Annotated in this window: 107 protein-coding genes and 2 tRNA genes (2 of these 109 running past the window's edge); 52 read left to right on the forward strand and 57 right to left on the reverse strand. The window is 68.0% G+C overall.

Annotation, left to right across the window (positions count from 1 at the left end; genetic code table 11):
- The 9 genes from AC07SQ_RS01800 to AC07SQ_RS01840 all read left to right on the forward strand — a co-directional run.
- Positions 1-1,411 carry the 3' portion of a polysaccharide deacetylase family protein gene (locus AC07SQ_RS01800; RefSeq protein WP_495270856.1) on the forward strand. 1,418 nt of this gene lie to the left of the window's left edge, so the window shows 1,411 of its 2,829 coding nt (coding positions 1,419-2,829); its start codon lies beyond the left edge, outside the window; its stop codon occupies positions 1,409-1,411.
- Positions 1,411-2,382, forward strand: coding sequence for a 5'-methylthioadenosine/S-adenosylhomocysteine nucleosidase (locus AC07SQ_RS01805; protein ID WP_206167779.1), 972 nt, complete (start codon positions 1,411-1,413; stop codon positions 2,380-2,382). The genes AC07SQ_RS01800 and AC07SQ_RS01805 overlap by 1 nt, the downstream gene beginning before the upstream one ends.
- Positions 2,373-3,119 (forward strand): alpha/beta fold hydrolase, encoded by a 747-nt coding sequence (locus AC07SQ_RS01810; protein ID WP_495270857.1) that lies wholly within the window; start codon positions 2,373-2,375, stop codon positions 3,117-3,119. Before AC07SQ_RS01805 ends, AC07SQ_RS01810 begins: the two co-directional genes overlap by 10 nt.
- Entirely contained in the window at positions 3,116-4,705 is a 1,590-nt protein-coding gene (locus AC07SQ_RS01815) for an ABC transporter ATP-binding protein (protein ID WP_495270858.1), read from the forward strand. Before AC07SQ_RS01810 ends, AC07SQ_RS01815 begins: the two co-directional genes overlap by 4 nt.
- On the forward strand, positions 4,705-5,769 hold the full coding sequence (locus tag AC07SQ_RS01820) for an ABC transporter permease (RefSeq protein WP_495271230.1): 1,065 nt from the start codon (positions 4,705-4,707) through the stop codon (positions 5,767-5,769). Before AC07SQ_RS01815 ends, AC07SQ_RS01820 begins: the two co-directional genes overlap by 1 nt.
- Positions 5,766-6,689 carry an ABC transporter permease gene (locus tag AC07SQ_RS01825; RefSeq protein WP_062477785.1) on the forward strand — a complete coding sequence of 308 codons (924 nt, stop codon included), beginning with the start codon at positions 5,766-5,768 and terminating at the stop codon, positions 6,687-6,689. The genes AC07SQ_RS01820 and AC07SQ_RS01825 overlap by 4 nt, the downstream gene beginning before the upstream one ends.
- 7 nt (positions 6,690-6,696) lie before the next feature.
- On the forward strand, positions 6,697-7,161 hold the full coding sequence (locus AC07SQ_RS01830; protein WP_095948697.1) for a hypothetical protein: 465 nt from the start codon (positions 6,697-6,699) through the stop codon (positions 7,159-7,161).
- 28 nt (positions 7,162-7,189) lie between these two features.
- Positions 7,190-8,470: an amidohydrolase family protein gene (locus AC07SQ_RS01835; RefSeq protein WP_070060750.1), complete on the forward strand. Its 1,281-nt coding sequence runs from the start codon at positions 7,190-7,192 to the stop codon at positions 8,468-8,470.
- A 73-nt stretch (positions 8,471-8,543) separates the two neighbouring features.
- A complete protein-coding gene (locus AC07SQ_RS01840) occupies positions 8,544-9,053 on the forward strand; it encodes a DinB family protein (RefSeq protein WP_495270859.1) in 510 nt (169 codons plus the stop codon).
- Position 9,054: 1 nt separating this feature from the next.
- Here AC07SQ_RS01840 and AC07SQ_RS01845 read toward each other — a convergent pair whose 3' ends face one another.
- The 7 genes from AC07SQ_RS01845 to AC07SQ_RS01875 all read right to left on the reverse strand — a co-directional run bounded on the left by AC07SQ_RS01845 (position 9,055) and on the right by AC07SQ_RS01875 (position 14,066).
- Positions 9,055-9,546 carry a RidA family protein gene (locus tag AC07SQ_RS01845; RefSeq protein ID WP_495270860.1) on the reverse strand — a complete coding sequence of 164 codons (492 nt, stop codon included), beginning with the start codon at positions 9,544-9,546 and terminating at the stop codon, positions 9,055-9,057.
- Between the two features lie 86 nt (positions 9,547-9,632).
- Positions 9,633-9,953 carry a non-heme iron oxygenase ferredoxin subunit gene (locus AC07SQ_RS01850; protein WP_056580656.1) on the reverse strand — a complete coding sequence of 107 codons (321 nt, stop codon included), beginning with the start codon at positions 9,951-9,953 and terminating at the stop codon, positions 9,633-9,635.
- 16 nt (positions 9,954-9,969) lie between these two features.
- Entirely contained in the window at positions 9,970-10,935 is a 966-nt protein-coding gene (locus AC07SQ_RS01855; RefSeq protein WP_489056708.1) for a Bug family tripartite tricarboxylate transporter substrate binding protein, read from the reverse strand.
- The gene (locus AC07SQ_RS01860) at positions 10,932-11,300 is read right to left on the reverse strand and encodes a chorismate mutase (protein WP_095948604.1); all 369 of its coding nucleotides are present in this window, start codon (positions 11,298-11,300) and stop codon (positions 10,932-10,934) included. The genes AC07SQ_RS01855 and AC07SQ_RS01860 overlap by 4 nt, the downstream gene beginning before the upstream one ends.
- A 9-nt stretch (positions 11,301-11,309) precedes the next feature.
- The gene (locus AC07SQ_RS01865) at positions 11,310-11,792 is read right to left on the reverse strand and encodes an aromatic-ring-hydroxylating dioxygenase subunit beta (RefSeq protein ID WP_095745369.1); all 483 of its coding nucleotides are present in this window, start codon (positions 11,790-11,792) and stop codon (positions 11,310-11,312) included.
- Entirely contained in the window at positions 11,789-13,048 is a 1,260-nt protein-coding gene (locus AC07SQ_RS01870) for an aromatic ring-hydroxylating dioxygenase subunit alpha (RefSeq protein WP_495270861.1), read from the reverse strand. Before AC07SQ_RS01870 ends, AC07SQ_RS01865 begins: the two co-directional genes overlap by 4 nt.
- A 28-nt stretch (positions 13,049-13,076) precedes the next feature.
- Positions 13,077-14,066 (reverse strand): 2Fe-2S iron-sulfur cluster-binding protein, encoded by a 990-nt coding sequence (locus tag AC07SQ_RS01875; RefSeq protein ID WP_495270862.1) that lies wholly within the window; start codon positions 14,064-14,066, stop codon positions 13,077-13,079.
- Between the two features lie 133 nt (positions 14,067-14,199).
- Between AC07SQ_RS01875 and AC07SQ_RS01880 the strand changes: the two genes are divergently transcribed.
- Complete coding sequence (locus tag AC07SQ_RS01880) at positions 14,200-15,120, forward strand: LysR family transcriptional regulator (RefSeq protein ID WP_062477812.1); 921 nt, start codon at positions 14,200-14,202, stop codon at positions 15,118-15,120.
- Here the strand turns inward: AC07SQ_RS01880 and AC07SQ_RS01885 are convergent.
- On the reverse strand, positions 15,117-15,578 hold the full coding sequence (locus tag AC07SQ_RS01885; protein WP_495270863.1) for a 2'-5' RNA ligase family protein: 462 nt from the start codon (positions 15,576-15,578) through the stop codon (positions 15,117-15,119). The genes AC07SQ_RS01880 and AC07SQ_RS01885 overlap by 4 nt on opposite strands.
- 335 nt (positions 15,579-15,913) lie before the next feature.
- Between AC07SQ_RS01885 and AC07SQ_RS01890 the strand changes: the two genes are divergently transcribed.
- Positions 15,914-16,528 carry a porin family protein gene (locus AC07SQ_RS01890; RefSeq protein WP_062477817.1) on the forward strand — a complete coding sequence of 205 codons (615 nt, stop codon included), beginning with the start codon at positions 15,914-15,916 and terminating at the stop codon, positions 16,526-16,528.
- 70 nt (positions 16,529-16,598) lie between these two features.
- On the opposite strand, the gene AC07SQ_RS01895 is transcribed toward AC07SQ_RS01890, so the two are convergent.
- The 5 genes from AC07SQ_RS01895 to guaB form a co-directional block, all read right to left on the reverse strand.
- Positions 16,599-17,690 carry a hypothetical protein gene (locus AC07SQ_RS01895; protein ID WP_495270864.1) on the reverse strand — a complete coding sequence of 364 codons (1,092 nt, stop codon included), beginning with the start codon at positions 17,688-17,690 and terminating at the stop codon, positions 16,599-16,601.
- A 94-nt stretch (positions 17,691-17,784) separates the two neighbouring features.
- Positions 17,785-19,401, reverse strand: a complete 1,617-nt coding sequence (gene guaA / locus AC07SQ_RS01900; protein WP_495270865.1) for a glutamine-hydrolyzing GMP synthase — start codon at positions 19,399-19,401, stop codon at positions 17,785-17,787.
- Between the two features lie 11 nt (positions 19,402-19,412).
- Complete coding sequence (locus AC07SQ_RS01905) at positions 19,413-19,847, reverse strand: type II toxin-antitoxin system VapC family toxin (RefSeq protein WP_070060761.1); 435 nt, start codon at positions 19,845-19,847, stop codon at positions 19,413-19,415.
- Positions 19,844-20,092, reverse strand: coding sequence for a type II toxin-antitoxin system Phd/YefM family antitoxin (locus AC07SQ_RS01910; protein ID WP_070060762.1), 249 nt, complete (start codon positions 20,090-20,092; stop codon positions 19,844-19,846). Before AC07SQ_RS01910 ends, AC07SQ_RS01905 begins: the two co-directional genes overlap by 4 nt.
- A gap of 77 nt (positions 20,093-20,169) precedes the next feature.
- Positions 20,170-21,639, reverse strand: a complete 1,470-nt coding sequence (gene guaB, locus AC07SQ_RS01915) for an IMP dehydrogenase (protein WP_062477841.1) — start codon at positions 21,637-21,639, stop codon at positions 20,170-20,172.
- A 128-nt stretch (positions 21,640-21,767) separates the two neighbouring features.
- On the opposite strand from guaB, the gene AC07SQ_RS01920 reads away from it, so the two are divergent.
- Positions 21,768-22,286 (forward strand): DUF4124 domain-containing protein, encoded by a 519-nt coding sequence (locus AC07SQ_RS01920; protein WP_495270866.1) that lies wholly within the window; start codon positions 21,768-21,770, stop codon positions 22,284-22,286.
- 15 nt (positions 22,287-22,301) lie between these two features.
- On the opposite strand, the gene AC07SQ_RS01925 is transcribed toward AC07SQ_RS01920, so the two are convergent.
- Complete coding sequence (locus tag AC07SQ_RS01925; RefSeq protein WP_495270867.1) at positions 22,302-22,649, reverse strand: RnfH family protein; 348 nt, start codon at positions 22,647-22,649, stop codon at positions 22,302-22,304.
- Positions 22,649-23,095 carry a type II toxin-antitoxin system RatA family toxin gene (locus AC07SQ_RS01930; RefSeq protein ID WP_062477851.1) on the reverse strand — a complete coding sequence of 149 codons (447 nt, stop codon included), beginning with the start codon at positions 23,093-23,095 and terminating at the stop codon, positions 22,649-22,651. The genes AC07SQ_RS01925 and AC07SQ_RS01930 overlap by 1 nt, the downstream gene beginning before the upstream one ends.
- Before the next feature lie 62 nt (positions 23,096-23,157).
- On the opposite strand from AC07SQ_RS01930, the gene smpB reads away from it, so the two are divergent.
- The 6 genes from smpB (at position 23,158) to AC07SQ_RS01960 (ending at position 26,732) form a co-directional block, all read left to right on the forward strand.
- Positions 23,158-23,634, forward strand: a complete 477-nt coding sequence (smpB, locus tag AC07SQ_RS01935; protein ID WP_062477854.1) for an SsrA-binding protein SmpB — start codon at positions 23,158-23,160, stop codon at positions 23,632-23,634.
- A 95-nt stretch (positions 23,635-23,729) separates the two neighbouring features.
- On the forward strand, positions 23,730-24,110 hold the full coding sequence (locus AC07SQ_RS01940) for a COG4315 family predicted lipoprotein (protein ID WP_070060766.1): 381 nt from the start codon (positions 23,730-23,732) through the stop codon (positions 24,108-24,110).
- A gap of 24 nt (positions 24,111-24,134) precedes the next feature.
- Positions 24,135-24,641: a sigma-70 family RNA polymerase sigma factor gene (locus AC07SQ_RS01945; RefSeq protein ID WP_495270868.1), complete on the forward strand. Its 507-nt coding sequence runs from the start codon at positions 24,135-24,137 to the stop codon at positions 24,639-24,641.
- Positions 24,642-24,657: 16 nt separating this feature from the next.
- Positions 24,658-25,482 carry an anti-sigma factor family protein gene (locus AC07SQ_RS01950; protein WP_495270869.1) on the forward strand — a complete coding sequence of 275 codons (825 nt, stop codon included), beginning with the start codon at positions 24,658-24,660 and terminating at the stop codon, positions 25,480-25,482.
- 77 nt (positions 25,483-25,559) lie between these two features.
- Entirely contained in the window at positions 25,560-25,955 is a 396-nt protein-coding gene (locus AC07SQ_RS01955; RefSeq protein WP_062479812.1) for a COG4315 family predicted lipoprotein, read from the forward strand.
- A gap of 99 nt (positions 25,956-26,054) precedes the next feature.
- Positions 26,055-26,732, forward strand: a complete 678-nt coding sequence (locus AC07SQ_RS01960; protein WP_495270870.1) for a hypothetical protein — start codon at positions 26,055-26,057, stop codon at positions 26,730-26,732.
- A 13-nt stretch (positions 26,733-26,745) separates the two neighbouring features.
- Here AC07SQ_RS01960 and AC07SQ_RS01965 read toward each other — a convergent pair whose 3' ends face one another.
- The 12 genes from AC07SQ_RS01965 to AC07SQ_RS02020 form a co-directional block, all read right to left on the reverse strand.
- Complete coding sequence (locus AC07SQ_RS01965) at positions 26,746-27,663, reverse strand: DMT family transporter (RefSeq protein WP_495270871.1); 918 nt, start codon at positions 27,661-27,663, stop codon at positions 26,746-26,748.
- A gap of 16 nt (positions 27,664-27,679) precedes the next feature.
- The gene (gene typA / locus AC07SQ_RS01970) at positions 27,680-29,518 is read right to left on the reverse strand and encodes a translational GTPase TypA (protein ID WP_495270872.1); all 1,839 of its coding nucleotides are present in this window, start codon (positions 29,516-29,518) and stop codon (positions 27,680-27,682) included.
- Positions 29,515-30,471 carry a tRNA pseudouridine(55) synthase TruB gene (gene truB / locus AC07SQ_RS01975; RefSeq protein WP_495270873.1) on the reverse strand — a complete coding sequence of 319 codons (957 nt, stop codon included), beginning with the start codon at positions 30,469-30,471 and terminating at the stop codon, positions 29,515-29,517. The genes typA and truB overlap by 4 nt, the downstream gene beginning before the upstream one ends.
- 2 nt (positions 30,472-30,473) lie before the next feature.
- On the reverse strand, positions 30,474-30,845 hold the full coding sequence (gene rbfA / locus AC07SQ_RS01980) for a 30S ribosome-binding factor RbfA (RefSeq protein WP_070060772.1): 372 nt from the start codon (positions 30,843-30,845) through the stop codon (positions 30,474-30,476).
- Between the two features lie 21 nt (positions 30,846-30,866).
- Entirely contained in the window at positions 30,867-33,854 is a 2,988-nt protein-coding gene (gene infB, locus AC07SQ_RS01985) for a translation initiation factor IF-2 (RefSeq protein WP_062479820.1), read from the reverse strand.
- A 23-nt stretch (positions 33,855-33,877) separates the two neighbouring features.
- Positions 33,878-35,362 (reverse strand): transcription termination factor NusA, encoded by a 1,485-nt coding sequence (nusA, locus tag AC07SQ_RS01990; protein ID WP_062479821.1) that lies wholly within the window; start codon positions 35,360-35,362, stop codon positions 33,878-33,880.
- Positions 35,363-35,379: 17 nt separating this feature from the next.
- Positions 35,380-36,009 carry a ribosome maturation factor RimP gene (gene rimP, locus AC07SQ_RS01995; RefSeq protein ID WP_062479822.1) on the reverse strand — a complete coding sequence of 210 codons (630 nt, stop codon included), beginning with the start codon at positions 36,007-36,009 and terminating at the stop codon, positions 35,380-35,382.
- Between the two features lie 187 nt (positions 36,010-36,196).
- Positions 36,197-37,405 carry a YbfB/YjiJ family MFS transporter gene (locus AC07SQ_RS02000; RefSeq protein ID WP_495270874.1) on the reverse strand — a complete coding sequence of 403 codons (1,209 nt, stop codon included), beginning with the start codon at positions 37,403-37,405 and terminating at the stop codon, positions 36,197-36,199.
- 18 nt (positions 37,406-37,423) lie between these two features.
- Complete coding sequence (locus AC07SQ_RS02005) at positions 37,424-39,058, reverse strand: ABC transporter ATP-binding protein (protein ID WP_495270875.1); 1,635 nt, start codon at positions 39,056-39,058, stop codon at positions 37,424-37,426.
- Between the two features lie 5 nt (positions 39,059-39,063).
- On the reverse strand, positions 39,064-40,107 hold the full coding sequence (locus tag AC07SQ_RS02010) for an ABC transporter permease (RefSeq protein ID WP_495270876.1): 1,044 nt from the start codon (positions 40,105-40,107) through the stop codon (positions 39,064-39,066).
- Positions 40,100-41,113 carry a microcin C ABC transporter permease YejB gene (locus AC07SQ_RS02015; RefSeq protein WP_062479827.1) on the reverse strand — a complete coding sequence of 338 codons (1,014 nt, stop codon included), beginning with the start codon at positions 41,111-41,113 and terminating at the stop codon, positions 40,100-40,102. The genes AC07SQ_RS02010 and AC07SQ_RS02015 overlap by 8 nt, the downstream gene beginning before the upstream one ends.
- Positions 41,114-41,129: 16 nt before the next feature.
- On the reverse strand, positions 41,130-42,962 hold the full coding sequence (locus AC07SQ_RS02020) for an extracellular solute-binding protein (protein ID WP_495270877.1): 1,833 nt from the start codon (positions 42,960-42,962) through the stop codon (positions 41,130-41,132).
- 37 nt (positions 42,963-42,999) lie between these two features.
- On the opposite strand from AC07SQ_RS02020, the gene fabI reads away from it, so the two are divergent.
- On the forward strand, positions 43,000-43,782 hold the full coding sequence (gene fabI / locus AC07SQ_RS02025) for an enoyl-ACP reductase FabI (RefSeq protein WP_495270878.1): 783 nt from the start codon (positions 43,000-43,002) through the stop codon (positions 43,780-43,782).
- A 31-nt stretch (positions 43,783-43,813) separates the two neighbouring features.
- Complete coding sequence (locus tag AC07SQ_RS02030; protein WP_062479832.1) at positions 43,814-44,662, forward strand: DNA ligase; 849 nt, start codon at positions 43,814-43,816, stop codon at positions 44,660-44,662.
- 45 nt (positions 44,663-44,707) lie between these two features.
- Here the strand turns inward: AC07SQ_RS02030 and AC07SQ_RS02035 are convergent, their stop codons facing one another.
- Entirely contained in the window at positions 44,708-47,005 is a 2,298-nt protein-coding gene (locus AC07SQ_RS02035; RefSeq protein ID WP_139701637.1) for an arginine/lysine/ornithine decarboxylase, read from the reverse strand.
- 216 nt (positions 47,006-47,221) lie between these two features.
- On the opposite strand from AC07SQ_RS02035, the gene AC07SQ_RS02040 reads away from it, so the two are divergent.
- The 3 genes from AC07SQ_RS02040 (at position 47,222) to AC07SQ_RS02050 (ending at position 48,763) form a co-directional block, all read left to right on the forward strand.
- Entirely contained in the window at positions 47,222-47,647 is a 426-nt protein-coding gene (locus AC07SQ_RS02040; RefSeq protein ID WP_495270879.1) for an NfeD family protein, read from the forward strand.
- A gap of 60 nt (positions 47,648-47,707) precedes the next feature.
- Positions 47,708-48,637 (forward strand): SPFH domain-containing protein, encoded by a 930-nt coding sequence (locus AC07SQ_RS02045; protein ID WP_056580537.1) that lies wholly within the window; start codon positions 47,708-47,710, stop codon positions 48,635-48,637.
- Positions 48,638-48,672: 35 nt separating this feature from the next.
- A tRNA-Ser gene (locus AC07SQ_RS02050) sits at positions 48,673-48,763 on the forward strand.
- A 115-nt stretch (positions 48,764-48,878) separates the two neighbouring features.
- Here AC07SQ_RS02050 and AC07SQ_RS02055 read toward each other — a convergent pair.
- The 13 genes from AC07SQ_RS02055 to AC07SQ_RS02115 all read right to left on the reverse strand — a co-directional run bounded on the left by AC07SQ_RS02055 (position 48,879) and on the right by AC07SQ_RS02115 (position 62,486).
- The gene (locus AC07SQ_RS02055; RefSeq protein ID WP_447744332.1) at positions 48,879-49,622 is read right to left on the reverse strand and encodes a GntR family transcriptional regulator; all 744 of its coding nucleotides are present in this window, start codon (positions 49,620-49,622) and stop codon (positions 48,879-48,881) included.
- 58 nt (positions 49,623-49,680) lie between these two features.
- The gene (locus AC07SQ_RS02060; RefSeq protein ID WP_159271731.1) at positions 49,681-50,442 is read right to left on the reverse strand and encodes an aspartate/glutamate racemase family protein; all 762 of its coding nucleotides are present in this window, start codon (positions 50,440-50,442) and stop codon (positions 49,681-49,683) included.
- 16 nt (positions 50,443-50,458) lie between these two features.
- Positions 50,459-51,886 carry a dihydropyrimidinase gene (gene hydA / locus AC07SQ_RS02065; RefSeq protein WP_307588420.1) on the reverse strand — a complete coding sequence of 476 codons (1,428 nt, stop codon included), beginning with the start codon at positions 51,884-51,886 and terminating at the stop codon, positions 50,459-50,461.
- Positions 51,887-51,932: 46 nt separating this feature from the next.
- Positions 51,933-52,661, reverse strand: coding sequence for a maleate cis-trans isomerase family protein (locus tag AC07SQ_RS02070; protein WP_495270880.1), 729 nt, complete (start codon positions 52,659-52,661; stop codon positions 51,933-51,935).
- A gap of 25 nt (positions 52,662-52,686) precedes the next feature.
- Positions 52,687-54,012, reverse strand: a complete 1,326-nt coding sequence (locus tag AC07SQ_RS02075) for an MFS transporter (protein WP_062482552.1) — start codon at positions 54,010-54,012, stop codon at positions 52,687-52,689.
- A gap of 218 nt (positions 54,013-54,230) precedes the next feature.
- A complete protein-coding gene (locus AC07SQ_RS02080) occupies positions 54,231-55,457 on the reverse strand; it encodes a pyridoxal-phosphate-dependent aminotransferase family protein (RefSeq protein WP_495270881.1) in 1,227 nt (408 codons plus the stop codon).
- Between the two features lie 37 nt (positions 55,458-55,494).
- Complete coding sequence (locus AC07SQ_RS02085) at positions 55,495-56,265, reverse strand: fumarylacetoacetate hydrolase family protein (protein ID WP_495270882.1); 771 nt, start codon at positions 56,263-56,265, stop codon at positions 55,495-55,497.
- 32 nt (positions 56,266-56,297) lie between these two features.
- On the reverse strand, positions 56,298-57,092 hold the full coding sequence (locus AC07SQ_RS02090) for a 2-keto-4-pentenoate hydratase (RefSeq protein WP_495270883.1): 795 nt from the start codon (positions 57,090-57,092) through the stop codon (positions 56,298-56,300).
- Entirely contained in the window at positions 57,068-58,444 is a 1,377-nt protein-coding gene (locus AC07SQ_RS02095; RefSeq protein WP_495270884.1) for an amidase, read from the reverse strand. The genes AC07SQ_RS02090 and AC07SQ_RS02095 overlap by 25 nt, the downstream gene beginning before the upstream one ends.
- A 6-nt stretch (positions 58,445-58,450) precedes the next feature.
- Entirely contained in the window at positions 58,451-59,491 is a 1,041-nt protein-coding gene (locus AC07SQ_RS02100) for a TRAP transporter substrate-binding protein (protein WP_495270885.1), read from the reverse strand.
- Positions 59,492-59,546: 55 nt separating this feature from the next.
- Complete coding sequence (locus AC07SQ_RS02105) at positions 59,547-60,854, reverse strand: TRAP transporter large permease (protein ID WP_095745403.1); 1,308 nt, start codon at positions 60,852-60,854, stop codon at positions 59,547-59,549.
- Entirely contained in the window at positions 60,851-61,510 is a 660-nt protein-coding gene (locus AC07SQ_RS02110) for a TRAP transporter small permease subunit (protein ID WP_495270886.1), read from the reverse strand. Before AC07SQ_RS02110 ends, AC07SQ_RS02105 begins: the two co-directional genes overlap by 4 nt.
- Before the next feature lie 148 nt (positions 61,511-61,658).
- On the reverse strand, positions 61,659-62,486 hold the full coding sequence (locus AC07SQ_RS02115; protein WP_495270887.1) for an IclR family transcriptional regulator: 828 nt from the start codon (positions 62,484-62,486) through the stop codon (positions 61,659-61,661).
- Between the two features lie 252 nt (positions 62,487-62,738).
- On the opposite strand from AC07SQ_RS02115, the gene AC07SQ_RS02120 reads away from it, so the two are divergent.
- Together AC07SQ_RS02120 and AC07SQ_RS02125 are read left to right on the forward strand one after the other, a co-directional pair.
- Positions 62,739-65,768 carry an ATP-binding protein gene (locus AC07SQ_RS02120; protein WP_495270888.1) on the forward strand — a complete coding sequence of 1,010 codons (3,030 nt, stop codon included), beginning with the start codon at positions 62,739-62,741 and terminating at the stop codon, positions 65,766-65,768.
- A gap of 311 nt (positions 65,769-66,079) precedes the next feature.
- Positions 66,080-66,787 (forward strand): response regulator, encoded by a 708-nt coding sequence (locus AC07SQ_RS02125; RefSeq protein ID WP_062470253.1) that lies wholly within the window; start codon positions 66,080-66,082, stop codon positions 66,785-66,787.
- A gap of 13 nt (positions 66,788-66,800) precedes the next feature.
- On the opposite strand, the gene AC07SQ_RS02130 is transcribed toward AC07SQ_RS02125, so the two are convergent.
- The 3 genes from AC07SQ_RS02130 to AC07SQ_RS02140 all read right to left on the reverse strand — a co-directional run bounded on the left by AC07SQ_RS02130 (position 66,801) and on the right by AC07SQ_RS02140 (position 68,226).
- Positions 66,801-67,478: a LuxR C-terminal-related transcriptional regulator gene (locus tag AC07SQ_RS02130; RefSeq protein ID WP_495270889.1), complete on the reverse strand. Its 678-nt coding sequence runs from the start codon at positions 67,476-67,478 to the stop codon at positions 66,801-66,803.
- Positions 67,479-67,598: 120 nt separating this feature from the next.
- On the reverse strand, positions 67,599-67,973 hold the full coding sequence (locus AC07SQ_RS02135; protein WP_495276188.1) for a helix-turn-helix domain-containing protein: 375 nt from the start codon (positions 67,971-67,973) through the stop codon (positions 67,599-67,601).
- A gap of 100 nt (positions 67,974-68,073) precedes the next feature.
- Positions 68,074-68,226 (reverse strand): hypothetical protein, encoded by a 153-nt coding sequence (locus AC07SQ_RS02140; RefSeq protein ID WP_157627265.1) that lies wholly within the window; start codon positions 68,224-68,226, stop codon positions 68,074-68,076.
- A gap of 479 nt (positions 68,227-68,705) precedes the next feature.
- Here AC07SQ_RS02140 and AC07SQ_RS02145 point away from each other — a divergent pair, with 479 nt between their 5' ends.
- Complete coding sequence (locus AC07SQ_RS02145; RefSeq protein ID WP_495270890.1) at positions 68,706-71,729, forward strand: ATP-binding protein; 3,024 nt, start codon at positions 68,706-68,708, stop codon at positions 71,727-71,729.
- Positions 71,730-71,747: 18 nt separating this feature from the next.
- Here AC07SQ_RS02145 and AC07SQ_RS02150 read toward each other — a convergent pair whose 3' ends face one another.
- The gene (locus AC07SQ_RS02150; RefSeq protein ID WP_495270891.1) at positions 71,748-72,980 is read right to left on the reverse strand and encodes an EAL domain-containing response regulator; all 1,233 of its coding nucleotides are present in this window, start codon (positions 72,978-72,980) and stop codon (positions 71,748-71,750) included.
- Between the two features lie 228 nt (positions 72,981-73,208).
- Here AC07SQ_RS02150 and AC07SQ_RS02155 point away from each other — a divergent pair, with 228 nt between their 5' ends.
- Both AC07SQ_RS02155 and AC07SQ_RS02160 read left to right on the forward strand, forming a co-directional pair.
- Positions 73,209-73,574 (forward strand): hypothetical protein, encoded by a 366-nt coding sequence (locus tag AC07SQ_RS02155; protein ID WP_070060782.1) that lies wholly within the window; start codon positions 73,209-73,211, stop codon positions 73,572-73,574.
- Positions 73,575-73,677: 103 nt separating this feature from the next.
- The gene (locus AC07SQ_RS02160) at positions 73,678-74,067 is read left to right on the forward strand and encodes a response regulator (protein WP_062470237.1); all 390 of its coding nucleotides are present in this window, start codon (positions 73,678-73,680) and stop codon (positions 74,065-74,067) included.
- 104 nt (positions 74,068-74,171) lie between these two features.
- Here AC07SQ_RS02160 and AC07SQ_RS02165 read toward each other — a convergent pair whose 3' ends face one another.
- From AC07SQ_RS02165 to AC07SQ_RS02180, 4 genes are all read right to left on the reverse strand, one after another.
- The gene (locus AC07SQ_RS02165) at positions 74,172-75,377 is read right to left on the reverse strand and encodes a branched-chain amino acid ABC transporter substrate-binding protein (RefSeq protein WP_062470234.1); all 1,206 of its coding nucleotides are present in this window, start codon (positions 75,375-75,377) and stop codon (positions 74,172-74,174) included.
- 136 nt (positions 75,378-75,513) lie between these two features.
- Positions 75,514-75,942 carry a hypothetical protein gene (locus AC07SQ_RS02170; RefSeq protein ID WP_495270892.1) on the reverse strand — a complete coding sequence of 143 codons (429 nt, stop codon included), beginning with the start codon at positions 75,940-75,942 and terminating at the stop codon, positions 75,514-75,516.
- Positions 75,942-76,385 (reverse strand): DNA polymerase III subunit chi, encoded by a 444-nt coding sequence (locus tag AC07SQ_RS02175; protein ID WP_062470228.1) that lies wholly within the window; start codon positions 76,383-76,385, stop codon positions 75,942-75,944. Before AC07SQ_RS02175 ends, AC07SQ_RS02170 begins: the two co-directional genes overlap by 1 nt.
- A complete protein-coding gene (locus tag AC07SQ_RS02180) occupies positions 76,382-77,941 on the reverse strand; it encodes a leucyl aminopeptidase (protein WP_495270893.1) in 1,560 nt (519 codons plus the stop codon). Before AC07SQ_RS02180 ends, AC07SQ_RS02175 begins: the two co-directional genes overlap by 4 nt.
- A gap of 21 nt (positions 77,942-77,962) precedes the next feature.
- Here AC07SQ_RS02180 and lptF point away from each other — a divergent pair, with 21 nt between their 5' ends.
- The 8 genes from lptF to AC07SQ_RS02220 all read left to right on the forward strand — a co-directional run bounded on the left by lptF (position 77,963) and on the right by AC07SQ_RS02220 (position 83,920).
- On the forward strand, positions 77,963-79,108 hold the full coding sequence (gene lptF, locus AC07SQ_RS02185; RefSeq protein WP_062470224.1) for an LPS export ABC transporter permease LptF: 1,146 nt from the start codon (positions 77,963-77,965) through the stop codon (positions 79,106-79,108).
- Complete coding sequence (lptG, locus tag AC07SQ_RS02190; protein WP_159276862.1) at positions 79,105-80,211, forward strand: LPS export ABC transporter permease LptG; 1,107 nt, start codon at positions 79,105-79,107, stop codon at positions 80,209-80,211. The genes lptF and lptG overlap by 4 nt, the downstream gene beginning before the upstream one ends.
- Positions 80,208-80,579, forward strand: a complete 372-nt coding sequence (locus AC07SQ_RS02195) for a sirohydrochlorin chelatase (protein WP_495270894.1) — start codon at positions 80,208-80,210, stop codon at positions 80,577-80,579. Before lptG ends, AC07SQ_RS02195 begins: the two co-directional genes overlap by 4 nt.
- Positions 80,580-80,642: 63 nt before the next feature.
- The gene (locus AC07SQ_RS02200; protein WP_062470216.1) at positions 80,643-81,584 is read left to right on the forward strand and encodes a CysB family HTH-type transcriptional regulator; all 942 of its coding nucleotides are present in this window, start codon (positions 80,643-80,645) and stop codon (positions 81,582-81,584) included.
- 32 nt (positions 81,585-81,616) lie between these two features.
- Complete coding sequence (locus AC07SQ_RS02205) at positions 81,617-82,798, forward strand: pyridoxal phosphate-dependent aminotransferase (RefSeq protein WP_495270895.1); 1,182 nt, start codon at positions 81,617-81,619, stop codon at positions 82,796-82,798.
- A 28-nt stretch (positions 82,799-82,826) separates the two neighbouring features.
- Entirely contained in the window at positions 82,827-83,201 is a 375-nt protein-coding gene (locus AC07SQ_RS02210; RefSeq protein WP_495270896.1) for a rard protein, read from the forward strand.
- Between the two features lie 11 nt (positions 83,202-83,212).
- A complete protein-coding gene (locus AC07SQ_RS02215) occupies positions 83,213-83,662 on the forward strand; it encodes a DUF3592 domain-containing protein (protein ID WP_495270897.1) in 450 nt (149 codons plus the stop codon).
- Between the two features lie 99 nt (positions 83,663-83,761).
- Positions 83,762-83,920, forward strand: a complete 159-nt coding sequence (locus tag AC07SQ_RS02220) for a DUF3309 family protein (RefSeq protein ID WP_082817953.1) — start codon at positions 83,762-83,764, stop codon at positions 83,918-83,920.
- A 45-nt stretch (positions 83,921-83,965) separates the two neighbouring features.
- Here the strand turns inward: AC07SQ_RS02220 and hrpA are convergent, their stop codons facing one another.
- Positions 83,966-87,931, reverse strand: a complete 3,966-nt coding sequence (hrpA, locus tag AC07SQ_RS02225; RefSeq protein WP_495270898.1) for an ATP-dependent RNA helicase HrpA — start codon at positions 87,929-87,931, stop codon at positions 83,966-83,968.
- 352 nt (positions 87,932-88,283) lie between these two features.
- Here hrpA and AC07SQ_RS02230 point away from each other — a divergent pair, with 352 nt between their 5' ends.
- From AC07SQ_RS02230 to AC07SQ_RS02280, 11 genes are all read left to right on the forward strand, one after another.
- Entirely contained in the window at positions 88,284-90,308 is a 2,025-nt protein-coding gene (locus tag AC07SQ_RS02230) for an AAA family ATPase (protein ID WP_495270899.1), read from the forward strand.
- A gap of 43 nt (positions 90,309-90,351) precedes the next feature.
- Positions 90,352-91,698 (forward strand): amino-acid N-acetyltransferase, encoded by a 1,347-nt coding sequence (argA, locus tag AC07SQ_RS02235; RefSeq protein WP_062470199.1) that lies wholly within the window; start codon positions 90,352-90,354, stop codon positions 91,696-91,698.
- Between the two features lie 31 nt (positions 91,699-91,729).
- Positions 91,730-92,377, forward strand: a complete 648-nt coding sequence (locus tag AC07SQ_RS02240) for a LysE family translocator (protein WP_495270900.1) — start codon at positions 91,730-91,732, stop codon at positions 92,375-92,377.
- A gap of 122 nt (positions 92,378-92,499) precedes the next feature.
- Positions 92,500-93,495, forward strand: coding sequence for a DUF3829 domain-containing protein (locus AC07SQ_RS02245; protein ID WP_369628975.1), 996 nt, complete (start codon positions 92,500-92,502; stop codon positions 93,493-93,495).
- 58 nt (positions 93,496-93,553) lie between these two features.
- Positions 93,554-94,765, forward strand: coding sequence for a succinyldiaminopimelate transaminase (gene dapC, locus AC07SQ_RS02250; protein WP_495270901.1), 1,212 nt, complete (start codon positions 93,554-93,556; stop codon positions 94,763-94,765).
- A 50-nt stretch (positions 94,766-94,815) separates the two neighbouring features.
- Complete coding sequence (dapD, locus tag AC07SQ_RS02255) at positions 94,816-95,649, forward strand: 2,3,4,5-tetrahydropyridine-2,6-dicarboxylate N-succinyltransferase (protein ID WP_495270902.1); 834 nt, start codon at positions 94,816-94,818, stop codon at positions 95,647-95,649.
- Positions 95,650-95,736: 87 nt separating this feature from the next.
- The gene (locus AC07SQ_RS02260) at positions 95,737-96,885 is read left to right on the forward strand and encodes a PilT/PilU family type 4a pilus ATPase (protein WP_062470184.1); all 1,149 of its coding nucleotides are present in this window, start codon (positions 95,737-95,739) and stop codon (positions 96,883-96,885) included.
- A gap of 25 nt (positions 96,886-96,910) precedes the next feature.
- Entirely contained in the window at positions 96,911-98,098 is a 1,188-nt protein-coding gene (gene dapE / locus AC07SQ_RS02265; protein ID WP_495270903.1) for a succinyl-diaminopimelate desuccinylase, read from the forward strand.
- The gene (gene prmB / locus AC07SQ_RS02270) at positions 98,095-98,976 is read left to right on the forward strand and encodes a 50S ribosomal protein L3 N(5)-glutamine methyltransferase (protein WP_495270904.1); all 882 of its coding nucleotides are present in this window, start codon (positions 98,095-98,097) and stop codon (positions 98,974-98,976) included. The genes dapE and prmB overlap by 4 nt, the downstream gene beginning before the upstream one ends.
- Positions 98,977-99,117: 141 nt before the next feature.
- Positions 99,118-101,121, forward strand: coding sequence for an ABC-F family ATP-binding cassette domain-containing protein (locus AC07SQ_RS02275; RefSeq protein WP_495270905.1), 2,004 nt, complete (start codon positions 99,118-99,120; stop codon positions 101,119-101,121).
- Between the two features lie 89 nt (positions 101,122-101,210).
- The gene (locus AC07SQ_RS02280; RefSeq protein WP_139701662.1) at positions 101,211-101,723 is read left to right on the forward strand and encodes a hypothetical protein; all 513 of its coding nucleotides are present in this window, start codon (positions 101,211-101,213) and stop codon (positions 101,721-101,723) included.
- Positions 101,724-101,751: 28 nt separating this feature from the next.
- Here AC07SQ_RS02280 and AC07SQ_RS02285 read toward each other — a convergent pair whose 3' ends face one another.
- On the reverse strand, positions 101,752-101,982 hold the full coding sequence (locus AC07SQ_RS02285; RefSeq protein WP_062470169.1) for a helix-turn-helix domain-containing protein: 231 nt from the start codon (positions 101,980-101,982) through the stop codon (positions 101,752-101,754).
- A 70-nt stretch (positions 101,983-102,052) separates the two neighbouring features.
- Here AC07SQ_RS02285 and AC07SQ_RS02290 point away from each other — a divergent pair, with 70 nt between their 5' ends.
- From AC07SQ_RS02290 to AC07SQ_RS02300, 3 genes are all read left to right on the forward strand, one after another.
- Positions 102,053-102,778 carry a helix-turn-helix domain-containing protein gene (locus AC07SQ_RS02290; RefSeq protein ID WP_083259139.1) on the forward strand — a complete coding sequence of 242 codons (726 nt, stop codon included), beginning with the start codon at positions 102,053-102,055 and terminating at the stop codon, positions 102,776-102,778.
- A 540-nt stretch (positions 102,779-103,318) separates the two neighbouring features.
- The gene (locus AC07SQ_RS02295; protein ID WP_487846870.1) at positions 103,319-103,573 is read left to right on the forward strand and encodes a hypothetical protein; all 255 of its coding nucleotides are present in this window, start codon (positions 103,319-103,321) and stop codon (positions 103,571-103,573) included.
- Between the two features lie 155 nt (positions 103,574-103,728).
- On the forward strand, positions 103,729-104,418 hold the full coding sequence (locus AC07SQ_RS02300; protein WP_495270906.1) for a DJ-1/PfpI family protein: 690 nt from the start codon (positions 103,729-103,731) through the stop codon (positions 104,416-104,418).
- Between the two features lie 263 nt (positions 104,419-104,681).
- Here the strand turns inward: AC07SQ_RS02300 and AC07SQ_RS02305 are convergent, their stop codons facing one another.
- Positions 104,682-105,683 (reverse strand): GlxA family transcriptional regulator, encoded by a 1,002-nt coding sequence (locus tag AC07SQ_RS02305; RefSeq protein WP_495270832.1) that lies wholly within the window; start codon positions 105,681-105,683, stop codon positions 104,682-104,684.
- Between the two features lie 213 nt (positions 105,684-105,896).
- On the opposite strand from AC07SQ_RS02305, the gene AC07SQ_RS02310 reads away from it, so the two are divergent.
- The gene (locus tag AC07SQ_RS02310) at positions 105,897-107,828 is read left to right on the forward strand and encodes an amidohydrolase (RefSeq protein WP_495270831.1); all 1,932 of its coding nucleotides are present in this window, start codon (positions 105,897-105,899) and stop codon (positions 107,826-107,828) included.
- Complete coding sequence (locus tag AC07SQ_RS02315; RefSeq protein WP_495270830.1) at positions 107,825-108,211, forward strand: YybH family protein; 387 nt, start codon at positions 107,825-107,827, stop codon at positions 108,209-108,211. The genes AC07SQ_RS02310 and AC07SQ_RS02315 overlap by 4 nt, the downstream gene beginning before the upstream one ends.
- A 76-nt stretch (positions 108,212-108,287) precedes the next feature.
- Here AC07SQ_RS02315 and AC07SQ_RS02320 read toward each other — a convergent pair.
- The 5 genes from AC07SQ_RS02320 to tolB form a co-directional block, all read right to left on the reverse strand.
- Positions 108,288-108,363: transfer RNA gene (locus AC07SQ_RS02320), tRNA-Lys, on the reverse strand.
- Positions 108,364-108,414: 51 nt separating this feature from the next.
- A complete protein-coding gene (locus tag AC07SQ_RS02325; protein WP_235926844.1) occupies positions 108,415-109,233 on the reverse strand; it encodes a tRNA threonylcarbamoyladenosine dehydratase in 819 nt (272 codons plus the stop codon).
- 80 nt (positions 109,234-109,313) lie between these two features.
- The gene (gene ybgF / locus AC07SQ_RS02330) at positions 109,314-110,066 is read right to left on the reverse strand and encodes a tol-pal system protein YbgF (protein ID WP_062470144.1); all 753 of its coding nucleotides are present in this window, start codon (positions 110,064-110,066) and stop codon (positions 109,314-109,316) included.
- Complete coding sequence (gene pal, locus AC07SQ_RS02335) at positions 110,066-110,584, reverse strand: peptidoglycan-associated lipoprotein Pal (protein ID WP_062470142.1); 519 nt, start codon at positions 110,582-110,584, stop codon at positions 110,066-110,068. The genes ybgF and pal overlap by 1 nt, the downstream gene beginning before the upstream one ends.
- Before the next feature lie 36 nt (positions 110,585-110,620).
- Positions 110,621-110,838 carry the final stretch of a Tol-Pal system beta propeller repeat protein TolB gene (gene tolB / locus AC07SQ_RS02340; RefSeq protein ID WP_095745431.1) on the reverse strand. The gene runs 1,099 nt beyond the window's last position, so 218 of the gene's 1,317 nt are visible here — the last part of the coding sequence; its start codon lies beyond the right edge, outside the window — the gene reads right to left on this strand; its stop codon occupies positions 110,621-110,623.

The following is a 110,838-nucleotide window of genomic DNA, read 5'->3' on the forward strand; positions in this document are numbered from 1 at the left end:
CGCGCCCGACGACGGCGTGGCCGCCACCTCGGGCGACACGCTCTACCGCGAGAGCCACGCGCTGGTGATCGGCATCGACAAGTACGCCAAATGGCCCGGCCTGCACCACGCGGTGCCCGACGCCAAGGCGATGGAGCAATTGCTCGTCACGCGCTTCGGCTTCAAGCCCGAGAACATCACGGCGCTGTACGACGACCAGGCCACGCGCGCCAACATCCTGCGCGCGCTGAACGAAAAGCTGACCGACGGCAAGCGCGTGAAGCGCGACGACCGCGTGCTGGTGTTCTTTGCCGGCCACGGCAGCACCCGCAAGCTCGCGAGCGGGCGCGATGTCGGCTACATCGTGCCGGTCGACGCCACGCTGGACAACCTGCCGTCCGACGCCATCTCGATGCCGCAGCTGCAGGAGGTGGCCGAGGCGCTGTCGGCCAAGCACGTGCTGTTCCTCGTGGACGCCTGCTACTCGGGCCTGGGCCTCACGCGTGGCGGCGCGGCGCAGGGCAACAGGAACTTCCTGACCGACAACGCGCGCCGCATCGGCCGCCAGATGCTCACCGCCGGCGGCGCCGACCAGCAGGTGGCCGACGACGGCCCCGGCGGCCACTCGGTCTTCACCTGGACGATGCTGCAGGCGCTGTCGGGTAAGGCCGACCTGAACGGCGACAACGTCATCACCGGCACCGAGCTCGCGGCCTACGTGGCGCCGGCGGTCTCGGCCATCGCGCGCCAGACGCCGGCCTTCGGCAGCCTGCCGGGCTCGGAGGGCGGCGAGTTCGTGTTCGCGCTGCCCGTCGAACGCGAAGGCCTCAGCGGCGACAGCCTGCAGCTCGACGCCACCGCCAGCCAGGTCAACAAGCGCATCGACCAGGCCAACGAGCAGGCCGTGCATGCGGCGGCCGTACCCAAGACGGCCAAGGCGACCAAGGCCGGCCCGCCCGCCGTCGAGGTGGTGGTGAAGAACCTCGAGGGCGCCGACACCAAGCTGACCATGCCGGCCGCCGCGCCGCTCACGCCGCGCGTGGCCGCCCAGCGCGCCAACGACCGCGGCCTGCAGCTGTACCGCGAGCGCCGCTACGACGAGGCCGAAGCCGCCTTCACCGAGGCGCTGAAGCTGCAGCCGCGCTTTGCACTCGCGGCCAACAACCTCGGTTTCGTGTACTTCAAGCGCGGCAAGCCGGTCGAGGCCGCGCGCTGGTTCGAGCAGGCCATCGACATGGACGGCAGCCGCGCCCTCGCCTACCTGAACCTGGGCGATGCCTACCTGCAGGCCGGCAACGACGCCAAGGCGCTCGCCGCCTACACCACCTTCGTCGGCCTGGCACCGAAGCACGCGCGCGTCGCCGCGCTGCAAGCCTGGATCGCCACGCCCGACGCCGCACACCGCCCCTCACTCCCGCCCACCAACTCCTGATGACCATGACGAACACTTCCTCGCTTCTCCAGCGCCTGCGCGGCCCGGTCCTGGCCGCCGCGCTCGGCCTCGTGCTGACGGGCTGCGTCGGCGTCTACAAGTCGGACGTCGTCAGCATCAACAGCAGCACACGGCTGGACGACACGCCGCGCCTGGCCGTGATCTCGGCCTTCGAGCCCGAGCTCAAGCTACTGCTCACGCGCCTGCAGGGCCCCCGCAAACACAGCGTGAACGGCGTCGAGTTCACCACCGGCACGCTCGAAGGCAAGCCCGTGGTGCTGTTCCTCTCGGGCATCAGCATGACGAACGCGACCATGAACACGCAGCTCGTGCTCAACCGCTTTCGCATCAGCGGCATCGTGTTCAGCGGCATCGCGGGCGGCGTGAATCCGTCGCTGCACGTGGGCGACGTGACGGTGCCTGCCCAGTGGGGCCAGTACCTCGAGGTGCTCATGGCGCGCGAGACCGCGCCCGGCAAGTACAGCGCGCCGCCCTTCATCACCGACGCCACGCTGCCCAACTTCGGCATGAACTTCCCGCGCCCGGTCGAGGTGCGCTCGGCCGCCAAGCCGGGCATCGAGCGCAAGTTCTGGTTCGCGGCCGATCCGAAGATGCTCGAGGTGGCGCGCAGCATCCGCAACGTCGAGCTGGCGAACTGCGGCGCCGGCAAGTGCCTGCCGCGCAAGCCGCAGCTGGTGGTGGGCGGCAACGGCGTGTCGGGTCAGGCCTTCATGGACAACAAGGCCTACCGCGAATACACCTACAAGACCTTCCAGGCCAACGTGCTCGACATGGAAACCGCCGCCGTGGGCATGGTCGCCTACAGCAACGGCGTGCCCTACATCGCCTTCCGCTCGCTCAGCGACCTCGCGGGCGGCGGCGACGGCGAGAACGAGATGGGCACCTTCATGAGCATCGCGGCCGACAACTCGGCCAAGGTCATGCTGGCCTTCCTGGCCGCGTGGAAGTGACGGTGGCGCCCGGGCGCCTGCCGCGTCTTGTGTTGCTGCCGGGCATGGACGGCACCGGCGATCTCTTCGCGCCGCTGGCGCAGGCCCTGGGCCCACAGGCCGCCATCGACGTCGTGCGCTACCCGGGCCGCCAGGTGCTGGGCTACCACGAACTCGAGGCGCTGGTGCGCGCGCAACTGCCGACGCAGCAGCCTTTCGTGCTGCTCGGCGAATCGTTTTCCGGGCCGCTGGCCATTTCCCTCGCGGCCTCGCGCCCGCCGGGGCTGCGCGGCCTCATCCTGTGCTGCAGCTTCGCGCGCCGGCCCGCGCCCGGCCTGGCGCTGATGCGCGCGGGCCTGCTCGACCTGTCGATGCGCCTGCTGCATTCGAAGCTCATGCGCGCGCCGATGCGGCACCTGCTGCTGGGCGGATCGGCCTCGCCGCACCTGTCGGACATGCTCCAGGCTTCGCTGAAGCAGGTGTCTGTGGCCGTCATGACCCACCGCATGAAGGAAGTGCAGCGCGTGGACGTGCGCGACAAGCTGCCGTTGGTGCGTGTGCCGGCGATGTACCTGCAGGCGCTGCAGGACCGCGTGGTGCCGCGCCGCGCGGTGGCCGCCATTCAGCGCGGGTTGTCGGCGTTGCACCTGGTGCAGCTCGACGGCCCTCACGGCCTGCTGCAGGCCTCGCCCGCCGCCTCCGCGCGGGCCATCGAGAATTTCTGCCGCGACCTGCCGTCGCAACCTGTGTCCCCATGAACCCCACCGTGCTCCGCCTCCAGGGCATCACCAAGCGCTTCGGCCCGCTCGTGGCCAACGACGCCATCTCTCTCGACCTGCAGGCCGGCGAAGTGCTCGCGCTGCTGGGCGAGAACGGTGCCGGCAAGTCGACGCTGATGTCGATCCTGTTCGGCCACTACGTTGCCGACGAAGGCCGCATCGAAGTCTTCGGCTCGGCGCTGCCGCCCGGCAACCCCAAGGCCGCGCTGGCCGCCGGCGTGGGCATGGTGCACCAGCACTTCACGCTGGCCGACAACCTCAGCGTGCTCGACAACGTGACGATGGGCACCGAGCCGCTGTGGCGCCCGGTCTCGCGCCGCGCGGCGGCCCGCGCCCGGTTGCTCGAGGTGGCCCAGCGCTTCGGCCTGCCGGTGCAGCCCGACGCGACCATCGGCAGCCTGTCGGTGGGCGAACGCCAGCGCGTGGAAATCCTCAAGGCGCTGTACCGCGGCGCGCGCATCCTGATCCTCGACGAGCCGACGGCCGTGCTCACGCCGCAGGAGAGCGAGGCGCTGTTCGCCACGCTCGCGCAGATGGTGGCGCAGGGCCTGTCGGTGATCTTCATCAGCCACAAGCTCGGCGAGGTGCTGCGGGTGTCGCAGCGCATCGCGGTGCTGCGCGGCGGCAAGCTGGTCGCCGAGGCGCGCACGGCCGACACCACGCAGGCGCAGCTCGCGCTGTGGATGGTCGGTCACGCGGTCGAGGCGCCGCAGCGCCGGCCCGCGAAATCGGTGGGCGACGCGGTGTGCGTGCTCGACCATGTGAGCACCGCATCGACGAAAGACGGCGGGCAGGACCGCCTGCGCGAGGTGTCGCTCACGCTGCGCGCGGGGGAAATCACCGCCATCGCCGGCGTCTCCGGCAACGGCCAGGTCGCGCTGGCCGAGTTGCTGAGCGGCACGCGCCGCGCCGTCTCCGGCAGCGCGCAGTTCATGGGCCGCGCGCTGCCGCCCTCGCCCGCCCGGCTGGTGCAGCGTGGCGTGGCGCGCATCCCCGAAGACCGGCACGCGGTCGGCGTGGTCGGCGACCTGCCGGTGTGGGAGAACGCCGTGTCCGAGCGGCTGCGCAGCCCCGTCTTTTCGCGCTGGTCGTTCATCGTCCGGCGCGCCGCCGCGCGGCTGCACGCCCGGCGCATCGAGAAAGCCTTCGACGTGCGCGGCGCCGGCCTGATGTCGCCAGCCCGTTCGCTCTCGGGCGGCAACATGCAGAAACTGATCCTGGGGCGGGCGCTGCTGGCGCCCGAGCAAGTGGAACAAGACACCGACAACAAGAAGTACCCGAACCGCGCCCCGCGCCTCATCGTCGCGCACCAGCCCACCTGGGGCCTGGACATCGGCGCGGTCGCCTATGTGCAGCAGCAACTCATTGCCGCGCGCGATGCCGGTGCGGCGGTGCTGGTGATTTCGGACGATCTCGACGAAGTGCTCGCGCTCGGCGACCGCGTGGCCGTGATGCACGGCGGCCACCTCGGCGAAGCGCGCCCGGCCGCAGCCTGGACGCGCGAGGCCATCGGCTTGGCGATGGCCGGCGCCACGGCGCCGCAACGCCCGGGAGCCGCCGCATGATGCGCCTCGAACGACGCCACGAAAGCTCGCGCGCCGCGCTGGTGCTGGCCCCCATCGGCGCGGTGGTGTTCACGCTGCTGGTGAGCGCGCTGCTCGTGCGCTGGGCCGGCGCGCCGGTCGGGCGCACCTACGCACTGCTGCTGCAGGGCGGCTTCGGCTCGGTGTTCGCATGGAGCGAGACGCTGACGCGGGCCATTCCGCTGATCCTCACCGGCCTGGCCGCGACGGTCGCGTTCAAGGCGCGGCTCTTCAACATCGGCGCCGAGGGGCAGCTGTTCGCGGGCGCGCTGGCCGCCGTGGCCGTGGGCGGCATGCACGGCGGCACCGGCTTCGAACTCTCACCCTGGCTGCTGTTCCCGCTGATGATGCTGGCTGCTGCGGTGGCCGGTGCGCTGATGCTGCTGGGCCCGGCGCTCATGAAGAACAAACTCGGCGTCGACGAAGTCGTGACCACGCTGCTCATCAACTTCATCGTGCTGCTGGGCGTATCGGCGCTGCTCGACGGTCCGATGAAAGACCCGACGGCGATGGGCTGGCCGCAGAGCGTGTCGCTGCAGGCCGACCTCGAGCTGGGCAAGCTCATCGCGCAGACACGCGTGCACACCGGGCTGCTGTGGGCCGTGTCGCTCGCGGTGATCGTGTGGGCGATCTTCAAGTACACGGTGCTGGGCTTCGACATCCGCGCGGTGGGCGCCAATGCGCGCGCCGCCGCCTTCGCCGGCGTGCCGGTGACGCGCACCGTGGTCATGGTGGCGCTGCTCTCGGGCGCGCTGGCCGGGCTGGCCGGCGCCATCGAAGTGGCGGGCCGCACGAGCTACGTCACGCTCGACATGTCGCCGGGCTACGGCTACACCGGCATCGTGATCGCGATGCTCGCCGGCCTGCATCCGCTGGGTGTGATCGCCGCCGGCGTGTTCGTGGCCGGCGTGCTGGTCGGCGCCGACACCATGAGCCGCGCCGTGGGCGTGCCGACCTACATCGCCGACGTGATCGTCGCGGCCTCGCTGATCGCGGTGCTGGTGGCCACGCTGCTCACGCAGTACCGCGTGCGGGTGACGAAATGACCGACCTGCTCGACATTCTTTCCAACCCCGCCTTCTGGGTCGCGGTGCTGCGCATCGCCACGCCGCTCATCCTGGGCACGCTGGGCGTACTGCTGTGCGAACGCGCGGGCGTGCTCAACCTGGGCATCGAGGGGATCATGGTCGCGGGCGCCTTCACCGGCTGGCTCGCGGTGTATGCCGGCGCGCCGCTGTGGGCCGGTGTCGGCGTGGCCGCGCTCACGGGCATGGTCTTCGGGTTGCTGCATGCCTTTCTGACCGTCGGGCTCGCGCTGTCGCAGCACGTCTCGGGGCTGGGCATCACGTTATTGGCCACAGCGCTGAGCTACTTCGGCTACCGCGTGAGCTTTCCGAAGGTGAACACGCCGCCGACCATCACACCCTTCGCGCCGATGGACTGGCTGCCCGTGCCCATCCTCGGCGCGCAGACCGCGCTCACGCTGTTCGCGCTGCTGCTGGTGCCGGCGGTGGCCTGGGTGCTGTACCGCACACCGCTGGGCCTGGCGCTGCGCATGGTGGGCGAGAACCCGCAGGCGGCCGAGAGCCAGGGCGTGTCTGTCGCGGCCACGCGCACCGGCGCCATCGTGGCGGGCTCGGCGCTGATGGGTGTGGCCGGCGCGTTCCTCACGCTGTCGGCCTTCAACGCCTTCTTCTTCAACATGGTGAACGGGCGCGGCTGGATCTGCGTGGCGCTGGTGGTGTTCGCATCGTGGCGGCCCGGCAAGGCCCTGCTCGGCGCGCTGCTGTTCGCGTTCTTCGACGCGCTGCAGCTGCGGCTGCAACAATCGGGCGATGCCGTGCTGCCTTACCAGCTGTACCTGATGCTGCCCTACCTGCTGTCGATCCTGGCGCTGGTGCTGGTGGCCCGCAAGGCCAGCTACCCGCAGGCGCTGATGAAACCCTACCGCAAGGGAGAACGCTGACATGCCGATGACGCGGCCCCGCCTCCGTCGCCTGCTGGCCACCGCGCTGCTCGCCCTGGCCGGCAGCGGCGCCCACGCACTCGGCGCCGACTACGGCCCCGAGCGCTTCGCCACCCACGACGCCGTCACCTGGGTGCAGACCTGCGGCACCTGGGGCACCGACCACCGCGGCACCTACCGCGTGATCCACGCCGAAGCCTTCGCGCAGTCGTTCCTCTACGTGCAGTGGATGGCGCGCGGCGAGGCCGATCGCAGCTACAGCCTGTACGCCGTGCACACGACCGCCATCGCCGAGCTCGACAACGACCACGCGGAAATCTCCCTGAGCGAACTCACCTGCCGCGCCACGCCGCGCGGCATCGTGGTGACGGCCAAGGCCGACTCGGGCCACGACGACAAGCTGCGCCGCGTGACCATCGAGGTCGGGCCGGCCGCAGGGCAATACCGCTTCCGCGCGCAGCGCACGCGCTGAGCGCCCCTCGAAAAAAGACACCCCACCGATGCTCGACCTCCTCATCACCCACGCCACCCTCCCCGACGGCCGCACCGGCATGTCGGTTGCCGTGCAGGACGGCCGCATCGCCGAAGTCACGCCCGGCCTGGCCGCGCCCGCGCACGAGACGCTCGACGCCCAGGGCCTGCTGCTCGCGCCGCACTTCGTCGACCCGCATTTCCACATGGACGCCACGCTGAGCTACGGCCAGCCGCGCGTCAACCAGAGCGGCACGCTGCTCGAAGGCATCGCGCTGTGGGGCGAGCTCAAGCCGCTGCTCACGGCCGACGCGCTCATCGAACGCGCGCTCGCCTATTGCGACTGGGCCGTGGCCAAGGGCCTGCTGGCGATCCGCTCGCACGTGGACACGAGCGACCCCAGCCTGCTCGCGGTCGATGCGCTGCTCGAGGTGAAGCGCCAGGTGGCGCCCTACATCGACCTGCAGCTGGTCGCCTTTCCGCAGGATGGCGTGCTGCGCTCGCCGGGCGGCGTCGACAACCTCACGCGCGCGCTCGACAAGGGCGTGGACGTGGTCGGCGGCATTCCGCATTTCGAGCGCACCATGGCCGACGGCGCCGCCAGCGTGAAGCTGCTGTGCGAGCTGGCCGCCGAGCGCGGCAAGCTGGTCGACATGCATTGCGACGAGTCGGACGACCCGCTCTCGCGCCACATCGAGACCCTGGCCGCCGAAACGCTGCGCCTGGGCCTGCAGGGCCGCGTGACGGGCTCGCACTGCACATCGATGCACTCGATGGACAACTACTACGTGAGCAAGCTGCTGCCGCTCATCGCCGAGAGCGGCGTGAGCGTGGTGTCGAATCCGCTCATCAACATCACGCTGCAGGGCCGCCACGACAGCTACCCCAAGCGCCGCGGCATGACGCGCGTGCCCGAGCTGCTGGCGGCCGGCGTGAACGTCGCCTTCGGCCACGACTGCGTGATGGACCCGTGGTACGGCATGGGCTCGGGCGACATGCTCGAGGTGGCCCACATGGGCCTGCACGTGGCGCAGATGACCGGCCAGGCCGGCATCCACCAGTGCTTCGAGGCCGTGACCACGCGCGCGGCGCGCGTGATGCACCTGGACGGCTACGGCCTGGAAGCCGGCTGCGACGCCAGCTTCGTGCTGCTGCAGGCGCGCGACCCGGTCGAGGCCATCCGCCTGCGCGCGACGCGGCTCAAGGTGTTCCGCAAGGGCCGGTTGCTGGCCGAGACGCCCGCAGCCACCGCCGCGCTGCACCTGCCGGGGCGCGGCGACCGCACGCGCTGGATGCTCGGCGAGCGCTGATCTGGCTGCGGCTGGACAGGCGCCGCGCCTGCCGCGAACATCCGGGTTCCCCGATGACAAGGACACACCCGACATGAGCGCCCCACCCCTGCTGCGCACGCTGTTCCAGTACCACGCGTGGGCCAACGACGAGCTGCTGGACTGCATGGCCAGCCTCGACCCCGTGCAGCACGCCGACGCCCGGCATGCTGCGATCCGCGTGGTCAATCATGCGCATGTGGTGAACCGGATCTTCGCGGGCCACCTCACGGGCACGCCGCACGGCTTCACCGACGACAACACGCCCGAAACGCCCGCGCTGGCCGACCTGCGCGCCGCCGTGGCCGAGTCCGACCGCTGGTACCTCGCCTACCTGGACACGCTCACGCCGGCGCAGCTGACCGAGCCGCTGCCCTTCGTGTTCACCGACGGTGACAAGGGCCGCATGACGCGCGAAGAAATGCTGGCCCACGTCGTGACGCACAACGGCTACCACCGGGGCGAAGCCGGCCGGCTGCTGGCGCAATGCGCGGTGCGCCCGCCGCGCGACACGCTGGCGGTGCACCTGCACCGCAGCGAACCCGCGCGCCGCGAACGCTCCTAGGTCAGGCTGCGTGGGTGGTCGCGACGGTCATCTCGACCTCGACCGTCGCATTCTTCGGCAGCGCATAGACGCCGACCGCCGTGCGCACATGCACGCCGGCCTCGCCGAACACGCGGTGCAACAGGTCGGACGCGGCATCGGCCACCTCGCTTTGCTGCGTGAAGTCGGCCGTGCATTGCACGAACACGCCCACGCGCAGCACCTTCTCGACCGCATCGAGCGAACCGAGTGCGCGCCGAAGCAGCGCGAGGCTGCGCAGCGCGCAGATCTGGGCGCCTTCGCGCGCGGTGTCGAGCGACACGGCATCGCCCACGCGGCCGGTGACGACCACCGTGGTGCCCACGCGCGGCACCTGGCCGCTGAGGTAGACGGTGCGGCCGTCGCGCACCAACGGCACGTAGTGGCCGCCGGCCAGGATCTCGCCGTCGAAGCTATGGCCCAGCTCGGCGGCGATGAGGTCGGCGATCTGGTCGCGGCTGTGTGGTTCTGTCATCGGATGTCCAGGAAAACGGGCCGCCATTGTCGCCAACCGGTCCGGCGCGAACCGATACAGATCAGGCCCGCCGCAGGCAGAGCAGTTCAGCCCTCGAACGCGAGGAACACCCGCCCGCCCTCGATTTTCACCGGGTAGGTGCGCAGGTCTTCCGTGAGCGGCGCGCACATGGCCTTGCCGCTGCGCACGTCGAAGCGGCCCTGGTGCAGCGGGCATTCGATCTCGTGGCCCTCGAGAAAACCGTCGCACAGCCGCGCATGGCCGTGCGTGCAGATGTTGTCGGTGGCGTGGATGCCGTCGTCGGTGCCGTACAGCGCGATGTCGCGCCCCTGCACCTCGATGCCGACCACGTCGTCGGCGGGAACGTCGTCGACCGCCGCGGCGTCGACCCAGGTCATCGTGCTCATCGTGTGCTCCCTTTGCTCAATCGGGCTTGAGGCCGGCGCGGTCGATCACCGGCTTCCAGCGGCGCAGTTCCTCGTCCATGAACTTCGACAAGCCCTCGGGCGTGCTGCCCACGGGGTCGAAGTACGCGGTCTGCAGGCGCTTGACTGTCTCGGGGTCTTTCAGTGCCGCCGCGATCTCGCGGCTCATGCGCTGCACCACGTCGTTCGGCGTGCCCTTGGGCGCCATGTAGGCGAACCATGGCACGGCCTGGATGTCGGGCAGGCCCGACTCACGCAACGTCGGCAGCTCGGGCAGCAATGCCGAACGCTCGGCCGAGGTGACGGCCAGCGCCTTCAGGCGGCCCGCCTTGGCCTGCGGCATCACCGTGACCGGCGGCAGGCAGGCGTACTGCACGTCGCCCTGCACGATGGCCGTCACAGCCTGGCCCGACGACGCGTACGGGATGTGCACGGCGAACGACTGCGTCTTGGCCTTGATGAGCTCCACGCCCAGGTGCGAGATCGAGCCGTTGCCGGTCGAGGCGAAGTTGAACTTGCCGGGGTTCTTCTTCATCGCGGCCAGCCAACCCTTGACCGAATCGACGCCCATCGAGTTCGAGACCGCGCAGACGTTCGGCGTGGTCGCGGCCAGCGACACGGGCACGAGGTCCTTGAACGGGTCGTACGGCAGGTTCTTGTAGAGGATGGTGTTGTAGACCAGCGGCGCATTCACCGACAGCAGGAAGGTGTAGCCGTCGGGCTGCGCCTTCGAGACGGAATCGGTGCCGCTGTTGCCGCCCGCGCCGGGCTTGTTCTCGACGATCAGCGGCTGGCCGATGCGCGCCGCGAGCTTGTCGTTGACGATGCGCGCCAGGATGTCGGGCGACGAGCCTGCCGCGAAGGGCACCACGATGCGCACGGGGCGCTGCGGCCAGTCCTGCGCGTGGGCGGCCGCGGCCATGGCCACGGCGGTGAGTGCGACGAAGAGGCGTGCGCGCGTCATGGCTGCACCTCCACATCGACCATGCCCAGGTGGTCCTGCTGCTCGCGCGCGATGAAGCCCGCGATGAGCGCGCGGTAGGCGGCCTCGACCACCTCGGGGTAGGCGCCCTCCTTCTCGGCGAGCGCCTTCACCTTGTCGATCACTTCCTGCTGGCGCTGCGGCGCCGACACCTGGAAGGCGTCGCGCTTGAAGCGTGCGGCGTCCTTCACGTAGCGGCCGCGCTCGGCCAGCAGCGCGACGATCTGGCGGTCGAGCCGGTCGATGTTCTCGCGCACTTCAGCGAGGTTGGCGCACAGCGGCACGTAGGCCGGGTCGGTGAAGCGGCGCAACGGGGCACCGTGGGTCTCTGGTTCTTTTTCTGGCATGGCTCGATTTCAGATGGGGTAGATGATGGAGTTCGGGATCATTTCGCTGTCGAACACACAGAGGCGCGACGCGAACTTCAGGCCTTCAGGGGTCTGCACGACCTTGTCGATGTAGCGCCCGACATTGAACACGGTCGACGGCCCATCGAGCTTGGTGCGGAACACCGCGTAGTTGGCCTCGCTGTGGATGGTGCCGTCGTCGTCGACGCGGTGCACCAGCGGCAGGCCCACCACGTGGCGCTGGTAGTACGGGTCGTGGAACAGCGTCTCCTTGATGCCGTAGACGCGGTCTTCGAGCATGCCCCGGCTTTCGAACGAGAGCGTGGCCAGCGGCAGGCCGCGTTCGTGGTTCTCGCGCGGCTGCAGGCGGTAGCTGCACTGCTCGGTGAAGAACGCGGGCCACAGGTCCCAGTCGCCCGAATCGACGGCGTGCGCATACGCCGCATACAGGCGCGACAGGTCGAGGTAGGTGGACGTATCGAGCGTGCTCATGCGGCCTCCATCACTTCACGCCAGTAGCGGTACATGCCGCGGATCAGCGTCTCGGTCACCATGTGCTCGGTGTTCTCCACCTCGCGCCCGCCGAGCTCGGCCAGCGTGCGGTGGTAGGGCTTCTGCTCGAAGCCTTCCTGCGAGAACTCGATCACCTCCCCGTCGTCGGCCGACACGAAGCCGGCCGGCCCGAACAGGTTGGCCTGGCGCAGGCGGCGCTGCGTCATCTCGGGCGTGTCGTCCTCGAAGCCGAAATGCGTCCAGACGAAATCGAAGGCGTCATGGCCCACGGGCTGGATGTGGCGCGTCGACACGCTGTTGACCTGCTGCTGCAGGATCAGGCTGGGAAACAGCGTCATCATCACCGCCGTCGGCCCGCCCCACCAGGGCTCGGGCACGATGTCCAGAAAGCGCGGGTCCTTGAGCTGCATGCTCTCCTTGAAGCTCGACACCTGCGTCACTTGCGCGGCCTTGCCGGCGCTGCCGCGCGTGGAGATCATCGCGGCGTGGCGGCCGCGCGCGTCCATCTTCAGCTCCGACTTGTTGTCGGCGCGCCAGAGCCCGAAGGTCACGAACCAGGTGTGCAGCAGGCCGGGGTGGTACGGGTCCTTGATGTTCTCCTGCATGAGCTTCCAGTTGCCCGGAATGCGCTGGCGGCTGTAGCCCAGGATGGTGAGCTTGCGGCCGTCGAACAGGCGGTCGAAGTAATGAAGGATGTCGGGGCCGAGAAAGTCCTCGAACGATTCGATGTCGTGGTCGAACGACGCGAACACCACGCCGCCGCGCGACGCGACCTTGAGCTTGTTCAGGCCGTGGTCCTCGGTCTTGAAGTCGGCCGGCATGCCACCGTGCACCTTGCCGTCCTGCTTCACGCCACGGCGGAACGGCACGCCTTGCAGGTCACCCTTGAGCGTGTAGTTCCACTGGTGGTAGGGGCAGACGAACTCCTTCTTGTTGCCATGGCGCTCGCGGCAGAACTGCATGCCGCGGTGGGCGCAGACGTTCTCGAACACATGGATGGCACCTTCTTCGTCGCGCGACAGGATGACCGAGCGCTCGCCGATGGTGGTGCGCTTGAAGTCGCCCGGGTTCGGAATCTCGGCTTCGAGGCCGACGTAGCACCAGTGCTTGTCGTAGAAGAAGCGCTGCAGTTCCTTCTTGTGCAGCGCCTCGTCGGTGTAGGCCATGAAGGGAATGCGGCTGGTCTTCTCGCTCTCCCAGTGCAGTTCGATGGGGAAGACGGCTGGCGTGGTCATCGGGTCTCCTTTTCTCTTGTTCGGTTCTTCAGGTGCCTTGCAGGTAGAAGGCATCGGCATGCGTCTGCTCGGGCGCCAGGCCGTGCGCCTGCACCAGGCGGCTCGCGGCCTCCACCATGGGCGGCGAGCCGCACAGGTAGGCGCGCCAGCCGTCGAGCCCCGCCGGCAGGTCGGCGCGGATCGCGTCGGTGATGAGGCCCAGCCGCTGGCCGCCGCGCGCAGGGCCGGCGACCACCACGACGTGCACCTTCAGGCCCGGGTGCTGCGCCTGCAATTCGCGCAGCTCCGGCAGGCCGTACACGTCGGCATCGGAACGCACGCCGAGGTAAAGGTGGATCGGCTGCATGAGCCCCGCCGCGACCGCGCCGCGCACGATCGACAGGATGGGCGCGAGCCCCGTGCCGCCCGCCGCGCAGAGCATCGGCCCGCGGTGCTTGGTGCGCAGGTAGGCGGTGCCCAGCGGGCCGCTCACGCGCACGGTGTCGCCCACGCGCAGCTGTTCGAAGATGTGGGCGGTGACGCGCCCGCCCGGCACGCGGCGCACATGGAATTCGAGCTCCGCGTCGCGGCTCAGCCCGGCCATCGAGTACGGCCGCGCCAGCTCGGGGCCGAACTGCAGCTGGGCGTACTGGCCCGGCGAGAACTCCAGCGGCTTGTTGGGTTTGAGGCGCAGGCGGCGGATGTCGTGCGTGAGCACGTCGATGCCCGTGACCGTGGCCTTGAGCACGCGCGCCGGGTGCACCACCACCTCGTCGGGCTCGGGAATCTCGATGGTGCAGCTTTCGGTCAGCGTGCTCTGGCAGGCCAGCACGTAGCGCTCGCCCTGCCCGTCGGGCCGGATCGCGTCCTGGCCACCGTCGAGCAGCTGGCCCGACACCACCTTGCAGCGGCAGGTGCCGCAGCGCCCCGACATGCAGCTGTACGACACCGGCACCTGGTGCTCGCGCAGCACCTCGAGCAGGTTCGCGCCGGGGCGGACCTCGAGGGTGCGGGCAAGGGGGTGAATGTGCAGGTCCATCGTCGGGCTCTCTTTTTCTCGCGCCGGCGGCGGGGCCGGCTTGTCTCTGGGCACGGATGATGCGCGGCCTCTTCCGATTGACCAATAGAATCTGGTGAATCGGCTGTATCACCAGTATGAATAAAGGTGCGCCATGCAACTCAAGGACATCGACCTCAACCTGCTGCTGGTGTTCGACCGCATGCTGGCCGAGAAGCGCGTGTCGGCCGTGGCCGAGTCGCTGGGCCTGTCGCAGCCCGCCATCAGCAACGCGCTGGCGCGCCTGCGCAAGCTGCTGGGCGACGAGCTTTTTCTGCGCACCGCCCGCGGCATGGAGCCCACGCCCTTCGCGCTGCAGCTGGCAGAGCCGGTGGCCTACGCCATGGGTGCGCTGCACACGGCGCTCAACCAGCAGGTGGTGTTCGACCCGGCCACGAGCACGCGCAGCTTCACGCTCGCCATGACCGACATCGGCGAGATCTACTTCACGCCGCGCCTCATGGAAACGCTCTCGGCCGCCGCGCCGGGCGTGACCATCAGCACGCTGCGCAACAACACCGCGACCCACCTGCGCGACGACCTGGAGGCCGGCCATGTCGACATCGCCATCGGCCTGCTGCCGCAGCTCAAGTCGGGCGTGTTCCAGCGCCGGCTGTTCCTGCAGCGCTATGTGTGCCTGTTCGCGGGCACGCACCCGCTGGCGCGCAAGCGCAGCGTGTCACTGAAGGACTTCAGCGCCGCCGACCACGTGCAGGTGCAGGCCGCCGGCACGGGCCACGGCAAGGCCGACGACGTGATGGCGGCGCAAGGCATCCAGCGCCGCATCCGGCTCAAGGTGCCGCACTTCGTGGCCATCGGCCACATCCTGCAGTCGAGCGAGATGATCGCGACCGTGCCCGAGCGGCTGGCGCGCAGCATCGCCGAGCCCTTCGGCCTGGTGTGGCGACCGCACCCGGTGGCGCTGCCGCAGATCGCGATCAACCTGTTCTGGCACGCGAAGGTGCACCGCGACCCGGGCAACCAATGGCTGCGCGGGCTGCTGTTCGACACGTTTGCGGATCAGGACGGCGCCTAGGCGGCCACCTCGGCGGGCCAACGGCCCAGCACCTCGTGCACGCCCTCGCCCACGTGGCTGTCGATGAGCACCAGCGAATGGGCGGCCCACCGTGCGGGCGCTTCGAGCGCGTGCTTTTCGAGCTTGCGCCGCGCATAGGCGACGGTCATGTGCGGCGTGAACGCGCGCGAGGGCTTCAGGCCGACATCGGCCAGCGCCTCGCCCAGGCGCTGCCTGAACGCGCGCAACGCCGCAACGTTGGCCTCGTCGTCGGCGCACAGCACCAGCGCGCCCTTGGCGTAGCTCATGGACTTTTCGAAAACGACATCGAGCGCCGGCACGGACACCGCGGCGGCCGCGGTCGATGCCTGGGCCACCTTGTCTGCGGGCACCTGGTCGTGGTTGCCGAGGTCGAACAGCGTGACGTGCAGGCGCTGCGCCTCGACCACCGTGCCCTTCAGGGCGTGTTGGGAGTTCATGCGCGCGCCAAGCGCGGCGATGGTTTCGGCGTCTTGCGGGGTGGGAAGCAGTGCGAAGAAAAGCGAGTGCGGCAGCGGCGCCTTGCGAGGGGCCTGGGTGCCGCGAGGCCGCGGCAGGGGCCGCGGCGGGGGATCGATTCCGGGAAGAAGAAGCTGAGCTGACATGTGTCGATCATCGCCCATGGCAAGGGCCCTTCATGAGGCCTTCAGCAAACGCGAAGCTCGTCTTCAGCTTGGTTTTTGAGAATCGTCGGACGGTGGCGGCAAGGCGAACAACGACACGCCGCCCATCCACGCATTCATTCAATCAATCGATCAACCAACAGGATTTCATCTTGACGAAAACGCAAGCCCGCCTCGCACTCGCAGCTCTTTGGCTCGGCACCGCCTCCGTCGGCGCCTTCGCCGCCGGTCTCGACAAGGACACCGGGCTGTATGTCGGCGGCGCCATCGGCCGCTCCAGCTACAGCCTGTCGTCCTCGAAAAACGCCCCTGTGCCCGTGCCATGGGGCGGCAAGAAGGCCGACAAGAGCGGCACGTCGTACAAGCTGTATGGCGGCTACCGCCTGACCGAGCACTTCGGCGTGGAAGCCGGCTACGCCCGCCTCGGCAGCGTGAGCCAGTGGAGCTCGGCCTACGGCGGCTCCCGGCTGCAGACCGGCACCGGCCAGGTCTTCTACGCCGCCGCCACCGCCCGCATGCCGCTGGGCGACGCCTTCGCCCTCAACGGCCGCCTCGGCGTGGCACGCGGACGCATCTCCGGCGACAACAAGTGGGCCCCGGCCAACCAGCGCATTTCGGGCAGCGGCACGGGCCTGATGGTGGGTGTCGGCGCCGAGTACCGCATGACGCAGAACCTCGCGATCACGGCCGACTACGACTACTTCGGCAAGCTGTCGAAGCAGGCCAAGGGTGGGATGTTCACGGTGGGCTTGAAGGCGAACTTCTGATTTCCAGAGGTCTACCGAAGCAAACAGAAAAGCGCCGTGCGGCGCTTTTCTGCTTCAGGAGTCAGCAGCGTCATGAGGCCGCCGATTTCGATCGAATGACAAGTTGAGTGCCATCATCAGGAATAGTCACTCGAGGCGCATCCACTCGGACTCTTGTTCCCTTGATCTCTTTCACTGCCAATAGCCACCGGCCACTCCACCTCAGTTGCACTTCCGCACGAATCAGATTCAAGACCTCATCGCATGGCAGCACATCACTTCCGCCCGAGGGAACGACCTTGGGTTGAATCGCTGCAACCACGCGCAAGCAAGTTTCTTTCGAGACACTGAGGGTTGAAACGCCTGGCAAACGCAAGCCGACCCTTTCTGCGATCACAGTGCCGATGTATGCAGGTCCGCCGAGTGCAAGGAAGACTGCAGCGGTCGCCAAAAGACAACCGCCCCAAACGACTACCGCGTTGACGCGCGCATTGGCATTCGCTGCGAAGGTGTTCGCCAGCATCAAGGCAACAAGTAGCACAGGAAAGGCGACGAAGCGCCAGTCGATCCAACTGTCGGGCGGGTTCCTGAAGACGCCAGTGGTGTCGATCGCCAAGTACGCGCCCATGGGCAGGAAAGAGGCTCCGAGAAAAATTGCGGCGGCCGCCATGAAGAAATCCAACGGAGATCGTCTCGGCTTCTCTCGAAACAGCCGATAGATGGTGCCTGCTGCCGCCACTCCACCCGCGACGGCAACGAGTCCCCACCAATCAAATGTACGAAACACCCATGCGGCCAGACACAAGGTGGACGCCCACTGTCCGATAAAAATCGTCAACCGACTGAGCCTCTTTACTTCGTAGGCCGCGATGACAGCCGCAGTTCCGAACAGCACGATGGTCATGCATGACCAGATGAGAAAGAGCCACAGAGCTGCAATGGACCCCAATGCCATGATGCCCATCAGGTCCGGCGGAACGTAGTCGATCGAAACGAAATAGCCATAGAGAGCTCCGCAGCCGACGAGGAACGCAATGAATCCGACCGTCTTCCATGGATAGCCGTCCGCAATCGTTCGCAAGACCGTCAGGCTCCGCCCAGGGACGCTCGCCGTCTCGCTCTGACGGCCCATTGCAGCAGGCAGAGCAGTAGTTGCAGATGCCTGGCTATTTCTTCGTTTCATTGACTCCCCTCCGGCAAATCTCACGCCGTCCGCCCTCAAGCCTGCATCGGGACAAAGAAAAGGCGCCTCACGGCGCCTTTGGTAGTTCGGGACATCACTCCCACTCAATCGTCGCCGGCGGCTTGCTCGACACGTCGTAGGTCACGCGGTTGATGCCGCGCACCTCGTTGATGATGCGGCCCGACACCTTCTTGAGCAGCGCGTACGGCAGCTCGGCCCAGTCGGCGGTCATGAAGTCGCTGGTCTGCACGGCGCGCAGCGCGACGACGTAGTCGTAGGTGCGGCCATCGCCCATCACGCCCACGCTCTTCACCGGCAGGAACACGGTGAAGGCCTGGCTCGTGAGGTCGTACCAGGTCTTGCCTGATTCGTCGGTGAAGTTGCGCAGCTCTTCGATGAAGATCGCGTCGGCGCGGCGCAGCAGGTCGGCGTATTCCTTCTTCACTTCGCCCAGGATGCGCACGCCCAGGCCCGGGCCGGGGAACGGATGGCGGTACACCATCTCGGGCGGCAGGCCCAGGGCCACGCCGAGTTCGCGCACTTCGTCCTTGAACAGGTCGCGCAGCGGTTCGAGCAGCTTCAGGCCCAGCTGTTCGGGCAGGCCGCCCACGTTGTGGTGGCTCTTGATGGTGACGGCCTTTTTGCTCTTGGCACCGCCCGACTCGATGACGTCGGGGTAGATCGTGCCTTGGGCCAGGAAGGTCGCGCCCTTGTGGCCGCCGTCGCCGGCCTTGAGCTTGGCGGCCTCCTGCTTGAACACGGTGACGAACTCGCCGCCGATGATCTTGCGCTTGGCTTCGGGGTCGCTCACGCCCGCGAGCTTGCCCAGGAACAGGTCGCTGGCATCGACGCGGATGACCTTCGCGTGCAGCTTGCCTTCGAACATCTCCATGACCATGTCGCCTTCGTTCAGGCGAAGCAGGCCGTGGTCGACGAACACGCAGGTCAGCTGATCGCCAATGGCGCGGTGGATGAGCGCGGCGGCCACGCTCGAGTCGACACCGCCCGAGAGGCCAAGGATGACTTCTTCATCGCCCACCTGCTCGCGGATCTTCTGCACGGCTTCAGCGATGTGGTCGCGCATGACCCAGTCGGGCTTGGCTTCGCAGATGCCGAGCACGAAGCGCTCGATGATGGCCTTGCCCTGCACGGTGTGCGTGACTTCAGGATGGAACTGCAGCGCGTAGTAGCGGCGCGCCTCGTCGGCCATGCCGGCGATGGGGCAGCTGTCGGTGCTGGCCATGAGCTTGAAGCCGGGCGGCAGCTCGGTGACCTTGTCGCCATGGCTCATCCACACGTTGAGCATGCCGTGACCTTCGGGCGTGGTGAAGTCGGCGATGTCCTTCAGCAGTGCGGTGTGACCATGGGCGCGCACGGCCGCGAACCCGAACTCGCGCTTGTGGCCGCCTTCGACCTTGCCGCCGAGCTGGTGCGCCATGGTCTGCATGCCGTAGCAGATGCCGAGCACCGGAATGCCGAGGTCGAACACAGCCTGCGGGCACTTGTCGGTGGTTTCTTCGTACACGCTGGCATGGCTGCCCGAGAGGATCACGCCCTTGAGGTGGCCGTCGGCCGCGTATTCGCGCACCCATTCGTCGGTGACGTCGCAGGGATGCACTTCGCTGAGCACATGCGCTTCGCGCACGCGGCGTGCGATGAGCTGGGTGACTTGCGAGCCGAAGTCGAGGATGAGGATCTTGTCGTGTTGCATGGCGAAAGGACTCAGAGCGTTGAAATGTCGAACAGCTTGACGCCCGCGTGCGGCGCCGCCTGGATGAGGTGCTCGTCGAAGGTGGCGAGCGGAAGGTTGAGCGATTTGGCGAGCCAGAGGTAGCCCGCATCGTAGAGCGAGACGCCCGCGTCGATGGCCACGGCGAGCACGGCCTTGTGCTGGGCCGGCGCGAGGTCGTGTAGCTCCACGCGGTGGCGGATGGCGTCGAGCACGCTCCACAGGCCCTCGACGGCCGATGCCGGGATGCGGCCGCTGCGCACGCCGTTGGCAAGGATGTTGGCGCACTCCCATTGCCAGGCGTTGGGCGCCTGCGGCTCGACCTCGTCGCGGCGGATGGCGGCGTAGAGCCTGCGGGTGTGTTCGCTGGCCTGGTCGGGCAGCAGCCAGGCGGCGGTGACCGAGGCGTCCATGACGAAAGCGGTCATGGCTGGCGTCCCTGGTCCAGGAGCTCGCGGGTCGTGGGGCCGGGCTGGATGGTGGCGTGCAGCGCGTCGATCTGCCCGAGCTCGCGGGCGATCTGCTCGTCGGTGATGACGGGCTTGCGACGCACCGGCAGCATGCGCACGACTTCCTTGCCGTGGCGGGTGATGCGAACCTCCTCGCCCTTTTCGACCAGGTCGATCAGGGCCGAGAAGTTGTTCTTGGCTTCAGCGATGCCGATGGATTGCATTTGGGCCAGAAGATTGAAATCTGGCCCAAATTCTAATCCCAGTCTGGCCTGATTTTCAAGGTCTGGCCAGATTGGGCTTACTCAGCCCTGTAGTTCGGGGCTTCCTTCGTGATCTGCACGTCGTGGACGTGGCTCTCACGGATGCCGGCCGTGGTGATCTCGACGAACTCGGCCTTGTTCTGCATGTCCTCGATGGTCGCGCAGCCGCAGTAGCCCATGCTGGCGCGCACGCCGCCGGCCATCTGGTAGACGATGGAGACGATCGAGCCCTTATAGGGCACGCGGCCTTCGATGCCTTCAGGCACGAGCTTGTCGGTGTTGGGGTTGCCGGTGGTCGATTCCTGGAAGTACCGGTCGGCACTGCCCTGCTGCATCGCGCCGATGGAGCCCATGCCGCGGTAGCTCTTGTAGCTGCGGCCCTGGTACAGCACGATTTCGCCCGGCGCCTCTTCGGTACCGGCGAACATGCTGCCCATCATCACGGTGCTGGCGCCGGCCGCGATGGCCTTGGCGATGTCGCCCGAGTAGCGCACGCCGCCGTCGGAGATCAGCGGAATGCCCGTGCCCTGCAGCGCGGTGGCGACGCTGTCGACCGCCATGATCTGCGGCACGCCCACGCCGGCCACGATGCGGGTGGTGCAGATGGAGCCGGGGCCGATGCCGACCTTGACCGCGTCGGCGCCGGCGTCGGCCAGCGCACGCGCGGCGTCGCCGGTGGCGATGTTGCCGCCGATGACGTCGACCTGCGGGTAGTTCTTCTTGACCCAGCGCACGCGCTCGATCACGCCGGCGCTGTGGCCGTGGGCGGTGTCGACCACGATGGCGTCGACGCCGGCCTTCACCAGGGCTTCGACGCGCTCTTCGGTGCCGTCACCCACGCCGACCGCCGCGCCCACGCGCAGGCGGCCGTTGGCGTCGCGTGCGGCATTGGGGAAGCTGGTCTGCTTGGTGATGTCCTTGACGGTGATGAGGCCCTTGAGCTCCCAGTCGCCGTTGATGACCAGCAGGCGCTCGAGCTTGTGCTTGTTCAGCAGCGCCTTGGCCTCGGCCAGCGTGGTGCCGTCGGGCACGGTGATGAGCCGGTCGCGCTGCGTCATGATTTCGCTGACGGGCACGTCGTAGCGGTTCTCGAAGCGCAGGTCGCGCCCCGTGACGATGCCGACGACCTTGCCGCCGTCGATCACCGGGAAGCCCGAGATGCCGAGCTGGTCGGACAGTGCCATCACCTGGCGCACGGAGTGCGTCGGCGTGATCACCACCGGGTCGCGCAAAACACCGGACTCGTAGCGCTTGACGCGGGCCACTTCGGCGGCCTGCTGCTGCGCGGTGAGGTTCTTGTGCACGATGCCGATGCCACCCTCCTGCGCGATGGCGATCGCGAGGCGGGCTTCGGTCACGGTGTCCATGGCCGCCGAGACGAGCGGCAGGTTCAGCGTGATGTTGCGGGAGAACTTGGTGGCGAGAGACGTGTCCTTGGGCAGGACTTGGGAGAATGCTGGCACCAACAACACGTCGTCGAAGGTGAGCGCTTTGCCGAGAAGGCGCATGGGTGAGGCTCCAAAAGACGGATTGTAACGAGGCCCTCGCCCGCTTCGCCGGCGCGGGTTCTTTTTGACCGTTGCAAAACCGCCTATTCCGGATGTTGCAAAAAGTAAGGCCCGGCTAAACTCCGCGCATGAATCTCCTGCATTGGCTGGTACTGGGTTGCGCGTGCGCGCTGCCGCTCTCGGCGAGCGCGCAATGGCAATGGGTCGACAACAGCGGCAAGAAGGTCTTCAGCGACCAGCCGCCGCCCACCGACATCCCCGAAAAGAACATCCTGCGCCGCGCCGGCCCCTCGCCGTCGGCCCGTGCGCCCGCCCCGGCCACGCCGGCCGCCGAGGGAAGCAGCGACACGGCCGCAGCCCCCAAGCCCGCGCCGCCGCCCAAGCCCACGGGCGTGGACAAGGAACTCGAGGAAAAGACCAAGAAGGCCGAGGCCGAACAGAAGGCCAAGGAAGCGGCTGAAGCGGCAAAGATCGCCAAGGCCAAGGCCGAGAGCTGCGCCCGCGCACGGGAAGGCAAAGCCACGATCGACAGTGGCATCCGCCTCGCCAAGGTCAACGCCAAGGGCGAGCGCGAAATCATGGACGACGCTGCGCGCGCTGCCGAGCAGAAGCGGGTTCAGTCGGTCATCGACAGCGACTGCAAGTAAGCCCGCGACGGCCGCTCAGTAGCCGTCCTTGCCGCCCTTGCGCTTGTTCGCGAACAGGCCCGTGCCGCGCGCCCCCTGGCGCTGGAAGCGTTCACGGCGCGCCACCTTCGGATCGACCGTGAGCGGACGGCACAGCTCGATGCGGTCGCCGTCCTTCAACGGCTGCTCCCACGCCACCGCCCGGCCCCAGATGCCCGGCGTCATGGCATGCCGCCAGTCCAGGTCGGGAAAGCGCTGCATGAGATCGCTGGCCTTCACCGCCTCGGCCACCGCGGTGCCGGGCGCGAGTTGCAGGACCTGCTCGAACACCTCGCGCGCCGCCGGCGAACAGCTCAGCGTGACTTCGATGTGGCGATCGGCCATCAGCCTTCGCCGTAGACCTGTTCGGCGCGCTTGACGAAGGCCTCGACCAAGCTCGATGCGATGGTGTCGAACACCGGCCCCACCAGGGCCTGCAGCGCGAAGTTGCTGAAGCCGTAGCTCATCTGCAGCTCGACGCGGCAGGCGCGTTCACCCTGCTCGCCCACGGGGTGAAATTTCCAGGTGCCGTCGAGGTTGGAGAACGGCCCGTCGACCAGCTTCAGCTGCACCTCGCGGCCTGCGATGTGCGTGTTGCGGGTGGTGAAACTCTGGTGCAGCCCGGCGAAGGCCAGGCCGACTTCGGCGGTCATGCCGCCTTCGTCCTGCTCGATGACGCGCGACTTGTCGCACCAGGGCAGGAACTGCGGGTACTTCGCCACATCGGTGACGAGCGCGTACATTTCTTCGGCGCTGTACCAGATGAGGACGGACTTGTGGACTGTTTTCATAGAATCGGCACAGCGTGCGCGACGGATTGTATTGAAGCCATGCGCCCCCAACTTCTCGAGCCATGGCCACCAAGAAACAAGACACCTCCTCCCGCATCGCCGACAACAAGAAGGCCGCCTACAACTATTTCTTCGAAGAACGCTTCGAGGCCGGCATGGTCCTCGAGGGCTGGGAAGTCAAGTCGCTGCGCGAAGGCAAGGTGCAGCTGACCGACGGCTACGTGGTGATCCGCGACGGCGAGCTGTTCGTGGTCGGCTGCCAGATCAACCCGCTCAAGAGCGCCTCGACGCACGTCAATCCTGATTCGGTCCGCACCAAGAAGTTGCTGCTGCACAAGGAAGAGATCAAGCGCCTCGTCGGCAAGGTCGAACAAAAGGGCTACACGCTGGTGCCGCTGAACCTGCACTGGAAGGCCGGCAAGGTGAAGTGCGAGATCGCGCTCGCCAAGGGCAAGGCCGAGCACGACAAGCGCGACACCATCAAGGACCGCGAAGGCAAGCGCGAAGTCGAGCGCGCGATGAAGAGCCGCAACCGCTGATTTTTTCTTTTTTGGGCGGCATGGAATAAAACGCGCTCTGCGGGCGTTTGTGCGGTGTCATCGATCCTCGATGCCATCAACCCAGGAGTCTTTCCATGTCGCCTATCCGCATGTCCTCCGTCGGCATCGCCGCCGCACTGCTCGGCAGCCTGCTCGCCCTCCCCGCGTTCGCCCAGCCCAAGGCCGCCGATGGCGCGCTGGTCGGTGCGAACGGCATGACGCTCTACACCTTCGACAAGGACACGGCCGGCAGCGGCAAGTCGGCCTGCAACGGCGGCTGTGCCACCAACTGGCCGCCCTTCATGGCAGCCGACAGCGACAAGCCGAGCGGCGACTTCACCATCGTCACGCGCGACGACGGCAAGAAGCAATGGGCCGCCAAGGGCTGGCCGCTGTACTACTGGGTGAAGGACACCAAGCCGGGCGACAAGACCGGCGACGGCGTCAACGGCACCTGGAAAACCGCCAAGCCCTGAGACGGACAGGCTCCCGGCCTACCCATGGACGCCCGCCTGCTGGTCGAGCACATCCCGAGCCTGCGCCGCTATGCGCGTGCGCTCACGGGCAATGCCTGGGCGGCCGACGACCTGGTGCAGGACACGCTCGAGCGCGCTTGCGGCAAGTGGCGGCTCTGGGTGGTGGGCACCGACCTGCGCGCCTGGCTCTTCACGGTCATGCACAACCTCTTCGCCAGCCAGGTGCGACGCCGGCCGCCACCGCATGCGGTCGTGCCGCTGGAGGATGTGGCGCCCGAGCAGCTTCAAGGCGGCACCGATCCGGGCCTCGGCCTCGACCTGCAGCGCTGCCTGATGCTGCTGCCCGAAGAGCAACGCGCCGTGCTGCTGCTGGTGACGCTCGAAGACCTGTCCTACGCCGAGGTGGCGAAGGTGCTCGGCATTCCGATCGGCACCGTGATGTCGCGCCTCTCGCGCGCCCGCCTTCGTCTGCAGGAACTGATGGACGGCGCCACCGCGCCCAGCCGCCCCGGCCTGCGCCGCCTCAAGTGATTTGAAGCACCCCGCTATGAACCGCCCCACCCTGCCCCCCACCGACGACGAGCTGCACGCCTGGGTCGACGGCCAATTGCCGCCCGAACGTCGCGAGGCGGTCGAGGATGCGCTGGCGCGCGATCCGGCCGTGGCGGCCCGCGTGGCGGCCTGGCATGCCCAGCGCGACGCGTTGCGCCGCCTCCACGGCGGCCTGCTCGACGAACCCGTGCCTGCGCCGCTGATGGGCGTGCTCGAGCGGCGCCGTGCCGAGGCCGGTCGCTCGGCCCCCTGGCTGCGCTGGGGCGGCATGGCCGCCGGCCTGCTGATCGCCTTCGCGGCCGGCTGGCTCGGCAATGCCCAGTGGTCGGGCGCGCCGCACGCGGCCGGTGCCTCCTTGGCGCGCGCACCGGCCGTGCGCGAGTTCGTGCGCGACGCCTCGGTGGCCCACGTCGTCTACACCCCTGAGAAACGGCACCCCGTCGAAGTGGCCGCCGCCGAACAGCAGCACCTCGTGCAGTGGCTGTCCAAGCGCCTCGACCACCCGCTCAAGGTGCCCGACCTGTCCTCCCTGGGCTACACGCTGGTCGGCGGACGCCTGCTGCCCGGCGAAACCGGGGCACGCGCGCAGTTCATGTTCGAGGATGCGGCGGGCGAGCGCATCACGCTGTACATCGGCACGCTCGACGCGGAGGCTGCGGATGCCGCTGCCGCGCGCGAAACCGCCTTCCGTTTTGCCTCGGACGGCGCCGTGCCGAGCTTCTACTGGGTCGACCGGGGTTTCGGCTACGCCGTGGCCGGTCGCCTGCCGCGCGATGCGCTACTGAGACTCGCGACCCTGGCCTACCGCGAGTTATCGTAGCGACGGCATAAACTGCCGGTTCGCGCATTCACCTGGCTTGTTTTCGCGATTGATTTTTCAACTGAAGGAGAAACTGCATGAAATTGCTCAGCGCCTCGATCCTCGCAGCGGCACTGCTCGCCGGCTGCGGCGGCATGTCCACCAAGACCGCTGGAGCGCCCGACACGCCCACCCGCACCGCCGACGGCGTGCTGGTCGGCCCGAACGGCATGACGCTCTACACCTTCGCCCGCGACACCGCGAATGCCGGTACCTCCGCCTGCAACGGCCAATGCGCCACCAACTGGCCGCCGCTCGCCGTGGCCGACGCCGCCAAGCCCATGGGCGGCTACACCATCATCGTGCGTGAAGACGGCAAGAAGCAGTGGGCCTACAAGGGCTGGCCGCTGTACTACTGGGCCAAGGACACCAAGGCCGGCGACAAGACCGGTGACGGCGTGGCCAACGGTGCCTGGAAGGTTGCCCGTCCCTGATGCCGCTGATGTGATGGCGTCGGCCTGACCGGCGCCGCCACCCACGAAAGCCTCGGCATCCGCCGGGGCTTTTTTCATGGTGCACGGCAGAATGGCCCGATGACTTTTGCCGACACCCACCCGGATGCCTTCCACGCGCTTGTGTCCCACGGCCTCATCACCGACGCGCAGCACGATGCCGCGCTCGCGCATCCCGAGGCCCCCGCCCTGCCACCGATCCCCGGCCCCGCGCATGCGCTGGCCTGGATGCGCCTCAAGAACCTGATCGCCGAGGAAGAACTGGATGCGGCTGTGGAACGCCTCGAAGCCGCCTCGCCGGCCGTCGCGGCGTTCACCGAAGCGGAAGACATCGCCTACGACGCGGACGACCTGCTGGACCTCGGCAAGACCGGCATCACGCACGAGGCCGTGATCGCGCTGTTCAACGAAGGGCTGATCGACACCGAGACCCGCGACCTGGCGCTGCGCGCCGCGCCCCTGACCGGCGCGCCCACCGCCCTGGGCCCCACGCTGGGCTGGCTGGTGACCGACGGCCTGCTCGACACGGAACCGTTCGAAGCGCTGCGCGCCCGTGTTGCCGCCGAGCCGGCCTTCGCGACGGCAGCCGACCACCGACGCATCCTCGACGAAGCCCAGGCGATCGTCGCCGCCGACGAGCAGGAGACCGCCGACATGCTCAAAGAGTTCGCGCGCAGCCAGCAAGCCAGCTGGCGCAACTTCGGAATGATCGTGGTGGCCGTCGTGATCGTGATCGGCTGGTACCTCTTCGGCCGTTGAGGGCGGCGAAAGGTCAGTGCGCGCCCGGCAGCGCGCTGTCCGCCAGCGTGGTGCGACGCCCGCGCAGCGCGAGCAGCTCGTTGAATACCAGCGCGCCGATCACGAGCACGCCGCCCGTCAGCACGCTGGCCGCGGGCGTCTCGCCGGCGCCGAGCCAGGCCAGCGCGATGCCGAAGATCACCTCGAGCAGCGCCAGCAATGCCACCTCGGGCGCCTTGAGCACCTGCGCGCACAGCACCGAGAGCACACAGGGAATCGCCAGCTGAAAGACGCCCAGGAAGGCCAGCAGTCCCAGGTCATGCAGGCCGGCACGGAACGGCCAGGCCAGCGGCAAGGTGACGAGTGCGGAGAGGGTCGCGCCGATCAGCACCGCGGGCACGAGGTCGACCTCCTGCCCCTTGGCGTGCGCATGCTGCACCACGGTCCATTGCGTCGCGCCCGCCAGCGGCACGCACAGCGCCACCAGCGTGCCGACGAGCGACCCGCCGCCACCGCCCAGCAGTTGCGTGCCGTACATCCAGCCGATGCCCAGCCCGGCAACCACGATGGCCACCCAGGTGCGTGCGGGCAACTTGTGCCCGATGAAGAGGCGCGCGGCCAGTGCGGTGAACAGCGGCCCGAGCGACATCGTGACCAGCACGCTCGCGGTGGAGGTGAGCGTCAGCGCCACCATGAAGGCCGTGAACATCACGGCCCAGCAGACGCCCGAGATCCACAGCGAGCGCCCGCCGCGGCGCAGCTGCGAGAACACCGCCCGCCCCCGCCAAAGCGGCAAGATCACCAGCAGCGCCAGCATCGTGAAGAGGCTGCGCCAGAAGGTGATCTCGAAACTGTGCGCCTGCGCCAGGTGCCGCGTGACGACGCCCGCCGTGCCCCACATGAGGGTCACGACGACCATCAGCCCGACAGCGGCGCCGTGCGTCAGGCGCATGGCCGATCGAAGGCGATCAGCCGTTCGACGTGTCGCGGCCGGCGCGCTTGCGGTCGCTTTCCTTCAGGAAACGCTTGCGCAGGCGAACGCTCTTGGGCGTGATTTCGACCAGCTCGTCGTCCTCGATGAACTCGACGCCGTATTCCAGCGTGAGGTCGATCGGGGGCGTGATCTTGATCGCGTCTTCCTTGCCGCTCACGCGGAAGTTGGTCAGCTGCTTGGTTCGCGTGGCATTCACGACCAGGTCGTTGTCGCGGCTGTGGATGCCGACGATCATGCCTTCGTACACCGGATCGTTCGCCTTCACGAACATGCGGCCGCGGTCGTCCAGCTTGCCCAGCGCGTAGGTGAAGATTTCACCGTCGTCCATCGAGATCAGCACGCCATTCTTGCGGCTGCCGATCTCGCCCTTGTGGGCTTCGTAGCTGTCGAAGATGTTGCTGATGAGGCCCGAGCCGCGCGTCAGGTTCAGGAATTCGTTCGTGAAGCCGATCAGGCCACGCGCCGGAATGCGGTACTCCAGGCGCACGCGGCCACGGCCGTCCGGTTCCATGTTGACCAGCTCGCCCTTGCGTTCGCCCAGTGCCTGCATCACGCCACCCTGGTGGGTTTCCTCGATGTCGGCCGTGACCAATTCGATGGGCTCGTGCTTTTCGCCGTTCACGGTGCGGAACACCACGCGCGGCTTCGACACGGCCATCTCATAGCCTTCGCGGCGCATGTTTTCCAGCAGGATGGTCAGGTGCAGTTCGCCGCGGCCCATGACTTCGAAGATGCCTTCTTCGTCGGTCTCGCTCACGCGCAGTGCCACGTTGTGCTGCAGTTCCTTTTGCAGGCGGTCCCAGATCTGACGGCTGGTCACGAACTTGCCTTCGCGGCCGGCCAGCGGGCTGGTGTTCACGCAGAAGTTCATGGTCAGGGTCGGCTCGTCGACCTTGAGCATGGGCAGCGGCGCAGGCTTGTCCTTGTCGGTCACGGTGACGCCGATGCCGATGTCGGCAATGCCGTTGATCAGCACGATTTCGCCGGGGCCGGCTTCCGTCGATTGCACGCGGTCCAGGCCCTGGAAGGTCAGCACCTGGTTGACGCGGCCCTTGACGGTCTTGCCGTCCGGACCTTCCATGACCAGCACGTCGGTCATGGGCTTGAGCGTGCCCTGGCTGATGCGGCCAACGCCGATGCGGCCCACGAAGGTCGAGAAGTCGAGGGCGGAAATCTGCAGCTGCAGCGGCGCGTTCGGATCACCCTTTTGCGACGGCACGTGCTTCAGGATGGTGTTGAACAGGGCCGACATGTCGGGGCCCCACTGCTCACCGGCTGCGCCTTCTTCGAGCGACGACCAGCCGTTGATGCCCGAGGCGTACACCACGGGAAAGTCGAGCTGTTCGTCGGTCGCGCCGAGCTTGTCGAACAGGTCGAAGGCGGCATTGACCACCTTGTCGGGGTTCGCGCCGGGCTTGTCGACCTTGTTCACGACCAGGATCGGCTTCAGGCCCAGGGCCAGCGCCTTCTTGGTCACGAAGCGCGTCTGGGGCATCGGGCCTTCCTGCGCGTCGATCAGCAGCACCACGCCGTCGACCATCGACAGTGCGCGTTCCACTTCACCGCCGAAGTCCGCGTGGCCCGGGGTGTCGACGATGTTGATGTGCGTGCCTTCCCAGGTCACGGCGCAGTTCTTGGCCAGGATCGTGATGCCACGTTCCTTTTCGATCGCGTTGTTGTCCATCACCGTGTCGACGACCTTCTCGTGCTCGGCGAAGGTGCCCGACTGGCGCAGCAGCTGGTCGACCATGGTGGTCTTGCCATGGTCCACGTGGGCAATGATGGCGATATTGCGGATTTGCTTGGTACTCATGGTGTCGCTTCGGTCTGTGGTGCGTTCAAAAGAATTTGCTGAATTTCGATGGGGTTCAGCAAGCGCCCCGGGATCAGTTCGCCGGCGCTCACGTGGGCGGTGCCCAGGAACGCCTGCGGGTCGGTGCCGAACACGGCCACCGCCTCGGCATCGGCCCAGCCGCCACGGCGGCGCAGGCCCGAGAGAAAACGTGCGGCATCTTCGGCGGCGAGCGTGACGCGGCTGTGGCCGTCGACCAGCGCTTCGGGAGGCAACAGGCGTGCCAGGCGCTCGTCTTCGGTCATGGCTTCGAGCGCTTCGATGGTGACGCACTGCGCCTGCCCGAAGCCGCCCGTGGCCGTGCGGCGCAGCGAGGTCAGGTGCGCGCCGCAACCCAGGGCTTCGCCGATGTCCTCGCCCAGGGTGCGGATGTAGGTGCCCTTGCTCACGCTCGCCACGATGCGAATGCTGGTGTCATCCAGCCGGGTCAGCGTGAGCTGGTGAATGACGACGTCGCGCGGCGCGCGCTCGATCTCGATGCCTTCGCGTGCGTACTCGTACAGCGCCTTGCCGTCTTTCTTGAGTGCGCTGTGCATCGGCGGCACCTGGCGGATCGGGCCGGTGAATCGGGCCTGGACGCGGGCCAGGTCTTCTGGCGACACCTGCACCGGCCGCTCGGCGATCACCTCGCCCTCGGCGTCACCCGTGGCGGTCTTGACGCCCAGGCGCGCGACCGCCTCGTAGGTCTTGTCGGCGTCCAGGTGCAGTTGGCTGAATTTGGTGGCGGCGCCGAAACACAGCGGCAGCACGCCTGTGGCGAGCGGATCGAGCGTGCCGGTGTGGCCCGCTTTTTCGGCGCGCAGCAACCACTTGGCCTTTTGCAAGGCCTGGTTGCTGGAAAACCCCAGCGGCTTGTCGAGCAGCAACACCCCATGCACAGGGCGCCGCTGCACCCGTGTGCGTGGCGCGTTCATCGCTAGTCGTCTTTCGAGCGCGAAGCAACGGCCTGTGCGATGAGCGCATTCATGTCGGCCGCACGCTCGGTGGTGCGGTCGAACAGGAAGTGCAGCGTCGGCACGGTGTGGATGTGCAGGCGCTTGAACAGGCCGTTGCGCAGGAAGCCCGCGGCCTGATTCAACGCTTCGGTGGTCTCGGCCACGTCGCCCGTGAGCAGGCTGAAGAAGACCTTCGCATGCGCATAGTCGGGCGTGACCTCGACCGCCTGGATCGTGACCATGCCCACGCGCGGGTCCTTCAACTCGCGCGCGATCAGCTCCGTCAGATCGCGCTGGATCTGGTCGGCGACCTTGAACGCGCGGTTGGGTGCGGCTGCTTTTCTTTTCGGCATGGCCTCTTTCGCGTCGAACGCTTACAGCGTCCGGGCGATTTCCTTGATCTCGAAGAATTCGAGCTGATCGCCTTCCTTGATGTCGTTGTAGTTCTTGAGCTTGATACCGCACTCAAAACCTTCGCGGACTTCGCGGACATCGTCCTTCATGCGCTTGATCGAGTCGACTTCGCCGGTGTAGATCACCACGTTGTCGCGCAGCAGGCGGAAATGCGCGCTGCGGTTGACCGAGCCCGAAGTGACGTACGAGCCGGCCACGGTGCCGATCTTCGAGGCCACGAACACCGTGCGGATCTCGGCCGAGCCGATGATCTCTTCGCGGCGCTCCGGTGCCAGCATGCCCGACATCGCGACCTTGATCTCGTCGACGGCGTCGTAAATGATGCTGTAGTAGTTCAGCTGAACGCCATTGCCTTCGGCCAGCTTGCGCGCACCGGCATCGGCACGCACGTTGAAGCCGATGACCACTGCCTTCGACGCGATCGCGAGGTTGATGTCGCTTTCGCTGATGCCGCCGACGCCGGCGTACACGATCTGCACCTTGACTTCTTCGGTCGCCAGCTTGAGCAGCGACTGGGCCAGTGCTTCCTGCGAGCCCTGCACGTCGGCCTTGATGATGATGCGCAGCGTCTGCACTTCGCCCGCCGACAGGTCGGTGAACATGTTCTGCAGGTTCGCGGCTTGCGCCTTGGCCAGCTTGGTGTTGCGGAACTTGCCGGCACGGTAGGTGGCGATTTCGCGCGCACGGCGCTCGTCGGCCATCACCATGAACTCGTCGCCCGCCTGCGGCACTTCGGTCAGACCCTGGATTTCGACCGGGATCGACGGACCTGCCGACTTGGTGGCCTTGCCGTCTTCGTCCAGCATGGCGCGCACGCGGCCATAGGTGGAACCCGCCAGCACCACGTCGCCGGTCTTGAGCGTGCCGGACTGCACCAGCACGGTCGCGACCGGGCCGCGGCCCTTGTCCAACTGCGCTTCGATGACCAGGCCCTTGGCGGCGGCATCCACCGGCGCCTTGAGTTCCAGCACTTCGGCCTGCAGCAGCACCTGTTCGAGCAGGTCGTCGATGCCCTGGCCGGTCTTGGCCGACACCGGCACGAACGGCACGTCGCCGCCGTACTCTTCGGGCACGACCTCTTCGGCCACCAGTTCCTGCTTCACGCGGTCCAGGTTGGCGTCGGGCTTGTCCACCTTGTTGATCGCAACCACGATCGGCACACCTGCCGCCTTCGCGTGCTTGATGGCTTCCTTGGTCTGGGGCATGACGCCGTCGTCGGCCGCCACCACCAGGATCACGATGTCGGTGGCCTGCGCACCGCGGGCACGCATGGCGGTGAACGCCTCGTGGCCCGGGGTGTCGAGGAACGACACCATGCCGCGTTCGGTTTCGACGTGGTACGCACCGATGTGCTGCGTGATGCCGCCGGCTTCGCCCGCAGCGACCTTGGCGCGGCGGATGTAGTCCAGCAGCGAGGTCTTGCCGTGGTCGACGTGACCCATGACGGTCACGACCGGTGCGCGCGGCAGGGCTTCGGCCTGTTGCGCCGACACGTCCTCGTCGGTGAAGGCTTCGGGGTCGTCCAGCGCGGCAACCACCGCGTTGTGGCCCATTTCCTCCACGATGATCATCGCGGTGTCCTGGTCGAGCGACTGGTTGATGGTCGCCATCATGCCCAGCTTCATCAATTGCTTGATGACTTCCTGCGCCTTCACGGCCATCTTGTGCGCGAGCTCGGCGACCGTGATGGTCTCGGGCACGTGCACTTCGAGCACGCGCGCCTCGACCGGTGCGGCCGGTGCGTGCTGCTCGTCATGACCGCCACGGTCGTTGCCGCGACGGCCACGCGGGCCTCCGCGCCAGTTGCCGCGGCTGACACCCCCGCTGGCATCGCCGCGGGTCTTGATTTCCTTCTTCTTGGCAGGATCGCCGGCCCAGCTCGACGAGAGCTTGGCGGACTTGACTTCCTTGCCGGCACCGGCAGCGGCCGGCGCTGCGGCGCCAGGGGCCGCAGGGGCGCCCGGGCGGCCCGGCGGCGTGGCCGGCTTGTGCAGCGTGCCCTTGACCGTCGACTTTTCAGGCTGCGGCTTCTCGGGCGCCTTGTGCGGCACCAGCACGCGGGCCGGTGCGTTCATCATGGCGCGGATGGCTTCGGCTTCGGCCAGGGCCTTGCGGCGACGCTCGTCGAGGTCCTTGGCGCGGGCGGCTTCTTCGTCAGCACGGGCCTTCGATTCGGCGGCGGCCTTGGCCTTGGCGTCTTCCTTGGCTTGCGTGGCGGCGTTCTGTGCGGCCAGCTTGGTGTCGGCGGCCTGCTTCTCGGCAACGGCAGCGGTCTCTGCAGCAGCAGCAGCGGCAGCCACGGCGGCCGGTGCGGCCGGGGCAGCCACCGGCTGCTTCGCGGCTTCCTTGGCCGAGGCGGCGGCGGCTTCAGCGGCCTTCTTCTCGGCGGCGATGCGCGCGGCTTCCTGCTCGGCCTGTTCGGCGCGCTCGGCCTTTTCGGCCTGCTCGCGTTCGCGGGCTTCGGTTTCTTCGCGCTGGCGACGCTTCTCGGCCAGCTCTTCTTCCTGGCGGCGGATCAGCTCGGCCTGGCGGCGTGCGTCTTCCTCGCGACGGGCCAGCTCGGCTTCGTCGATCTGGGGCGCGGCCGGTGCGGCGGACGTTTCGGCCGCCTGCTGCTGCGCGCCTTCGGCCGTGGCCGGGTGGCCTTCATCGCGCTGGATGAAGGTGCGCTTCTTGCGCACTTCGACCTGGATGGTGCGGGCGCGACCGGTGGCGTCGGCCTGCTTGATCTCGCTGGTCGACTTCTTGGTCAGCGTGATCTTCTTGCGCTCGGGCTCGGCGGTGCCGTGGCTGGCCTTCAGGAAGCCGAGCAAGCGCTGCTTGTCGGCCTCCGTGAGTGCATCGGTGGCGGCCGCTTTAGGCACGCCTGCGCTCTTGAGCTGGTCAAGCAAGGTTTCGGGAGTCTTCTTGAGCTCGTTCGCGAACTCGGCGACAGTGGTACTGGACATATTGCTTTCGTGCCTCCATACCGTCACTCTTGGCCGGCGAACCAATGTTCGCGGGCTTTCAAGATGAGGGCTTTGGCGTCATCGGCGCTCAGGCCGGTGATTTCGGTGAGTTCATCGACCGCGAGGTCGGCCAGGTCGTCACGGGTGTTCACACCCGCTTCAGCCAGCTGCGGAATCAGGTCGGGATTGAGGCCTTCGAGGTCGCGCAGGTTCTGCGAGACGGTTTCGACACCTTCTTCCTTGGCGATTTCCATGGTCAGCAGCGCATCCTTTGCACGGGCGCGCAGCTCATTGATGGTGTCTTCGTCGAAGGCCTCGATCTCAAGCATCTCGGAGATCGGCACGTAGGCCACCTCTTCGAGGCTGTTGAAACCTTCCGAAATCAGGATGTCGGCGATTTCCTCGTCGACATCGAGCTTTTCCATGAAGAGCTTGCGGCTGGCATCGGTCTCGGTCGCCTGCTTCTGGGCCGACTCGTTCGCGTCCATGATGTTGATCTTCCAACCGGTGAGGTCGGAAGCCAGGCGCACGTTCTGGCCGCCGCGGCCGATGGCGATCGCGAGGTTTTCCTCGTCCACCACCACGTCCATGGCGTGTTTTTCTTCGTCGACCACGATCGACGAGACGTTCGCCGGCGCCAGGGCACCGATCACGAACTGGGCCGGGTCTTCGCTCCACAGCACGATGTCCACGCGCTCGCCGGCGAGTTCGTTCGTGACGGCGTTGACGCGGGTGCCGCGCACGCCGACGCAGGTGCCGATCGGGTCGACACGCTTGTCATGCGAGAGCACGGCGATCTTGGCGCGCGAACCGGGGTCACGGGCGCAGCTCTTGATTTCGAGCAGGCCTTGTTCGATCTCGGGCACTTCCTGACGGAACAGCTCGATCATGAACTCGGGGGCCGAGCGCGACAGGATGATCGGCGCGCCGCGCAGCGTCAGGTCGACCTCCATGATCATGGCCCGCACGCGGTCGCCGTTGCGCAGGTTTTCCTTGGCAATCATCTCGCTGCGGCGCAGGCGGCCTTCGACGCGCCCGGCTTCCACGATGATGTCGCCCTTGTCCAGGCGCTTGACGGTGCCCACGAAGATCTTGTCGCCGCGCGACATGAAGTCGTTGAGCAGCATCTCGCGCTCGGCGTCGCGGATCTTCTGCAGGATCACCTGCTTGGCAGCCATGGCACCGATGCGGCCGATCGGCACCGAATCGACGGATTCCTCGATGTATTCGTCGACCTCGATGTCGGGCATCTCCTCACGCGCCTCGAAGAGCAGGATCTCCTGGTCGGGCAGTTGCAGGCCGGCCTCGTCGGGTACCACGTGCCAACGGCGGAAAGTTTCGTAGTCGCCGCTGTCGCGATCGACCGCCACGCGGATATCCACGTCACCCTGATGGAGCTTCTTGGTGGCTTGCGCCAGTGCGGATTCGACCGCGCCGAAGACCACGTCGCGCTCGACGTTCTTCTCGCGCGAGATCGCATCCACCAACATCAACATTTCGCGATTCATGCCACCACTCCTCTTGTTCAGTCCGGAACGTTCATTCCGTCGTCAATATCCGAAAAACCCGGTTGGGTTTTGGCCTTGCGGCCCTTGAAATCCACAATCGGCGCGAGCCGCGCATCGCGCAGCTCGTCCAATACGAAGCCCAGCGCATGCAACGGTGCAGGCGCGCGCTTCTTGCTCACTTTTTGACCCGGCTTGGTCTCGGGCGCATCGCTCCAGACGATCTGCCAACCCGAACCGCCTTCAGCACGCTCCAGCGTGCCGCGAAACTTCTTGCGATTGGCCGACACCTGGCCCGCCGCGGCAGCACCCATGGGCGCCTTGAGGGTGATGTCGATCACCGCGCCCACGAATCGCTCGAAATCCTGTTCATTGCGCAAGGGGCGATCGATACCGGGCGAGGAGACCTCGAGCCGCTTGTAATCGACCGCATCGACTTCCAGCGCGAATTGCAGCTGGCGCGTGACCTTCTCGCAGTCTTCCACCGTCACGAAGGGTTCGGGCACGCCGGCCGCCACATCTTCAGAGGTGGGGGGCGTCCAGGGCAAATCAATCGTCACGCGCAGCAATCCACCGGCCGAGCGCTCGACCTCGACCAGGTCGTAGCCGAGACCGGCCACGGTTTGTTCTACTGTTTGCTGCAATGCCACGTGTTTGAAAGCGCCTTCTGAATCAATGCCCAAGCCGCAGCACCCGCCCACCACGGATGCCACGACGCCAAATAATTGCTGCTTGAGAATGCATAGACCAAAAAAAACGGGCGGTTGGTACCCGCCCGTTTGGTCGTGAGCCTCGAATTATATGCTATTCGCGTGCATAAATGAAGGACATCGGTATTCAGGCGGCCAGAGGGCGCCGGTATTTCGACCAGACCACGGCAAACAGCACCGCGCCCAGGGCCAATGCGGCTGCCGCCACCAGCAAAGGGAGCTCGAAAGAACCGGTGCGCTGGGCCAATGGCGCTGCAAACAGCGGCCCGATGATCTGCCCCACCCCGTAGGACGCCGTGGCATAGCCGATCAGCCCGGCCGCGGCATTGCCGCGCAGCCGTCGGGCTTCCCGCATGGCGAAAAGCGTGATGGCGGTGAAAGGCATGCCGAGCAGCAGGCTGCCGAGCGCAAAACCCGCAATGGTCGGCCAGGCCACGGAAAACACGACGCCGAGGGCCTGCAATGCATAAGCGGCGGCCAGCAGCAGCCGGTTATCCCAATGCACGGGGGCGCGGGCGCCGATCAGTGCGCCCGGAATGATGGCCGCGCCGAACAGCGGCCAGAAGAAATCCGGCCACGGTGATCCCGGCAGCGCCTGCCGGGCGATCACGGGCAGGAAGGTGGCGGTAATGATGTAACCAAAGCCTGCCAGCCCATAGAGCGCGACCAGCCAGATCGCATCGCTGCGGGCTGACGCCGATCCCGAAGCACTCCCCGCAGCAACAGCCGGACTCGCCACCGCCCCGCCCACCGCCGCCCCCACCCGCTCGCCGTCGTCGAACACCCGCCAGATCACCGCGACCAGCACCACGGCCAGCAACCCGAGGCCGATCCAGCCCGCCTCCGAACCCCAGCGGCCGAGCGCCCCGCCCAGCAGGCCGGTCATGGCGATCCCGATGCCCGGCCCCGTGTAGATCACGCCGGCCAGCGTGGGCGCGTTCGTCTCGGCCAGCCGGCGCAGCCCCCAGCCCGAGGCGAACACGAAGACCCAGGCGCTCATCACCCCGGCCGCCGCGCGCAGCACGCCCCAGCCGACGAAGCTGTGCAGCAGCCCCATGCCGACCAGCAAGGCCGCCGTGGCCAACAGCCCGCCGCGCACCATGCTCGATGCCTTGATGCCGATGGCCGCGCAGCTGACCGCGCCGAAGAAATAGCCCAGGTAATTAAGAGACGCCAGCAAACCGCCGCCGGCCAGCTCGAGCTTTCCCTCGCTCAGCATGATGGGCAGCATGGGCGTGAAGGCGAAGCGCCCCAGGCCCATGGCCACCGCCAGCGTGACCATGCAGGCCAGCGCCGCGCGCCAGGCACCGCGCCGGTCGTGTCCGATACTCGACATTTCTACCCGTCTCCGTTTTTATTCCAGCAGCGCCGCCGCCACCAGCTTCTGTGTGTAGGGATGCTCGGGGGCGTCGAGGACGCGCAGGGCCGGCCCGGATTCGAGGATCGCGCCGTCCTTCATCACGATGACCTGGTGCGCCATGGCGCGGATCACCTCGACGTCGTGCGTGATCAGGAGGTAGCTCAGCCCCCGTTCGCGCTGCAGCCGCTGCAGCAGGCCGAGCACCTGCTTCTGGATGGTCACGTCGAGCGCGCTGGTGGGCTCGTCGAGCACCAGCAGCCGCGGATCGACGATCAGCGCCCGGGCGATCGCCAGCCGCTGGCGCTGCCCGCCCGAGAACTCGTGCGGATAGCGGTCGAGCAGCGCAGGAAACTGCGCCTCGCTCAAGCCCACGTCGGCCAGCGCCGTGAGCGCGCGCGCCCGGCGGGCCGCGGCGTCGAGCTCGGGCGCGTGCACACGCAGCCCCTCGCCCACGATCTGCTCGACCGTCATGCGCGGCGAGAGCGACGAGAACGGGTCCTGAAACACGACCTGCATCGTGCGGCGCAACGCCAGGTCGGAGGCGCGGTCGACCGCCCAGCCCTTCCCCGTCACCTGCAGCTCGCCCCGGTGCTTGAGCAGGCCGAGCGCGGCCAGCGCCAGCGTCGACTTGCCCGAGCCCGATTCACCGACCACGCCGAGCGTTTCGCCCGGCGCAATCCGGAAATCGGCGCCCTGCACGGCGACGAACTCGCCCTTGCGGAACCAGCCCGCGAAGCCGGGGCGCGACACCGGATAGCTCACGCGCAGCGCCCGGGCCTCCAGCACCGGCGGCGCCGCGCCGTCGGTGGCCGCCTCGGCCACATCACGCGCCGGATGGCTGTCGATCAGCTTGCGGGTGTAGGCATGCTGCGGCGCCTCGAACACCGTGCCCACCGGGCCGTGCTCGACGATGTGGCCGCGCTCCATCACCGCCACGCGGTCGGCAAAACGGCGCACCAGGTTCAGGTCGTGGGTGATGAGCAGCACGGCCATGCCGTATTTGCGTTGCAAGTCGGCCAGCAGCTCGAGGATCTGCGCGCGCACCGTGACGTCGAGCGCCGTGGTCGGCTCGTCGGCCAGCAGCAGGCGCGGTTTGCAGGCCAGGGCCATCGCGATCATGGCGCGCTGGCGCTGCCCGCCCGAGAGCTGGTGCGGATACGACCTCGCCCGCCGCGCCGGTTCGGGAATGCCGGTGTCGGCCAACAGCTGCACGGCCGCCTCCTGCGCGGCGCGGGCCGACAGCCCTTCGTGCAACTCGAGCACCTCGGCGATCTGGTCGCCCACGGTGTACAGCGCATTGAGCGCGGTCATCGGCTCCTGGAAGATCATCGCGATCTCCTTGCCGCGGATGCCGCGCAGTTCGCGCTCCGGAATCGACAGCAGGTCGCGTGCACCGCGCTGCGCCTGCGACCCCGACAGAGTCGCCACCCCGTCAAGGTCGGCGTTCTGCACCAGCCGCAGCAGCGACAGCGCCGTGACCGTCTTGCCCGAGCCCGACTCGCCGACCAGCGCCAGCTTTTCGCCGGCGGCGATCTGCAGGTCGATGCCATGCACCACCGGCTTGCCGCCGAAGGCGACGCGCAGCCCCTTCACGTCGAGCAAGGACTGGTTCTTCGTTGTGTCGCGCATCGTCGTCATTTGTCGGCCTTCCGGGGGTCGAGCGCATCGCGCAGCGCGTCGCCCATGAAGGTCAGCAGCATCAGCGTGACGACCAGCACGCAGAAGGTGGACAGCGAGATCCACCACGCATCGATGTTCCCCTTGCCCTGGCTCAGCAGTTCGCCGAGCGACGGCGTGCCGGGCGGAACGCCCAGCCCGAGGAAGTCGAGCGAGGTCAGCGCGAGGATCGCCGCGCTCATGCGGAACGGCAAGAAGGTGACGACCGGCACCATGCTGTTGGGCAGGATGTGGCGCCACATGATCTGCAGGTTGCCCACGCCGAGCGCGCGTGCGGCCCGCACGTAGTCCATCTGGCGGTTGCGCAGGAACTCGGCGCGCACGTAGTCCGACAGCCCCATCCAGCCGAACAGGCTCAGCAAGATCAGCAGCAGCGACACGCTCGGCGTGAAGATCGCGCTGAAGATGATCAGCAGGTACAGCTCGGGCATCGCGCTCCAGATCTCGATCAGGCGCTGGAAGGTCAGGTCGATCTTGCCGCCGAAGAAGCCCTGCACGGCGCCGGTCGCGATGCCGAGCACCACGCCGACCACGGTGAGCGCCAGCGCGAACAGCACGCTCACGCGAAAGCCGTAGATCAGCTGGGCCAACAGGTCGCGCCCGCGCTCGTCGGTGCCGAGCAGGTTCGCGTGCGAGGGCGCGGCGGGGTTCGGCGGCTTCGAGAAATAGTTGAGCGTGGTCGGGCCGTAGCGGTTGGGCGCATACAGCGCCCAGTTGTCGCCCTGGGTGATGCGCTGCTCGATGAAGGGGTCGAGGTAGTCGGCGGGCGTTTCGAAGTCGCCGCCGAAGGTCTTCTCGGAATAGTCGCGCAGCACGGGGAAGTAGGTCTGCCCTTCGTAGCGCACCACCAGCGGCTTGTCGGTGGAGAGCACGTCGGCGAACAGGCTCAGCACCACCAGCGCCGAGAAGACGACCAGGCTCCAGAACCCCAGCGGGTTGCGGCGGAAACGGCGCCAGGCACGGCGCCCGGGGCTCAGGGACACGGCGGCGGCTTCAGTCAAACTTCACCCTCGGATCGACCCAGACGTAGCAAAGATCGGAGATGAGCTTGGTCACCAGCCCGATCAGCGTGAACAGATACAGCGTGCCCAGGAACACCGGGTAGTCGCGCCGCAGCACGCTCTCGTAGCTCAGCAGGCCCATGCCGTCGAGCGAGAACAGCGTCTCGATCAGCAGCGCGCCCGAGAAGAAGGCGCCGATGAAGGCGGTCGGAAAGCCCGTGATGATCGGGATCAGCGCATTGCGGAACACGTGCTTCCACAGCACCTGCCGCTCGGCCAGCCCCTTGGCCCGCGCCGTCAGCACGTACTGCTTGCGGATTTCCTCGAGGAAGGAGTTCTTGGTGAGCATCGCGGTGATCGCGAAGCTGCCCAGCACCATGGCCGTCACCGGCAAGGTGATGTGCCACAGGTAGTCGACGATGCGCGCACCCCAGCTCAGCGACTCCCAGTTCGGCGAGGTCAGCCCGCGCAGCGGGAACCACTGCAGCTGGCCGCCGAAGATCACCAGCAGCGCCACGCCCAGCACGAAGCCCGGAATGGCGTAGCCGACGAGCACCAGCAGCGTCGTGAAGAAGTCGAAGCGCGAGCCCGCGCGCACGGCCTTGGCCACGCCCAGCGGCACCGCGATGAGGTAGCTGATGAAGAAGGTCCACAGCCCCAGGCTGATCGACACCGGCAGCTTCTCCTTGATGAGCTGCCACACGTCCTTGCTCTGGAAGAAGCTCTTGCCCAGGTCGAAGCGGGCGAACTGCTTGAGCATCTGCCAGAAGCGCTCGGGGGCCGGCTTGTCGAAGCCGTAGAGCGCCTTGATCTCGGCCACCTGCTTGGCGTCGAGCGTGCGGCCAGTGGGGCCGCCCGAGATGCGGTTCTCCTTGTTGGTGAGTTGCGAGAGCAGCTGCTCGGCCGGACCGCCCGGCACGAACTGCACGATCGCGAAGTTGAGCAGCAGCACGCCGAACAGCGTGGGAACGATCAGCAGGAGGCGTCGGATCAGGTAGGCGGCCATGCGTGTTCTTGTTCTCTTACTTGGCGCTCGGCTCGATCCACCACATCGTCAGCATCGCCGACCCCGCCAGCAGGCGTTGCGGCAAGGGCGCGTCCGGGCGACGCAGCTTTCGCTTGTGGGCAATGAAATACTGCTTGCCGTAGTACATCGGGGTCATGTAGTGCTGGTGGAGCAAGTAGCGGTCCAGCAGCCGCGCGGCCGCCGCGAGCGAGGCGCGGTCGTGGCTGTTGACGATCACCTCGACGATCTCGTCGACCACCGGGTCGCTGATGCCGCTGAGGTTCTGGCTGCCCTTCTCGCTCGCCGATTTCGAGCCGAAGTCGTCGTACAGCTCGTTGCCCGGGCTCGACGAGCCACCGACGAGGCTGATGGCCATGTCGAAATCGAAGTCGTCCAGCTTCTTCTTCAGCAGGCTCGGGTCGCGCAGGCGGTAGTCGAGCCGGATGCCCAACTTGCCGAGGTTGCGCGCATACGGCGCAAGCACCACGCCCGAGCTGCGGTCGGCGATGTCGATGGTGATCACGAACGGCGTGCCGGCCTTGTCGCGCAGCGCGCCGTCGCGGTAGGTCCAGCCGGCCTCCTTGAGCAGTTCCTGCGCCTTCACGAGGTTGCGTCGCAGGCCTTCGGCGGTGTCGCCGCTGCTGTCGGGGCGCGGCAGCTCGCCCTTCGTGTTGTCGAGGTAGCGCTGCCGGGTCTTGAGCTTGTCGATCAGCGCCTGCTCCTCGGGGCTGACCTCGGGCTGGGCCATGAGGTCGTCGCTGTTCTGGAAGTAGCTCTGGGTGCGCCCGCGGCGGCCGTAGAACAGGTGGGCGTTGAGCCAGTCGAAGTCGAAGGCCAGCGCCAGCGCCCTGCGCACGCGCATGTCGGCGAAGCGCGGCTGCCGCAGGTTGGGCGCCAGGCCCTGCATGCCGGTGAAGCGGCGGTGCGCGATCTCTTCCTTGACCAGCTCGCCGGAGTCGAAGCGGCGGCCCTTGTAGCGGCGCACCCACGCGATGATCGAGCGCTCTTCCATCGCGTCGAGCGCGCCGGCCTTGAGCGACTCTTCTTCGCCGAGCGAGTCCTTGAAGTACTGGTACGACACCGTGTCGTAGTTGAACATCCCCTTGCGCACCGGCAGGTTGGCGGCCCAGTAGTCCGGGCGCCGGCGGTACGAGATGAACTTGCCGAAATCGACCCTGTCCACCACGTACGGCCCGCTCGCGATCGGCGCCTCGGTCACGATCTGGTCGAAGGGCTTGCCCTTGCCCCAGGCGCTGGAGAACACGGGCAGCCCGCCGATGATCATGTGCAGCTCGGCGTTCTGGCGCACGAAGTCGAAGCGGATGGTGCGCTCGCCCGTCACCACGGCCTCCTTGATGTCGGCCCAGTACGAACGGAAGGTCGGCCCGGCCGCCTTGCTGCGCAGGGTGTCGAAGGAGTACTTCACGTCTTTCGCCAGCACCGGCGAGCCGTCGGAAAACCGCGCCTTGGGGTTCAGCCGGAAGGTGACGCTCAAGCGGTCAGGGGCCAGCTGGATGTCTTCGGCCAGCAGGCCGTACTGCGAGAAAGGCTCGTCCTCGCTCGGCGTGGTCAGCGAGTCGAAGAGCAGGCCGTACTCGGAGAACACGAAGCCGTTGGCGCTGTAGCCCATGCCCACCGGGGGCACGCCGCGCAAGGTGAAGGGGTTGAGCTTGTCGAAGCTGCCGGCGGCCGACAGGGTCAGGTCGCCGCCCTTGGGCGCGTTGGGGTTCACGTAGTCGAAATGCGTGAACGACGCCGGGTACTTGGGCTCGTAACCCATGCCCAGCCCGTGCGCCGCCCACGAGGGCAGCGCCAGGAGCGCCAACATCCAGAGCAGCCAACCTCGCATGCGAGAATTCTGCCCAAGATTTTCACGAGGCAACTTCATGGGCTTTCTTTCCGGCAAGAAACTGTTGATCACCGGTGTGTTGAGCAATCGCTCCATTGCATATGGCATTGCCAAGGCCTGTCACGACCAGGGCGCGGAACTCGCCTTCAGTTATGTCGGCGAGCGATTCAAGGACCGTATCACCGAATATGCCGCAGACTTCGGCTCGAAACTGATTTTCGACTGCGACGTGAGCGACGATGCGCAGATCGACAAGCTCTTCACCGACCTCGCGCAGACCTGGCCCAAATTCGACGGCTTCGTGCACAGCATCGGCTTCGCCACGCGCGAATCGATCGCCGGCGACTTCCTGGAAGGCCTCTCGCGCGAAGGCTTCAAGATCGCGCACGACATCAGTGCGTACAGCTTCCCGGCCATGGCCAAGGCGGCTCTGCCCTACCTCAACGACAAGTCGGCCCTGCTCACGCTGACCTACCTGGGTGCCGAGCGCGCGCTGCCCAACTACAACACCATGGGCCTGGCCAAGGCCTCGCTCGAGGCGTCGGTGCGCTACACCGCCGCCTCGCTCGGCCCGAAGGGCATGCGCGTGAACGGCATCAGCGCCGGCCCCATCAAGACGCTCGCCGCCAGCGGCATCAAGAGCTTCAGCAAGATCCTCACGGCCGTGGCCGACGCCTCGCCGATCCGCCGCAACGTGACCATCGAGGAAGTCGGCAACGTGGCCGCCTTCCTGCTGAGCGACCTGGCCAGCGGCGTGACCGCCGAGATCACCTACGTGGACGGCGGCTTCAGCAACGTGGTCGGAGGCATGGCGGAGTAATTTCCCCTCTCGGCTCCCAGCGCTTGCCATTGTGTTGAATCGACGCTCCCTCCTCCTGCTTGCGGGACTGGGCGCAGCCCTCTCGGGTCGCGCCGCGTTCGCGCGCGCGGCCGCCCCCGCCCTGATGCTTGCCGAGGTGTACCGCCCCGGCATGTCGCTCGCGGGCTACTGGGTCAGCGAGAAGTTCGACGGCGTGCGCGGCTACTGGGACGGCCAGAAGCTCTGGACCCGTGGCGGCGAGCCTGTCATGGCTCCGGCGTGGTTCACCGCCTCGCTGCCCAAGCAGCCGCTCGACGGCGAACTGTGGGCGGGACGTGGCCGCTTCAACCACACGATGTCGACCGTGCGCAGCCAGACGCCCAGCGACACGGCCTGGCACGAGATCCGTTTCATGGTGTTCGACCTGCCCGCCCAGGGCGGCGACTTCAACACCCGCCTCGCGGCGCTGCGCAAGCTGCTGCCCATCACCGACGCGCCCTGGGTGGTGGCCGTGCCGCAGCAGCCCGCCACCACGCACGAGGACCTGCAGGCGCTGCTCGACAAGACCGTGAAGATGGGCGGCGAAGGCCTGATGCTGCACCGGGGCGCGTCGATGTACCGCGGCGAGCGCAACAACGACCTGCTCAAGGTCAAGCCCTTCGAGGACGCCGAGGCTCGCGTGGTCGCGCACCTGCCCGGCAAGGGCAAGCACCACGGCCGGCTCGGCGCGTTGATGGTCGAGATGCCCGACGGCCAGCGCTTCCGGCTCGGCACCGGCCTGACCGACGCCGAGCGCGACCAGCCACCGCCGATCGGCAGCCTGGTGACCTACCGCTACAACGGCACGCACCCGAGCGGGTTGCCGAAGTTCGCGCGCTTCATGCGCGTGCGCGAAGGCTAGCCCCGCCTTCGCAGACCGTGCCCCGCACCGGGGCACGCTCCTCTCTCAGCTTGCCTTGCGCACGCAGTCCGCGTAGTACCGCTTCTTGCCCGTCTCGTCGATGCGCGCCACCAGGCCGTGGATGTCGGTCTCGAAGCCCGGGCACTGCAGGTTGAATTCGCGCGAGAACTTCAGGTAGTCGACGATCTTTTTGTTGAACACCTCGCCCGGGATCAGGAGCGGAATGCCCGGCGGGTACGGCGTGATCAGGCTGGTGGTGATGCGGCCTTCGAGCTCGTCGATCTCCACGCGCTCGGTCTTGCGGTGCGCGATGTGGGCGAAGGCGTCGCTGGGCTTCATGGCCGGCGTCAGGTCGCTCAGGTACATCTCGGTCGTGAGGCGGGCCACGTCGTAGCGCGCGTACAGCTGGTGGATGTGCTGGCACAGGTCGCGCAGGCCCAGGCGCTCGTAGCCCGGGTGCTGCTGGCAGAACTCGGGCAGGATGCGCCACATCGGCTGGTTGCGCGCGTAGTCGTCCTTGAACTGCTGCAGCGCCGTGAGCAGCGTGTTCCAGCGGCCCTTGGTGATGCCGATGGTGAACATGATGAAGAAGCTATAGAGACCCGTCTTCTCCACGATCACGCCGTGCTCGGCCAGGAACTTGGTCACCACGCTGGCGGGGATGCCGGTCTCGGCAAAGTTGCCTTCCAGGTCCAGGCCCGGCGTGACGATGGTCGACTTGATCGGGTCGAGCATGTTGAAGCCGTCGGCCAGTTCGCCGAAGCCGTGCCAGTTGCGCGGCGACTTCTTGCTCTTGGGCTTGCCGTTCTTCTCGCCGTGCATGATCCAGTCTTCGGCGCGGCCGATGCCCTCGTCGACGAGCTTCTCGGGGCCCCAGACCTTGAACCACCACTCGTCCTTGCCGAACTCTTCCTCGACCTTGCGCATGGCGCGGCGGAAGTCGAGCGCTTCCAGGATGCTCTCTTCCACCAGCGCGGTGCCGCCGGGCGGCTCCATCATGGCGGCGGCCACGTCGCAGCTCGCGATGATCGCGTACTGCGGGCTGGTCGACGAGTGCATCAGGTAGGCCTCGTTGAAGAGGTCCCGGTCCAGCGCGCGGTTCTGCGAGTCCTGCACCAGCACGTGGCTGGCCTGGCTGATGCCGGCCAGCAGCTTGTGTGTCGACTGCGTGGCGAACACCAGCGATTCCTTCGGGCGCACGCGGCGCTTGCCCATCGCGTGGTAGGCGCCGTAGAACGGGTGAAAGGCGGCGTGCGGCAGCCAGGCCTCGTCGAAGTGCAGCGTGTCGACGTAGCCGTCGAGCATGTTCTTGATGGTCTCGGTGTTGTAGATCACGCCGTCGTAGGTCGACTGCGTGAGCGTCATCACGCGCGGCTTGACCTTGTTCGGATCGACGTCGGCGAGCAGCGGGTTGGCCTTGATCTTGGCCTTGATGGCGCTCTGCTCGAACTCGCTCTTCGGGATCGGGCCGATGATGCCGAAGTGGTTGCGCGTGGGCTTCATGAACACCGGAATCGCGCCGGTCATGATGATCGCGTGCAGGATCGACTTGTGGCAGTTGCGGTCGACCACCACCACGTCGTCGGGCGCCACCGTGTGGTGCCACACCATCTTGTTGCTGGTGCTGGTGCCGTTGGTCACGAAGAAGCAGTGGTCGGCATTGAAGATGCGCGCCGCATTGCGCTCGCTGGCCGCCACCGGGCCGGTGTGGTCGAGCAGCTGGCCCAGTTCTTCCACCGCGTTGCAGACGTCTGCGCGCAGCATGTTCTCGCCGAAGAACTGGTGGAACATCTGGCCCACCGGGCTCTTCAGGAACGCCACGCCACCCGAGTGGCCCGGGCAGTGCCACGAGTACGAGCCGTCCTCGGCGTAGTCGATCAGCGCCTTGAAGAACGGCGGCTGCACGCCTTCCAGGTAGCTCTTGGCCTCGCGGATGATGTGGCGCGCCACGAATTCGGGGGTGTCCTCGAACATGTGGATGAAGCCGTGCAGCTCGCGCAGGATGTCGTTCGGGATGTGGCGCGAGGTCTTGGTCTCGCCGTAGATGTAGATCGGCACGTCGGCGTTCTTGCGACGCACCTCGCCGATGAAGCTGCGCAGGCTCAGCACGGCCGGGTCGAGGTCGGGGCCGACCGAGAACTCTTCGTCGTCGATCGACAGGATGAAGGCGCTGGCGCGGCTTTGCTGCTGCGCGAACTGGCTCAGGTCGCCGTAGCTCGTGACGCCCAGCACCTCGAAGCCCTCGCTTTCGAAGGCCTGCGCGAGCGCGCGGATGCCGAGGCCCGAAGTGTTTTCGGAGCGGAAGTCCTCGTCGATGATGACGATGGGAAAGCGAAATTTCATGAGCGGGGCTCCGGACAGGCAGTCAGACAGGCAATGAGCGAGGCGCGAAGTGTACGGAATTCGGATGACGGATTGCGTCGGGCGCCTGCAAGCCCCGCAGGGCACGCCGGCCCGAGCAGCCCCGGCGGGCGCCATATCCCTACGCGACACAGGCGCATGGCGCGCCATGCCGCAGAATGGCGAAGGTCCAAGTAACAAAAGAAGAGAGGAGTTGCCATGGGAAATCCCACCTTCTGGTGGTTGATCGCAGGCGCGGCCATCGTGGCCGAGTTGTTGTCCGGCACGGTGTACCTGCTGCTGCTGGCCGCCGGCTTCGCCGCCGCAGCCATCGCCGCGCACCTGGGCTTCAGCCTCGTCACGCAGCTGCTGGTGGCCGCCGTGGTCGGCGTGGGCGCGGTCGTGACCTGGTACCTGATCCGCCGCAACCGCCCTGCCGAGCCCTCCAGCGAGGCCAACCGCGACCTCAACCTGGACATCGGCGAGAGCGTGTACGTCGATGCCTGGAACCCCGACGGCACCGCCACCGTGCGCTACCGCGGTTCGCAATGGACCGTCGTGCTGCGCGCGGGCCATGCGCCCTCCACCGGCGAACACCGCGTGGTCGAGATGGTCGGCAGCCGCCTCGTGGTCGACAAGATCTAGCAGAGATCTAACAGTTCAATCGGTCAGTCAGAAAAACGCATTCGAAAAGGAAGCAACACCATGGAATTTTCCGTTCCTCTCATCATCCTGGTCATCGCGATCATCTTCATCAGCCAGTCGGTCAAGTTCGTGCCGCAGCAGAACGCATGGGTGCGCGAGCGCCTGGGCAAGTACCACGGCACCATGACGCCCGGCCCGAACTTCCTGATCCCGTTCATCGACCGCGTGGCCTACAAGCACAGCCTGAAGGAAATCCCGCTCGACGTGCCCAGCCAGATCTGCATCACGCGCGACAACACGCAGCTGCAGGTCGACGGCATCCTGTACTTCCAGGTGACCGACCCGATGCGCGCCAGCTACGGCTCGTCGAACTACATCGTGGCCGTGACCCAGCTCGCACAGACCTCGCTGCGCAGCGTGATCGGCAAGCTGGAGCTCGACAAGACCTTCGAAGAGCGCGACGTGATCAACGCCCAGGTGGTGGCCGCCATCGACGAGGCCGCGCTCAACTGGGGCGTGAAGGTGCTGCGCTACGAAATCAAGGACCTGACGCCGCCCAAGGAAATCCTCTTGGCCATGCAGGCGCAGATCACCGCCGAACGCGGCAAGCGCGCGCTCATCGCCGCCTCGGAAGGCCGTCGCCAGGAACAGATCAACATCGCCACCGGCGAACGCGAAGCCTTCATTGCCCGCTCGGAAGGCGAGAAGCAGGCGCAGATCAACAACGCGCAGGGTGAAGCCGCCGCCATCACGGCCGTGGCCACCGCCACGGCAGACGCCATCGAACGCGTGGCCGCCGCCATCCGCCAGCCGGGCGGCGAACAGGCCGTGCAGCTGAAGGTGGCCGAGCGCGCCGTCGATGCTTACGGCAAGGTGGCCGCCGACTCCAAGACCACGCTCATCGTGCCAAGCAACATGACCGAGACGGCCGCGCTTATCTCGTCGGCCATGCGCATGATCCAAACCGGGAAAAGCGCCGGCCCGAACTGAAACGGCTGAAAACCCGCGCTACAATCGTGGGCTCAGGAGCGGTGGATGAGCGGTTTAAGTCGCACGCCTGGAAAGCGTGTGAGGGTTAATAGCCCTCCGCGGGTTCGAATCCCGCCTGCTCCGCCAAAACGATGCCCCAGTAGCTGCCAAGCTGCTGGGGCTTTTTGTTTGTTGGGCGCCCGCAATGGGTTTGCCTGAGCCTTGCGGACATCGGGCATGCCGTTGCCCGACCTCCTCCGGTTCAGCTGAACACGCTTTCGAGATCGACCTCTTCCGCGCTGTCGTCCAGCTTCAGGCTCTGCTCGATGTGGTCGAGGTGATGCAGCATCAGCTTCTCGGCCCGCGCAGCGTCGCCGCGGTTCACGGCGGCGACGATTTCCTCGTGCTCGTCGGCGCGGCAGCTGGTGGCCGTGGGCGCGTCGTACAGCGAGATGATGAGGCAGGTCAGCACCGACAGCTCGCGCATCGAGCGCGCCAGCGCCGAATTGCCGGCCAGCTCGGCCAGCAGCACATGGAACTCACCCGACAGCCGCACGATGGCACGCTTGTCGTCGCGGCGCCGTGCGTCGGCCTCGAGCTCGATGTGGCGTTGCAGGCGCTCCCGCTTGGCGTCGTCGAGCGTACGGATGAGGCGGCGCAGCACGCCGGGCTCGATGAGGCGGCGCGCCTCGAACACGTCCTGGGCCTGCTCGATGGTGGGCTTGGCGACGAAGGCGCCGCGCTGCGGCACCAGCTCGACGATCTGTTCGTGCGCCAGCCGGGCCAGCACCTCGCGCACCTTGGCGCGGCTGGTCGCGAAGATCGTGGCCAGCCGGTCTTCGCCCAGCTTCGTGCCCGGCGCGAGACGGTGTTCCAGGATGGCGGCCGAGATCTTCTCGGCGATCTCGTCGACGCTGTGTTCGCGGACAGGGGTGGCACCGGTCGTGCCGGTGGCGCCAGTCGCGCCGTTCGCGCTGGTCTTGCGGGCTGGGGCTTTGGTGGGCATCGGCGCCGATTCTATCGACGCCCCCTCGAGGCTGCAGAGCGTCACGGGGCCCACCGCCTCAGCCTGGCGCGCGGGCGCCGTCGCGTGCCAGCAGCCGCGCCAGGGCCTCGGGCAGCCCGTGGTTCGGCTTGATCGGCGGCGGTGCAAAACTGCCCAGGCGCGCCGGCGCGGGTGCCAGCGACACGAGCGTCTGCGCATGGCACACGGCGCTCGACACGCCGTCGACCACGGGCACCGGAATGCGGTCCTTGATGGAGCGCGCCAGGCCCGCCAGCGGCGCGCCGGCAATGATGATCACGTCCGCGCCGTCGTCCTCGATGGCCGACATGCACAGGGCCTCCAGGCGCTGGCCGTGGTCGTCCTGCACGTGGCCGATGTCCTTGAGAGGACCGTCCAGGCTGCGGATGCTCGCCAGCCGGTCGATGAGGCCATTGGCCTGCACGCACTCTCGGTACCACGCCGTGATGCGGCGCGAGATCGCGACGATCGAGAAGCGCTTGCCCAGCAGGCACGCGCTCATGAGGGCGGCTTCGGTGAGGCCGACCACGGGAATGTCGAGCGCCTCGCGCAGGCCGTCGATGCCGGGGTCGCCGAAGGCCGCGACCACGATGGCGTCGTGCCGCGTGTGGTGCTCGGCCGCGAGCGTGGCGGCGGCGTAGGCGCCGATCAGCGATTCGAAGCGGGTCTCGATGTAGGCCACGCCGAAAGGCGCCGTGAGCACCTCGATGTGCGTGTCGCTCGCGGCCGCGCGCCGGGCCTCGGCCGCGATCAGGTCGGAGACGCTTTGCGAGGTGTTGGGGTTGATGAGCAGCAGGTTCATGGCGGTGGCTCCAGGTTCAGGCGGGTCGGCGGCTCGGCAGCAAGGTGGGCTCGCCCCGGCGCAGGAATTCTCCGCGTCCGGCGCGCGGATGGAAGCGTTCGCCGTCCCACACGACCTCGCCGCGCGCCAGCGTCAGCGCCGGCCAGGCTTTCACCTCGATGCCCTCGTAGGGCGTGTAGTCGACGTCGTGGTGCAGGTCGGCGTTGCGGATGGCGCGCGGCGTGGTGCCCCAGACCACGAGGTCGGCGTCGGCGCCCACGGCGATCGTGCCCTTGCGCGGGTGCAGTCCGTAGGCCTTGGCGGGGTTGGTGGACGTCAGCTCGACGAACTTGTTGATGGTGATGCGCCCGTCGAGCACGCCGTGCGAAAACAACAGCGGCAGCCGCGTCTCGATGCCCGGAATGCCGTTCGGGATGTGGCGGAACGCCACTTCTTCGCCGCCGGGCTTCTTGCCCTCGGGCGCGTCGTAGCGGAACGGCGCATGGTCCGACGAGAAGATCGTGAACAGCCCGTCGGACAGCCCGTTCCAGATCACCTGCTGGTTCTCGCGGTTGCGCGGCGGCGGGCTGCAGACACAGCGCGCGCCCTGGTAACTGTCGTCGATGCCCAGGTCTTCGGCGGTCAGGAACAGGTACTGCGGGCAGGTTTCGGCGAACACGCTCAGGCCGTGCGCGCGCGCCCAGCGGATCTGCTCGACGGCTTCGCGCCCCGACACGTGCACGATCATGATCGGCACGTCGACCAGCTCCGACAGCGCGATGGCGCGGTGCGTCGCCTCGCGCTCGACCAGCATCGGCCGCGAATGCGCATGAAAGCGCGGCGCGGTGCGCCCGCTGGCTTCGAGCCGCTTGGTCAGCCACTCGATGCAGTCGGCGTTCTCGGCGTGGATCATGGCCATCGCGCCCTGCTCTCTCGCCACCGACAGCACGTCGAGGATCTGGCCGTCGTCCAGCTTCAGGTCGTCGTAGGTCATGTAGATCTTGAACGAGGTGTAGCCCTCGGCGATGAGCTGCGGCAGCTCGTGCTTGAGCACTTCTTCGGTCGGATCGCTCACGATCAGGTGGAAGGCGTGGTCGACGTGGGCGCGGCCCTCGGCGCGCTGGTGGTAGTCCTGCACGGCGGCGCGCAGCGACTGGCCCTTCTGCTGCGCCGCGAACGGAATCACGGTGGTCGTGCCGCCGCAGGCCGCGGCGCGGGTGCCCGAGCCGAAGTCGTCGGCCATGCGCACGGGCGGCTCCATCGGCTGGTCGAGGTGGCAGTGGGCGTCGACGCCGCCCGGCGTCACGTAGCGGCCGGCGGCGTCGATCTCCTGCCGGCCGGGCGGCAGGCCGAGGCCGAGCTGCACGATGCGGCCGCCGGCGATGCCGATGTCCGAATCGAAGGTGTCGCTGGCGGTGGCAACGCGGGCGTTGCGCACCACGAGATCGAGGTCGCGGAAGGTCATGGTCTTTCTTTGCTTTTCTGTCTGTGTCGGGGGTGCTTGCGAACGCTCAGGCGTTCGCGTCGAACAGCCGGCCCCAGCCCTTCACGGCGCCCGGCGCGACGCCGACGGTCTTCAGCGCGCGCCAGACCACGGTGGCCACCGAGTCGTAGATCGGGATGCCGAGCTCACGCTCCATCTCCTCGACGAGCTGCGCACCGCTCAGGTTGGTGCACATGATGGTGATGGCGTCGGGGCGCTGCTGCGCCACTTCGCGCAACATGCGGCGCAGCGCGTCGGGCTCGACCTCGCTGAACGAGAAGTTCACCGTGAGGTCCAGGTGGCGCTCGGCCACGCAATCGATGCCGATGCCCGCGTAGTTGGCGACGATGCGCCGCTGCACGTCCTCGACGTACGGCGACACCAGCCCCAGCGTGCGCGCGCCCTGCGCGGCCAGCAGTTCGTTGAGCGCCAGCACCGAGGTGGTCGCCGGGATGCCGGTCGCCTCGGTGATGCGCGCGCACAGCGCCTGGTCTTTCTCGAAGCCGAGCCAGCTGGCCGAGGTGCCGCTCCAGCAGATGGTGTCGACGCGCGCGTCGGCCAGCAGCCGCGCGGCCTCGAGGATCTTGCTGTCGTCGAACTGGTTCAGCGACGCATCGCGCATCGAGATCTCGGTGACGGTGAAGCGCGAGAAATGCGCCGAGACGCCGGGCACGGCCGCGACCATCGCGCTGGTCAGCGGTTCGAGCGCGGTGTTCGAGGAAGGCGTGAGCACGCCGATGAGTTTGCGAGAGGTCATGGGATGGACGTCGGGGTGGTTGGCCTCAGACCGGCAGCTTCTTGCTGTAGTCGATCAGCATCGTCGAGCAGACGAACAGGCCCGCGCCGGCGGCCGTGAACAGCATGAGCGCCATGAAGTACGAGCCCGTGGCCTGCACGATCAGGCCGACCACGATCGGCACGCCGATGCCCGCCACGTTGCCGCCCAGGTTCATCGTGCCGCCCAGGAAGCCGACCCGGGCACGCGTGCCGAGGATCGACGGCACGCACCAGAACAGGCCGCACCAGCGCAGGAAGAACAGCGTGACCGACAGCAGCACCACCACGGCGACCGGGTCCGTGATCCGCGTCACCATGAAGATGGCGATGGTCGCGATGATCGACGAGATGCCGAACAGCGTGCGCAGCACCTTGCTCTGCGACGCGCCGGCCGCCATCCATTTGTCGGCCAGCCAGCCGCCGAACATTTCGCCGACGAAGCCCGAGAAGAACATGATGAACACCGCGCCGCCCATCTGCTTGATGTCGAAGCCGTGCACTTTCGACAGGTAGTTGGGCATCCAGGTGAGCAGGCCGTAGAACAACGCGTTGAAGCACATCCAGCCGAAGAACATGCCCCACACCGAGCGGTAGCGGAAGAAGTCGAGCACGCGCCCGCTCGCATTGGCCGATTCCTTGGCGGCATCGGCGGCATGGCTGGCCTCGATGTAGCGCGCCTCGGCTTCGTTCACGTCGGGATGCTGGCGCGGATGGTTGCGGATGTAGCGCCAGGCGAAGTAGCCGGCGATGACGGTGCCGACACCGGCGATCACGAAGGCCAGGCGCCACGAGCCGAGCACGGCGATCAGCGCCGAGATCAGGATCGCGCCCAGCGCCGCGCCCAGGGGCGCACCGCCGTCGAGCAAGGTGGCGCCGCGTCCGCGTTCGGTCTGCGTCATCCAGATGCCGTTGAGCTTGCCGCCCGCCGGGTAGATCGGCGCCTCGGCCGCGCCCAGGCCCAGGCGCGTCAGCAGCAGGGGCACCCAGCCGGTGCAGGCCGCGGCGATGGCCTGGAAGAAGCCCCAGCCCACGGTGGCGCCAGCAATGACGACGCGCGGGCCGAAGCGGTCGGCCAGCATGCCGCCCGGAATCTGCATCAGCGCATAGGTCCAGAAGAAGGAGCTGAGCAGCAGGCCCTGCACGGCCGGGCCGATGTCGAATTCCTTGGCGATCAGCGGCATGGCCACCGAGAGCGAGGCCCGGTCGATGTAGTTGATCGAGATCAGGAACAACATCATCAGGAAGATCTTCCAGCGCACCTTGGTGGGCTGGAGGGCGGCGTCGGGCGCTGCGGCGGTCGCCTTGGCGCCGTCCGTCATGGTGTTTTGCATCGGTTTGTCTCCTTGCAGTGGCACGGATGCCAGCTTGCAAGGAAACGACCCGGCACGCTGGCGAACTTTGCAGTCGCGGGTCGGGCTGGTCCGGTCCAGTGCACCACCGAGGCTGTGGAGCGGAATTTAGGCTTTGTCGAAATCAACGTCAACATCAATGTTGACAATCTTGTTGACGATAATGGCAAACACCTAGTCCGCAGCCCCTTCCCGGGGGATCACGCGGCGTCGGCGGCCGGTGTTTGCGCAAAGTACGCCATGGCTGCCTGCACCCCGCTGCCGGCCATCGGCACGCCCGCCAGCTTGAAACCCATCTCGATGCCCGTCAATGCGGCCATCAGCGTGAGGTCGTTGCAGTCGCCCAGGTGGCCGATGCGGAACATGCGGCCCCGCAGCTTGCCCAGGCCCGCGCCCAGCGAGAGGTCGAAGCGCTGATGGATGAGGCGGCGCAGCGCATCGGCATCGACGCCCTGCGGCGTGATGACGCCGGTCAGCACGGGCGAATGCACGCGCTCGTCGGCGCACTGCGTCGGCAGGCCCCAGGCCTGCACGGCGGCGCGCACGCCCCGGCCCCAGCGCTGGTGGCGCGCGAAGATCACGGGCAGGCCCTGCTCGAGCACCATGTCCAGCGCCTCGCTCAGGCCGTACAGCAGGTTCGTGCTCGGCGTGTAGGGCCAGTAGCCGCCCTGGTTCATCTCGATGATCTCGTCCCAGGCCCAGAAGGCCTTGGGCAGGCGCGCCGTCTTCGCCACCTCGAGCGCCTTGGGCGACACCGCGTTGAAGCTGATGCCCGGCGGCAGCATGAGGCCCTTCTGCGAGCCGCTGACCGTGACATCCACGCCCCACTCGTCGTGCCGGTAGTCGGCGCTCGCCAGGCCCGAGATGGTGTCGACCATCAGCAGCGCCGGATGGCCCGCTGCATCGATCGCGCGGCGCACCGACGCGATGTCGGAGGTGACGCCGGTCGAGGTCTCGTTGTGCACCACGCACACGGCCTTGATGTGGTGCGTGGTGTCCTGGCGCAGGCGCTGCTCGATCAGGTCGGCCTGCACACCGTGGCGCCAGCTGCGCGGCAGGCCGGTCTCGTCGCTGCCTTCGAGCGCGAGGAACTCGGGCTCCAGGCCGAGCCGGCGCGCCATCTTCTGCCACAGCGTCGCGAAGTGGCCGGTCTCGAACATCAGCACGTGGTCGCCCGGGCTCATCACGTTGACCAGCGCCGCTTCCCAGGCGCCGGTGCCCGACGCGGGATAGACGACGACCGGGTGCCGGGTCTGGAACACCTGCTGCAGCCCGCCGATGACCTTCTTGCCCAACGTGGCGAACTCGGGCCCGCGGTGGTCGATGGTCGGCAGACTGATGGCCCGCAGGATGCGGTCGGGCACGGGGCTGGGGCCCGGAATCTGCAGGAAGTGGCGGCCGCTGGGGTGGTTGTCGAGCGCGATCATGGGGGTTGTCTCCGTTCTGGATGGGTTGTGGAAATTGCTAGAGCTGCACCGACGCGTGGCCGATGCCCGGGAATTCGGCGGTGACGAGGTCGCCCTCGCCCGCTTCGAGAATGCCGACCCAGGTGCCGGTCGTGACGACGGTGCCGGCCGCGACGGTCTGGCCGTGGCGCGTGGCATGGCGCAGCCACGCGGGCAGCAGCCAGGCCGGGTCGCCGAGCGAATGCGTGCCGCGGCGCACCACGCTCGCCCGCGCGCCGATGCGCACCTCGCAGGCCTGCGCGGCCCAGTCGCGGGCGACGAACGGCACCCACTCGCCGAGCACCAACGCGCCGTGCGATTGCAGGTCGGCCAGCTTGCACAGCGCGGGCGCGTCGAGGGCCTCCTGCCAGCGGGAATCGACGATCTCGATCGAGACCGTCATGGCGTCGACCAGGGCGCGTGCGCTGTCGACAGCCAGCGTCGCCGCCAACGCCGCATCGACGTCGCGCCCGATGCGCAGCGCGATCTCGGCCTCGATGCCCCGCAGGTGGAACGGCCAGTCGCCGGCCGTGGCCGGGCTGGTCCACACGCCGCGCGGCGGCAGCGGCGCATGCGTCAGGACGGCATCGCACGACGGGCCGCCGGCCTTCCAGTACCCGGGCGGCGCCGCACCGAACCAGCCCAGCGCCTGCGCCACCTGCTGCTGCACGGCGTAGGCCTCGTCGGCCTGCGCGAGCCCTCCGGCCACCTCTGCGGCCGGGCTCGCGACGTGCGCGCCGCGCGCATGCACCAGCGCCTGCGCCACCACGTCGATCGTTGAATGGGACATATCGGGTTCCTCCAGTGATCCCAGGAAAGAAATCAGAAGCGCGCGTGCAACGGCGCGAGCCCCTTCACTTCCGCCCGCACGGCCGTGCCCTGCGAGGCGAACAACATGCCGGTGCACGAACCGGTCGTCACGACCTGGCCGGCCCGCAGGCCCTGGCCCCGGGCCGCACCTTCGTTGGCCAGCCACACGAGCAGCGCACCGACGTCGGGGTGCGTGTGCTCCCCGACCGTGTGGGCGACGACCTGCGCGTCGAAATGCATCACGACCTCGGTGCGCGCCAGGTCGAGCCACGCACGCTCGAAAGGCGCGGGTTCGCCGAGCACCAGGCCGCCGTGACACAGCAGGTCGGCCAGCAATGCCGAAGGGCTGGCGTCGAGCCAGTCGATCAGGCGGGTTTCGGCCACCTCGATCACGGGCAGCACTTCCGCGATGGCATCGGCCACCTCATCGCGCATGTAGGGCAACGCACGCGGCGGCAGGTCGGCGCCGAGGCGGAACGCGAGCTCGGCCTCGACGCCGCGCAGATGCCATGCACCGCCGACCAGCGACGCGCCGCCGGGCACCAGCCCCTCGGCCGGCAGCGGCGCGCACACGGGCTCGCGGCCCGGCGCGCTCGCGCCGACCTTCCAGCCGCCGACCGCGCCGAGCGCCGCCAGCGTCGCGTCCTGGATCGCATAGGCGGCGTGCCGGTCGTGCGACGGCAGCAGCGACGACATCACGCGCCGCCCGTCGCGCCGCGCGCGACACAGCGCCTGCGCGGCCTCGGCCGGCGCGAGCTGCGCCGCCACGGCCTCGGCCAGCGTCACAACGCGGGGAAGCGCCGCCACGGATGGGCCTGTTCGAACGAGCGCGCGAGCGCGAGCAAGGCGTCGTCCGCGCCTTCGCGTGCCACGAGTTGCACGCCGACCGGCAGCGGCCCCGCAAAGCCGCACGGCAGCGCGATGGCGGGCAGGCCCACGGCGTTCGCGAAGCCGGCGAACACCGCGTGGCCGCGCGGGCCGACCTCGCGCCCGTCGATGCGCGTGGGATGCGTCTCGCCGGCGGGCCAGGGCAGCGCAGCAGCGGCGGGCGTGAGCAGGAAGTCGTAGCGGTCGAACAGCTGCGCCAGCGTGTTGCGCAGCCGCTCGGCTTCGTACAGCAGCTCGAACAGCTCGCTCGCGCTGGCCTTGCGGCCGTTCTCGGCGTTCGCCTGCATCGCGGGGCCGAACAGCGATGCGTCGAAGGGCCGGCTCGACAGCTCCTGCGGATGCGCCACCAGCCAGGCCAGCCCGACCTGCGCCAGCAGCGGCCAGCGCTGGTTGACCACCTCGGCGATGCCGAAGTCCTGCGCCGTCGTCACCTCGTGGCCGAGTTCGGCCATGTGGCGCGCGGCGGCTTCAGTGAGCGCCGCGATCTGCGGATCGACCGGGTGATCGCCGAAGCGCGGAATGAAGAGAATGCGCGCGCGTCGCGGGCCCGCGCCCTCCTCCACCGGCCGATCGCCGATCACCTGCATCACCGCCGCCACGTCGGCCACGCTGCGCGCGATCGGGCCCGCGACCTCGAAGCCCAGGAAGATCGGCGGCAGCCCGTCGCCGCGCGGCACGCGGGCGCGCGAAGGCTTGAAGCCGACGAGGTTGGTGTGCGAGGCCGGCCGGCGGATGGAACCGCCGCCGTCGGTGCCCAGTGCAATGGGACAGCCGCCCGCGGCCACCAGCGCCACCGCGCCGCCCGACGAGCCGCCGGGCGTGAGCGCCGGGTCCCACGGGTTGCCGGTGGGGCCGAACACCGGGTTGTCGGTGTAGCCCTGCATCGTGAACTCGGGCACGTTGGTCTTGCCGAAGATCACGGCGCCGGCTTCGCGCAGCCTGGCCACCGGCAGCTCGTCGCGCTCGGCCACGACGCCGGCCAGCGCGCGGCTGCCCCAGTGCGTCGGCAGGCCGCGCACCTGCAGGTTGTCCTTGATGGTGACCGGCACGCCGTCGAGCGCGCCCAGCGCCCGGCCGCTGCGCCAGCGCGCGGTGCTCTGCTCGGCCGCGTGCGCGGCGCCTTCGCTGTCGAGCGTGATGAGCGCGTTCAGCCGCGGGTTGACCTCGGCGCTGCGCTGCAGGCAGGCATGCAGCGCGTCGGTCGGGGTGAACGCCGCATCGCGAAAGCCTGCGGCGAGCTCGGTCGCGGTGAGTTGCCAGAGCGATGGCATACCGGGCTACTTGAGACCGACCACCGGGCCGACGACCTGCTTCCAGGTGGCCGAGCACTTGTCGTAGGACTTGTCGCAGAGTTCGCTCCAGATCGGCAGCGACACCGTGGTCAGCGCGTCGCGGATCATCTGCTGGTCGCCCGACTTCACCGGCACGTCCTTCATCGCGAACTTCTTGACGGTCTTGCACGGCTCCTTGCCGACATTGCAGCGCGACGCGTCGTCGAACAGTTCCTTCGAGTAGCCCCACACCTCGGTCTCGAACTTGCGGAAGGCCTCGGTGAGCTTCACCTTCTGCTCGGCGCTCAGCGCGTTCCACTTCTGCAGGTTGATCGCGTACGCGTTGAGCGCAATCTGGAAGCCGATCGGCATGAAGTGCGTGGTGACCTCGGGCCAGCCCGCCGAGTTGGCCGAGCTCGGGCCGGTGATGGCGCAGTCGGTCACGCCGCGCTCCAGCGCCTGCTGCGTCTCGCCGAAGGGAATGGTCACCGGGATGCCGCCGAGCTTCTCGATGAACTTGGCGAGCGACTGGTCGTACACGCGCACCTTCTTGCCCTTCAGGTCCGCCAGGCCGCCGATCGCCACCTTGCAGAACACCACCTGCGGGCCGAAGGGATAGATGCCCAGCAGCTTGCCGCCGTGGCGCTCCTGCAGCCGCTTGTCGAAGGCGTCACGGTAGGCATCGACCACCTTGCGCGCCACCTCGTAGTCGGTCGACAGGCCCACGATGTCGGGGCCCAGGAAGAAGGGCTCGTCGCGCGACACCTGCGCCAGGCGCAGGGTGACGATGTCGAACAGGCCCGACTTCAGCACGCGCAGGCCGTCGGCGTCTTTCACGCCCAGCACGTCCATCGGCTTGTAGTCGGCGTCGATGGGCAGGCCCGTGTTCTTCGCGAAGTTCTCGAAGAAGGGCTGCTCCTTGGTCTGCTGGATCAGCCCGGTGGCCACCAGGTTGCCGGCCACGCGCAGGCGGGCGTTGTCCGCCTGCGCCGGCAGTGCCAGCGCCAGGGTGGCCGCGATCAGCGGGAGAACGAATTTCAGTTGCATGCCTGACTCCTTGAAAGGTTGAAAGGTGATTCGAGAGCGGGAGAAAAAAGTGCCGTCACTTGCCGAACAGCAGGTTCGGCAGGTAGGTCGCGATCCAGGGGTTGTGGATCAGGATCGCGGTCATCACGACCATGGCGACGAAGAAGGGCAAGGTGCCCTGGAACACGTCGTTGATCGAGCCTTCGCCGCGCACGCCCTGGATCACGTACAGCGTCATGCCGATCGGCGGGCTGATCAGCGAGATCTCGCACATCAGCACCATGAAGACGCCGAAGAACACGGGATCGATGCCCGCGGCCTGCACGATGGGGAACACCACCGGCAGCGTGCCGACCAGCATCGGCATCGTCTCCAGCGCGATGCCCAGCACCAGGTACAGCGCTGCCAGCATCCACAGCAGCATGATGGGCGACACGTCGGCCGACTTGATGAGGCTGGCCAGCGCCTGCGGCACGCCCAGCATCGAGAGCACGAAGTTCAGGTACAGCGCCGCCACGAGGATGAGCGCCGTCATCGCGGTGAGCCGCATGGTCGAGCGGAAGCACTCGTGCAGCATCGAAACGTTCAGCTTGCGGTAGCCCGCCGCGATGGGCAGGCAGACGATCACGCCCAGCGCCGCGCTTTCGGTGACGGTGGCCCAGCCCGTGTAGATGCCGCCCATCACCACCGCGAACACGGCCAGCGGGCCCAGCAGGTGCACCGAGTGGCGCAGCTTCTCCGCGAGTGCGGTGCGGCCTTCGCGAACGCCCGCCACCGACGGCCGCCACACGCAGATCGCCAGGATCGTGAGCAGGAACAGCACCGTCATGATCGCGCCGGGCAGGATGCCGGCCATGTACAGCCGCGCCGCCGAGGTGTTGGTCATCGAGCCGTAGATGATGAAAGCCACGCCGGGCGGAATCAGGTTGCCCAGGCTGGCGCCGGCGGCGATGGTGCCCAGCACCATGCGCTGGTCGTAGTTGCGGTTCTTGAAGGCGGGCAGCGCGACGGTCGAGATGGTGGCCGCGGTGGCCACCGACGAGCCCGACACCGCCGAGAACAGCGCCGAGGCGCCGATGTTGGTGTGCAGCAGCCCGCCCGGCATGCGGTTGAGCCACTGGCCCAGCGACTGGTACATCTTGTCGGTGGCACCGCCGCGCATCAGGATCTCGCCCAGCAGGATGTACAGCGGGATCGACAGCAGCAGGTAGTCTTCGCCGGCGGCCCAGAGCTGCTCGCCGACAGCGTTGATGGCGGGCATGCCGAAGTGGATCAGCGACCCGAGCAGGCCGACGACCAGCATCGTGGTCGCGACATGGAAGCCCAGGAACATCAGGCCCAGCATGATGGCCAGGCCGGCCAGGATTTCGAGCGGCCCGATCACGAGGCGACTCCGGTGGCGTTGGTGACATTGGCGGCGGCGGCATGCGCGGTCGACGCCTGCGCCGGGGCCTTGATCTGGACCTCGGTCTCGGCCTCGATCTCTTCCTCGAGCGTCTGCGGACCGAAGCGCTCGTTGAGCTCGCCCGTGCGGCGCCGCACGAACAGGCGCAGCGCATCGAAGGCCGCCCAGGCCGCGACCAGCGCGAACATCAGGTAGCCGCCGAGCCAGATCGATTGCGGAATCCACATCGGCGTGGCGAGCGGCGTGGCGGCCGTGCTTTGCAGCTCGATGCTCTCGACCACGACGTTGTAGCCGCGCCAGAGGCACAGCACCGCCAGCGCCGCGAGGCTCACCATCGCGAGCATGTTGAGCAGCGCGCGCGTGCCGACCGAGAAGCGCGACAGCAGGAAGTCGACCCGCGTGTGGCTGCGCGTGATCAGCGTGTAGGCGAAGCCGAAGGCGCCGACGATGCCGTAGGTGTACGAGCCGATCTCGTCGATGCCCTGCAGGCTGAACGAGAACACCTTGCGGCCGAGCATTTCGACGCAGGTCATGACGGACAGCGCGATCAGCCACCAGCCGCAGGCGATCACGGTCCAGTCGCAAACCCGCGTCAGCGTTCGGCTGATGCCGTGCTGTGGAAGCAATGTTTTCATGGTTTTGTGCAAGGAGGTGCGGTTGAAGGGCAAGCCATTGGAGCGCGCGCCGCACGCGCGCAGCGGACTATCCCGCTGCGCGGGACGGTCGGAAAAACGGCTTAGGAATCAAGCACTTGGCGCGCTGCGCCAGTGGAATGCACGCGCCTCAGCGGGCGCGGCCGCCGTAGGCGGCGGTGATCTCGTCGGCGGCGGCGCGCACGGTGGCGCCCAGGTGCGGGAAGTCGGTGCTCTTGATGCGCTGCGTCGGGCCGACCAGCGAGATCGCCCCGAAGGGCTGGCCGTGCTCGTCGCGGATGGCCGCGGCAATGCAGCGCAGGCCGACGGCGTTCTGCTCGTCGTCAATCGCATGGCCCGCACGGCGCACTTCGCCCAGCGTGTCATGCAGCCGTGAGGCGCGCGCGATCGTGTTGTTGGTGAGCTTGGGCAGGCCGTAGGTGCGCAGGTACTGCAGCACGTCGTCTTCCGACATCGCCGCCAGGATCGCCTGCCCCATCGCGGTGCCATGCAGCGGCGCACGGAAGCCCGGCTTGCCGATGGCGCGCATGAGTTCGCGGCTCTCGACCTGCGTGACGAACACGATGTCGCCCAGGTCGGCAATGCCCAGGTTGATGCTCTCGCCCGTGCTGTCGCGCAGCCGGCGCATCACCGGCAGCGCCAGGTGCGCGATGCGACGGCGGCGCCCGAAGGCCGCGCCCACCGAGAAGCAGCGCACGCCCACGTACCAGAGGTTGGTCTCGCGATCGAACTGCACGAAGCGCCGCTGCTCGAGCGTGGTGAGCAGCCGGTGCGCGGTGGACGACGACAGGCCCGTGTGCGCGGCGATGTCGACCAGCCGGAAGCCTTCGTCGTCTTCAGCCAGGAGTTCGAGCAGCTGCATGGCGCGCGTGAGCGACTGCACGGTGCTGTCGTTGTCGCGGTCGATGCGGGTGACCTTGGGGGCCTTGGCGGAGGTGCGCGGCGAGCTGGCTGTCATGGCGTGCCTTGTGCAAATTGCGTGCCATCCGGCCTGCCCGTCCGGCACGCGATCTGGCCGCCGATGGTCTGCGACAAACGATCTGTCAACCACGGTGTTTGCACCAATGTCGACATTTCTTGATGCAGCGATCACCCGATGCGCCCCGCAGGCGTGCATCGCGCCCGTCCCCGCGGTGCGCCCGCACGCACGGCGGTGCCCTACCATCGCGGGCATCTTCTTCCTGCCCGCGCCGGTCACACGGCTGCCATGATGCCCAGCGATCTCCCGCGTTTCTTCGGCTTCGGCGCTTCGCGCGCCACCCCACGCGGTGTGATCAGCCTGCTGAACCGCTACCAGCGCGCGCTGCTATACGTGGGCGGCGCCGTCACCTCGCTCGTGCTGCTGGCCGCCACCGGCGTGATGCTCTCGTCGCAGGTACGCGACTACGTCGCGGAGCGACAAGCCGAGTTCAATGCGCGCAAGGCCCTGCTCCACCTCGAACTCTTCGTGCGCCAGGGCTCGGCGCGGATCAACATCTTTCACGAGGAAGGCGCCTGGGAGCGGCGCGCACGCGCGCCGCAGTCGCTGGTCGACGCCTTCGCCGCGCACGACGGCCGGCTGGTGCTGCCCAGCAACAAGGACTTCCCGCCGATGCTGCTGCTGGGCGACCTCTCGGCGCAGCGCCCGGCCGACAGCTTCGCGCAGTACCTCGGGCTGGCCGAAGAGGTCGGCTACCGCTCGGCGGCCTACACGAAGACGCTGACGCTGCACTCCAGCTACTTCTATGCGCCCGACCTGCGCTTCCTGGCCGTGGTGCCGGCCCCCGCGGCGGCCGACCTGTTCGAACGCCACGGCGCGCGCACCACCGAAGACCTGCTCCAGCGCATCGCGCCGCCCGAGCTCGGCGACCTGAGCGACCCGGCCGTCGTCGCCCGCCTGCGCGCCAGTGGCACGGCCGTGTGGCTGCCGCCGGCCGTGAGCCCCTTCACCGGCGAGACGGTGCTGCGGCTGGCGCAGCCCGGCTTCCACGACGGCAAGCCCTTCGTCGTGCTGGTGAACGACTACCCGCTGGACATCATCACCGCGCACCTGTCGAACGAGCGCCACGACGAGGCCTCGATGTTCGTGGACCCGTCGGGCCGGGTGATCGCCGAGACGCACGGCCCCAGCGGCACCGAGGGCCTGCAGGCGCGCGCGCTGCAGCTCTCGCAGCCGTCGCTGGCCGCGAACGGCGCCACGCTGCAGTACCGCGACGGTCTCTTCACGCTGCGCGCCCCGATCGCCGACGCCAACTGGACCTATCTCTACGCCTTCTCGTGGCGCACCATCGCGTCCGAGCTGGGCCAGAGGTTCGCGCTCTATGCGGGCGCCATGCTGCTGCTCATCGCCTTCGTCTGGGCCGCGCTGCTCCTGCTCGACCGCAAGGTGTTCCGGCCCGGCTATGCGCGCTCCCAGCGCATCGTGGAAAGCGAGAACCTCAACCGCACCATGGTCGCGACCACGCCCTCGGGCCTGGCGCTGCTGCGCTATCCCTCGGGCGAGGTGCTGCTGCAGAACCAGGTGATGCAGGCCTGCACCGACAACGCGCGCCCCGAAGACCCGCCCCTGCCGCAGCGCCTGCTGCGCCTGTACGACGACGCGCCCGGCGCTCCCGAATGGCTACCCGACCTGGAGCTGCCCGTGACGCTGGCCAGTGGCGAAGTCACCGAGCTGCTCGTGAGCGTGGTGCGCACCAAGTACCAGGGCAGCGACGTGCTGCTGTGCAACTTCTCCGACATCACGACGCGCAAGAACGCCGAGCGTGCGTTGGAAAGCGCGCGCGAGGCCGCGCACCAGGCCAACCATGCGAAGTCGGCCTTCCTGGCCATGATGAGCCACGAGATCCGCACGCCGCTGAACGCGATCATGGGCAACCTCGAGCTGCTGCAGCGCTCGCCGCTGTCGGCCGCGCAGAACGAGCGGCTCGGCGCCGTGACGTCGTCGTCGACCGCGCTGCTGGGCATCATCAACGACATCCTCGACTTCTCGAAGATCGAGTCGGACCAGATGCGGCTGGAGTCGATCCGCTTCGACCTCGCGGACACGGCGCGGCAGGTGATCGCGGTCTTCACGCCGCTGGCGCAGGCCAAGCGCCTGGCGCTCGATTGCGTGATCGACGACGCCCTCGCCCCGCACCACCTCGGCGACCCGACGCGCCTGCGCCAGCTGCTCATGAACCTGCTGAGCAACGCCATCAAGTTCACCGACACCGGCGACGTGCTGCTCGAGGTCTACCTGAAGGACGACGCCGACCCCGCCTCGCCGGTGGTGATCGGCGTGAGCGACACCGGCATCGGCATGACGGCGGCGCAGCAGAAGGCGCTGTTCGAGCCCTTCACGCAGGCCGACAGCAGCATCGCCCGCCGCTTCGGCGGCACCGGCCTGGGGCTGGCGCTGTGCCGCCGGCTGGCCGGGCTCATGGGCGGCGACATCCAGGTGGTGAGTTCGCCGGGCAAGGGGAGCACCTTCCTGGTCACGCTGCCCTTGCCTGCCGCTCCCGCCCTGCCCCCGCGCGCGCCCGCACCGCCGGCGGCCGGCGCCGACACGGCCGCGCCGGCGGCGCACATCCTCGTGGTGGACGACCATCCGGCCAACCGCGAGCTGGTGAAGATGCAGCTCGAGGCGCTGGGCTACACCTCCGACCAGGCCTCGGGCGGCCTGCAGGCGCTCGACCTGTTCGCCCGGCGGCGGCACGACCTCATCATCACCGACATCAACATGCCGGGCATGGACGGCTACACGCTGGCACGCGCGCTGCGCGCACAGGGCTCGCGCGTGCCCATCGTGGCGCTCACGGCCGACGTCGCGGTGCGCGAACGCGAGCGCTGCGAATCAGCGGGCATCGACACCGCGCTGATCAAGCCCATCCTGCTCGACACGCTCGAACGCACGGTGCGCCAGCTGACCCTGCGCGACCCCGACGCCGCGCCATCGGCCGGCGCCCGGCGGCAGGACATCGCGCAGGGCACCCTGCCCGCGTCGGTGCACCAGCCGCTCGTGCAGTCCCTGGCCGACACCGCGGAGGCCATCCGCGCGGCGCTGGACGCCGGCGACAGCGCCGCGCTCGGCGCCGGGCTGCATTCGCTGCGCGGCGCCTTCGCACTGATCCACGAAGCCGGGCTCGCCGCCGACTGCGTCGCCATGGAAACGCAGCTGCGCGACGCCGACCTGCCCGCGCTGGCGCAGGCCTTCGAACGCTTCGAGCCGGCGGCGCGCGCCGCGCTCGCACGCCGGGCGCCCGAGGGCGCGGCCGCGGCCTGAAGCCGCCCGGGTCCGAACCCGTTTTCGGACCCGATCCGATCCGCCGGCGCCCCCGGTCCTAGCCCCAGGCACCCCGCGTCTTACAAATTAGGACGGGTCCTATGCATTGGCGGCCCGCTATCGGATCAGGCCGCTTAACGCAGGACCGATGCCCTCCTAAAGTCCAGTCATCCCCTGCTGGCACCGCCCGAGGCACCCGCCACCGGCCCCTTTTTCAGACGTCCCCGACGCCGGGGGCCGGGCGTTCGACAGCAGCCCTTCCTGCACGCGGCGCGCGCAGGTCCGACCCCTCTGTGTTCCACAGGTCCGCCATGAAGCCATTCAATCTCCGCGTCCTGATCGCGGACGACCATCCCGCCGTTCGCATCGGCATCGAGAGCACGCTGCGCGAAAGCCAGGCGGTCACCGTCGTGGGCGCCGCGCGCGACTCCACCGAGATGATGGAGATGCTCAAGCAGCACGACTGCCAGATCCTGGTGTCCGACTACGCCATGCCCGGCGGCCTGCATGGCGACGGCATCGCGCTGTTCGCGCTGGTGCGCCAGCGCTACCCGCGGCTGAAGATCGTGGTGATGACCATGCTGGACAACCCCGGCATCATCCATTCGCTGCTGGACATCGGCGTGCCCTGCATCCTGAACAAGGCCGACTCGGTGAGCCACCTGCTGCCGGCCGTGCATGCGGCCTACGCGAGCGGACGCTACCTGTCGCCCAGCATGGCGGAGATCGCCGCGCGCACCGCGCCGCACCGCACCGACACCCAGCCGCACGCCATGCTCTCCAAGCGCGAGCTCGAGGTGGTGCGCATGTTCGTGTCGGGCCTCACGGTGACGGAAATTGCCGAGCGGCTGCACCGCAGCAAGAAGACCATCAGCACGCAGAAGGGCTCGGCCATGGCCAAGCTCGGCATCTTGCGCGACATGGACCTCGTGCGCTACGGCATGGAGACGGGGCTCATGAGCACCTCGGCGGCCCCGCCGCCGCCACCGCCGGGCCTGCCGGCGCTGCCCTGGCCCTGAGGCCACGCGCGGGTCAGCCTTGCGGCGCGCCCGTCACCGTGGCCGTCAGGCCGTTCTCGAGCGCATAACGCAGCAGGTCGACATCGCGCTCAATGCCCAGCTTTTCCATCGCCTTGGTCTTTTGCGTGCTGATGGTCTTCTTGCTGCGATGCAGCTGCTCGGCGATCTCGTTGATCGTGAGCCCCGACGCATACAACCGCACCACCTCCGACTCGCGCTGGCTCAGCACGCCCGCGGCGTTGCGGCTGCGCACCTCCCAGTCGATGGTGCGCACCACCGCGTCCATGGTCGGCGAGTAGTACGTGCCCCCGGTGCGGGCAGCGTGGATGGCGGGAATCAGGTGCGCCACCGCATCCGATTTGCTCACGATGCAGCGGATGCCGCTGGACACCAGCGAGTGCAGCACCGCCGGATTGTCGAGCATGGTCATCACCACGATCTGCGTGTCGGGAAAGCGCCGCTTCACCAGCTTGAACAACGGCACGCCGTCGCCGAACTCGCCGGCCGGCATCGCGTAGTCGGACACCAGCACGTCGCAGGGCGTGCTCTCGAGCAGCGCCATGAGCCCGGTCGAATTGGCCACCTCGCCCACCAGCGTGAGGGTCTCGACCGACGTCAACTCGTGCCGGACCCCGGCCAGCATGCCGGGATGGTCGTCGGCCAGAACGACGCGGATTTCGAAGCGGTCCATTGCCATTGTTTTTTCCCTTTCGCTTGCCGGCGTGGCCGGCGGACGAGGGTCCGGGCGCAGCGCCGGGGCATCTTACCCGCCGGTCCTGCGCGGGCGGGCCGCGTCGCGCAGGTGAAAGGCTCAGGCGGTTTCGGTGGGTGGTGGCGCCGCGGCAGCGGGCTGCGAAGCGCGCGCGCCCGAGGCCGAGAGCATGTCGCCCGGGAAGGCCTGCGCGATGGCCTGGAGCGCCGCGTGCGCGGCTTTCTTGCCGGCGTCGTCCGAGGTCCGGTAGGCGCGCAGCAGCGACACCTCCTCGCGGCTCACCGACAGGTCTTCGGTGCAGGTGGGCATGCCGGTCACGACGTACAGCACGTCGATGCCGATGACGGCCATGGTGGCCAGGTAGGCCGCGTCGGGGTGGCGCGCGCCTTTTTCGAAAGCCTCCTGCACGGACGCATCGACGCCGCCGAGCACCGCGAAGGCGGCGGCGCTCAGACCGAGCCTGGTGCGCTCCATGGACAGGCGGTGTCCGATCATCCGCATGAGCGCGCTCCCCATGAAGGGTCGAGGCCCCATCCGCCTGCGATCTTGATCAAGGCCAAATGCGACCGCCTGCTCAAAAGAAATTGTCGTTCCGGGCCGTGGCCGATGGCTTTTTTGCCAGCACCAAAGCGCCGAACAACGCGCTTCGCCGCGTGCAGCCGGTTGCCTGCATTCGCTTGCCACGCAGGAATTCCCACAATTTCTTGATCCACAAGATATTCGTCATCGACGACCCCTAAAAAATATTCAATCCAGCGCCCTTGCACAGATGCCAAAGAGGCGACAAAGGTAATTTTTCAATCCTATGTTTTCAGCCTCAAAAATCCAATCGGACCCGTCTGAAAATTGCTCGCACGGTGCTTGCCTATTGGTAGCTCATCGTGAAGGTCGCGCGGCCATTGGCGCTGCCGCTCGTCACTGTCGATTTGCAGGGCAGCCTTGCCGACCCAGCGATCTGTTCGCAGGAGATCTACTCCACCCGAATAGATGATTTATTTCTCATCGACACCTATGACTGCAAAATACAGATGGAAATTTCAGAAGCCCTCGCTCATCGGCTCAGCCGAATCCTGAAAAATAAAGGCCTGCATAGGACCAGTCCTATAAACAGAAGCACTCCTGGAATTCACGAAAATCCACGCGCAATTCGCCCTACCATTCCAGTCGATTGTTTCTAATTCGCGTCTTTTTCGCCATTTTTCCGCCATGTCTCCGCCCGCCTTCCCCGCCAGCGCCCCCCCTGCCCCGACACCCGCCCGGCAGGCCCGGGAGCTGGACCTGCTGCGCCGCTACCAGCACGCCCTGCTCTATGGCGGCGGCGCACTGCTGTCGCTGCTGATCGTGCTGGCCGCGGGCCTCGTGCTGTACAACGCCGCCGCCAATGCGCTCGCGAACCTGCGCACCACGCTGGCCGCGCACAGCGCGCAGATGCAGCTCGACATCGAGGAAAAGCAGGCGGCGATGCGCCGCGGCGTGGTGAACGCCGAACTGCTCTGGAACAGCCAGACACCGCCGGCCGCCGGCACGCTGGAGGCCTTCGTGCGCGACGGGGGCCACGTGGTCCTGCAGGCCGGGGCGCACCTGACGCCGGCCATCGCCGCGGTCGACACCGCCCGCACCCACGACCTGCATGAATTCGCGCCCTACCTTGGCATGCTCGAGATGCAGGCCTACAGCGTCACCGCCGTCGCACAGCTGCGCAATTCGCCGCTGGGCGCCTACGCCTACACCCCCGACCACCGCCTGCTCACGCTGATGCCCGCGCCCGAAGGCGGCCTGCAGGGCGCGCTGGCCCGCACCGGCCTGCCGGACACCGCCGCGCTCATCGCGCGCCTGAGCTACGACATCGGCGATCTCGCCGGCAACCCGGCGCTCGCCGACCTGTGGCGCACGCAGCGCCGCGTGGCCTGGCAGCCGCCAGCGCCCGACCTGCTGGCACCGGGGGCCTCGCCCTTCAAGCTGGTGCAGCCCGGCTTCGACGCCCAGGGCCGCCCCTTCATGGTGTTCGTGAGCAACCTGCCCTCGGGCGTGCTGCAGGACCGCCTGCGCCACACGCCGCAAGACACGGCCGCCCTGCTGGTCGACGCGCAGGGCCGGGTGCTGCTCTCGGCCGACCGCACGGGCGACGCCATCGACGGCGGCGCGCTGATGGCCACGGCGCTGGCCCACAGCCTGCGCCAAGCCGGCCCTGCGCTGCCGCGTGAAACCTACCGCGCGGGCGTGTTCAGCCTCTCGACGCCGCTGGCCGGCACCGGCTGGTGGCTGGTGTACGCCTGCTCGTGGCGCACGGTCTTCACCACGTTGAAGCCGCAGTTGCTGCGCTACGGCGGCGCCACGCTGGTGGTGCTGGGCACGCTCTGGGGCCTGCTGCTGCTCTTCAGGCGCAAGCTGCTGGAGCCCGCCTACCGCCGCTCGCAGCGGGTGTTCGAGAGCGAGCAGCTCAACCGCGCGATCATCGCCACCTCGTCGTTCGGCGTCTGCCTGATCGCGCTCGACGACGAGCGCGTGCTGCTGCAGAACACCCTGATGGAACACTACGCCGCGGCCACCGCGCCGCCCGAGCCGCTGCACCGCCAGATGGCCGCGCTCTACCGCGAACGCGCCCACGGCGGCACGCTGCACGACGCCGACATGCCGCTGGCCCTGAAGAACGGCCAGGCCTGCGAGCTGCTGCTGCAATGCACGCGCACGCGCTACCAGGGCGCGGACGCCCTGCTGTGCAGCTTTGCCGACACCACCGAGCGCAACGAACTCGACAAGAAGCGCGAAGAAGCCCGCGAGGCGGCCGAGGCGGCCAACCGCGCCAAGTCGGTGTTCATCGCCACCATGAGCCACGAGATCCGCACGCCGCTGAACGCGGTGCTGGGCAACCTCGAGCTGCTCGGCCAAGGCGCGCCGCCCGAGGTGCAGGCCCGGCGCCTGCAGTCGGTGCGCCAGGCCTCGCGCACCCTGCTCGAGATCGTCAACAACATCCTCGACCTGTCGAAGATGGAATCGGGCCACCTCAAGCTCGAGGCCACGCGCGTGGCGCTGCCCGAGCTCGTGCGCACCTGCGCGGAAATGTTCGAGCCCTCGGCGCATGCCAAGGGGCTGCGGCTCGATTGCGTCGTGCACCCGGGCCTGGCCGCCGGCTATGAAGGCGACCCAACACGCATCCGCCAGATCGTCGTGAACCTGCTGAGCAACGCGATCAAGTTCACGGCCGCGGGCGCGGTGACGCTGGAGGTCGGGCCGCTGTCGCCGGGGCAGGCCTCGCCGGTGGCGATCCGCGTGACCGACACCGGCATGGGCGTGCCGCCCGAGCAGATTCCGCAGCTGTTCGACATCTACATGCAGGCTTCGCCCTCGACCGCGCGCGAGTTCGGCGGCTCGGGGCTGGGGCTGTCGATCTGCCAGCGGCTGGCGCGCAAGATGGGCGGCACGATCACCGTGAGCAGCCAGCCCGGTGCAGGCTCGTGCTTCACGGTGACCTTGCCGCTGGTGGCGCTGGCGCCCGAAGTTGTCGCGCCATCGGACACCGGTGCTGCCAGCGCGGCCCCGCCCATGCGTCCCGTGCGCCTGCTGGTCGTGGACGACCATCCGGCCAACCGTGCCCTCATCAGCGACCAGCTCGACGCGCTTGGCGTCGCCGCCGACGTGGCGCCCGACGGCGAGGCCGCGCTGGCCCTGTTCGCCGCGCAGCGCTACGACCTCGTGCTGACCGACCTGAACATGCCCGGCATGGACGGCTACACGCTGGCCCGTCGGCTGCGCGAACGCATGCCATCGATCCCGCTCGTCGCCATCACGGCGCACCTCGAGCAGGAGGGCTACCAACAATGCTCGCTGGCGGGTTTCGCGGGGGTGCTGCTCAAGCCGGTGCTGTTGCCGGCGCTGGAGCAGGCGATCCTCAAGACGCTGGGCGCTGCTGCGCCACCACGGGTGGCCAGCGCCCCGATCGCGCCCGCGCAAGCGCCACTCGACGCGCGCCTGCACGACGCGATGGTCTCGTCGCTGGCGTCTTCCGCGCAGCAGGTCCGCGAGGCCCTGGCGACCGGCGACCGGCGCGTCATCGGCGACGAGTTGCATGCGGTGCGCGGTGCCTTCGCCATGATCGGCGAGCCGGCCATCGCCGCGATGTGCGGCCGGCTCAGCGCTTTAGTGAAGCAGGACGAGATGGCGGTGATCGCCCCCGGCTGGGCCGCGCTGCAGGCGGCCGCCGAAATGGTGTTGGCACGACGCGCGGCCTGAGCGCGCGTCGCCCGATCGTCAATCGGCGTTCCGCGGCGCCTGCGGGCGCCCCGCCGCATACCGCAGCAGCGCCGCGTACTGCACGAAGGCCGACTCGGCCATCGGCGCGGCGTGCTGCGCGCCCTGCGTGAAGTGGCACCCGAGACTGCGGGCCAACGCGAGGTCACGCTCGCCGTCGACGCCCTTCACGAGCAGCGTCGCGTGCTGTTCGCGTGCCATGGCGATCACGCTCGCCAGGATGTGGCGGGCATGCGGGTTCTCGCGCGCCTGTGCCAGCTGGCGCGCGTCGATCTGGAGCTCGCTGAACGGCACCTTGAACCAGCGGCTCAGGGTCGAGTCGCCCTGGCCGAAACGGTCGATGGCGCAGTGGAACCCGCGCAGCCGCAGGTGCGCGACCGCGCCGGCCAACACCTCGTTGCAGCGCGCGCCGCCGTCTTCGGCGATCTCCAGCACGAGCTGGTCGGCGGCGATGCCGGCGCGTTCGGCCTGCTCGGCCACGCCCTGCGCCCAAGACACCGAGGCGGCCACCGACGCGGGTACGCGCACGCCCAGGCGCAGGCCGTGGTCCTTGTGCATGTAGCCGAGCAGTTCGAAGGCGCACTCGAGCATGCGCTGCACCAACGCCTCGTGCAGGCCGACCTGTGCAATGGCGGGCAGGAAGTCGGCCGCGGGCAGCCAGGTGTCCTCGGGCCGGTACCAGCCCGGCTGCAGTTCGGCGCCACGCAGCACGCCGGTGTGCGCGCAGTGCCGGGGCTGGAAATGGGCGGCGATCTGGCGCGTGGCCAGCGCCTCGCGCAGGACCGCTTCCGTGAAGGCCGGCGTGTCGTTCGCGGATGGAAGGCTCCCGCGCCGCAGCCCGGCCCGGTGGCGCCGTTCGCGCGCCATGGCCTGCGCCGCCGATGCCATCGATACCATGGTGCGCGGCTTGGCGATGGCCGAAAGCACACGCGCGCCACGGGCCCGGGCATAGTCTTCTGCGGCCTGCAGGATGCGCGGCGGCTGGGCGCTCATGAGCACCAGCGCGGCGGGACTGCCGGCCTCGACCACCGCGTCGATCATCTGCAGGCCCGTCACCTCGGGCGTGTCGATGTCCACCACCAGCAGGTCGTGGCGCCGGTGCTGTACTGCCTCGACAAAGCCATGGCCGCTGCGCGTCACGTCCACGCGGGGAATGCCGGCGTGGCGCATGAAGGTGGCCAGCGCGAGGCCGGTGCGTTCGACCTGGTCGATCACGAGTGCGTGTCTGATCATGGCGAGCCTTGGAGGGGGAAGAGGATGTTCTGCATCTTCCCGGGGGCGGCAAAAATCCCCCATCGGCCCAGTCCGAAACTCGCGGTCGATTCCGTAGGACTTCGGCTGAACCCTGTTGCCACGCAGCAACTGTTGCCAATCCTGAGCAAGGCCGCATCTGGCGGTACGATGCGCGGAATCGAATCGACCGACATTCCACCCCACTTCGCCTGCCGCAAAGGAGCCTCGATGGCCGGACCTTCCCCCACCTTGACGCGCGGCACCACCTCGCTGGACAAGACCCTGAAAAAGAGCGAACAGGTGGCCGCCGATGTGCAGCGCGCCTCGGACAACCTCGCCGTCGTGAGCACCGTGCTGGAACAGGAACTGCCGGACGAGGTCCAGGTCGGCGAGGTGGCGCAGGCCATCGAGCACACCAGCCAGCTCGAGGAAAAACTCGCCCAGTCGGCCGAGAAACTGGCCGAAGTGAATGCGGCGCTGAGCGAGGAAATCGAGAAGCGCCTCGAAGTGACCGCCGAGCGCGACGAGAGCCAGGCGCTGGCCGAGCAGCTCAAGGCGCGCATCCGCACCCAGGCGACGTCGGACAAGCGCTGATCGCCGTTGTTTCCGCACGGTTTGCGTGCGTCGTTCTCCCTTCTCCTACGCGGAGACCGCTTGCGCCACGCTACGCTATTGGTTCACACATCAAAACCGCGGCATGGCCCTCATCACGTTCCTCGTCGAGGACAACAAGACCATCAGGGACAACCTGGTCCCCGCCCTCGAGGACCTCGTCAACGGCCATGTCGTCGGCTATGCCGAAACCGAATCGGGCGCCCTCGCCTGGCTCGCCGCCCACCCCGATGCCTGGCAACTGCTCATCGTCGACCTGTTCCTCAAGGAAGGCTCCGGCCTGGGCGTGCTGTCGGGCTGCCGCGAACGCGGCCCGCACCAGCGCGTCGTGGTGCTGAGCAACTACGTCACCCCCGACATCCGCACGCGCTGCCAGGCACTGGGCGCCGACGCGGTGTTCGACAAGTCGCGCGACCTGGACGCCTTCATCGAGTACTGCAACGCGGACCGCCCCTCGGGCCTGGCCGCGCTCTGAAGGCAGACCCGCGCAACGACTGCGCGCACCCCTGAATGAAAAAAGGGCCCGAGGGCCCTTTTTTCATGGAACGACCCGGTGAAGGGTCGTTGGCTGCAATGCGATCAGCGCACCACGGCGATCTGCGTGCGCACGCCACCCTTGTAGGTGAAGAGCGTCAGGGCGCCGTTCTTGATGTCGCCCTTTTCGTCGAAGGCGATCGGGCCGGTCACGCCCTTGTATTGCACCTTGCCGACTTCAGCCAGGTACTTTTCCGGGTCGGACGAGCCGGCCTTGGCCATGGCTTCGGCCAGCACGTTGACCGCGTCGTACACGTACGGTGCGTAGATCTGCACTTCGACGCCGTTCTTGGTCTTGAACTTGGCCTTGAAGTCTTCCAGCGGCTGCTTGAAGTCGCCGTCGACACCGCCGGCTTCGGCGCAGACCACCATGTCTTCACCGATGGCGTCGCCTGCCAGCTTCGGCAGTTCGCCGGTGCACAGGCCGTCGCCGCCCATGAACTTGACGTTCAGGCCGAGCTGCTTGACCTGCTTGAGCATCGGGCCGCCCACGGCGTCCATGCCGCCGAAGAACAGCACGTCGGGCTTGGCAGCCTTCAGCTTGGTCAGGATGGCGTTGAAGTCGGTCGACTTGTCGGTCGTGAACTCGTGGCCCACGATGGTCGCGCCTGCCGCCTTGGCAGCCTTCTCGAACTCTTCGGCAACGCCCTGGCCGTAGGCCGTGCGGTCGTCGATCACGGCGATGTTCTTGCCCTTGAGCGTTTCGACGGCGTACTTGCCGAGCGTGCCGCCCAGCTGCGTGTCGTCGGCCACCACGCGGAACGTGGTCTTGAAGCCCTGGCGGGTGTACTTGGGGTTGGTGGCCGACGGCGAGACCTGCGGAATGCCGGCGTCGCTGTACAGCTTGGAAGCGGGGATCGTGGTGCCCGAGTTCAGGTGACCGACGATGCCGTTGACCTTTTCATCGACCAGCTTCTGGGCGACGGCGGTGCCTTGCTTCGGATCGCCAGCGTCGTCTTCGGGAACCAGCACGAACTTGGCAACCTTGTCGCCGATCTTGAAGCCCTTTGCATTCAGGTCTTCGATGGCCATCTTGGCACCGAGCTCGTTGTCCTTGCCGAGGTGGGCAATGGGACCGCTGGTCGGGCCGACGTGGCCGATCTTGACGACCAGGGCATCAGCCGGAGGCGCAGCAGGGGCCGGAGCCGCAGCCGTGGGTGCCGGTGCCGCCGGAGCAGCAGCTTCTTCCTTCTTGCCGCAAGCCACGAGCGTGAGTGCAGCCAGTGCGACCGCAGTCCATTTCAATTGCATGAGAACCTCCAGAACTTGGATGAAAAGATATAAAAACCGGTCGTTCGATCCGGGCGTTCAGACCTCGCAAGTTTCGCGCCGCAGACCAGCGGCACCCTCACGCCATTCCGACCTGCGGCGCAGTTTAGCCGAGGATTTATGCGCCGGAAGTTGGCGTAGACCCTGTGTTTTCCCCTGTGTTTTCACAGAGTTCAGCGGCCATGGATTCGATGACGAGCGCGCGCAGCACGGCCTCGATTTCGCCGCGCAGACGCGGCACCATTTCGTCGAGCTGATGCTGAACGGCAGCTGACACGGCGTCGCTCAATCGCTCCTCCAGCGACAGGTCGACGCGCTGCAGCACGCGGTGCAGCAATTGCTCTTCGAGGCTGACGATTTCGGCCGGCGTGAGCGACACCGACGGCGGCAAGGCCACGGCGCTCGCGGGGTCCGGCGGCGGGGACTGCGACACCGGCGCACCCGTGGGTCGCACCGTCTCGGCGACCGGCACGGGCTCGGCCGGAATCTCGAGCACGGTCGTCAGCGTCGGGACGAACCGGGGTGGCGTGCGCAGCGTGCTGGCCATCAGGAAGCGCTCCTTGCGAAATCGTGCGGCTGGATCGTGTAGCCCCGGTCGGCGTAGTGGCGCCAGCGGGTGCGGCCGACCTGCCGGTCGTTGGCCTCGTCGCTCACGATGTCGATCATGCGTTCGAAGCGTTCGAAGCCGGCCGGCACTTCAAGGCCGAGGTTGACCAGCATCTCGCGGTGCGGCAGCGAGGCCGCGTCCCCACCTTCGGCGCACAGGATCACGGGTGAGCGCGCCACCACATGGGCCGGCGCATCGGCGCGGCAGTGCGCGACGAAGTCGACCGGCGACAGCTGCCAGAGCGCGGCGTCGACCGTGTCGAGCGCGCGCGCATCGCCCACCACCACCACGCGCAGGCCGCGTGTGTTCACGGCCTTGCGAACCAGCCGGCAAGCGTAGGTGAGCTTGTCGGGCGCGTTGTAGTGAAAGCCGATGTCGGTCACTGCGCGGACCGGGCCTTTCGGGCCGGCTTGGCCGGGGCCTTGGGCGACGCGGCCTTCTTCACGGGCTTGGCGGCCTTCCCGGCCTTCGGCGCGGCGGCAGCGGCGTTGCTGCTGCCCGCGCGGTTCGTCAGGTACGAGACCAGCAGGCCGACGGGCCGGCCGGTCGAGCCCTTGGCCGCCCCGCTCTTCCAGGCCGTGCCTGCGATGTCCAGGTGCGCCCAGGCGTAGTCGGCCGTGAAGCGCTGCAGGAACTTGGCCGCGGTGATCGCGCCGCCGGCACGCCCGGCGATGTTGGCCACGTCGGCGAAGTTGCTCTTGAGGCCTTCGGCGTAGTCGTCGTCCAGCGGCAGGCGCCAGCAGCGGTCTTGCGAAGCCTCGCCGGCCGATTCGAGCGCAGAGGCCAGCGACTCGTCGCTGGCGAACAGACCACTGCGCACGCCGCCCAGAGCCACCACGCAGGCGCCTGTGAGCGTCGCGATGTCGATCACGGCAGCCGGGTCGAAGCGCTTGGCGTACGTGAGCGCGTCGCACAGGATCAGCCGGCCTTCGGCGTCGGTGTTCAGGATCTCGATGGTCTGCCCGCTCATGCTGGTGACCACGTCGCCGGGCTTGACGGCCTTGCCGTCGTTCATGTTCTCGCACGAAGGAATCAGGCCGACCACGTTGATCGCCGGCTGGATCGCGCCCAGCGCGCGGAAGGTGCCGAGCACGCTGGCGGCGCCGCACATGTCGAACTTCATCTCGTCCATCTCGGCCGCGGGCTTGAGCGAGACGCCGCCGGTGTCGAAGGTGATGCCCTTGCCGACGAGCACCACGGGTGCTTCGTCTTTCGCGCCGCCCTGGTAGCGCAGCACGATGAAGCGCAGCGGTTCGGCCGAGCCCTGGGCCACGGCGGCGAACGCGCCCATACCGAGCTTGTCGACTTCCTTCTGGCCCAGCACTTCGCACTTGATGCGCGGCAGCTTCGCCAGCCCCTTGGCGGCTTCGGCCAGCAGCGTGGGCGTGGCATGGTTGGCGGGACGGTTGCCCCACTCCTTGGCCAGCTCGATGCCCGCGACCGTGGCGCGGGCGTCGTCGAAAGCCTTGCTGACGGCGGGGCTGGCGGCCTCGGACACGCCCAGCGTCAGGTGGCGGATGCTGCGCGGCTCGGCCTTCGACTTGGTCGTGGTGTAGACATAGCTGGCATCGGCCGCGGCCGTGACGGCGGCGGCCACCGCGGCGGCGTCGGCCGGCTGCGCGAAGACGATCACGACGCGCTTGGGGCCGTTGGCCTTGGCGGCGGCAACCGCCGCGCTCACGGCGCTGCGCACCGAGGCGGCCTTGCCGTCGCCGATGGCGGCCAGCAGCACGCGCGAGGGCACCACGGTCTCGGGGCGGTACAGCGCGAGCAGCTTGCCGGCCTTGTCGGGCAGGTCGCCGGCCTTGCGGGCGCTGGCGGCGAGCACGGAAACAGGGTCTTTGGCGGTGGGGAGAGCGCTGCCGACGAGCACGATGAGGAGGTCGGATTTCTCGGCGGCGGCCTGGGCGACGGTGAGGGTCTTGAGTTGAAAGTCCATAATCCTTTTTTTCCTCGAACGATGTTATTCCATTCTTCCCTACGCAAGGAGCTGTCGCGCAGCTTCGGAGCGACCCTCGTCGTCCTGGTCACCATCGTGATGACCATGATGCTCATCCGTACGCTCGGGCTGGCGTCCAAGGGCAGCGTGAACCCGCAGGAGGTCTTCCTCGTGATGGCGTACACGGTGCTCGGCTACATGCCGACCATCCTGAGCCTGAGCCTGTTCATCGCCATCGTCGGCACGCTCTCGCGCATGTACCGCGACAGCGAAATGGTGATCTGGTTCTCCAGCGGGCGCGGCCTGGCCGATTTCGTCCAGCCGCTGTTCCGCTTCGCCTGGCCCGTGCTGCTGCTCATCGCGGCCATGGCGCTGGTGGGCTGGCCCTGGGCCAACTCGCAGACCATCGGCATGCGCCAGCAGTACGAGCAGCGCAGCGACATCGAGCGCGTCACGCCGGGTGAGTTCCGCGAGTCCTCGGGCCGGCTGCGCGTGTTCTTCATCGACAAGGACACGCCCGACGGCGCCACCGCCACCAACGTGTTCATCTGGGCCGTTGAGCGCGGCCTGCAGATCACCACGTCGGCGCGCAGCGGCCGCATCGAGGACATCGACAACCACCGCTTCCTGCTGCTGAGCAACGGTCAGCGCCTGGAGCGCCCGCTGTTCACCGAATCGGGCCTGAAGATCAGCGAGTTCAAGACCTATGGCACGCGCGCCGGCGGCAGCTCGAACGCCACCGGCGACAGCACGCCCACGCGCGCGCGCTCCACGCTCTCGCTGCTGCGCGACCGCAGCGATGCCAGCCTGGGCGAGCTGGGCTGGCGCTTCGGCATGCTGCTGGCCGCCATCAACTTCGTGCTGCTGGCGCTGACGGTGTCCAGCGTCAACCCGCGCGTGGGACGCAGCGGCAACCTCGTATTTGCGCTGTTCGCCTTCGTCGTCTACTACAACCTGCTGAACCTGGGCCAGAGCTGGATCAGCTCGGGCCGCTACGGCATGGGCTCCTTCATGCTGCTGCTGCATGGCGGCGTCTTCCTCTTTGCCACGGCCTGGCTCACGCTGCGCAACAACAACTGGTCGGCCCGCCGCCAGGCCCGCGCCAGCGCCGCCACGGCCGGCGCCCTGCCGGCCGTACCGCCTTCCCGGATCGACCCGACCTCGTGAAAACCATCCGCCGACTGATCTACGTCGAGGCACTGAAGGCTGTGGCCTTCGTGACGCTCGGCTTTCTGAGCCTGTTCTTCTTCTTCGACTTCGTCGACGAGCTGCAGTCCGTGGGCAAGCCCGAAAGCCTGGCCTACGGCCCGGTGCAGGCGCTGATCTATGTGCTGCTGCTGGTGCCCAGCCACCTGTACGAACTGCTGCCGATCACGGTGCTGATCGGCTGCATCTTCGTGATGGCGCGGCTGGCGCAAAGCTCCGAATACACCATCCTGCGCACCAGCGGCCTGGGCCCGTGGCGCGCGCTGCGTACGCTGCTGCTGCTGGGGCTGGGCTTCGTGGTGCTCACCTTTGCCATCGGCGACTACATCGCGCCGCTGTCGGGACGCACCGGGCAGCTGCTCAAGTCGCGCTACCAGGGCACCTACTCGCTGGTGGGCAACACCGGCGCCTGGCTGAAGGAAAAGCGCGGCGACACGTCGTACGCGGTCAACGTGCTGTCGATTTCGCGCGACGGCTCGCTGCAGAACACGCGCATCTTCGAGTTCGACGGCAACGGCTACGTGAGCAAGCAGCTCATGGCCAAGTCGGCCCGCATCCTCGACGATAAGTGGGTGCTCTCCGAGGTCGAGCAGCAGGACTACGAAACCCGCACCGCCGACAAAGCCCGCATCACGACCACCCATGTCGAGAAGATGGACTGGCCCACCTCGCTCACCGCCGAAATGGTGTCGGTCGCGCTGCTGCGGCCCGACCGCATGAGCACCATCGACCTGTTCGACTACATCCGGCACCTGAACGCCAACGGCCAGACGGCGCAGCGCTACGAGATCGAGTTCTGGCGCAAGGTGTTCTACCCGCTGTCCTGCCTGGTGATGGTGGTGCTCGCCCTGCCCTTTGCCTACCTGCACTTCCGCCAGGCCGGCATCACGACCTACGTGTTCGGCGGCGTGATGATCGGCATCAGCTTCTTCCTGCTGAACAACGTGTTCGGCTACCTCGGCAACCTGAGCAACTGGTCGCCCTGGCTCACGGCGGCGGCCCCGGGGCTGATCTATTCGGTGCTGTCTCTCACAGCCTTCAGCTGGCTGGTCCTGAGGCGATGACCACGCAGGTGCCGGGCACGGTGCTGCTCGCGCACGGCTCGCGCGACGCGCGCTGGCGCGAGCCCATCGAAGCGGTCGCCGCCCGCATGCGCGAAGACGACCCCACGGTGCGCGTCAGCTGCGCCTACATGGAACTGGCCGCCCCCGACCTGCCCACGGCCGCCGCTGCGCTGATCGCCGACGGCGCCACCGCGGTGCATGTGGTGCCGCTGTTCCTGGGCATGGGCAAGCACGCCCGCGAAGACCTGCCGCTGCAGTTGGACGCCCTGCGCCAGCGCTGGCCCGACGTGGACTTCTCGCTGGCCCCGATCGTGGGTGAATCACCCGAACTGGTCGCTTTGCTGGCCCGGATTGCCATCAAATCCTGAAGTCCCAGTCATTTTTATAGACTTCAAAGGCATAATGAATTCCGCAATCAGACGGAATTTGATATGAATCTGCACCAGTTCAAGTTTGTTCAGGAAGCCGTGCGGCGCAACCTGAACCTCACCGAGGCGGCCAAGGCGCTCCACACCTCGCAGCCCGGCGTCTCCAAGGCGATCATCGAACTCGAGGAAGAGCTCGGCGTCGAGATCTTCGCCCGCCACGGCAAGCGCCTGAAGCGCATCACCGAACCCGGCCAGCACGTCATCGCCAGCATCGAGCTCATCATGCGCGAGGTGGGCAACCTCAAGCGCATCGGCGAACAGTTCAGCGCGCAGGACAGCGGCACCCTCTCCATCGCCACCACCCACACCCAGGCGCGCTATGTGCTGCCGGTGCCCGTGGCCAACCTGCGCGAGGCCTACCCGAAGGTCAACGTGAGCCTGCACCAGGGCTCGCCCGACCAGGTGGCGCGCATGGTGATCGACGAGATCGCCGAGATCGGCATCGCCACCGAATCGCTCGACGGCTATGCCGAGCTGGTCACGCTGCCCTGCTACGAATGGCAGCACGTGCTGGTGCTGCCCAAGGACCACCCGCTGGCGGCCAAGGAACGCGTGTCGCTCGAAGACCTCGCGAGCGAGCCGATCATCACGTACCACCCGTCGTTCACCGGCCGCACGCGCATCGACCACGCCTTCGCGCAGAAGAAGCTCACGCCGCGCATCGCGCTCGAAGCCATCGACTCCGACGTGATCAAGACCTACGTGCGCCTGGGCCTGGGCGTGGGCATCGTGGCCGAAATGGCGGTGCGCGACGAGTCGAACGCCGACCTCGTGGTGCGACCGATGGGCCATGTGTTCGGCCAGAACATCGCGCGCGTTGCCTTCAAGCGCAGCGCCTACCTGCGCAACTTCGTCTTCAAGTTCGCCGAGCTGCTCTCCGACCGCCTCGACCGCAACCTGATCGCGAAGGCCCTGAGCGGCCATCAACAAGACTACGAACTCTGATCCTCCAGCCTTTCTCCCCGCGACGACCGACCATGAGCACCGCCACCCCTTCGTCTTCTCCCCGCACGCCCGAGATCGCCACCAAGCTGCCGGCTGTCGGCACCACCATCTTCACCGTGATGTCCACGCTCGCGGCCGAGAAGAACGCCGTGAACCTCGGCCAGGGCTTCCCCGATTTCCACTGCGATCCGAAGCTGCTCGAAGACGTGACCGCCGCCATGGCGGCCGGCCACAACCAGTACCCGCCGATGCCGGGCATTCCGTCGCTGCGCGATGCCATCGCCGCCAAGATCGAGGCGCTCTACGGCCGCAGCTACAGCGCCGCGACCGAGATCACGGTCACGGCCGGCGCCACGCAGGCGATCATCACCGCCATCCTGGCCCTCGTGCGCCCCGGCGACGAAGTGATCGTGCTGGAGCCCTGCTACGACAGCTACGTGCCCAACATCGACCTGGCCGGTGGCAAGGTCGTGCGCGTGCCACTCGTGCCCGGCACCTTCCGCCCCGACTTCGACAAGATCGCCGCCGCGCTCACGCCGAAGACGCGCGCGATCATCATCAACACGCCGCACAACCCGAGCGCCACGGTCTGGACCGAGGCCGAGATGCGCCAGCTCGAAGACCTGCTCGCGCCCACCGACGTGTTCGTGATCAGCGACGAGGTCTACGAGCACATGGTGTTCGACGACGCACGCCATGAAAGCGTGGCCCGCTTCCCCGGCCTGGCGGCGCGCAGCTTCATCGTCAGCAGCTTCGGCAAGACCTACCACGTCACCGGCTGGAAGGTCGGCTTCGTGGCCGCGCCCGCGCCGCTGATGGCCGAGTTCCGCAAGGTGCACCAGTTCAACGTGTTCACGGTGAACACGCCGATGCAGCACGCGCTGGCGCAGTACATGGCGCGGCCCGAGCCCTACCTGGAACTGCCGGCCTTCTACCAGCGCAAGCGCGACCTGTTCGCGGCCGGCCTGGCCGAGAAGACCCGCTTCAAGCTGCTGCGCAGCGAAGGCAGCTACTTCCAGTGCGTGGACATCTCGGCCGTGAGCGATCTGTCGGAGGCCGACTTCTGCCTCTGGCTCACGCGCGAGATCGGCGTGGCGGCGATCCCGCTGTCGGCGTTCTACGGCGACGGCTTCGACCAGCGCGTGGTGCGCTTCTGCTTCGCCAAGAAGGACGAGACGCTGCTCGCCGCGCTCGACCGCCTCGCGAAGCTCTGACGCCGGCGGCCACGCTCCGGGTGCCGCGATGACGATGAACCGGCCGCGCTGGATCCTGCTGGCCCTGGCCCTCTCGTTCCTCGTGGTGGGCATCGCCGACGCGTTCCTGCCGCCGCTGCGCGGCAAGGACTACACCGCGCTGGACGTGGTGCATGTGTTCCTCATCTCGGCGCTGTGCTACACGTGGTGCCGGGCCGACGGCCTCGCGCGCGGCGTGCCCGCGCCCGGTCGCTCGGCGCTGCTCGCGGGGGTGTTTCCACTGCTGGGCATCCCGGTCTATTTCTTCCGCACGCGCCCCTGGCGACGGGCCCTGCTGGCCACGCTGGGGGCTGCGGGCTTCCTGGTGTCGAGCCTCGTGCTGGCCGCCGTGGGCACCTTGTCGGCCGAGTGGATGCGCAACTGAAGCCCACCTCAATGAACCCCACCCGCCTCATCACGCGCATCTTCACGCTCGTCGGCGCGCTCATGCTCCTCGGCGGCTGGCTGCTCTACCAGAACACCACGAAGTTCGTCGCATCGGCCGGCAAGGCGCAGGGCGAGGTGATCGCGTTGCAGTCCGCGGGAACTTCGAGCCGCAGCAATTCGCCGACGTGGCGCCCGCTGGTGCGCTTCACGCTGCCCTCGGGCGCGATCGTCGAGTTCTCGCCCTCGAGCAGCAGCAACCCGCCTGCCTACGACAAGGGCGAAGTCGTCGGCGTGTTCTTCAACCCCGCGAACCCGCAGGACGCCCGGCTCGACGGCTTCTTCGACCTGTGGGGCGGCGCCGCCATCGTCGGCGGGCTGGGTGCCATCTTCCTGGCGGTGGGCGTGGCCATGCACTTCCTGCTGGCAGGCGCACCGGTAAAGCGCCGACGCCCGCGGTAGGACAGCCCTGACCGCGTCAGGGGCGGCTCTCCGGCGCTCGCGGCGCCCCGGGACGACGAGCATGGAGGCTCGTGACAACAACGTCCCAGGAGAAAAAACATGTCCCTCTCGTTCATTCTGCTGATCGTCCTGATCCTGCTGCTGATCGGCGCGCTGCCGAGCTGGGGTTACAGCCGGTCCTGGGGCTACGGGCCCAGCGGCGGCCTCGGGCTCGTGGTGCTGGTCCTGGTGATCCTCGTGCTCATGGGCCGCATATAGCGCCCGCGCCATCATGAAAAAAGCCCGCGTCGCCGCGGGCTTTTTTTACGCCTGAAGCTGCGCCCAGGCCTTGTCGAGCCGCTTCACGCTCACCGGTTGCGGCGTGCGCAGCTCCTGCGCGAAGAAGCTCACGCGCAGCTCCTCGAGCAACCAGCGGAATTCGAGCATGCGGTCGTCCACCACGCCCTTGCGCTCGGCCACGAGGCGCCAGTAGCGCTGCTCTTGCGGCTTCAGCTCGGCCAGCTTGGCCGTGTCGCGCGCGGGGTCGGCACGCAGCTTGTCCAGGCGCAGCACGATGGCCTTGAGGTAGCGCGCGAAGTGCTGCAGCTGCGTCCACGGCGCGTCGGCGATGAAGCGCTTGCCCACGAGCTTCTGCAGCTGCTGCGCTGCGTCCTGCACCGCCTCGGGCTGGACCTTCGTGTCCTTGATCTTGCGCGCCGCCGCTGCGTACTCCACGAGGATGACGCCCGCGAGCCGCGCCACCTCGTTGGCGATCAGCGTGAGCCGCCCGCGCCCTTCCTCGAGCCGCTTCTTGAAGGCGAACTCGTCGGTCGGCAGCGGCTCCTGCAGGAAGGCGCGGTCGATCGCCACGTCGATGATCTGCGTGCGCAGTTCTTCCGACGTGCCCAGCGGCATGTAGGCGACCGACATCTTCTGCAGGTCGGGGATGTTCTTCTCGAGGTACTTCAGCGCGTCCTTCAGCTGCAGCGCGAACAGGCGGCGCAGGCCAGCGCGGTGCTTGGCAGCCGCCACGGCGGGCTCGTCGAACACCTCGATGGTCACGGCATCGCCTTCGTCGCGCAGCGCCGGGAAGCCGATGAGCGACTGCGAACCGCGCCGCACTTCCATCAGCTCGGGCAGCTCGCCGAAGGTCCAGCTCGTGTAGCGCTGGCCGGCGGGCAGCGTGGGTGCCGCCTTCTCGGGCGCGGCGTTCTTCGCCGGCGCCTGGGCCCCGTTCGCAGGCGCGGCCTTGGGGGCCGGCGACGCCTTCACGTTGAGCCCTGCGAGCGCCTGGAACGCACCGCGCGCCTGCGCGCCCAGCTCCGCCTTCAGCGCGCCGAGGTTGCGGCCCATGCCCAGCTGGCGGCCGTGCTCGTCGACGATGCGCAGGTTCATGAACAGGTGCGGCGCGAGCATGTCGAGCTTGAAGTCGGCGCGCTTCACGTCGATGCTGGTCAGGTCGCGCACACGCTTGAGCAGCACGTCGGTGAGCGAGCCGGTGCCGAAGAGTTCGGGCGCCGACAGCTCCTCCGCCAGCTTCGAGGCCGACTCGGGCAGCGGCACCAGCCGCGAGCGCGGGCGCTGCGGCAGGCTCTTGAGCAGCGCCTGGATCTTGTCCTTGAGCATGCCGGTCACCAGCCACTCGCAGCGCTCTTCGTTCACCTGGTTGAGCACGAACAGCGGCACGCTGACCGTGAGGCCGTCTTTCGCGTCGCCCGGCTCGTGCAGGTAGCTCGCGGCGCAATCGACGCCGCCCAGGCGCAGCGTGGGCGGGAACGACTGCGTCGTGATGCCGGCGGCCTGGTGGCGCATGAGCTCGTCGCGCGTGAGGTACAGCAGGCGCGGCTGGTCCTTCGAGGCGTGGCGGTACCAGTTCTCGAAGGTGATGCCGCTGGCCACGTCCGCCGGCAGCTGCGCGTCGTAGAAGGCGAAGATCAGTTCGTCGTCGACCAGCACGTCCTGCCGGCGCGCCTTGTGCTCCAGGCCTTCGACCTCGCGCACCAGCTTGCGGTTGGCCGTGAGGAACGGAAACTTGCTTTCCCACTGACCGCCGACCAGCGCTTCGCGGATGAAGATCTCGCGCGCCGACACCGGATCGACCTTGGTGAAATCGACGCGCCGCCCGCTGTAGACCACGAGGCCGTACAGCGTCGCGCGCTCCAGCGCCGAGACCTGCGCACCCTTCTTCTCCCAGTGCGGATCGAGCAGCTGTTTCTTCAGCAGATGCTCCGCCACCTGCTCGAGCCACTGCGGCTCGATGTTGGCGATGCCGCGCCCGAACAGGCGCGTGGTCTCGACCAGTTCGGCCGCGACGATCCAGCGCCCGGGCTTCTTCTTCAGGTGCGCGCCGGGGTGCTTGTAGAACTTGATGCCGCGCGCGCCGAGGTACGCCTCGTCGTCTTCGAGCTTCCAGCCCACGTTGCCCAGCAGGCCCGCGAGCATCGACAGGTGCAGCGGCTCATAGCCGGCCGGCGTGGCGTTGATGCGCCACTTGTGCTCGGTGACCACCGTGAGCAGCTGCGAATGGATGTCGCGCCATTCGCGCACGCGGCGGATGTTGATGAAGTTCTGGCGCAGCAGCTGCTCGTACTGGCGGTTGCTGAGCTTGTGCGTGTCGCCGTGGCCGCCGCGCGCGTCGGCGATCCACTTCCACAACCGCAGGTAGCCGCTGAACTCGCTCTTTTCGTCGTCGAATTTCGAGTGCGCCTGGTCGGCCTGCTGCTGCGCGTCCATCGGGCGGTCGCGCACGTCCTGCACGCTGAGCGCCGAGGCGATGACGAGCACTTCTTCGAGCGCACCGCGCGTGCGGGCTTCGAGAATCATGCGGCCCACGCGCGGATCGAGCGGCAGCTTGGCCAGCTCGGCGCCGGTGGCCGTGAGTTCATTGGCATCGTCGACCGCGCCCAACTCGTTCAGCAGCTGGTAGCCGTCGGCAATCGCGCGCGGCGACGGCGCTTCGAGGAACGGGAAGCGCGCCACGTCGCCCAGCCGCAGCGACTTCATGCGCAGGATCACGCCTGCGAGCGACGAACGCAAGATTTCCGGATCGGTGAAGCGCGGGCGGCCCGCAAAGTCCTTCTCGTCGTACAGGCGGATGCAGATGCCGTTCGCCACGCGCCCGCATCGGCCCGCGCGCTGGTTGGCCGCGGCTTGGCTGATCGGCTCGACCAGCAGCTGCTCGACCTTGCTGCGGAAGCTGTAGCGTTTGACGCGCGCCGTGCCGGTGTCGATCACGTAGCGGATGCCCGGCACGGTGAGCGAGGTCTCGGCCACGTTGGTGGCCAGCACGATGCGCCGGCCGTGGTGGCTTTCGAAGATGCGGTCCTGCTCGGGGCCCGACAACCGGGCGAACAGCGGCAGCACCTCGGCGTTGCGGAACAGCGGCTGGTGGCTGACGTGGCGGCGCAGGTGATCGGCCGCCTCGCGGATCTCGCGTTCGCCGGGCAGGAAGATCAGGATGTCGCCCGCGTTGTGCGGGTCGCGCCAGAGTTCGTCGACCGCGTCGGCAATGGCGTCGTTCAGGTCGTGCTCGCGCGACTCCTCGAACGGCCGGTAGCGCTGCTCGACGGGGAAGGTGCGGCCCGACACCATGATCGTCGGCGCCGGGCCTTTGGCCGAAGCGAAGTGCTGCGCGAAGCGGTCGGCATCGATGGTGGCCGAGGTGACGATGATCTTCAGATCGGGCCGGCGCGGAAGGATCTCGCGCAGGTAGCCCAGCAGGAAGTCGATGTTCAGCGAGCGCTCGTGGGCCTCGTCGATGATGAGCGTGTCGTAGGCCTTGAGCAGCGGATCGGTCTGCGTCTCGGCCAGCAGGATGCCGTCGGTCATCAGCTTGACCGAGGCGTCGCGGCTCAGGCGGTCCTGAAAACGCACCTTGAAGCCGACCACGTCGCCCAGCGGCGTCTTCAGCTCTTCGGCGATGCGCTTGGCGACCGAGCTGGCGGCAATGCGGCGCGGCTGCGTGTGGCCGATGAGGCGGCCCTTGCCGGGCTCCGCGTTGAGCTTGCCGCGCCCGAGCGCCAGCGCGATCTTCGGCAGCTGCGTGGTCTTGCCCGAGCCCGTTTCGCCGCAGACGATCACGACTTGGTGCGCCGCAATGGCGGCCATGATCTCCTCGCGCCGGCCGGAGACCGGGAGCGATTCGGGAAACTCGATGCGCAGGGGGGCGGGAGGTGTGAGGGTCGTCAAGGCAAGGCAGTCGTCGGTCGTTGCGCGCGGCGGCAGGCGGGCAAACCGCCAATTATCGCGGGGCCCCGGCGCTGTTGCATGGCATCCACAGCGAGGCCGCATGCAGCAGGTGGCGCAGAAAATTTCGTAAAGACTCTTTACTCTACCGCATGCTGCCGCTACGATCGCGGCCATGACCTCCTTCCTTGCCCCCCTTTCGATGCGCATCCGCTGCGCAAGCCGCGTCCTTGCACGCGGCGGGGTCAAGGCGACCCGCCCGGCCTGACGAAGCCCGCGCGCCGGCTTCAGCTTCCTTCGCGGAACTGAACGCCCACCGCTCGCGCTTCACTTCGGTCGAAGCGCGCCAGCCTGACCCGCACAGCGCCTGCACCACCGCCCTCCTCGCATCTCGCGTGGAGCAGCGGCCGCATTCCTGTTTCCGTGTCCCAAATCATTCGAAGAAAAAAAGAACCTCATGTCGCATCCAGACATTTCCCGCGACCTGCACACCACGCTGGCCGAGCGCACGCGCCACCTGCAGGCCATTGCCCATTCGCTGAAGGCCGAGCTGTTCGGCATCGACGAGATCATCGATCGCGTGATCGATTCGCTGCGCGCCTGGTACGTGCTGCCGCAGCTCATCAGCCGCCCGGTCGTCATCTGCCTGTGGGGCCTGACCGGCACCGGCAAGACGCAGCTCGTGCGGCGCCTGGCGCAGCACCTGGGCTTCTACGACCGCTTCATCGAAGTGCAGATGGACGGCTTCAGCCACGGCTCGGGCCACCGCACCGCCGGCTCGATCTCGGCCATGCTGGCCGAGTCGGGCATCGCCGAGGGCGCGCCCGGCATCCTCGTGCTCGACGAGTTCCAGCGCTTTCGCACCGTGGACGCCAGCGGCAAGGAAGCGCGCGTGGAGCGCTACCAGGACGTGTGGGCGCTGCTGTCCGACGGCCGCCTGCCTCCGTCGCTGTCGGTGCTCAGCGAGATCGAGTCGTCGCTGGCCTGGGCCGAGTACGACCAGGACCGTCGCACCGACGACGACGACGAAGAAGACGAAGAGGACGACGGCGCAAAGGCTGGCAAGACCAAGCGCAAGCGCCGCCTGCAGCTCTCGCCCTGGGAAGCCCAGGAGTTCAAGCGCTGCCTGAAGCTGCGCGAGTCGCTGCTCGAAATCATGACCTGGAAGCCCGACGAGATCCAGGCGCGGCTGCGCGCCTTCCGCGCCTCGCAGGACAACTGGGAAACCGACTACTCCAAGCTGCTGGTCTTCGTCTCGGGCAACCTCGACGAGATGTACGCCGAGACCGCCAAGCGGGTGGAAGACTGCGACACCGACGCTGACATTTTCCACGCGCTGACCAAGAAGCTCTCGCTCATCGACGTGAAGAAGGCGCTGGCCGAACGCTTCAAGCCCGAGCAGGTCGCGCGGCTGGGCAACAACCACGTGATCTACCCCTCGTTCAGCCGCGCCACCTACGTGCGCCTGATCCTGTCGATCTGCGACCGCTACGTGAGCGAGATCCAGGAAAGCTCGGGCGTGCGCTTCGTGCTCGACGCGAGCGTGTACGAGCAGATCTACGCCAACGCCGTGTTCCCGGCGCAGGGCACGCGGCCGCTGTTCTCGTCGATCCACGCGATCCTGAGCGCGACGCTGGTCAATGCCGCGCTGTGGGCGCTCGAACAGGGCGCGCACGGCAGCGAGCCCGTGTGGCTGATGCTCGACCCCGGCGAGGTCACGCCCGGCGGCCCGCGCCTGGTCGCGCGCTTCCGACTGGCGCGGCGCGAGTTCCCGGTGGCGCTGGAGCTGAACCGGCTCAAGCAGCGCGCCAACGCCGACTTCCGCGCGCTGCTCGCGGTGCACGAGGCCGGCCATGGCCTGGTGTACGCCCTGCTCTTCGGCCGCGCGCCGCAGGAGATCCGCATCAACGTGGCCTCGTTCGAGGGTGGCTACAACAGCTACGTGAAGCGCAAGGCTTGGTCCAAGCGCAACCTGCTGGACAGCGTCTGCGTGAGCCTGGCCGGCCGCGCGGCCGAGCGGCTGGTGTTCGGCGAATCGGGCTGCACCACCGGCGCCGAGCGCGACCTGATGCAGGCGACCGCGACGGCGGCGCGCCACGTGCGCCACCTGGGCTTCGGCACCCGCTGGAGCCGCACCGACGTGACGACCGATTCGAACGACAACCTGAACACCGACGTGGCCGCCACCAACCGCGAGATCGAGGCCATCCTGGCGCGCGAACACACCCGCGCGCTGGGCCTGCTCGAAGCGCACGCCACCGCCTTCATGGCGGTGGTCGATGCGCTGATGGCGCACGGTTCGATCGCGCCGGACGAGCTCGCCGGACTGCTCGGCCTGCCGCTGGCACCGGCCGCGCCGGCGGGTGCGGCCGAGGCGGCGGTGGAGCCGCTGGACGCCTACGCCGACCAGCTCGAGGCCTTCAAGGCCCGCGGCACGCCCGCCGCGGCCGGGGCCGGCCGGCTGCTGCGCGCCCTGGCATGACGCGCTGCACCAAAACCTTGCCAAGAATGCACAATCACGCCCCATGTCCACCGTCTTCAATTTCACCTTCGTGCCCTGGTTCCGCTCGGTCGCGCCCTACATCCACACGCACCGCGGCAAGACCTTCGTGGTCGCGCTCGCGGGTGAGGCCATCGCGGCGGGCAAGCTGCAGAACATCGCGCAGGACCTGGCCCTGATCCAGAGCATGGGCGTCAAGATCGTGCTGGTGCACGGCTTCCGCCCGCAGGTCAACGAGCAGCTGGCGGCCAAGGGCCACGAGGCGAAGTACTCGCACGGCATCCGCATCACCGACGCCGTGGCGCTCGACTCGGCCCAGGAGGCCGCGGGCCAGCTGCGCTACGAGATCGAGGCCGCCTTCAGCCAGGGCCTGCCCAACACGCCCATGGCCGGCTCAACGGTGCGCGTGATCTCGGGCAACTTCATCACCGCGCGCCCCGTGGGCGTGGTCGACGGGGTGGACTTCAAGCATTCGGGCCTGGTGCGCAAGGTGGACGCGGCCGGCATCCGCCGCACGCTCGACTTCGGCGCGATGGTGCTGATGTCGCCCTTCGGCTTCTCGCCGACCGGCGAAGCCTTCAACCTGACGATGGAAGAAGTGGCGACCAGCGTGGCCATCTCGATCCAGGCCGACAAGCTGATCTTCCTGACCGAAGTGCCGGGCATCCGCGTGGACAGCGAACTGCCCGAGAGCGAAGACAACCCGATCGATACCGAGCTGCCGCTGGCCGCCGCCGAGAAGCTGCTGGCCTCGCTGCCGCCCGCGCAGAAGCCGACCGACACCGCCTTCTACCTGCAGCACTGCGTGAAGGCCTGCAAGGGCGGCGTGGAGCGCAACCACATCCTGCCGTTCGCGCTCGACGGCTCGCTGCTGCTCGAGATCTACGTGCACGACGGTGTCGGCACCATGGTCATCGACGAGAAGCTCGAGAGCCTGCGCGAAGCCACGGTGGACGACATCGGCGGCATCCTGCAGCTCATCGAACCCTTCGAGCGCGACGGCACGCTGGTCAAGCGCGACCGCACCGAGATCGAACGCGACGTGGGCCACTACACGGTCATCGAGCACGACGGCGTGATCTTCGGCTGCGCGGCGCTGTACCCGTACCCCGAGGCGAAGACCGCCGAGATGGCGGCGCTCACGGTGTCGCCGCAGTCGCAGTCGCAGGGCGACGGCGAACGCATCCTCAAGCGCATCGAGCACCGCGCCAAGGCCATGGGCCTGGAGAGCATCTTCGTGCTCACCACGGTCACGATGCACTGGTTCCTCAAGCGCGGCTTCCAGCAGGTCAACCCCGACTGGCTGCCCGAGGCGCGCAAGCGCAAGTACAACTGGGATCGCAAGAGCCAGGTGCTGGTCAAGAAGATCTGAAGAAGAAACCCACCCGAAGAAAGACGCCCCGATGACGCTCGCCACCGCCCTGCTGTTCGCCATCGTGGCCTTCGCCGCCATCGCCACGCCCGGCCCCACCGTGCTGCTGGCCCTGAGCAACGGCTCGCGCCACGGCGTGCGCCGGGCGCTGCCGGGCATGCTCGGCGCGGTGCTGTCCGACTTCGTGCTGGTCGGCGCCGTGGCGCTCGGCCTGGGCGCGCTGCTGGCGGCCTCGGAGTTCTGGTTCTCGATGCTGAAGTGGGTCGGCGCGGTCTACCTGGCCTGGCTCGGACTGCGCATGCTGCGCTCCCAGGGCGGCTTCCAGCTGCCGAGCGCGGACGCCGCGGCCGCCGTCACGGCGGTCGAAAGCCGGCGCATCTTCTTCAAGTCGTTCCTGGTGGCGGTGACCAACCCCAAGGGCTACATCTTCTGTTCGGCGCTGCTGCCGCAGTTCATCGACCCGGCCGCCGCGCAGGCGCCGCAGTACCTGATCATTGCGCTGATCTTCGCGGGGCTGGACATGGCGGTGATGCTGGCCTACGCCTTCGTCGGCGCCCGCGCGATCCGGCTGCTCACGGTGTCGGCCACGCGCTGGATCGACCGCGCCTGCGGCGGCATGCTGCTGGCGCTGGCAGGCTCGCTCGCTTTCTACCGGCGCAGCGCGGCCACCGCCGTCTGACCCATCCCGCCCCCTCGACCGCTGTCCTCAGGCAGCGGCGCTCCTCCCCACGATGTTTTTCCGGCAAGCCGCCGTTCCGCGGCCTGCCCGTGCTGTTTTTTTTCAACGGAGGAAATGAAAGAATGAAGAACTACCAGGCCCTGCTGGGTGCCACCCTCGTCGCCGTGTCGGCGCTCGTCGCGGGCTGCGGCGACAAGACGGACAAGACGGCCCCGCCCGCTTCCGCCGAAGCAAAGCCCGCCGCCCCGGCCGGCAACGACCAGCAGCAGCTCGTCGAGAAGTACAACCTCTACGTCGACGTCTCGAACAACCTGCGCACCTCGTTCCAGGAAGCCCGCGAAAGCTACGTGACCGGCCAGGTGCCGCTGTTGCAGGCCAAGGCGCCGCTCACCAGCCTGCGCATCCAGAACGACATCCTGGTCGACCGCTCGGCGAAGAAGCTCGATGCCGCCGCCGCCATCGCCGCGCCGCTGCCCGAGATCGACGAATCGGCCAAGGCCTTCTCGGCCGCGCTCAAGGTGCTGTCGCCGCTGAGCCGCGAGCTGAACGACTACGCCAATTCCAAGGGCTACCTCGCCGACAACGGCGACAAGGCACGCCAGATGAGCGCCGACTACCTGGCCGCGCTCACCACCGTCGCGCAGGCCGAAGCGGCCTTCGACAAGGGCCTGAGCGCCCGCGACCGGGCGCTCACCAGGGAAGCCTTCGAGAAGGCGCCCAAGGACACCGCCGCCTACTACCGCGCCGGCCTGATCTACCACGGCAAGCTCAACCACGCCGACGCCATGGCGCTGTTCGCCGCGCCCAACGACCCGCAGGCGCTGGCCGCCTTCGAGGCCTCGCTGGCGCTGGTGGCCGACTCGGCCGCAGGCTGGAGCAAGAAAACCAGCGAGCAGTCGACCCAGAACGGCAAGAGCTGCAGCGGCGGCATGCTGCAGATCAACGAGTTCATCGGCCAGTCGCGCTCGGTGATCAAGGACACCAAGGACGGCGTGTTCAAGCGCAAGGAAACCGGTGCGATGGCCCGCATGGGCCGCTCGGCCATCGTCGACGCGGCCAACCGCTACAACCAGAACTTCGCCAACATGATCGGCCAGTTCAACCGCCCGCTTTGCTGAGCGGGCCAAGGGGCGCGGGGCGTGCGGGCCGCCCGGCCCGTCGCCGATAATCCGGGGCATGAATCCCTTGCTTGCCAAATTGCAGCCGTACCCGTTCGAGCGGCTGAAGCAGCTGTTCGCGGGCGTCACGCCCGCCCCCGAATTCGCCCCCATCAGCCTGGGCATCGGCGAGCCCAAGCACGCCACGCCGGCCTTCATCAAGGACGCCCTGAGCGCCGGCCTCGGCGCCCTTGCCGCCTACCCGGCCACCGCCGGCGAGCTGAAACTGCGCACCGCCTTCACCCATTGGCTGCATCGCCGCTACAGCCTGGCGCTCGACCCGGCCACCCAGGTGCTGCCGGTCAACGGCTCGCGCGAGGCGCTGTTCTCGCTCGCCCAGACCGTGGTCGACGCCAGCGCCCACCCGAAGCCGGTGGTGATGTCGCCCAACCCGTTCTATCAAATCTACGAGGGCGCGGCCCTGCTCTCGGGCGCCGAGCCGTACTACGTGCCCAGCGTGCCCGCCCGCAACTTCGCCGTCGACTGGGACAGCGTGCCCGACGACGTCTGGGCCCGCACCCAGCTCGTGTTCGTCTGCTCGCCGGGCAATCCCACGGGCGCGGTGATGTCTCTGGACGAGTGGAAGAAGCTCTTCGCGCTGTCCGACCGCCACGGCTTCGTGATCGCCGCCGACGAGTGCTACAGCGAGATCTACTTCCGCGACGAGCCCCCGCTGAGCGGCCTGGAAGCCTCGATGAAGCTCGGTCGCCCCGACTTCAAGAACCTGATCGCGCTCACCTCGCTTTCGAAGCGCAGCAACGTGCCCGGCCTGCGCAGCGGCTTCGTGGCCGGCGACGCGGCCCTCATCAAGGGCTTTTTGCTGTACCGCACCTACCACGGCAGCGCCATGAGCGGCGCCGTGGCCGCCGCCAGCATCGCGGCCTGGGGCGACGAGTCGCACGTGGTCGACAACCGCGCCCAGTACCGCGCCAAGTTCGCGGCCGTCACGCCGCTGCTCGAACCCGTGCTCGACGTGCGCCTGCCCGACGCCAGCTTCTACCTCTGGGCCGGCGTGCCCGAAGTGTGGGCTGGCGACGACGAAGCCTTCGCCCGCGCGCTCTACGCTCAATACAATGTCACGGTTCTGCCGGGGAGCTATCTGGCGCGCGACACCGACCACAGCGCCAACCCGGGCCGCGGTCGCATCCGCATGGCGCTGGTGGCCGAAACGGCCGAGTGCGTCGAGGCCGCCCAGCGCATCGTCCGTTTCGTCAAAGACGGCCGCCGCTGACCCCCTGTCGCCCCGCTTCCCTGCCCCCTTTTTCACCCGAGACTCTCTCCATGACACAGCAACTGCAACAAATCATCGACGCCGCGTGGGAAGACCGCGCCAACATCTCGATCACCGCCGCCCCCGCCGAAGTGCGCGAGGCCGTCGAGCACGTGATCACCGAGCTGAACAACGGCAAGCTGCGCGTCGCCACCCGCCAGGGCGTGGGCCAGTGGACCGTGCACCAGTGGATCAAGAAGGCCGTGCTGCTGTCGTTCCGCCTGAAGGACAACGAGCAGATCCAGGCCGGCTCGCTGGGCTTCTACGACAAGGTGCCGACCAAGTTCTCGCACCTGTCGGCCGCCGAGCTGAAGGAATCGGGCGTGCGCATCGTGCCCCCGGCCGTGGCCCGCCGCGGCAGCTTCATCGCCAAGGGCGCGATCCTGATGCCCTCGTACGTGAACATCGGCGCCTACGTGGGCGAAGGCTCCATGGTCGACACCTGGGCCACCGTGGGTTCGTGCGCGCAGGTCGGTGCCAACGTGCACCTGTCGGGCGGCGTGGGCCTGGGCGGCGTGCTCGAGCCGCTGCAAGCCAACCCGACCATCATCGAAGACAACTGCTTCATCGGCGCGCGCTCCGAAGTCGTCGAAGGCGTGATCGTCGAAGAGAACTCGGTGCTGGGCATGGGCGTGTACCTGGGCCAGAGCACCCCGATCTTCAACCGCGACACCGGCGAGATCTCGTACGGCCGCGTGCCCGCCGGCAGCGTGGTCATCAGCGGCAGCCTGCCCAAGAAGACCAAGTCGGGCCAGGACTACAGCACCTACGCCGCGGTCATCGTCAAGACGGTCGACGCGCAGACGCGTTCGAAGACCAGCCTGAACGACCTGCTGCGCGACTAAAACGCACCCACCACCGGCCGCCTGCTTCAACGCGCGCGGCCGGTTCGCTTCTTCCCTGAGAAAAAACAGCACCGAGGAGAGAGACCGATGAACATGATGGAACGGATTCTTCGTTTGATGGCCGAGCGCAAGGCCTCCGACATCTACCTCTCGGCCCACTCCCCGGTGATGATCCGCATCAACGGCAACTGCCTGCCCATCAATGCGCAGGTGCTGCCCCCGACCGCGCCGCTGGCGCTGCTGTCGGAAGTGGTGCCCGAAGCCCGCATCCAGGAACTGGAAAACACGGGCGAACTCAACATGGCCGTCGCCCTCGAAGGCGCCGGCAACTACCGCATCAGCGCCATGCGCCAGCGCGGCAGCTACGCGGTGGTGGTGCGGCACATCGCCTCGGTCATCCCCAGCTTCGACGACCTGAACCTGCCCGACATCCTGAAGTCGCTCATCATGGAAAAGCGCGGGCTGATCCTGATGGTGGGCGCCACCGGCGCAGGCAAGACGACCACGCTGGCCTCGATGCTCGACTACCGCAACGAGCACGCCAGCGGCCACATCCTCACGGTCGAGGAGCCGATCGAGTTCACCTACACCAACAAGAAATCGCTGGTGAACCAGCGCGACGTGGGCAGCGACACCACCTCGCTGCAGGTGGCCCTGAAGAACGCACTGCGCCAGGCGCCCGACGTGATCCAGATCGGCGAAATCCGCGACCGCGACACCATGACGGCCGCCATCGCCTACGCGCAGTCGGGCCACCTGTGCGTGGCCACGCTGCACGCCAACAACAGCTACCGCGCGCTGAACCGCATCCTGAGCTTCTTCCCGGTCGAGGTGCGCCCCACCCTGCTGGGCGACCTGGGCTCGGCGCTGCGCGCCGTGGTGTCGCAGCGCCTGCTGCGCACGCCGGCCGGCGGGCGTGTGCCCGCGCTCGAAGTGATGCTGAACACCGCGCTGGTGGCCGACCTGATCGAAAAGGGCGACTTCTCCGGCGTCAAGGAAGCCATGGAGCAATCGATGGCCGAAGGCTCGCAGACCTTCGAGGAAGACATCGCGCGCCTCATCACCGAGGAACGCGTGACCCGCGAGGAAGGCCTGGCCAACGCCGACTCGCCCACCAACCTGATGTGGCGCCTGCAGAACCGCGACGCGCCCAAGAAGCAGGCCGAGGATCGCGACCTGACCGACCAGCTCGACGAACCGACTTTCACCGACATCACGCTAGACGTGAAGTTCTGACCGCCCCTTAATCCCCGCTCCCTCGATGTCCCGTACGCTCCAGCTCGCCGAACAACTGATCTCGCGCCCTTCCGTCACCCCCGACGACGCGGGTTGCCAACAGATCCTGGGCGAACGCCTCGCCGCGCTGGGCTTTACGCTGGAAACCATCGAGAGCGGCCCGGCCGATTTCCGGGTCACCAACCTCTGGGCCGTGCGCCGCCCCACCAACGGCAAGGCCACGAAGACGCTGGTCTTTGCCGGCCACACCGACGTGGTGCCCACCGGCCCGCTCGACCAGTGGAGCAGCCACCCGTTCACGCCCACGCACCGCGACGGCAAGCTCTACGGCCGCGGCGCCTGCGACATGAAGACTTCGGTCGCGGCCTTCGTGACCTCCATCGAAGAATTCCTGCAGGGCGAGCCCGACCCGGCACTCACGCTGGCCCTGCTGCTGACCAGCGACGAGGAAGGCCCCGGCGTCGACGGCACCGTGATCGTCTGCAATGCGCTGGCCGCACGCGGTGAAGCCATCGACTACTGCATCGTCGGCGAGCCCACCTCGGTCGCGCGCTGCGGCGACATGATCAAGAACGGTCGCCGCGGCACCATGAGCGGCAAGCTCACGGTGAACGGCGTGCAGGGCCACATCGCCTACCCGCACCTGGCGAAGAACCCGGTGCACGCGGTGGCGCCCGCGCTGGCCGAACTGGTGGCGATCAACGCCGCCGGTGGCTGGGACGCGCAGAGCAACCCCTACTTCCAGCCGACCAGCTGGCAGATCAGCAATTTCCACGCGGGCACCGGCGCGAGCAATGTCATTCCGGGCAGCGCGGTGATCGACTTCAATTTCCGCTTCTCGACCGAATCGACGCCCGAGTCGCTGCAGCAGCGCGTGCATGCCGTGCTCGACGCGCACGGCGTCGACTGCACGCTGACCTGGACCGTCGGCGGCCTGCCCTTCCTGACCACGCCCGGCGAACTCGTCACGGCGGTGCAGGCGGCGATCCGCGAAGAAACCGGCCTGGACACCGAGCTGTCGACCAGCGGCGGCACCAGCGACGCGCGCTTCATCGCCAAAATCTGCAAGCAGGTGGTCGAATGCGGCCCGGTGAACGCCAGCATCCACAAGATCGACGAGCACATCGACGTCGCCGAGATCGAGACGCTGAAGAACATCTACCTGCGCACGCTGCGCGGGCTCGACGCGGCGCTTGCGCAAGGCGCGCGATGAGCACGGTCATCGAACTGATCGAAGCCGGCGCCAAGCGGCTCGAAGACGCCGGCGTGGCCTTCGGCCACGGCACCGCCAACGCCTTCGACGAAGCCGCCTGGCTCGTGCTGTGGCGCCTGAAGCAGCCGCTGGACGACATCGACGCCGTGGCCGACACCCCTGTGTCGCCGGCCGATGCTGCCAAGGTGGTTGCCCTCATCGACGAGCGCATTGCCACGCGCAAGCCCGCCGCCTACCTCACGAAAGAGGCGTGGCTGCAAGGCGTGCCCTTCTACGTGGACGAGCGCGCCATCGTGCCGCGCAGCTTCATTGCCGAGCTCATCGCCGACGGCAGCATCGACTACTGGCTGGGCGAACACACGCAGCGCGTGCTCGACCTGTGCACCGGCAACGGCAGCCTCGCGGTGCTCGCGGCGCTCACCTACCCGGATGTGACGGTGGACGCGGCCGACCTGTCGGTGCAAGCACTCGAAGTGGCCGCCATCAACGTCACGCGCCATGCGCTCGACGCCCGCGTCACGCTGATCGAATCGGACGGCCTGAGGAACGTGCCCGGCACGTACGACCTCGTGCTGTGCAACCCGCCCTACGTGAACAGCGCCAGCATGGCCGCGCTGCCCGCCGAATACCGCGCCGAGCCCGAACTGGCGCTGGCCGGCGGCACCGACGGCATGGATTTCGTGCGCCAGCTGTTCACCGACGCGCCCGCCCGCATGAGCGAGCAGGCCGTGCTGGTGCTCGAAATCGGCAACGAGCGCGATTACTTCGAGGCGGCGTTTCCGCAGCTCGAGGTGGTCTGGCTCGAAACCTCGGCCGGCGAAGACCAGGTGTTGCTGGTCACCCGGACGGCGCTGCTGGCCGGCGCCGGCGTGCGTTAGCGACGCCCGCCGCCCCCGCTTCACCGCCTTGCACGCAGCCTCCGGGCTGCGCCCCCTTTCATCGGGCGATGTCCGCCTTTGCCCCTTCGCGCCGGCTCGCTGAAGGTCGGACGGGATAATCCCCCCTACGGTTCCTATTTCATGATTACTCTCAAAAACGTCATTCTTCGCCGCAGCGCCAAGAAACTGCTGGACGGCGCCACCGTCAATCTCAACCCCGGCGAAAAGGTCGGCCTGGTGGGACGCAACGGCGCCGGCAAGTCGTCGCTGTTCGCGCTGTTCAACGGCACGCTGCACGAAGACGGCGGCGACTTCTACATTCCCAAGCAGTGGCGCATGGCCCAGGTCGCGCAGGACATGCCCGAGACCGAGGAGTCGGCCACCGACTTCGTGGTGGGCGGCGACACGCGCCTGACCGAGCTGCGCGCCACGCTGGCCGCCATCGAGGCCGCCTACGCCGAGAACCCCGACGACGCCGACATCGGCATGGAGCTGGCCCACGCCTACACCGACCTGGCCGACGCCGGCGAGCACGACGCCGTGCCGCGCGCGCAGGCGCTGGTGCTGGGCCTGGGCTTCAAGTCGCACGAGTTGGACGAGCCCGTCAACAGCTTCTCGGGCGGCTGGCGCATGCGCCTGCAACTGGCCCGCGCGCTGATGTGCCCGAGCGACCTGCTGCTGCTCGACGAACCGACCAACCACCTGGACCTGGACGCGCTCGTCTGGCTCGAAGCCTGGCTGCAGAAGTACGCCGGCACCATGATCGTCATCAGCCACGACCGCGAGTTTCTCGACGCCGTGACCGACGTCACCCTGCACATCGCCAACGCCCAGCTCACGCGCTACGGCGGCAACTACAGCAAGTTCGAGGACATGCGCGCGCTGCAGATGGAGCAGCAGCAAGTGGCCTTCAGCAAGCAGCAGGACAAGATCGCCCACCTGCAGAAGTTCATCGACCGCTTCAAGGCCAAGGCCAGCAAGGCCAAACAGGCGCAAAGCCGTGTCAAGGCGCTGGAGCGCATGGAAAAAGTGGCGCCGCTGCTGGCCGAGGCCGACTTCACCTTCGAGTTCAAGGAGCCGGGCAACATCCCGAACCCGATGCTCTCGATCGACAACGCCAGCTTCGGCTACGAGGTTGAAGGCGAAGCGCCCAAGACCATCCTGCGCGGCGTGAGCCGCTCGGTGCTGGCGGGCCAGCGCATCGGCATCCTGGGCGCCAACGGCCAGGGCAAGTCGACGCTGGTGAAGACCATCGCGCGCGAAATGGGCGCGCTGGCCGGCCAGGTCACCGAAGGCAAGGGCCTGAACATCGGCTACTTCGCGCAGCAGGAACTCGACGTGCTGCGCCCGCAGGACAACCCGCTGGAGCACATGGTGCGCATGGCGCGCGAGCTGGGCAGCAATGCCAAGGAAGCCACCGGCGAGCAGGCCCTGCGCGGCTTCCTGGGCAGCTTCAACTTCAGCGGCGACATGGTCAAGCAGCCCGTGGGCACCATGAGCGGCGGCGAAAAGGCCCGCCTCGTGCTCGCGATGATGGTCTGGCAGCGCCCCAACCTGCTGCTGCTGGACGAGCCCACCAACCACCTGGACCTGGCCACCCGCGAGGCCCTGGCCGTGGCGCTCAACGAGTTCGAAGGCACGCTGATGCTGGTGAGCCACGACCGTGCGCTGCTGCGCTCGGTGTGCGACGAGTTCTGGCTCGTGGGCCGCGGCGTCGTCACCGACTTCGACGGCGACCTGGACGACTACCAGCGCTACCTGCTCGACGAATCCAAGCGCCTGCGCGAAGAGGCCAAGGTGGCCGTGCGCGAAGCGGACGCCGTGGCGGCTGCAGCTGCGGCCGCCGCAGCTGCAGCGCCAGTGAAGAGCAGTAACACCCCCGAGCAGCGCAAGCAGGACGCCCAGGAGCGCCAGCAGCGCAGCGAGCAGGCCAAGCCGCTGAAGAAGGAGATCGCCAAGATCGACGAGCGCATGGCCGCGGCCAGCGCCGAGCGCAGCACGCTCGAAGCCCGGCTGGCCGAACCGCTGCCGCCCGCGGAGATCGCCGACGCCGGCAAGCGGCTGAAGGCGCTCAACGACGAGATCGCGCAGCTCGAAGAGCGCTGGCTGGCGCTGTCCGACCAGCTCGAAGCGCTGGCGGCATAACCCCTGCCGCCCGCACGGCCCGGCCGGTCTCCACCGGCGCGGCCGGGTAGCATGGCACGCTCAGGGAACCCGCCAAGGAGCCACGCTGCATGCCTTCTTCGATCGAACTCGCCCGGGGCGATGAAAAACTCATCGCGGCCATCCACCGCAGTCGACGCCTGATCGGCCGCAAGGCCCTCATGGCCGCCGCCGCCAGCGCCGTGCCGCTGCCGGGCGTCGACTGGATGGCCGACGCGGCGCTGCTGTCGCGCCTCGTGCCGCAGATCAGCGCCGAGTTCGGGCTCTCGGTCACCCAGGTCGAAAAGCTCGCGCCGCACCAGCGCGAGCGCATCCAGAAGGCCGCGACCACGCTCGGCGCCCTGCTCGTGGGACGGCTCGTCACGCGCGAGCTGCTCATGAAGCTGGCCCGGCACGCCGGCATCCGCCTCACCGCCAAGCAGGCCACCAAGTACGTGCCCATCGCCGGCCAGGTCGTGTCGGCCGCGCTCGGCTATGCCGCGCTGCGCGCGCTGGGCGAACAGCACATCAAGGACTGCGTGCGCGTGAGCACCACGCTGGCCCTCACGCCGCCTGAGCCCGCCGAACGGCTCAAGCCGGCCTGATCCGGCCATCTCTAGGTCAGTCGCCGGCTCAGTCGCCGGCAGGCGGCGGCCCGTAGTGCGGGGCCGGCCGCAACGCCTCTTCCTTCATGCGCTGCTCGTAGGCCGCCAGCAGCGCGACGTAGTGGCGCGACATCACGTCGCTCACCCGCCCCAGCCCGATCTTGCTGACCGTGGGCTGCGGAATGCCCGTGCGTTCCTGGATCTGCTTTTGCGTCAATCCGAGCGCCCGCAGCGCCTGCACCAATTCGCGTGGTTTCATATCGATCCTCCCTTTTTTTCCTATTTTAGAGTCCAATACGAATATTCATCTGCGCTTGAATCTCCACCCCATGGAGACTATTGCTTCACGTGCCCTGGCCGCACGCAAATTCGCCAAGATGACGCAGAAGCAGGCCGAGGCCGCTTCGGGCGTCAAGCAGTCGAGCATCTCGAAGATCGAGCGTGGCGACACCAGCCGGTCGATGAGCGTGCTCGCCCTGGCACGCGCCTACCGCGCCGACCCCAACTGGCTCGACACCGGCGACGGCCCCGCCCCGTGGGACGAGGTGCAGATCCGCCTGGCACGCGACAACGCCCACGAGCCGCCCGGCCCCTACCGCGTCACCCGCATCGCGCCCGTCGGCCCGGCTTTCGCGCCCCAGACGCCCGGCACCGTGCCGCTGATCTCGTGGGAGCAGGCCGGCGAATGGCGCGGCGCCGAATCGCCGCCCCGGCCCACGCTGGCCGAGCGCTGGATTCCCTGCATCGCGCACCACAGCGCCGGCACCTACGCACTGCGCGTGCGCGGCGACAGCATGACCTCGCCGCACGGGCACCTGAAGAGCTACCCGGCCGGATCGATCGTCTTCGTCGACCCGCAGCACACCACGCCCGACGACGGCGAGCGCGTCGTCGCCAAGCTCGACGACGACATCCGTGGCGAAGTCACCTTCAAGGTCTACAAGGAAGACGCGGGCCGCCGCTGGCTGCTGCCGCTGAACCCCGCACACGAGGCCGTGCGCGTGCCCTTCACCGTGCTGGGCACCGTGATCGGCAAATGGGAAGACGAAGACTGAGGGCCCAAAGGGCCTCTTTTCGCGAGGTCAGGTTGCGTACAGATTCGCCGGGCACAGTGAGGTTTCTCCCGGTGGCTTGCACCTCTGATCCTCCCTCCTCCAGCAAGTCACCTTCCAGCCCGCCCTCGTGCGGGCTGTTTTTTTGCCTGCACCGCTGCGCGCCGGGCGGCGGCTTTTGATGGGGTCGATTCTTTCTGGTATATAATTCGCGGTTGCCCGAAATGATCGGGCATTTGCCTGGCCAGGCAAGCTGAATCTCATACCAGCGCGTCGAAGTCATAGCGACGAGAAAAACAACAATGACTTCCGCAAACGAATCTTTGCCGTAGCGTGGACCGCGTAAGAGTTCACGACCACATTCCGACAAAAGCCCTCCTCGCGAGGGCTTTTTCATTTCTGCGCGCTGGCGCCCCCAAGGCGTCCGCCTTCCGTCAACCCCTCTTCTTTCCTACACGGTGTAACGGAATGCGACCTACGCAGTACCACGCGGGCCCAAGAGACGATTCGTTCACTGTCAGCACAGGGAACAAAGGGAATCACATGAGCCTCAGGGACATCCGCGAACGCTACGGCGTCAGCTTCGAAAGAGGAGCCCGCGTCATCTGCGGCGGCCGGCTCGGCACCGTCGCCGGCGCGAGCAATTCGCACATCCGCATCAAGTTCGACGGGCGCCAGATCAGCAGCCCGTGCGATCCGCTGGAGGTCCAGCCGTGCCATGAGGGCGCCACGGGCTCCACCGGCCTCGCGGACCTCACGCCGCAAGCCAGCGCGCAGGACTGGCACGCCCCGGCCTGAGGCCAATACCCGGCCCAAAGCGCGCGCGCTGAGCAGCGCGCGCCCACTGGGCCTTGGCTGTTTTTGACGCAGGGTTGGCATCGCGGCCCCGGGGTGCACGTGCCATGATTTTGGCCAGTCCCTTCGGGCCCCCTCCTCTTCGTCAAAGGCCAACGATGCGCATCCTCGCCCTGCTCTTTCCCCGCTTCACCGCCATCGACCTGATCGGCCCGGCCAATTGCTGGGGGTTGATTCCCGGCGTGCAGTTCCAGTTTGCCGCCGCGCAGGCGGGTGCACTGCCCATGGACTTCGGCGGACCGCACGCGGACATCGTGGCCACGCACGACTTCAAGACATGCTGGCAGGACCCCGATGTGCTGCTCGTGCCGGGCGGCGGCAGGCCCGCATTCGAGGCACTCGACAACGACGCCTACCTCGACGCAGTCGCGCACATCGGCGCCCGGGCGGGCTGGGTGACCAGCGTCTGCAACGGCTCGCTGCTGCTGGGCGCGGCCGGGTTGCTCAAGGGCTACAAGGCGGCCTGCTACTGGTACTCGCGCGACTACCTCGAACTGTTCGACGCCCAGCCGGTGAACGAGCGCATCGTCATCGACCGCAACCGCGCCACGGGCGGCGGCATGACGGCCGGCGTGGACTTCGGCCTGCACATGATCGGCCAGTGGGCTGGTGCACCCAACGGCGCGCTGACGGAGCTGTTGATGGAATACGCACCCCAACCGCCCTTCGGTTCGGGCCGGCCCGAGATCGCTTCGCAGGAGACGCTGGCGACGGCACGCGGCATCCTGCAAGGAGAAATGCCCAACGACCTCGTGGCGCAGGCGGCTCGCCGGCGCGGCTTTGCCTAGGGCCTGTTCACCCTACTTCTGGCGTCGCGAAGGTCTGCCACGGCGGGCCAATCAAGGCGCGTGACGCCGCGTGTGCATGCGCACACGCAAGGAGCGCAACGCCGAGTGGCCCGCCGTGGCAGACCTTCCCTTCGGGTTGGCTGGCAAAGGGGCCGTCTGCGGCGTTGCCCGCGCTTGCAAGGCTTCAGCCTTGCTGCGCACGGGCGCCTTGCAGCCAGCCCCTTTGCCAGCCAACGCGACGCCAGAAATAGGGTGAACAGGCCCTAGTTGAGCGCAGCGGCGGTTCCGACAGCTTCCGAGTGCCGGTAGCTGTCCGGCCCGACGCCCAGCACGCGCACGAACGAGCGCCGCATGTTCTGCTCGTCTCCGAATCCGCAGTCGCGCGCGATCTTCTTCAGGCTCAGCGCCGGCTCGGCGAGCGAGCGCAATGCGGCCTCGATGCGGAAGGCCTCGATCGTCTTGGCCGGCGTGCGGCCGACCTGCTCGGTGTAGCGGCGCGCAAAGGTGCGAGGCGCCATGCCCACGCAGTCGGCCAGCGTTTCCACGCTCAGCTCGTCGGCCAGGTGCTCCATGAGCCATGCGTGCAGCTTGCTGAAGCCGCGGTCGCCGGCGATCTGCGACGACAGCGCCGCCGAGAACTGGGACTGATGGCCCGGGCGCTTGAGAAAAGTCACGAAGGAGCGCGCGGCTTCCATCGCGATCTCGTAGCCGTGGTCTTCCTCGAGCACGGCCAGCGCAAGGTCGAGCCCGGCGGTGAAGCCCGCCGACGTCCACAGCTCGCCATCGCGCGAATAGATGTGGTCGGCCTCGATGCGGCCCTGCGGATAGCGCTCGGCCATCACCCGGGCAGCCTGCCAGTGCGTGGTGACCCGCTTGTTCATGAGCAAGCCCGCTTCCGCCAGCAGGAAGGTGCCGGTGCAGATGCCGCAGATGCGGGGCACCTGGCGGCCTTCGCGCGCCAGCCACGCCACCAGGTCGGCGGGAATCGGCGGGTCCGCGGGCGGCCCGCCGCCGGGCACGACCAGGGTGCCGATGCGCTCAGTGGCGATCTGCGACAAGGGCTCGGTGACCATGCAGATGCCCGATGACGTGCGGATCGGCTGGCCACCGATGGATGCGATCGCGATGCGGTAGCCCGGCGTGGCGCTGCCGAGAAAGTAGCGCGTCGCCATGGCGAAGACATCGGCGGTGCCGGTGATGTCGGAGGCCGTCACCTCGTCGAACGCGAGGATCACCACGAGGTGGCTGTCGGCGGGGTGTGTCATCGAGGTGCTCCAGGGAGCGCAGCGCCGATCGGAGGGGCGGGGCCGCGCGTGCTTTCGGATCGTACGTGCTGCCCCGCGGGAACGCGAGAAGGGCAGGCCCCGGCCTGCCGTCGCGTGTGGTCGATGGCCGGAATTGACAGCAGTTTGTCTGTGCGCGGGCGCCCCGCCTCTCTACGCTGGCCGTCCGTCATCCCGTGAGAGTGAGCCCGCTTCATGACCGCCCTTCATCCGCACGCCGCACTGCCGGTGACCTCGCCGGTGGCCATGCCACCCCTGCCGGCGCCCTCGCCCGCGAAGAAGAACAGTGCGCACTACCGCTGCGCCTGCTGCATCCCGCGCGCGGCGTTTCTTCAGCTGCTCCACGACGTGCACCGCGCAGCGCACGATGCCGACTGGCGACAGCCCGCACCGCTCACCCGACCGATGCTGTGGACGTGCATGGCCGCTGCCTGGCAGGCGCAACCGCTGGGCCTCTCGGGCGCGGCTTTGCCGGCCGCTGGCAGCGACGGTGCGGCACCGCTCGTTCGAAGGCGCGGTGGCCCTTCCAAGGCGCCAGGGGGCGCCGAGCGCGTGCTGTCCGGCGGGCGCATCTTCACGGCCGACCGCACGCATCCGTGGTGCGAGGCGCTCGCCATCGACGAAGGCCGCATCGTCGCCACCGGCACGCGCGCCGAGATCGAGGCCTGGATCGGCGAACGCACCGAAGTCATCGAGCTGCAGGGGCGCCTGGTGATTCCCGGTTTCAACGATGCGCACATGCACCACACGCCCGACCCCGCGGGCATCCGGCTGCCGGTCGATCCGGTCGTGGACCCCGGCTTCGCGCAGGTGGCACCGATGATCGAGGAGGCTGTCGCAGGCTCGCCGGCGGGCACCTGGATCTACGGGGTGATGGGCATCGGGCTGTCGATCGACCGCTCGGTGACGCGCGACGCGCTCGACGCGCTGGCGCCCCGGCACCCGGTCATCCTGCTGGGCATGACCAACCACACCAACGTGGTGAACAGCGCCGCGTTGCAACGGCTGGGCATCTCGGACGACGAGCCCGATCCGCTGGGCGGCACCTACGAACGCGTGGCGGGCACCCGGCGGTTGTCGGGGCGCATCAACGAGTACGCGCAATGGGCGCCGCAGCGCACCTTCGCGTCCATGGCCACGCGCGACGAGGGCGTGGACAGCCTTCGCGCGCTGGCGGCCGATTGCGTGCGCTGGGGCATCACCACCTTGCAGAACATGTCGTGGACGCCCGCGGCCCGTTACGTCGAGATGCTGAAGGCCGCCGACCTGCCGATCAAGGTGCGGGTGATCCGCTTTCCGCCGTCGGGGCCGCAGGGGCGCCTGGTGAGCGAAGGCCGGGAGCTGCCGCGCCAGGTCGCTCCGCGCATCCGCGTGGACGGCACCAAATGGATTCTCGACGGCACGCCCGTCGAACGGGCCTCGGCCATCGGCCGTGCCTACGGCGACGATCCGACGACCCAGGGGCGCGAGAACTTTGCGGCATCCGACGTGCGCGAGATGCTGCGCGAAAGCATCGCCGCGCGCGAACCGCTGCTGCTGCACGCGATCGGCGCGCAGACGCTGGAGACGGTGCTCGCATGCGCGGAGTCCTTCGGCCCCGATGTGGACTGGCGCGACCCCGGCCTGCGCATCGAGCATGCCGACGGCATCACGCCCGCGCAGATCGACCGCACGAAAGCTCTGGGCGTGACGGTGGTGCAGAACCCTTCGCACTTCCTGTTCGGCGATCTGTATTCAGCGCGCTTCGGTGCCGACACGCCCTTTGCGGCTTTCCGCTCGCTATTCGGCGCCGGCATTCCGGTGGCCCTGGGCTCCGACGGGCCGCTGAACCCCTTCCTCGGCCTGTATGCCGCCGTGGTGCATCCGGCCAGGCCCGACGAGGCTGCCAGCATGGAAGACGCCCTGAGGGCCTACACGCACGGCGGCGCGGTGGCCGAAGGGCTGGGTGAGCACAAGGGCCGCCTGGTGCCCGGCGCCTGCGCCGATCTGGCCGTGCTGTCCCAGGACCTGTTCTCGATCGCGCCGTCGGAGATTCCGGCGACCCACAGCCTCCTGACGCTGGTCGACGGCCACGTCGTCCACGAACACGTCTTCACTCCCGCTTCTTCAACCACGGAAACACCATGACCTTGATTCAACAGATCCAGCAGCAAGAGGACGCGCTGGCCCGCGCCATCGCCAGCCGGCGCCTTCCCGACGCCCTGGCGCTCTACACGCAGGATGCGCAACTCCTGCCCGAGGACGCGCCCACCTTCAAGGGCCATGAAGAGATTTCGCGCTTCTTCGAAGGCGTCTTCGCCCAGGGCATCGTGGCCGCGAGCTTCGTCTCGCTCGATGTCGAGGGGAACGAGCACGAGGCCTCGGAGGTCGGCGCGTATGAGCTCCAGGCGGCGACGCCGGAGGGCACGAAGGTCACGGCAGACAGCGGACGCTACCTCGTGCTGTGGCGCAAGGTGGAAGGCCGCTGGCTGATTCACCGGGACATGATCAACCACGGCCCCCAGGGGTGATCGTGCGTGGGGGCGCGCGCCGCCCATAAAAAAATCCTCAGGTGCTTGCAGCACATGAGGATTGATTGGGGGGTTCTGGTAGGACGTACTGGATTCGAACCAGTGACCAACGGATTAAAAGTCCGCTGCTCTACCAACTGAGCTAACGTCCCGGAACCATTTTTCTTGCTTCTTGCCGACGTTGAATCCAGCAAAGCCTTGGATTATAGCGTGGTGTTTCTCGCAATTTCGTCGAGCACCCACCCTGCCGCACATTGTCCGAAGGTGGCGGTCACGCTGACCACCGATCCGTAGCCGTGGCAGTTGAGCGAACCGTCGCCCGCATCGATCTGGCAGGACGCGTCGGGCGGTGCCACGCTCTCGCGGCTGAACACGCAGGCCAGGCCGATCTTTCGGCCTTCGCGCGGCGCGCCGTGCAGCTTGCGCAGCCGCTGGCGAAGCTGGGCCAGCAACGGGTCGTGGGTGACGAGCGACAGGTCGTCGATGTCGACCTTGTGCGCCTGCCGCTTGCCGCCCGCCGCGCCGACCGTGATGAACGCGGTGCTGCGCGACACGGTGCGCGCCCAGGCGGCCATGGCGAGCTTGGCCTTCACCTGGTCGCAGGCATCGATCACCGCGTGCACCGGCCCGTGGGCGGCCTGCGCGGTCTCGAGCAGCGAGGCCCAGTTGTCGGGTTCGACGAACTCGTCGATGGCGAGCACTTGGCAGTCGGGGTTGATCTGCGCGATGCGCTCGCGCATGGCCTCGACCTTGGCCTGCCCAACGGTCGAGTCGAGCGCGTGGATCTGGCGGTTGATGTTCGACTCCGACACGTGGTCGAGGTCGATGAGCGTCAGGCGCCCCACTCCGCTGCGTGCCAACGCCTCGACCGCCCACGAGCCCACGCCACCGATGCCGACGACCAGCACATGCGCGTGGCGGATGCGCGCGGCACCGGCCACGCCGTACAGGCGCTCGAGGCCGCCGAAGCGGCGCGCAAAGTCAGGCGCCGCGGTGTCGGTGAGGACATCCGCGGCGGCCATGGGGAGGGAAGAGGCTTCTTCAGCCGAAGGCATCATCGAAGCACTCTCAAGCGGAACACTCCGCCGAAACGGTCATTGCATCAACGCAGGCGCGACAGACGCTCGCGGCCGGCCTGTGCGGCTTCCGACTGCGGGTAGGCCTTGGTCAGGTCTTCCAGCGTGCGGCGTGCGGCGCGCGTGTCCTTCAGTTCGATCTGGCAATTCGCAATCGACAGCACGGCTTCGGGCGCCTTGGCGTGGTCGGGCGCGAGCGAGAGCATCGAGCGGAAATTGGCGATGGCTTCGTTGTAGTTGCGCGTGGCGTACTGCGCATTGCCGAGCCAGAACAGCGCGGACGCGTTGTAGCCGCTTTGCGGGTAGCGCTTCACGAACTCGGCGAAGGCGGTCTGGGCCTGCGCGAACTGGCCCGAGCGGAAGACGCCCAGGGCGGCTTCGAAGTCGGCCTTTTCCTTCGGATCGGCGTTGAACTCGCGGCCGTCGATCGAGACCTTGGAAGGCTCGTTCTGCTTGAGCTTGTCGTCGATGGTGGTCTGGCGCGACTGCATTTCGCTCAGCGTGCGCGTGAGCTGCTCGTTCTGGCCGGTCATGCGTGCCAGTTCGCCGCGCATCTGCTCGATCTGGCTTTGCAGGTCGAGCAGGCTGCGACGCAGCTGGCCGTTTTCGTCGGCCAGGCGCTGGTCGGTCTGCTGGCGCATGGCTTCGACGCGCTGGCGCAGGTCGAGGATGGCGCGGCGCGCCTCGTCGTCCTCGAACAGCGCCGCCTGCGAGCCGGCCGACGCGCAGAACAAGGCGGCGGCGAGGGCCGCGCCTCGCCACAGGGCTCGTGGTTGCATCACCGGGTGTAGCGGATTTCAGCGCGGCGGTTCTGCGCCCACACTTCTTCGCCCGAGCCTTGGGCTGCGGGCTTTTCCTTGCCGAAGCTCACGGCTTCGATCTGGCTGTCGTTCACGCCCAGCAGCGTGAGCGCACGGCGCACGGCTTCGGAACGCTTCTGGCCGAGGGCCAGGTTGTACTCGCGGCCGCCGCGCTCGTCGGTGTGGCCTTCGATCGAGATGCGACGTTGCGTGGCGCCCTTGAGGAAGCGCGCGTGGCCGTCGATCACCGACTGGAACTCGGGCTTGACCGTGTAGCTGTCGTAGTCGAAGTACACGATGCGTGCCACGCCGACCGGACCTTGCGCCGTGTTGGCGTTCGGGTCGATGGTCACCGGGGCCACGGCGGTTGCGCCGCCTTGCTGGCCGCCGGCCGTGCCGCTGCGGTCGGTGACCGGCGTTTCGTTGAGCTTGGTGCCCGACGAGCAACCGGCGATGAGCGCCACGATGGCGAGCGAATAGATCGTACGTTTCAACATTTGCGAACTCCTCAAGTAAATTTATCTGGTCAATGCTTATTGCTTTTGAAACGGACCCCAGTCCGGTTCACGGATGTCTCCCGCCTGACCCGCGAGGCGGGCCTTGATCTTTCCGTCCAGCGTGGTCGTCATGAGCGCCTCGCGGCCCTGCAGGTGCGTGGCATAGACGATCAGCTTGCTGTTGGGTGCGAAGCTCGGGCTCTCGTCGGCCGTGGTGTCGGTGATCGCGGCGACATTGCCGCTGGCCAACTCCA

The sequence above is a fragment of the Variovorax sp. GW821-FHT06D12 genome, from assembly GCF_059419205.1.

Bases quoted from the DNA above. Each gene is read 5' to 3' on its own strand.
- AC07SQ_RS01805 (WP_206167779.1), top strand. From the start codon at position 1,411: ATGACCATGACGAACACTTCCTCGCTTCTCCAGCGCCTGCGCGGCCCG.
- AC07SQ_RS01815 (WP_495270858.1), top strand. From the start codon at position 3,116: ATGAACCCCACCGTGCTCCGCCTCCAGGGCATCACCAAGCGCTTCGGC.
- AC07SQ_RS01820 (WP_495271230.1), top strand. From the start codon at position 4,705: ATGCGCCTCGAACGACGCCACGAAAGCTCGCGCGCCGCGCTGGTGCTG.
- AC07SQ_RS01825 (WP_062477785.1), top strand. From the start codon at position 5,766: ATGACCGACCTGCTCGACATTCTTTCCAACCCCGCCTTCTGGGTCGCG.
- AC07SQ_RS01830 (WP_095948697.1), top strand. From the start codon at position 6,697: ATGACGCGGCCCCGCCTCCGTCGCCTGCTGGCCACCGCGCTGCTCGCC.
- AC07SQ_RS01835 (WP_070060750.1), top strand. From the start codon at position 7,190: ATGCTCGACCTCCTCATCACCCACGCCACCCTCCCCGACGGCCGCACC.
- AC07SQ_RS01840 (WP_495270859.1), top strand. From the start codon at position 8,544: ATGAGCGCCCCACCCCTGCTGCGCACGCTGTTCCAGTACCACGCGTGG.
- AC07SQ_RS01845 (WP_495270860.1), bottom strand. From the start codon at position 9,546: ATGACAGAACCACACAGCCGCGACCAGATCGCCGACCTCATCGCCGCC.
- AC07SQ_RS01850 (WP_056580656.1), bottom strand. From the start codon at position 9,953: ATGAGCACGATGACCTGGGTCGACGCCGCGGCGGTCGACGACGTTCCC.
- AC07SQ_RS01855 (WP_489056708.1), bottom strand. From the start codon at position 10,935: ATGACGCGCGCACGCCTCTTCGTCGCACTCACCGCCGTGGCCATGGCC.
- AC07SQ_RS01860 (WP_095948604.1), bottom strand. From the start codon at position 11,300: ATGCCAGAAAAAGAACCAGAGACCCACGGTGCCCCGTTGCGCCGCTTC.
- AC07SQ_RS01865 (WP_095745369.1), bottom strand. From the start codon at position 11,792: ATGAGCACGCTCGATACGTCCACCTACCTCGACCTGTCGCGCCTGTAT.
- AC07SQ_RS01870 (WP_495270861.1), bottom strand. From the start codon at position 13,048: ATGACCACGCCAGCCGTCTTCCCCATCGAACTGCACTGGGAGAGCGAG.
- AC07SQ_RS01875 (WP_495270862.1), bottom strand. From the start codon at position 14,066: ATGGACCTGCACATTCACCCCCTTGCCCGCACCCTCGAGGTCCGCCCC.
- AC07SQ_RS01880 (WP_062477812.1), top strand. From the start codon at position 14,200: ATGCAACTCAAGGACATCGACCTCAACCTGCTGCTGGTGTTCGACCGC.
- AC07SQ_RS01885 (WP_495270863.1), bottom strand. From the start codon at position 15,578: ATGAACTCCCAACACGCCCTGAAGGGCACGGTGGTCGAGGCGCAGCGC.
- AC07SQ_RS01895 (WP_495270864.1), bottom strand. From the start codon at position 17,690: ATGAAACGAAGAAATAGCCAGGCATCTGCAACTACTGCTCTGCCTGCT.
- guaA (WP_495270865.1), bottom strand. From the start codon at position 19,401: ATGCAACACGACAAGATCCTCATCCTCGACTTCGGCTCGCAAGTCACC.
- AC07SQ_RS01905 (WP_070060761.1), bottom strand. From the start codon at position 19,847: ATGACCGCTTTCGTCATGGACGCCTCGGTCACCGCCGCCTGGCTGCTG.
- AC07SQ_RS01910 (WP_070060762.1), bottom strand. From the start codon at position 20,092: ATGCAATCCATCGGCATCGCTGAAGCCAAGAACAACTTCTCGGCCCTG.
- guaB (WP_062477841.1), bottom strand. From the start codon at position 21,639: ATGCGCCTTCTCGGCAAAGCGCTCACCTTCGACGACGTGTTGTTGGTG.
- AC07SQ_RS01920 (WP_495270866.1), top strand. From the start codon at position 21,768: ATGAATCTCCTGCATTGGCTGGTACTGGGTTGCGCGTGCGCGCTGCCG.
- AC07SQ_RS01925 (WP_495270867.1), bottom strand. From the start codon at position 22,649: ATGGCCGATCGCCACATCGAAGTCACGCTGAGCTGTTCGCCGGCGGCG.
- AC07SQ_RS01930 (WP_062477851.1), bottom strand. From the start codon at position 23,095: ATGAAAACAGTCCACAAGTCCGTCCTCATCTGGTACAGCGCCGAAGAA.
- smpB (WP_062477854.1), top strand. From the start codon at position 23,158: ATGGCCACCAAGAAACAAGACACCTCCTCCCGCATCGCCGACAACAAG.
- AC07SQ_RS01940 (WP_070060766.1), top strand. From the start codon at position 23,730: ATGTCGCCTATCCGCATGTCCTCCGTCGGCATCGCCGCCGCACTGCTC.
- AC07SQ_RS01945 (WP_495270868.1), top strand. From the start codon at position 24,135: ATGGACGCCCGCCTGCTGGTCGAGCACATCCCGAGCCTGCGCCGCTAT.
- AC07SQ_RS01950 (WP_495270869.1), top strand. From the start codon at position 24,658: ATGAACCGCCCCACCCTGCCCCCCACCGACGACGAGCTGCACGCCTGG.
- AC07SQ_RS01955 (WP_062479812.1), top strand. From the start codon at position 25,560: ATGAAATTGCTCAGCGCCTCGATCCTCGCAGCGGCACTGCTCGCCGGC.
- AC07SQ_RS01960 (WP_495270870.1), top strand. From the start codon at position 26,055: ATGACTTTTGCCGACACCCACCCGGATGCCTTCCACGCGCTTGTGTCC.
- AC07SQ_RS01965 (WP_495270871.1), bottom strand. From the start codon at position 27,663: ATGCGCCTGACGCACGGCGCCGCTGTCGGGCTGATGGTCGTCGTGACC.
- typA (WP_495270872.1), bottom strand. From the start codon at position 29,518: ATGAGTACCAAGCAAATCCGCAATATCGCCATCATTGCCCACGTGGAC.
- truB (WP_495270873.1), bottom strand. From the start codon at position 30,471: ATGAACGCGCCACGCACACGGGTGCAGCGGCGCCCTGTGCATGGGGTG.
- rbfA (WP_070060772.1), bottom strand. From the start codon at position 30,845: ATGCCGAAAAGAAAAGCAGCCGCACCCAACCGCGCGTTCAAGGTCGCC.
- infB (WP_062479820.1), bottom strand. From the start codon at position 33,854: ATGTCCAGTACCACTGTCGCCGAGTTCGCGAACGAGCTCAAGAAGACT.
- nusA (WP_062479821.1), bottom strand. From the start codon at position 35,362: ATGAATCGCGAAATGTTGATGTTGGTGGATGCGATCTCGCGCGAGAAG.
- AC07SQ_RS02000 (WP_495270874.1), bottom strand. From the start codon at position 37,405: ATGTCGAGTATCGGACACGACCGGCGCGGTGCCTGGCGCGCGGCGCTG.
- AC07SQ_RS02005 (WP_495270875.1), bottom strand. From the start codon at position 39,058: ATGCGCGACACAACGAAGAACCAGTCCTTGCTCGACGTGAAGGGGCTG.
- AC07SQ_RS02015 (WP_062479827.1), bottom strand. From the start codon at position 41,113: ATGGCCGCCTACCTGATCCGACGCCTCCTGCTGATCGTTCCCACGCTG.
- AC07SQ_RS02020 (WP_495270877.1), bottom strand. From the start codon at position 42,962: ATGCGAGGTTGGCTGCTCTGGATGTTGGCGCTCCTGGCGCTGCCCTCG.
- fabI (WP_495270878.1), top strand. From the start codon at position 43,000: ATGGGCTTTCTTTCCGGCAAGAAACTGTTGATCACCGGTGTGTTGAGC.
- AC07SQ_RS02035 (WP_139701637.1), bottom strand. From the start codon at position 47,005: ATGAAATTTCGCTTTCCCATCGTCATCATCGACGAGGACTTCCGCTCC.
- AC07SQ_RS02040 (WP_495270879.1), top strand. From the start codon at position 47,222: ATGGGAAATCCCACCTTCTGGTGGTTGATCGCAGGCGCGGCCATCGTG.
- AC07SQ_RS02045 (WP_056580537.1), top strand. From the start codon at position 47,708: ATGGAATTTTCCGTTCCTCTCATCATCCTGGTCATCGCGATCATCTTC.
- AC07SQ_RS02055 (WP_447744332.1), bottom strand. From the start codon at position 49,622: ATGCCCACCAAAGCCCCAGCCCGCAAGACCAGCGCGAACGGCGCGACT.
- AC07SQ_RS02060 (WP_159271731.1), bottom strand. From the start codon at position 50,442: ATGAACCTGCTGCTCATCAACCCCAACACCTCGCAAAGCGTCTCCGAC.
- hydA (WP_307588420.1), bottom strand. From the start codon at position 51,886: ATGACCTTCCGCGACCTCGATCTCGTGGTGCGCAACGCCCGCGTTGCC.
- AC07SQ_RS02070 (WP_495270880.1), bottom strand. From the start codon at position 52,661: ATGACCTCTCGCAAACTCATCGGCGTGCTCACGCCTTCCTCGAACACC.
- AC07SQ_RS02075 (WP_062482552.1), bottom strand. From the start codon at position 54,012: ATGCAAAACACCATGACGGACGGCGCCAAGGCGACCGCCGCAGCGCCC.
- AC07SQ_RS02080 (WP_495270881.1), bottom strand. From the start codon at position 55,457: ATGATCGCGCTCGACAACCACCCCAGCGGCCGCCACTTCCTGCAGATT.
- AC07SQ_RS02085 (WP_495270882.1), bottom strand. From the start codon at position 56,265: ATGTCCCATTCAACGATCGACGTGGTGGCGCAGGCGCTGGTGCATGCG.
- AC07SQ_RS02095 (WP_495270884.1), bottom strand. From the start codon at position 58,444: ATGCCATCGCTCTGGCAACTCACCGCGACCGAGCTCGCCGCAGGCTTT.
- AC07SQ_RS02100 (WP_495270885.1), bottom strand. From the start codon at position 59,491: ATGCAACTGAAATTCGTTCTCCCGCTGATCGCGGCCACCCTGGCGCTG.
- AC07SQ_RS02110 (WP_495270886.1), bottom strand. From the start codon at position 61,510: ATGAAAACATTGCTTCCACAGCACGGCATCAGCCGAACGCTGACGCGG.
- AC07SQ_RS02115 (WP_495270887.1), bottom strand. From the start codon at position 62,486: ATGACAGCCAGCTCGCCGCGCACCTCCGCCAAGGCCCCCAAGGTCACC.
- AC07SQ_RS02120 (WP_495270888.1), top strand. From the start codon at position 62,739: ATGCCCAGCGATCTCCCGCGTTTCTTCGGCTTCGGCGCTTCGCGCGCC.
- AC07SQ_RS02125 (WP_062470253.1), top strand. From the start codon at position 66,080: ATGAAGCCATTCAATCTCCGCGTCCTGATCGCGGACGACCATCCCGCC.
- AC07SQ_RS02130 (WP_495270889.1), bottom strand. From the start codon at position 67,478: ATGGACCGCTTCGAAATCCGCGTCGTTCTGGCCGACGACCATCCCGGC.
- AC07SQ_RS02135 (WP_495276188.1), bottom strand. From the start codon at position 67,973: ATGGAGCGCACCAGGCTCGGTCTGAGCGCCGCCGCCTTCGCGGTGCTC.
- AC07SQ_RS02140 (WP_157627265.1), bottom strand. From the start codon at position 68,226: ATGACGAATATCTTGTGGATCAAGAAATTGTGGGAATTCCTGCGTGGC.
- AC07SQ_RS02145 (WP_495270890.1), top strand. From the start codon at position 68,706: ATGTCTCCGCCCGCCTTCCCCGCCAGCGCCCCCCCTGCCCCGACACCC.
- AC07SQ_RS02150 (WP_495270891.1), bottom strand. From the start codon at position 72,980: ATGATCAGACACGCACTCGTGATCGACCAGGTCGAACGCACCGGCCTC.
- AC07SQ_RS02155 (WP_070060782.1), top strand. From the start codon at position 73,209: ATGGCCGGACCTTCCCCCACCTTGACGCGCGGCACCACCTCGCTGGAC.
- AC07SQ_RS02160 (WP_062470237.1), top strand. From the start codon at position 73,678: ATGGCCCTCATCACGTTCCTCGTCGAGGACAACAAGACCATCAGGGAC.
- AC07SQ_RS02165 (WP_062470234.1), bottom strand. From the start codon at position 75,377: ATGCAATTGAAATGGACTGCGGTCGCACTGGCTGCACTCACGCTCGTG.
- AC07SQ_RS02170 (WP_495270892.1), bottom strand. From the start codon at position 75,942: ATGGCCAGCACGCTGCGCACGCCACCCCGGTTCGTCCCGACGCTGACG.
- AC07SQ_RS02180 (WP_495270893.1), bottom strand. From the start codon at position 77,941: ATGGACTTTCAACTCAAGACCCTCACCGTCGCCCAGGCCGCCGCCGAG.
- lptF (WP_062470224.1), top strand. From the start codon at position 77,963: ATGTTATTCCATTCTTCCCTACGCAAGGAGCTGTCGCGCAGCTTCGGA.
- AC07SQ_RS02195 (WP_495270894.1), top strand. From the start codon at position 80,208: ATGACCACGCAGGTGCCGGGCACGGTGCTGCTCGCGCACGGCTCGCGC.
- AC07SQ_RS02200 (WP_062470216.1), top strand. From the start codon at position 80,643: ATGAATCTGCACCAGTTCAAGTTTGTTCAGGAAGCCGTGCGGCGCAAC.
- AC07SQ_RS02205 (WP_495270895.1), top strand. From the start codon at position 81,617: ATGAGCACCGCCACCCCTTCGTCTTCTCCCCGCACGCCCGAGATCGCC.
- AC07SQ_RS02210 (WP_495270896.1), top strand. From the start codon at position 82,827: ATGACGATGAACCGGCCGCGCTGGATCCTGCTGGCCCTGGCCCTCTCG.
- AC07SQ_RS02215 (WP_495270897.1), top strand. From the start codon at position 83,213: ATGAACCCCACCCGCCTCATCACGCGCATCTTCACGCTCGTCGGCGCG.
- AC07SQ_RS02220 (WP_082817953.1), top strand. From the start codon at position 83,762: ATGTCCCTCTCGTTCATTCTGCTGATCGTCCTGATCCTGCTGCTGATC.
- hrpA (WP_495270898.1), bottom strand. From the start codon at position 87,931: ATGCGGCCTCGCTGTGGATGCCATGCAACAGCGCCGGGGCCCCGCGAT.
- AC07SQ_RS02230 (WP_495270899.1), top strand. From the start codon at position 88,284: ATGTCGCATCCAGACATTTCCCGCGACCTGCACACCACGCTGGCCGAG.
- argA (WP_062470199.1), top strand. From the start codon at position 90,352: ATGTCCACCGTCTTCAATTTCACCTTCGTGCCCTGGTTCCGCTCGGTC.
- AC07SQ_RS02240 (WP_495270900.1), top strand. From the start codon at position 91,730: ATGACGCTCGCCACCGCCCTGCTGTTCGCCATCGTGGCCTTCGCCGCC.
- AC07SQ_RS02245 (WP_369628975.1), top strand. From the start codon at position 92,500: ATGAAGAACTACCAGGCCCTGCTGGGTGCCACCCTCGTCGCCGTGTCG.
- dapC (WP_495270901.1), top strand. From the start codon at position 93,554: ATGAATCCCTTGCTTGCCAAATTGCAGCCGTACCCGTTCGAGCGGCTG.
- dapD (WP_495270902.1), top strand. From the start codon at position 94,816: ATGACACAGCAACTGCAACAAATCATCGACGCCGCGTGGGAAGACCGC.
- AC07SQ_RS02260 (WP_062470184.1), top strand. From the start codon at position 95,737: ATGAACATGATGGAACGGATTCTTCGTTTGATGGCCGAGCGCAAGGCC.
- dapE (WP_495270903.1), top strand. From the start codon at position 96,911: ATGTCCCGTACGCTCCAGCTCGCCGAACAACTGATCTCGCGCCCTTCC.
- prmB (WP_495270904.1), top strand. From the start codon at position 98,095: ATGAGCACGGTCATCGAACTGATCGAAGCCGGCGCCAAGCGGCTCGAA.
- AC07SQ_RS02275 (WP_495270905.1), top strand. From the start codon at position 99,118: ATGATTACTCTCAAAAACGTCATTCTTCGCCGCAGCGCCAAGAAACTG.
- AC07SQ_RS02280 (WP_139701662.1), top strand. From the start codon at position 101,211: ATGCCTTCTTCGATCGAACTCGCCCGGGGCGATGAAAAACTCATCGCG.
- AC07SQ_RS02285 (WP_062470169.1), bottom strand. From the start codon at position 101,982: ATGAAACCACGCGAATTGGTGCAGGCGCTGCGGGCGCTCGGATTGACG.
- AC07SQ_RS02290 (WP_083259139.1), top strand. From the start codon at position 102,053: ATGGAGACTATTGCTTCACGTGCCCTGGCCGCACGCAAATTCGCCAAG.
- AC07SQ_RS02295 (WP_487846870.1), top strand. From the start codon at position 103,319: ATGAGCCTCAGGGACATCCGCGAACGCTACGGCGTCAGCTTCGAAAGA.
- AC07SQ_RS02300 (WP_495270906.1), top strand. From the start codon at position 103,729: ATGCGCATCCTCGCCCTGCTCTTTCCCCGCTTCACCGCCATCGACCTG.
- AC07SQ_RS02305 (WP_495270832.1), bottom strand. From the start codon at position 105,683: ATGACACACCCCGCCGACAGCCACCTCGTGGTGATCCTCGCGTTCGAC.
- AC07SQ_RS02310 (WP_495270831.1), top strand. From the start codon at position 105,897: ATGACCGCCCTTCATCCGCACGCCGCACTGCCGGTGACCTCGCCGGTG.
- AC07SQ_RS02315 (WP_495270830.1), top strand. From the start codon at position 107,825: ATGACCTTGATTCAACAGATCCAGCAGCAAGAGGACGCGCTGGCCCGC.
- AC07SQ_RS02325 (WP_235926844.1), bottom strand. From the start codon at position 109,233: ATGGCCGCCGCGGATGTCCTCACCGACACCGCGGCGCCTGACTTTGCG.
- ybgF (WP_062470144.1), bottom strand. From the start codon at position 110,066: ATGCAACCACGAGCCCTGTGGCGAGGCGCGGCCCTCGCCGCCGCCTTG.
- pal (WP_062470142.1), bottom strand. From the start codon at position 110,584: ATGTTGAAACGTACGATCTATTCGCTCGCCATCGTGGCGCTCATCGCC.